The following is a 115,343-nucleotide window of genomic DNA, read 5'->3' on the forward strand; positions in this document are numbered from 1 at the left end:
ACCTTATTTAGGACGGTACACAGTCCCGATATAAGCCTCGCAATGCGAGGCTTATTACTTACTAGCTTGCATAAAAGAACAGTGCTGCTTGTTCAAGTTTGACTGACTGGGCATAATGTTACATGTAACATTACTGATAATTTAGACATTTATGGCTCAGCAGAATAAGAAAGCACGAACGACATTACAGGATGTCGCAGACAAAGTTGGCGTAACAAAGATGACCGTCTCGCGTTACATGCGCAATCCAGACTCAGTGGCAGAAAAAACGCGAGTGAAAATTGCCGCTGTAATTGAAGAGATGGGCTACATCGAAAACCGTGCTCCGGCGATGCTGTCGAAGTCTTCCAGTAAAGCGATTGGTATTTTACTGCCTTCACTGTCCAACCAAATTTTTGCGTCTTTTGTTCAGGGCATTGAAACGGTCACTAAAGCTAATGGCTACGAAACGCTACTTGCGCACTTTAGTTATGACGAGCTGGAAGAAGAACGCAAAATCGCGTCGCTGCTCTCTTATCAAGTTGACGGCTTAATCTTAACTGAAAGCCATCACACTCAACGCACTTTGCAGATGATCAAAAACGCTGGCGTTCCTGTGGTAGAGACCATGGAGCTGCCAGAGCAGCCGATTGATATGGCGGTCGGCATGGATCACGAAGACGCTTCTTACAGCGTCGTAAAGCGCATGTTGGAGTCGGGCAAGCGTACTATTGTTTACTTCGGTGCTCGCTTGGATACGCGTACTAAATTGCGTATGCAAGGCTACGATCGCGCGATGACAGAAGCAGGATTGGAGCCAAAACACGTGCTAACGGGCGATCACTCTAGCTTTTCGTTGGCGCATGATTTATTGGAGCGCGCACTGGCAACCTACCCAGAACTTGATGGTGTATTTTGTACCAACGACGACATCGCGATTGGTACTTTGTTGAGTGCTCAGCAACGCGGCATCAAAGTGCCAGATCAACTTGCGGTGGTGGGCTACAACGCATTAGACATCGGGCAAACTATTAGCCCGAAACTGACCAGTGTGGATACACCGCGTTTCGAGATTGGTGAGAAAAGTGCCGAGCTACTGATTGCGCGCCTCAAGGGTGAAGAGCAAGCAGAGACCAAAGTCGACATGGGCTACCAAATTACGGCGGGCGAAAGCGTCTAACTCACTCACGTTTATTTTTCATCATTCGTTTCTGATAAGGACACGGGCATGCCACATCAACTTGATGCGCTAGACCTAAATTTAATGCGCTTACTTAAAGCCGTGGTGGATAACCGCAGCATCAAGTTGGCGGCGATGCAGCTTGGTATTTCGCAGCCCAGCGCCAGTCGCGGGGTGATGAAACTCAAAGACGTGTTTGATGATCCGCTGTTTGTGCGTAAAGCGCATGGGGTAGAGCCATCCCCAATGGCGATTCGCTTAGCGGCGGAGTTCGATAACATGCTGTCGCCGCTAGAAAAAGTAGTGCAGGAGTTTTCGGAGTTTGACCCACTCGAATACCAAGGCCAGATTGCGATTGTGACCGACCCCTATTTGATGGATGAACAAGGCCAGCGTTTATTGCGCGGTTGCCATCAAGCTTTTCCTCAAGCCTCGTTTGTTTTCTCAAGCTGGAACATTTATTCCCAAGACGAGATGCTAGAGGGCGAACACGACTACTGCATTCTCGACCAAGAAACCGAGTTATCGAAAGACATCTACATGCGCCCGTTATTTGTTGAAAAGCGTGTGATTTTGGCGCGTAAAGACCATCCAACCTTGTCGCAAGTCAGTAATGACTGGGATACGGTGTCGGAATTGCCACTGGTCTCTTTGCCTGCACCTGCGTCTTACAACCCGCTATGCACGGTGGAATCGGAATATCGCCGCATGGGTTACGAGCCCGTTGTGTTGCTTAAGTCCTACAACTTGCGTGTCGCTTGCCAAATGCTGCTTGAGACCGATGCCATCATGTATGCCAGCCAAAGTACTGCACATTTGATGCACGAGCTTGCCTCTTATCCAATGCCGATGGTCAACCGAGAGTTCAGCCAGTTTGTTGTTTCTGGAGGTTATTTACAGACCTACCGTAACCACCCATTGCACCGCCATTTGCACCAAGTGGTGCAGCAAACCCTCAATACGCCATTAACGTGATCGGATAAGCAAACTGCCCGTTAAGATATTCAAAAATGAATATCTCAATTACCTGTCTGTTTTGCTGAAGAAGGGCTAATCTGACTAAAAATAGTCAGGAGAAGCGGCTCTTTTTATCTTATCAATTCTTTGAATGTCTGATTCTTAAAGGACATTCACCATTCTCCGTTATGCAGTTTTTTAATTTCTGGGGAGGATGAATCATGCTCATTGCACGTCTATTTTTATTGCTTGCCATCGTTGCCGAAGTTGCCGGTACCAGTACGATGTCGTTTATTGGTGAAAGTAATGCGTGGGAAGGCTATCTGGTGATGTACATTCTGATCGCCATTTCCTATTACTTCTTGTCGAAAGCGGCAAAGAAAATCTCTATCGGTGTCGCGTACGCAACATGGGAAGGTTTGGGTATCGCCTTGATTACCCTGGTTTCTATCGTTTTGTTTGACGCCAACTTAAGCACGCAGCAGTTGCTTGGTTTGGCGCTGGCAGTCGTCGGTATTGTGTGTGTGACGCTCGGCGAATCACACGGTCAGCCTCAACAAAAAGATGAGTTGCCAAGCTCATCGAATGCGAGGTGTTAATCATGAGCCAATTTTTTACTGTTTCATTTGGATTTGTTGTTATGGCGGCGTTGGTCGACATCATGGCGAACATGGCGCTGACTCGCTCTAAAGGCTTTAAGCACAGAGGGTGGGGTATCACTGCTATTGTGTTGGTGATGGCGGCGTTTACCTTACTTGCTCAAGCGGTAAAAGAGATCGACCTTGCGATCGCATACGCCTCTTGGGGTGCAATCGGTATCTTAGGTACCGCGATTGGTGGTGCTTTGCTGTTCAAACAAAAGCTTAAGCCGATTGGCTGGTTTGGTATTTTTGTGGTGATTGCAGCGGTTGTGGTGATGAAGACGGCTTGATGATTGAAAGTAATCAACGAAACAAAAAAGCGGAGTGCACAACACTCCGCTTTTTCTGTTTTTGAGGGGCTTCCCACTTTAAACAATAAAGCTTGCGCCTTCTTCTGCGCTCGAAACGCTCTGACGAATCACGCTAAAGAAACCACGACCCCAAGTCTGTTGTTTCGCTTCAGTATCCATCTCTAACAATTCACGACCCGTAACGTCGCTTAGGTTATTCAGCTCGCCAGTTTGGCAATCAACGCGGATGATGTCGCCATTGCGCACCAAGCCAATCGCGCCGCCACGAATTGCTTCTGGAGATACGTGGATTGCCGATGGAATCTTACCGGATGCACCCGATAGTCGACCATCCGTTACTAGCGCGACTTTAAAGCCCGCTTTCTGCACGTTGCCGAGGATTGGCATCAGTTTATGTAGCTCTGGCATGCCGTTCGCTGCAGGACCGTTGTGCGTTACGACCACGATGCAATCTTGGTTTAGGTCACCGCGTTTGTACGCCGCTTCCACTTCGTGTTGGCATTGGAATACGAGCGCAGGCGCTTCGATGATGCGCTGATCTTCTTTCACCGCAGACACTTTCACCACTGCTTTACCCAAGTTACCGTTCAGTACGCGAGTACCACCAGTGTTTTGGAAAGCTTGTGTTGGCGCAGCAATCACTTCGCCGTCTTGGCTGCCACCACATGGTGTCCAAGTCAGTTTGCCATCGACTAATGTAGGTAGTGTCATTTGGTCTTCGAACTCGCCGAATACCGGTTTCACGTCACGATGAAGCAAGCCCGACTCGTCCAAACGATGCAATAGCGCAGGTACGCCGCCCGCTTCTTGGAATGCGTTCATGTCAGCTGGACCATTCGGGTAAACGCGCGCTAATAGTGGCACGACTTCAGATAGGTCACTGATGTCTTGCCATGTCAGAATCAAACCTGCTGCACGCGCCACTGCCAACATATGGATAGTGTGGTTGGTGCTGCCGCCCGATGCCAACAGCGCAATAATGCCGTTGATCAGGCTCTTTTCTGTGACGACTTCAGACAATGGACGGAAGTTTGCTGAGCCTGCATTCATTGCCGCAATTTTCAGAGCTGCGTGATCGGTTAATGCCTTGCGCAACTCAGTATGTGGATGGATGAATGCCGAACCTGGCAGCATCAAACCCATGGCTTCAAACACAAGCTGGTTAGTGTTTGCCGTGCCGTAGAAGGTACATGTGCCAGCTGAGTGGTAAGCGCGACACTCCATATCAAGTAGCGCGTCTTTGCCTACTTCGCCCGCTGCGTATTTTTGGCGAACGTCGACTTTCTCTTCATTGCTGATGCCTGTTGCCATCAAACCTGCTGGCACAAACGCCGTTGGTAGGTGTGCGTAAGACAGCGCGCCCATCAATTGTCCCGGTGCGATTTTGTCGCAGATACCCAGAAGCAAGGTCGCATCGAATACGTTGTGGCTCAGTGAAAGCGCTGTTGATTGAGCAATTAAGTCACGAGAAAACAGTGACATGTCCATGCCCGCTTGACCTTGAGTCACGCCATCACACATTGCCGGAACACAACCAGCAACTTGCGCAGTGTGACCGTAACCAGACAGCACTTGTTTGATTTGATCAGGGTAGTGTTGGTACGGCTGGTGGGCACTTAACATATCGTTGTAAGCACTGATTAGCGCTACATTCGAATGCGTGAAATCCAGAATGCTTTTCTTTTCTGAAGAACATGATGCCGCAACAGCGTGAGCCAAGTTACCGCAAGACAGACCGACACGACCTTTGCCCGCTTCTGCTTGGACTTCAGTGCGAGCAAGAAACGCCGCACGCGCCTCTTGGCTGCGCTCAACTAAGCGCTGGGTAACGTCTAAAATTACTTGATGAGTCATGCCATTGCCTCGTCTTGCACAAGGATTAACTCAGCGGCATTCGACACAACGTCTTCGATGGTTGCATCAATGCTGACGAAAATGGTGCGAGGCTCATTTTCTGGACGTTCTAGAGCTTCGAACTGGCTGTTGACCATGTTCTCTTTCATGAAGTGACCTTGGCGAGCACGCATACGCTCAAGGATCAGTTCTTTGCTGCCATCTAGGAAAAGGAAGGTCACGTTTTCGTTGCCTTCGCGGATTTGGTCACGATAAATCTTTTTTAGTGCCGAGCAGACAATAATGCCGTGCTCGTTTTTGCTTTCTAAGCTATAAGCAGCGTCGCGGATACGTTCTAGCCAAGGTTTGCGGTCGTCGTCGTTCAGAGGTTGGCCTGACGCCATCTTCTGAATGTTTGCTCGTGGGTGAAGATCATCACCATCAATGAATTTACGTCCCAGCTTTTTCGCCAAGTGCTCACCAATTGTGGTTTTGCCACTCGCACAAACGCCCATAACGACGACACTACTACCAGCCATAACTTATCCTCATAACAAATTTGCGCGTGATCTCAATTTTTGAATTCACTTTAAAATATGGGTTTATCTTATTCATGTTATCGGTAACATGTTACCGGTAACTCAAATAAATGTGAACCACAACACAAACAATAATTTTTAAAGGTGAACCCATGGAACAGCTAACCCAAGCTCCAGACCCTACGTTCCTATTAACGATTGCAGTCCTCGCGATTGCGGCGTTACTTGTATTGATTATTAAGCTAAAAGTGCACGCTTTTGCTTCCCTAACTATGGTGAGTTTAGGTACTGCGATTGCGACTGGCGTTTCTTCTGACCAAGTTGTCCCAACCATGATGAGTGGTTTCGGTGGCACGCTGGCTTCAGTAGCATTGCTGGTTGGTCTTGGCGCAATGATCGGTAAGATTTTGGAAGTAACTGGCGGTGCGCAAGTGCTGGCAGATACTTTGATTGGACGCTTCGGTAAAGAGCGCGCACCATTTGCATTGGGTGTGGCTTCACTACTGTTCGGTTTCCCAATCTTCTTTGATGCTGGTCTCGTGGTCATGATGCCAATCATCCTAAGTGTGGCAGCACGCTTTGGTGGTTCGCCAATCAAATACGCACTACCAGCAGCGGGTGCGTTTGCAGTAATGCACGGCTTTGTTCCTCCGCACCCAGGTCCAGTTGCAGCAGCAGAATTTTTAGGCGCAAACATTGGTCTACTGCTTGTTGTTGGTATCCTAGTGGCTATCCCAACTTGGTACCTAGGCGCTTACCTATTTGGTCTGTATGCGGGCAAGAAATTCGATATCCCACTATCAAAAGCGTTCTTCAACGGTGAAACACAAGTTGACGAATCTAAGCTGCCAAAATTTGGCACAGTAATGACCATCCTAGTGCTGCCTGTACTGCTAATCTGTTTAGACACAGTACTGAACACGCTAGCGGTTGCGGGTGTGATTGATGGCAAAACAGCACTGGTTGAGTTCCTACGTATGTTAGGTAAAACGCCAGTAGCCCTTCTGATTACTCTGCTTGTGTCTCTTGCGGTATTCGCGAAAGACTACGGCATGGCAAAACTTGAGAAGCTGTGTGGCGACTCATTGGCTCCTATCTGTGGCGTTATCCTAGTAACAGGTGCGGGCGGCATGTTTGGTGGCGTACTGCGTGCAAGTGGTATCGGTGATGCACTAGCAGACGTTCTGACTGACACAGGTATGCCAGTGATCGTAGCAGCGTTTGTTATCTCTACCTGTCTGCGTGTTGCTCAAGGCTCTGCAACCGTAGCACTAACGACAACAGCAGCACTTATCGCACCAGTAGTGGCAGCATCAACTGGTTTGAGCGAGCTAGACCTATGCTTTATCGTTATCGCGATTGCAGGTGGTGCAACAGTGCTTTCTCACTTCAACGACTCTGGTTTCTGGCTTGTATCTCGTCTACTAGAGATGGATGAGAAAACAACGCTAAAAACTTGGACGGTAATGGAAACTTTACTTGGTGGTATCGCATTTATTATTGTAGCAACATTAAGCTTTATTCTTTAGAGGTTACCCATGACAACACTTGAACAACGATTAAGAGAAATCAAAATCGTCCCAGTTATCGCAATCAACGATGTAGCACACGCTCTGCCACTGGCAAAAGTGTTGGTAGAAAACGGTTTACCATGTGCGGAAGTGACATTCCGCACTGAAGCGGCGGCTGAGTCGATCCGCATCATGCGTGAAGCGCACCCAGAACTGTTGATCGGTGCTGGTACAGTATTGACAACAGAGCAAGTGGACATCGCGATTGAAGCGGGTGTGGACTTCATCGTGAGCCCAGGCTTCAACCCAACCACAGTGAAATACTGTCAGCAACGCAACGTGACAATCGTACCGGGTGTAAACAACCCAAGCTTGGTTGAGCAAGCGATGGAAATGGGTCTACGTACCCTGAAGTTCTTCCCTGCTGAGCCATCAGGTGGCGTAAACATGCTTAAAGCACTAACGGCAGTTTACCCAGTGGAATTCATGCCGACAGGTGGTGTAAGCCCATCTAACGTGGAAGATTACCTAGCGCTGAAATCGGTTGTAGCGTGTGGCGGTACTTGGATGGTGCCAACCGCTATGATGGACAACGGCGATTGGGAAGGTATTGCTGAATTGGTTCGCGCAGTTAAGTAAAACGCGCAAACGGCTCCGAAATACCCCCGAACGTTTTAAAACGTGAATAGAAAAAGGGTCATCAAGTAATTGATGACCCTTTTTGTTTATCTGCTTAAATCGCAAAGTGATTCACGCGTGATTAACGCATCGTTACGAACTCTTCAGAGCCTGTTGGGTGGATAGCCACAACAGAGTCGAAGTCTGCTTTGGTTGCGCCCATCTTCATTGCTACGCCGAAGCCTTGAATCATTTCATCAACGGTAAAGCCGATGCCGTGTAGACCAACAACCGTTTCTTCTTCGCCAGCACATACTAGCTTCATCTTACATGGTTGACGGTGCTTAGTAACCGCTGTGTACATCGCAGTAAAGCCAGACGTGTAGACTTTGATGTTGTCTTTGCCGTACTTCTCTTCTGCTTCTTGAGTTGTTAGACCGATAGTGCCGATTGGTGGGTGGCTGAATACCACAGTTGGTACCAAATCGTAGTCCATTTTCGCGTTTGGTTTGTTGTTGAACAGACGCTCAGAAAGTTGACGACCCGCTTTCACCGCCACTGGTGTTAGCTCGATACCACCTTCCATGATGTCACCTACACAGTAGATGCCTTTCACGTTGGTTTCTTGGTATTCGTCTACCTTGATGTAGCCACGATCGTTCGTTGCAACGCCAGTTGATGCTAGGTTAATAGCGTCAGTTGCTGGGTGACGACCGATTGCCCAGATTAGGGTATCAACGTTTTGGCTCTCTCCGTTTTCTAGGTGCAGAGTTAGGCTACCATCTGCTTCTTTTACCACTTCTTTTGGAACAGAGTGGGTGTGCAGAGTTGGACCTTCAGCGTCCATCACTTCTACTAGCGTTTCGATGATCATTGGATCGAAGCTACGTAGTGGTGATTCTTTACGAACGAATAGGTGCGTTTCTGTGCCAAGTGCATGCAGTACGCCAGCGATTTCTACCGCGATGTAACCTGCACCAATCACTGCAACGCGTTTTGGTTGCTCAGCAAGCTCGAAGAAGCCGTTTGAGTCGATGCCGTATTCTGCGCCTGGGATGTTTGGAATCGTTGGACGACCACCCACTGCGATCAGGATGTGATCCGCTGTGTAGTGTTCACCATTTACTTCAACTGTTTTCTCGTCAACAAACTTAGCAAAGCCTTTAATCACGTTTACTTTGTTGTTGCCAAGAACGCGGTCGTAAGATTGGTGGATACGACCAATGTAAGCCTGACGACTCTCAACCAGTTTGCTCCAGTCGAAACCTTTTACATCTACATCGAAGCCGTAGTCTTCTGCGTACAGGTTCATTGCTTCTGCAACTTGCGCGCCGTGCCACATTACTTTTTTAGGCACACAACCAACGTTTACACAGGTACCGCCAAGGTCTTGAGCTTCGATAAGCGCTACTTTAGCACCGTACATTGCCGCACGGTTTGCTGATGCAATGCCGCCGCTGCCGCCACCGATACAGATATAATCAAAATGAGTCGCCATTACTTTCTCCAAGAGCTTATTAATTTTTGTCTGACAACAATTACATTGGGGTAGTGGGTGATGAACTCAACATCCCTAAATAAATTGTTACCTGCCTAAGCCTGTTGAAGTGACTTAAGCATGATCCGTTGTCCCTATCATAAATCGAGTCTAGCAATTTCCTAAATGGGAAAAAGTGACATTACTTATGACAAATAGCGATGAGAGGATAGCAAAGCGGAATAAGGCGCTATTCCGCTTGGTGTTTTTCATGCTTAGGGTAAGGAAAATTCATTAACCGCAGCAGCTTGATGTGCCACAGCCTGACTGGGCTTGCACGTCTTTACCATCCGCAAGATAAGTGTTGGTTAGGTAGAAATCGCTAAACAGCTGCACGAAGTCTTCCGATACTGTCTTCTCTACTAATCCTGATTCTAGGATGTGCTTTTGCCATGCCTGCATTTTTGGCAGACCACAGAAGAAGTCGTAACCAGAATGCGCTTTGACGATGGCAGCGCGATGCAGAAGCGGCAGCCAAGCCATGTCTACATTACTTAGTTCATCGGATTTAAAGAACTTGGTTTCACCAGACAGTTGGTTTTCTGCTTTTTGGAACGCTTTGATCAGTTTCTCTGCGCGCTCTTCAAAGGTTGCTTGGTCTTTACTGCCCATGGTGCCGCACTGAGGCAAGTAGTGTTTTGAACCTAGGTAGCTCCATGCGCGATCCAGTGCACGTTGTTCGTTTGTCACACCTTGCTCTAACGGACCGTATTCGTCTTCGATGTATTCGATGATCGCATCCGATTCAAACAGCGCCGTGCCAGACTCTGTCACCATCACTGGTACTTGACCGTTTGGTGAGATGTCTAGGAACCATTGTGGTTTGTCTTTTAAACTGATGTATTCAATCTCGTAAGGGATCTGCTTTGCTTCTAGTGCCGCAGTTACGCGTTGAACAAATGGGCAAATTTTAAAACTGATAATTTTAAGCATGGTCATTTCTCTCTATGGTTTAGCTTGTTTACATCCCTAAGACACAGTCAAAAAAGAAAAGACGAAGCGCAGACGATAATTTTTGAAAAAATAAATAAAAAAAAGCGCAATGAGGTCATCGTTGCGCTTTAAGGTTCTGAAATTCAGTGTTTTTTATTCTGGAACGATCCAGTCGACTTTCCAGTGGCCGGTTGCTGGCGCGATTGCTTCTTGCAGGAATGGCAGAATTTCTTTCATCTGGCTTTCCAGTTTCCACGGTGGGTTAATCACGATCATGCCCGATGCCGTCATGCCACGCTCGTTGGTGTCTGGAGAGACGCCCAATTCGATTTGCAGGATTTTGCGAATGCCAAGCCCTTCCAAGCCTTCAATCATGTCTTCGATATCACAGCGGTTTACCACTGGGTACCAAATCGCGTAGATGCCTGTTGCCCAACGTTTATGGCTTTGGAAAATCGCTTGCACGACGTCGCGGTACTCTTTCGCTAGCTCGTATGGTGGGTCAATCAGCACCAAACCACGACGTTCTTGCGGTGGCAGACTGCCTTTCAGACGCTTGAAGCCATCTTCTTTGTAGATGCTCACTTGACGATCGCGATGGAACTCTTGTTCCAGCAGTGGGTGATCGGCTGGGTGCAGCTCAGTCAGAACCATGCGGTCTTGTGGGCGGATTTGCGCACGTGCAACGCGCGGTGAACCAGGGTAGAAACGCAGCTTTTCACCGTTGTTCAATGTTTTGATTGAATCGATGTAGCTTGCGATCTCTTCAGGGATGTTTGAGTTATCCCAAATGCGCGCGATGCCTTGTTTGTATTCGCCCGTTTTTTCAGACCATTCGTGAGTCAGATCGTAGCGTCCCACACCCGAGTGGGTATCGTGATAAACAAACGGCTTATCTTTCTGCTTTAGTGCATCAAGAATGAGGCTTTGAACGATGTGTTTTACCACGTCAGCATGGTTGCCAGCGTGGAAGCTGTGGCGGTAACTTAACAAATTAAACTCTCGAAACACTCTTTGACTGAGTGTGGTCTGTGATTTTCGCGATATGGCGGTATTATACTCAAGTAACTTGAAGAAGTAGAACTTCGATTCAAATCAGTATCACTGATAGGGATTCGCTATTGAAATTTCTTTAAGTCACCCATACTTAGTATGAGTAAACAAATTGAACCTAAGTGGGATTGCACCGCTCCAATAGAGTGCGAAACCTGACTTAGGCATAACAAGACTCAAGGACAGAGTAAGCACTCTTTGACCGATTTGGTCATTGCTGCATCGAGAAAGGGAACGGAGATCCCCCCATCCATGTTGTTGGCTTGCCTGTGCATTGAGTTCGCCTACTGTTTTGCAAACACCAATAGATTCTTTGCAAATGCGAATAGGCAAATACAGAGCCAAAACACAAAAGGAATTATTCATGTCTAATCCACTTCTTACGTTTACGGATCTTCCTCCGTTTTCGCAAATCAAACCAGAACACATTAAACCTGCAGTGGAGCAGGCGATTGCGGATTGTCGTGCCAAGATTGACGAGGTACTTAAAGACAACGCAAACCCAAGCTGGACCAGTGTGATCGCGCCAATTGAAGAAGCGGATGACCGCTTAAGCCGCATTTGGTCACCAGTGGGTCACATGAACTCAGTAGTGAACAGTGAAGCGCTGCGTGAAGCGTATGAAAGTTGCCTACCAATCCTGTCTGAGTACGGTACTTGGGTTGGTCAGCACAAAGGTCTTTACGAAGCGTACAAAGCGATCAAAGCCAGCGAAGAATACGCGACGCTGACGCGTGCACAGCAGAAGACCATTTCGGATTCACTACGCGACTTCGAGCTTTCGGGCATTGGTCTACCATCAGACGAGCAACATCGCTACGGCGAAATCAGCAAGCGCATGTCTGAGCTGAGCTCAAAATTCTCCAACAACGTGCTGGATGCAACCATGGGTTGGACTAAGCACGTTGCCGACGAAAAAGACCTAGCGGGTATGCCAGAATCTGCACTTGCAGCAGCAAAAGCGGCAGCAGAAGCAAAAGAGCTTGATGGCTACCTAATCACGCTAGATATCCCATCTTACCTGCCAGTTATGACGTACTGTGATAACCAAGACCTACGTAAAGAAGTGTACGAAGCGTACGTAACGCGCGCTTCTGACCGTGGTCCAAATGCAGGCAAATGGGACAACACAGAAATCATCACTGAGCAGCTAAAACTGCGTCATGAAATCTCTCGTATGTTGGGTTTCAACACTTACAGCGAGAAATCTCTGGCAACCAAAATGGCAGAGAACCCAGCGCAAGTTCTTGGCTTCTTGAACGATTTGGCTACCAAAGCAAAACCACAAGGTGAGCGCGAAATCGAAGAGCTACGCCAGTTTGCGAATGCGGAATTTGGTGTTAGCGAGCTAAACGTATGGGACATTGCGTACTACAGCGAGAAGCAAAAGCAGCACTTGTTCCAAATTTCGGATGAAGAACTGCGTCCTTACTTCCCTGAATCAAAAGCAGTAAGTGGTCTGTTTGAAGTACTAAACCGTGTGTTTGGTATGACAGTGACAGAGCGTGAAGGCGTGGATACTTGGCACGAATCCGTGCGTTTCTTCGATATCTTCGATGGCGAAGGCACACTGCGCGGCAGCTTCTACCTAGATCTATACGCACGCGAACACAAACGTGGCGGTGCGTGGATGGACGATTGCCGTGGTCGTCGTGTAACGCTATCAGGCGAGCTACAAACACCAGTTGCTTACCTAACATGTAACTTCAACCGTCCTGTAGGCGACAAGCCTGCACTGTTTACGCACGATGAAGTGGTGACTCTGTTCCACGAGTTTGGTCACGGTATCCACCACATGCTGACGCAAGTAGAAACAGGCGCGGTATCGGGCATCAACGGTGTGCCTTGGGATGCGGTTGAGCTACCAAGTCAGTTCCTAGAAAACTGGTGTTGGGAAGAAGACGCGCTGGCGTTTATTTCTGGTCACTATGAGACTGGCGAACCGCTACCAAAAGCGATGCTAGACAAAATGCTAGCAGCGAAGAACTTCCAGTCGGCGATGGGCATCCTACGTCAGCTAGAATTCGGTTTGTTCGACTTCACTCTGCACACAGAATACGACCCAGAAGTGGGTGCTCGTGTGCTTGAAACCTTGGCAGAAGTGAAAGAGAAAGTGGCAGTTGTACCAGCGGTTGAGTGGGCGCGTTTCTCACATAGCTTTGGTCATATCTTCGCTGGTGGTTACAGCGCAGGTTACTACAGCTACCTATGGGCAGAAGTGTTGTCTTCAGATGCGTTCTCTCGCTTTGAAGAAGAAGGCATCTTCAACAAAGAAACCGGTCTAAGTTTCTTGAACAACATCCTAGAAATGGGTGGTAGTGAAGAACCAATGGAGCTATTTAAGCGCTTCCGTGGTCGTGAGCCAGAAATCGATGCGTTACTGCGCCATTCTGGTATCGCAGCGTAATCTCGATTGAGAATGAAAATGGGCAGCCAAGTGGCTGCCCTTTTTTATTTTCAGATTCGTTTTTTGTTTATTGATTCAACTTGTTATGGGTTTACGTTGCGATTGATTGGGTTTTGCAGTGAAATCAGCGTCTCGGTAGATTGCACTTCGTCGATCGCTTGAAGCTTATCAATCAATACAAATTGCAGCTCCTCAATTGACTTGCACATCAATTTAACGAATATGTTATACGCGCCCGTGGTGTAGTAAGCTTCTACCACTTCATCGAGAGCGTTGAGCTTTTCTAGTGCTGAGTGATAGTCGCGTGCAGCATTAAGGTTGATGCCAATAAAGCAACATACATCGTATCCTAGCTTTTTAGTATTGACGATAACCTCTGTTCCCTCGATGATGTCGGCCGCTTTCATTTTCTCGATGCGAACATGGATGGTGGCAGGGCTAACATCAAATTGCTTTGCCATCTCTGCATACGGCGTGCGTGCATCGGCCATCAGCGTTTTTAAAATGGCACGATCAAGGTCATCGAGTTTAGGTAGACTCGCGTTCATATTAGTAATTCCGTTAGGATATGAGGCTTTGAGTTCATTTTATACTCACCATGAATAGGATTCACAAGGTTTAAGCAGAGATAACCGAGAGTTGGCTCTGATATCACGGAGATGATGTGCAGGTTTTACTGATTTTTATTGCGATATGCTGGAGTAGCGTTGCCATCGCGCAAGAGCAAAAAGTTCTTGTTGTGCATTCCTATCATCAAGGCTTTTTCTGGACGGACTCTATTCAGAGGGGAATTGCGCAGCAAGTGGCTGATCGGTCGTTGGATATGCGCGTTTTGTATCTAGACTCGAAGCGCAACCAAAGCCCAACTTTTTTTCAACAGCTTGACTCTCTGTATCGCACTAAGCTGTCCAAAGAGCGTTTTGATGCGATTGTCGTTAGCGACAACAATGCGTTGGCATTAATGCAGCGTTTAGCGCCCGTAATTAAGGACACGCCAGTTATCTTTAGTGGTATCAACAATTATCATGCTTCACTTCATCAAAATCTTAACGCGACTGGCGTTATTGAAGATATTGATCTCGCTGCAAACCTAGAGCTGATTGAGCGACTGCACCCTAAATTCCAACAAATTCTGATTGTTAGTGACCACTCGGTTACTGGGGCAGCACTTAGAGCTCAGGTTGCCGATTTTCTCGAACAAACGCCCAAATATCGCCACAAAGTGGCACATCTTGTGCCAGATACTATCGATGAGCTCAAACAACAGGTGTCAGAATTAACCCAAGACAACGTTGTGTTGTTTTGGACTTACTATCGCGACAAATATGGCATTGTGAGTAGTGACCGGGACTGGCGTGAGGTGAACCAAGCTTCGAATGCACCTCTCTTTATGGTGCACGATGTCGGCTTAGGACATGGTGCTGTCGGAGGCGTAATCCAGAGTGGTTACCGACAGGGGTTTGAGGCAGCTCAACTGCTTGAGCAAGTGTTAGATAACCCTAAAGCACCGTTACCATCCGTAACAAAGAGCGAATCAGAAATCAAATTAGATTATCAATCGGTGGTTCGCTGGGGCCTTGGTGTAGAGCAAGAGCCGACGGCTGTATTTCTTAATAAGCCGATGCCATTTTCACAACGTTTTGCAAAAGAAATCAAAGTCTTTGGCAGCGTATTTGTGCTGATGTCCATTGTAATCTTGCTATTGAGTTATTACTTACAGCGTATCCGTCGTAGCGAAGCGTCTGCTCGCGAGGCTCAAACGATTTTAGAATCGGTTTTCGACCAAAGCATGCAGTATATGGGCATACTCGACCAACACGGTTTATTAAAATCCGGTAACGATCGTCTACAGTCTCTCCTCTATCATCAAGATTTACGACTCGATCGTCCACTGTGGCACCACAAGCACTGGAGTGTCGATGCACGCCAGAAAATATCTGAATTCTTTCAGAATCATCACCGACAAGTGACGACTTTTGAAGCGGATATTTGGAGTAAAGAGCATGGTGCGATGGTGTTGGAAGTTTCACTCAAGCCTTTCTCTCAGAAGGTCGGAAATGAAAACCAATACTTGTTCGAGGCGCGTGATATTACCAGCCGTAAACTTATGGAAGACAAGCTTTATCAGCGTGAAGCGAGCTTGCGTAATTACTACGAACAGCAACCAGTGATGATGGTGACATTGGACAGCAATAACTGCATCCAAGAAGTAAACCGCTTTGCTCAGCAACTGTTGGGATATCAACCGCTGGATATGCTTGGTCATCGCTTGCGGGAGTTTTATTCAGACGACAAGGCACTGTTTCCGCGTCAAGTTTTGCTTCAGCCAAACCATGTTGCCCATGGTGTGTGGCGAAGAGAGATAGAGTATCTTCATGCGGACGGTCATTCCGTCTGGGTTCGCGAAAATATTCGTCCGTTACGAGATTCTGACCAGTTACTGATCGTGGGTGAAGACATCTCAGAAACGAAAAAACTGGCCAAACAGCTAGAATATCAAGCACGTTATGACTTGTTGACCGACACTTACAATCGCAACCACTTCGAACTAGAGCTGCAAACCGCACTGCGAGAAGTGGAAAGTCATCGCCGTGTACACGCAATGTTGTATCTCGATCTTGATCAGTTGAAAGTGCTCAATGATACCGCGGGTCATGATGCTGGTGATGCGGCGATTCAGTTTTGTGCCAGTATGTTGGAAGAGGTCTTGCCTTATAGTGCCATTTTGGCACGAATGGGTGGTGATGAGTTTGCGGTACTACTCAAAGATTGTGGTGAGCATGGGGCGATCATGATTGCAAAATCGATCATCTCGACACTGAGTAAACAGCCATTCATTTGGGAAGATATTCGTTTGCATATGAGTTGCTCCGTTGGTATTCGGGTTATTGACCACACAGCTGAAACACCGCAAATGGTGCATGCACAAGCGGATTCAGCTTGTCATGTGGCCAAAGAGCTAGGGCGGAATCGCTACAATTTGTTTAGCCACGATAATGAAGAAGTACAGCAACGACAGCGAGAAATGCAAAGTGTTAATTTGGTACACGATGCTCTAGCTGGTCAACGTTTGGAGCTATTCGCGCAACGCATTCTTTGTCTACAGCACGAAGATTCGAAGATGAACTTTGAGATATTAGTGCGGATCCGCAATTCTCAAGGAGAATACATCTCTCCTGGTATCTTTATGCCAGCATCAGAGCGCTACAACATCGCTCACTGGATTGATAAACAAGTGGTGAATCAAACCTTGGAGTGGTTCGAGCAAAGACCAGAAAAGGTAGAGAATCTTGGACGATGCTCGATAAATTTATCTGGTCACTCAATGGGCAATCAGGAATTTATCGATTTTCTATTAGAACGTTTGGAAACGTCTTCTATGCCTTGCGATAAAATCTGTTTAGAGATCACTGAAACAGCGGCAATGCGTAACCTTGATCAAGCGATCGCATTTTTTACCAAAGTGAAAGCGCTTGGCTGCATGATTGCTTTGGATGATTTTGGATCTGGCCTATCTTCTTTTGGTTATTTAAAGAAACTTCCAGTAGACATCGTGAAAATTGACGGCCTATTCGTGAAAGATATGGATAAGAATGAAACAGATCGAGTCATGGTTCGTTCGATTAATGATCTTGCTAAACAGATGGGTAAAGTGACGGTCGCTGAGTTTGTTGAAAACAGCCAGATTATCGATCATTTACTAGAACTTGGTGTCGATTATGGACAAGGTTATGTTATCGGACATCCCAAACCTCTGGCGCAGTTAGTCGAAGAGCTTGAACAAGAGCGATCGTGCTAGAGTGAGTGAATAGGCTAGCCTAGCAATTCACCGGCCATTAGGTATACACTCAGCGCCAGTTAAACCGATTTTTACTGGAGCCTCCTTTTGCAACTGCAATTGATTTGTGAAGACCCATCTCAACAGTCTCACCTTGATGAACTCGCTGCGCGTTGGCAGCTTTCTCACACTGATGACAGTGACTTTGCCTTAGTCCTCACGACAGAGCGTTTAGAGCTGCGTAAAGTGGATGAGCCAAAGCTGGGTGCAATCTTTGTGGATTTGATTGGTGGTGCAGTAGGTCATCGTCGCAAGTTTGGTGGCGGTAAAGGTCAGGCAATTGCGAAAGCTGCGGGCTTGAACAAAGGTGCAACCCCCACAGTACTGGATGGCACAGCGGGTTTAGGGCGTGATGCGTTTGTATTGGCGTCGTTAGGCTGTAAAGTGCAAATGGTTGAACGTCACCCAGTGGTCGCTGCATTGCTGGATGATGGCTTGGCGCGTGCGAAACACGATCCAGAAATTGGCACTTGGGTATCAGAGCGCATGTCTTTGATTCACGCTTCTAGCCATGATGCGTTGGAACAATTGGCGCAAGATAAAGACTTCGTTCAGCCAGATGTGGTTTATCTCGACCCGATGTACCCACACCCTGAAAACAAAAAGAAATCGGCATTAGTAAAGAAAGAGATGCGCGTATTCCAATCTTTGGTCGGTGCAGATCTTGATGCAGATGGTTTGCTGGCACCAGCAATGGCATTGGCGAGCAAGCGTGTGGTGGTCAAGCGCCCTGATTATGCGGACTGGCTTGATGAGCAAAAGCCAAGCATGGCAATCGAAACCAAAAAGAACCGTTTCGATGTGTATGTGAAGGCGTCAATGGCGTAATTCGACTAAACGTCTGACGACAAAAAACTTCTTCTCACAGCGCCTGATTTGGCGCTGTATTTGTATCTGGCGTTTGCTCCGCTTATTGATACTTTTCTCTTGCTAATTCGGCATACTGACTGTATATCTAACTAAGAATTATTATTATTTCACTTGTGTGATGCCGTAGAGTAAAACAGTCGAGAATTGGGAAGCTGGAGTAGTAGCATGGCGAAACGTTTATGTAAGATGAGCCGCAAACAGATTGCTGAGAGTCTGGGTGATATTCACCGCCTAGTTGTGGCACCTAAGTTTGTCTGCCGTTCTTGTGCTCGCTCTTCTGCCTCGAAAGATACCTTATGTAAGCCAGCCGCGATTCCTCCTCAAAAATGCCAAGATAAGCCGTTGTCTGAACAGCAAGCATGTGGTTTGTTGGCAGAGGCGCTACCAACTCCCTCCCTTACACAAGATACGCCAATCATTATGGCGCCTGAGCAAAGCGCAGAGAAAGCGGCGATCGTGAAGCGCGTAGTGGAACGAGTGAAAGAGAAAAAATTGGCAGCGAAAGTAGCAGCCGTAACCCCTGCCACTCAGCTAGAGACGTCAGCGATGTTTGATTTATCAGATAAGAAAGCGCTGAAAAAGGCGAAAAAAGCGGTTAAGAAACACTATAAGCAGCAGAAGAAATTGCTTAAATTAGCCAAAAAGCAGCAAAAATTGCTCAAACGCCAGCGCAAGCTTGAAGCGCGTAATGCCAAACTTGAGGTGCTGCTACCAACACCACCTAATGCGTTGATGAGCACAAGCTCGCAAGCCAAAGTGCATTAATCGAATCAACAAAAAACGCTCTCCAACTGGAGAGCGTTTTTTTTATGGTTGGAATGTTTGTTGGGATCGATGTGTTACTTGTTGGCGTAACTCATCTCTACGCGCTTTTTCACCCAAGTCTCATTGATCCACAGCGACAGCATGATGATCGCGCCGCCAATAGCAAGTCGCGTCACATCAACATCGCGGTTCCAAATCACGATATTCACAATCAATCCAGCAGGGACAAGCGCGTTGTTCATCACCGCAAGTGCGCCAGCATTGACCATAGTCGCGCCTTTGTTCCACGCAAAGTAACCAAAGCCTGATGCGATCAAGCCTAGGTACGTCAAAATACCCCATTGTGTTGCTGTCGTTGGCATCTTGTCTAAGTTACCCATTAGAGCAAAAGCAACGGTCGCCACGCACAATGCACCTAAGTAGAAATAACCAAACACCGTATGCTGCGGCAGATCCACCGGTTCGGTTTCCATAATGTACTTGTAGCCGACCTGACCGATGGCAAAACACAGGTTTGCCCCTTGTACGACCAAAAATCCCATCAAGAAGTTTTCATTGATGCCTGCAAACTTAATCCACGCCGCGCCTAGCACCGCAATTGCAGCGGTAACCAAATACCAAGGCGAGAAACGACCTTTCAAGAAGTCATAAATCAAGGTGACATAAATAGGCGTAAATACGGTGAACAGCAGTACTTCTGGTACAGAAAGGAGTAGGAAAGATTGGTAGTAGAAGCAATACATCAAACCGAGCTGGAAGCCGCCGACGATCATCAGTTTTGCGATCAGAGACTTGCTTACGCCACGGAATTTTAAGAAAGGAATGAAAACGAGGCTCGCCAACGCAACGCGCATGAAAACGGAGAACCAAGAATCGACCTGACCGGCTAGGTAAACGCCGATCAGGCTAAATGAAAATGCCCAAAGCAGGGTAACTGCAGATAGATAAGCCATGGATGAGAATCTTTATCAACAACAAATGTGCCCGCAGTCTAACCAAGTTTTAAGGTCACGCCAATGCAAATTAGTCTTTTAGCGGTACGACCAGCATGTCGACGGGTGAGCAGTTAATGAGCTGACGAGTCGATGAGAGAATCTTGCTCCAGAAGTCTTGGTGATGACCACAAACGACCAAATCGATACTGTAGTCTTGAATGGTATCGCACAGTTCGTTACTTAAATCACCGCTACCAACCAAAGTATGCGTGATTGGGTATCCCGCATATTCCTCAAAGTTGGCCAATTGTGTGCGCGACGCTTCCATTGCTTGGTGTTGCGCCTCCGCCATATTGATATCGATAAGCCCGGTGTAAAGCTCGGCGTAATTCACATCGATATGAATGAAAGAGACTTTCGCATCCAGAGGTTTAGCCAGTGATACGGCTTTCTTAATCAACACTTTACTGTCGTCTGATAGGTCAACTGCCACAAGTATGTGTTTGTAACTCATATTGCCATCTCCTTGATAAGGTCATACTGTCAGATTAGCACTAAGTCTAAGATAATTTTGCTGAAGTGATCTCATATCAATCTAGTAGGTAGAATCTCATGGCAAAGGAATCATGTTATAGTGGCGTTATACCCAAGTGACTTTGTTGTCTTTGAACCATCTCTTTTGAGGTCATTTGGGTATATTGCATGCACATAAATAGGAGTTAACATGCTGTCTCAAACTATGGTTGAACAATTGAATGAGCAAATTAACCTAGAATTTTTCTCATCCAATCTATACTTACAAATGAGTGCTTGGTGTGAAGACAAAGGTTTTGAAGGTGCGGCTGAATTTTTACGCGCTCACGCCGTAGAAGAAATGGAGCACATGCAACGTCTTTTCACTTATGTGAGTGAAACTGGCTCAATGCCAATCCTAGGTGCAATTGAAGCACCAAAGCATGATTTTGCGAGCCTAGGTGATGTTTTCCGTGAAACCTATGAACATGAGCAAATGATCACGGAAAAAATCAACAAACTAGCGCATGTTGCATTTACAAGCCAAGACTACTCAACGTTTAACTTCCTACAGTGGTACGTGGCTGAACAGCACGAAGAAGAGAAGTTATTTAAAGGGATTTTAGACAAGATCGAATTGGTTGGTGAAGATGGTAAGGCATTGTTCTTCATCGATAAAGATCTAGCACAAATGGCAAAAGAAGGTTCATCTTCAATCATGGATGCTCCAGCTGCATAACGCGTTCTCAACGCGATAAGTAGCGGGTAAAGGACGAAGCATTGGTCGTCTTTTTCTCTTGAGCATCATTGAAGATGTAGGGAGGAAAAGATGATCAGTGGAGACACAATCTTATTTGCGCTAATGGTTGTAACGGGACTGAATATGGTTCGTTACTTAACCGCTCTTCGTTCTCTAATTTACATCATGCGTGAAGCACATCCTTTGCTGTATCAGCAAGTGGATGGTAATGGATTTTTCACTACTCATGGCAACGTCACCAAACAAGTGAGGTTGTTCCATTACATTAAAAGTAAAGAATATGACCATCACCACGATGAGATCTTTACGGGTAAGTGTGAGAGGGTACGTGGACTCTTCATTTTATCGACCGCTTTACTCGGTGTAACCCTACTGGCTGCCTTCATTCTATAAGCCAGCAAGCAATGCTTGGAATTTAAGCGCTTTTCCCGCTCGACTTTTGTCGTTAGAATAGCGCCCGCAGAAAGCAAGGATGTGCATTACGCACATCCTTTTTTATTTTTGGACTTATATACCCCAAGTCATTCTCGCTGAACCAAGCATCTTGAGGTTACTTGGGTATAAACCAATTTAAATAAGTAATTGAGCGTTACCGATGAGTAAGAAATTTGATGTTGTTGTAATTGGCGCTGGCGCGGCAGGTTTGATGTGTGCTGCGGAAGCAGGTAAGCGCGGACGCAGTGTGCTCGTGCTGGATCATGCGAAAAAGCCAGGACGTAAAATCCTTATCTCAGGTGGTGGTCGTTGTAATTTCACTAACTACGATGTTTCCGCAAACAACTACTTATGCCAAAACCCGCATTTCGTGAAATCGGCGCTGTCGCAGTACACCAACTGGGACTTTATTTCGATGGTCAGTAAGCATGGCATCGAGTTTGAAGAGCGCGATCACGGACAGCTATTCTGTGTTGACGCGTTTACCGCAAAAGACATCGTTAAGATGCTACTAGCAGAATGCGACATGCCAAACATCCAACAACGCTACCAATGTGATGTACATTCGATCGAGAAAACCGATGCGGGCTTCCGTCTGCATGCGGGTACTGAAAATATCGAATGTGAATCTTTGGTGGTTGCCACCGGCGGTCTGTCGATGCCTAAGCTTGGCGCGACGCCATTTGGCTACAAGATTGCTGAGCAGTTCGAGCTTCCAGTGATTACCACTACGGCAGGTCTAGTGCCGTTTACGCTGCATAAAGAAGACAAAGAAGATTTCGCTGAGCTATCGGGCATTGCGATTCCAGCAGAAATCACCGCGCAAGACGGCACCATGTTCAAAGAAGCGCTGCTGTTTACTCACCGCGGCTTATCTGGTCCATCGGTTCTGCAGATTTCTTCGTTCTGGAAAGCGGGTCAGAAGGTGACAATTAACCTCGTGCCAAACGACGACATCGCAGAGTTGCTAGAACGCAGCCGTGAGAAGCATCCGAACCAATCCCTAAAGAATACACTGGCGAAAGTGCTGCCAAAGCGTTTAGTTGAAGTGCTGATCGAGCGTAAAGAATTAGCAGATAAACCACTTAAACAGTTCAACCCGAAAGAGATGGCAACCATCGTTGAGCGTTTAGAGAACTGGGCTGTGGCACCAAACGGTACGGAAGGTTACCGCACTGCCGAAGTTACCTTAGGCGGCGTAGATACTGATCACCTGTCTTCAAAAACCATGGAATGTAAGAACATCAAAGGCTTGTACTTCATTGGCGAAGTGATGGATGTGACTGGCTGGTTAGGTGGTTATAATTTCCAGTGGTGTTGGTCGAGCGGCTTTGTCGCGGGTCAGTGGGTGTAATTAGATCGAATAAAAAGACCGAGCTAGTGCTCGGTCTTTTTATTAATGAAACAGCCTTTCTGGCAGTACTGGAGCGCTAAATCGGTAGCCTTGCCCGTACAAACATCCTTTCTCTTTTAGATATTTTGCTTGTTCGTCTGTTTCAATACCTTCTGCGACTACTTTCAATGACAAGCTATTGCTCATTGCGATGATGGCATCAACAATGGCTTTACTATCTTCATTACTTGGCACATCAGAGACGAATGAACGGTCTACTTTGAGCTTAGTAATAGGTAAGCCTTTTAGGTATGACAATGAAGAGTAGCCAGTACCAAAGTCATCCAGTGAAATCTCAACGCCGAGCTCTCTTAGTTGGTTTAACGACTCAATGGCATGTCGCGGGTCGTTCAACAAAAAGCTCTCGGTAATTTCCAGATCCAACAAGTTTGCGGGAAATTGAGTGCGTTCGAGAATGTCTTTCAATCGCTCAATAAAGCCGTTTTTTTGCAGTTGAAGTGCTGAAACGTTGATCGCCATTTTTCCAAAGGCGATGCCTTTATCTAACCAGTATCGGCCTTGTTTGCATGCTTGCTCCATGACCCAAGGACCAATCACTTGAATCAAACCTGTTTTTTCAGCGATCGGGATGAAATCCGCTGGAGAAACTTGGCCAAGTTCTGGATGTTTCCAACGTAGTAGGGCTTCTACGCCGATTAGGCTTTTATTACTGAGTTGATATTGTGGCTGATACACGAGATACAGTTCGTCTTTCTCAATGGCTTCGTGCAAAGCAGATTGTAGGCGGACGTGAGATACCGACTTATCGGTTAGCTCTGGAGAATAGAAAGCATAACCATTTCGTCCATTCTTCTTAGCAAGGTACATAGCCGTATCGGCATTTTTAAGTAAGGTTTCACTGTCTCGACCATCTTCAGGGTAGAGCGCAATACCGATGCTGGTTGATACTCTCAGTGATTCGTGGTTTGCCAATGAAAAAGGCTTTTTGAAGACAGTGAGAATGTCTTTAATCGTCGTGATTAGGTGCTCATTGTCATCGATCTCTGGCAAAATGATCACGAATTCATCACCACCAATTCGAGCTACATGAGCCGATAGATCAAGGACATGTTGCAGTCTTTCCGCAAGTTTTGTTAGCAATTGGTCGCCACAAAAATGACCTAAGCTGTCATTGATATGCTTGAAGTGGTCAATATCAAGGAATAGCGTAGCAAAAGACTGTTGGTTTTTTTGTCCGCTTTCAATGTGTTGTTCTAGCAGAGTGATTAGGTGTGTACGATTTGGCAGATTAGTGAGCGGATCATAAAATGCCATGCGTTGAAGCTTCTCTTCATGCGCTTTGCGAACGGTAATATCTTCAAATACGCAGATATAATTAATCAGATGATTCTTATCATCTTTTACTGCACTGATGGTCGCTAACTGCGGATAGATACACCCATCCTTTTTGCGATTGATAAATTCGCCTTTCCATTGTCCTTTTGTTTCTAGTTGATGCCACAGCTCTTGATAAAATCGGTCATCATGATGTCCAGAACGAAGAATATTAGGGTTTTTTCCTATCACTTCTGCGGCTGAGTAACCCGTGATATGAGTAAATGCGCTGTTAACGTCTAAGATATTGGCACGACGATCGGTGATCACCATCCCTTCTTGAGAGTTATTGAATATCTTTGAAGCGAGAGAAAGTTGCGTTTCTATCATCTTCCTGCGGGTAACGTTGCGTGTCATACCCAAAATACCAATCAGCTCACCAGCATGGTTGCGGACGGGGGATTTGATGGTTTCTAGCCAAGTCGGGTTATTGTTGTCATCAATCAAAGAGCACTCTTCAACAGTGTTTTGGCTGCCTGTCGCGATCACCAACTGGTCGGTATCGATGAACTTTTCCGCGCGAGCTTGGCTAAATAACTCAAAGTCGTTTTTCCCGACAATGTCATTGCTGGTCATGTTCCATGCTTGTTCCACACTGCGATTGGTCAAAGAGTAGCGGCCATCAATGCTCTTTATCCATGTATGATCATCAAGACAATCAACAAACTCTTGCAAGCTTGGTAGCAGCGACGTGTCTTGGTGCAGGTGTCTTGATTGCTCGCGATGAAAGCAAGTGCCCGCATCAAAGCTAATGCGCCCTGCGAGTGAAGATAGCCAGCCCTCTAACTCAGCGCAGTTATGGTTATCATGAACAAGAGCAATCGCTGCAAATAGCGTTTCATCGGGCAACCAGATAGGGCAGTAGCTTAATACTTGATTGGCAAAGCTGATACTTTCTACAGTTAAACTTGGGGGTTGGAAATCGCTTGTTGCAGAAGCGAGCTGGACAGCAATATCGCGACTGTGCCCAGTGGTGGTTTTAACTTCACTTAACTGCCATTGGCGAGTGTAGCTAAAAGTAAATAACTGACCTTGGGCTTGATAAGCTTGGCAGCACTGCTCAAGGGCTGCTTGCCAAGTATTAAGTTGGTCTGGTGAAATTGCAAAGCGAAACATATTAAATTAATTATCCTGACATGCCCCTGTTTGGCGCGCTACCACGTGCACCAATATGAGTAGTTAATTTGGGGCTTTGGTTATATCGTATCCAAAGCCCCCATAAATCCAAGTCAAGAATGAGAGATAAGATGAGTAATTTGTTAGCTATCTCTCTTTTTAACGAAATTGCATTTGGTTTTGTAAAGTTTCGCTTTATTTATTGCTGGGGCTCTGAAAGCTGCTTTTTGCCAAATTTTACTTGTTGGATCACCAAGCCGCTGATGATCAGCACTAAGCCAATCAAAGTGGATGGGTGAATCTCTTCACCAATGATGGTCGCAAGCAGCATGAGCGAGATGAATGGTGAAGCGAAAATCAGGTTGCTGATGCGTGCGGTGTTCTCGGTGAGCTTGAGTGCCGTTAGCCACAACACGAAGGTCACGCCCATCTCAAACAGGCCAACATAAGTCACTGCCGCCCAACCTTTCGCGGTGATTTGGCTCCAGTCTGCGCCTTCATAAATGCTTAAACCAATCGCAAACGGAATCGCGACCAGAAAGCCCAATAGCACGCCCACCACTGGATCGGCTTTGTTTTTGGTGTTGAGAATCCAGTAACTTGCCCAAAGTAGTGTTGAAAGTAGCGCTAATCCCACACCAAGCGGACTTTCGAATTCCAGTCCGAGCACGTTGCCTTTGGTGGCAATTACGATGACACCCAAGTAACTAAAGCCACAAGCAATCCAGTCTTTATTGCGGATCTTCTGACCCAAGAAAACCGCCGCCATCAAGGTGAGCGTGATCGCCCAACTGTAGTTGATCGCCTGTGCTTGGGAGGCTGGCAGTAAGTCGTATGCTTTAAACAAGATAAGGTAGTACGCCAGCGGGTTAATCAATCCAAGCAGCAAGTAGTACCAAGGGTTGGAAAGGAACGTCGAGCTGAGCTGATTCAACTTCCCCTGCACACCACATACCATGATGAGTGCGATGGCCGAGACAATACTCGCCATGGTCAGCATCTGAATCGGTGTGAATTCCGCCAAAGTCAATTTAAATGCGGTCGCTACTGTTGACCAAAGTAATACCGCTGATAGCCCAAATCCTAGGGCGCGACGCTCGTTCATGATGCCTCTGTGTGATGATGTACCGCTCATCGCTGTTGGTTTGAGCTAGTGTGAGAATGTTGTATGGAGCACCTAGTGTATGCGAGGATTTTTCATCCAACAAACTGGACATTTATCCAGTGTGTAAATACCATTATTAGAGATAAAAAACACAGGCTAACTCGCTATTATGCAATGGATTCTTGAGCATCAATCTCTCATTCTGTCTTCTCTTTTTACCGCGACTATTAGCGGCATTGCAGTGGGTTGGTGGGTCAAACAACGTTTTGCCACGCAAACCCAGCTACTTGAACAACAGCTCTTTTCTGAAAAACAACTTCATCAACAACAACTTGAGCAAGTGAAGCAAAGCCTTGCTGAGGCGCAGCAAGAACTAGATGAACTCGATGATGAACGCGATAAAGCAGCATTCGAGGTGCGCCAAACTCACGGTAAATTGATGGCGGCGATGGAAAAGCTGCGTTACTTCGAAGCAGTGAAGCAAGAGCGTCAGCAGTATTTTGATGAGCTAGGGCAGATGCGTGAGCACAAATCGCGTCTTGAAACACAACTTGGTGAGCAGCAAGCGCGCCACGAGCAAATCAACCAAGCCAATGCAGAAAAACTGCAAATTCTTGAACAAGCAGAAGTGCGTTTGAAGCAGCAATTTGAACACCTAGCGAATCAGTTGTTTGAAGAGAAAACCGCCAAAGTCGATATGCAAAACCGTCAGAGCTTGGAAGGTTTGCTGTCTCCACTAAAAGAGCAGCTGGAAGGGTTCAAAAAACAAGTTAACGACAGCTTTAGCCAAGAAGCCAAAGAGCGTCACACCTTGGTGCATGAGTTGAAGAACCTGCAACGCTTGAATGAGCACATGACCCGAGAAGCGGTCAATCTGACTCAAGCTCTGAAAGGTGACAACAAGCAGCAGGGCAACTGGGGTGAAGTGGTTCTGGCTCGTGTCTTGGCGGAGTCTGGTTTGCGTGAAGGGCATGAGTATCAAACTCAGGTGAGTTTGCAAAACGAAGCGGGCAAACGCTATCAACCGGATGTGATTGTTCACTTACCGCAAAACAAGCAAGTGGTGGTCGATTCGAAAATGGCGCTGGTGGCATACGAGCGCTACTTCAACGCAGAGAACGACGTTCAACGAGAGCAGGCGCTGAGCGATCACTTAGCCGCGCTGCGCGCGCACATCAAAGGTTTGAGCCTTAAAGATTACCACCAGTTAAAAGGCATCCAGAGCTTAGACTACGTGCTGATGTTTATTCCGGTGGAACCTGCATTCCAAGTTGCAATTCAAGCTGACCCGAGCTTGGTTAAAGACGCAATGGAACAAAATATTATTTTGGTCAGTCCTACCACTTTGCTGGTGGCGCTACGTACGATAGATAACTTGTGGCGTAACGAGCGCCAAAACGAAAACGCCCAACTGATCGCTGAACGCGCTGCGAAGTTGTATGACAAACTACGCTTGTTTGTAGACGATATGGAAGGGCTGGGCGGCGCATTAGACAAAGCCAACCAAACGTACCAAGGCGCGATGAATAAGTTGGCGACAGGGCGCGGCAACGTGATCCGTCAGGCGGAAAGCTTTAAGCAACTCGGGGTTGAGGTAAAACGTCCTATTTCTCCTGATCTTGCCCAGTTAGCGCAGAGTGAGTCATTTTCGGAAAATGCTTCTTTAGTAGAAAGACATCCGGCTGAGGATAAAGTAAACTAATCGCCCGCAGTACAGTGGGCGACTATATTTGTCAGCAACCGCCCCGAAGTGAGAAAGTGCTGCCCAAGAGGAATCAGAATGACGGACACAAGCGTGCAATCAAATACAGCGTTAGAAAATGACACTACCCACTTTGGTTTTACCACCGTGGCAAAAGACGAAAAAGTGACCAAAGTTGCCGAAGTTTTCCACTCAGTGGCAGCAAAATACGACATCATGAATGACCTGATGTCAGGTGGCGTTCATCGCCTTTGGAAGCGTTTTACTATTGATTGCAGTGGCGCTCGTCCGGGACAACGTGTTCTTGACCTAGGTGGTGGTACTGGCGATTTAACGGCGAAATTCTCGCGCATTGTAGGCGATCAAGGCCACGTAATCCTAGCGGACATCAACAACTCAATGCTGAATGTAGGTCGTGACAAGCTACGCGACAACGGCATTGTAGGTAACGTGCATTACGTGCAAGCGAATGCAGAAGAACTGCCTTTTCCAGATGATTACTTTGACGTGATCACTATCAGCTTCTGTCTACGTAACGTAACTGATAAAGACAAAGCACTGCGCTCTATGTTCCGCGTATTGAAGCCAGGTGGTCGTTTGTTGGTGCTTGAGTTCTCAAAACCAATCCTAGACCCGCTATCAAAAGTGTACGACGCGTACTCATTCCACCTATTGCCAAAAATGGGTGAACTAGTAGCGAACGACGCAGACAGCTACCGTTACCTAGCTGAGTCTATCCGCATGCACCCAGACCAAGATACGCTGGAAGGCATGATGAAAGAAGCAGGCTTCGAAAACACCAAATACTACAACCTAACGGGTGGTATTGTGGCGCTGCACCGCGGCTACAAATTCTAAGGATAAGCGGTATGCCATTTGAACCTCTTATCACAGCCGTTATTGAAACGACATTAAATACGCTGATTAAAGACGATCCTGAATTGGGTCGTCGTTTGTCACGTCTTAAAGGTCAGGTGATTCAAATTCATCTGAAAGAAATCAATAAGACGCTGACGTTCATCTTCAGCCAGCAAATCGATGTTTTGGGTAATTACGAAGGTCAGCCAGATTGTTATCTGTCGTTGAATCTAAGCGTACTGCCTGAGTTGCGCGATCAAGCCAACATCACCCGCCTTATCAAGCAAGACAAACTTGAGCTTGAAGGTGACATTCAATTGGCACAGAAATTCTCTCAATTGATGGTGGATTGCAAACCTGATATCGAAGAATGGTTGTCTCGCGTGACAGGTGATGTCGTGGCACATACTTTTGTGCAAGGCACCAAAAACGTCGGTGGTTTCTTTGCTTCTCAAGCAGAAAAACACCAACGCCATCTTGCTCAAGTAGTAACAGAAGAGTGGAAACTGGCGCCAGCACCGCTAGAAATTGCTCATTTCTGTGACCAAGTGGACGACCTTCGCAGCCAAGCTTCTCGCGTTGAAGCGCGCCTAAACGCACTACTAAACAAGTTCGATTCGGATAAGCCTGCGCTGGAGAACTCATGACGCCAGCAGAAATAAAGCGCTTATACCACATCATTAAAGTTCAGCTGGAATACGGCTTGGATGAGTTGTTGCCCGATCATCAACTGACCAAAGCGCCGCTTTTGATGCGCAAAAGCCTATTCTGGATGAAGAACAAGCACCCAGAAAAACCACTGGGTGAACGCCTTCGTCTCGCTCTGCAAGAACTTGGTCCGGTTTGGATTAAGTTCGGTCAGATGATGTCGACTCGCCGTGACCTTTTCCCACCGCATATCGCTGATCCTCTTGCGCTTTTGCAAGACCAAGTTGCGCCATTTGATGGGCAGTTAGCGAAAGAACAAATGGAACTCGCTCTGGGCGGTCCATTAGAAAACTGGTTTACTGAATTTGATATCAAACCGTTAGCGTCTGCGTCGATTGCTCAGGTGCATACAGCGCGATTAAAAGACACTAACCAAGAAGTGGTATTAAAGGTCATCCGTCCAGATATTCGTCCGGTCATTGATTCAGATCTAAAACTGATGCACCGAATGGCGCGTATAGTCGCCGGAGCGATGCCTGAAGCACGTCGTTTGAAACCAGTTGAAGTGGTTCGCGAGTATGAAAAAACCTTACTTGATGAACTCGATTTGCGTCGTGAAGCGGCGAACGCGATTCAACTGCGTCGCAACTTCGAGGGCAGTGAAGAGCTTTACGTACCAGAAGTTTTTCCTGACTTTAGTAATGAAACTGTCATGGTTTCTGAGCGAATATATGGCATCCAAGTCTCTGATATTGAAGGCTTGGAAGCAAATGGCACCAATATGAAATTGCTCGCGGAACGCGGTGTGAGTGTGTTCTTCACTCAGGTGTTCCGAGACAGCTTTTTCCATGCCGACATGCACCCGGGCAACGTGTTCGTTAAACCGGAGCATCCAGAGAATCCGATGTGGATTGGGCTGGATTGCGGGATCGTTGGTACACTTAATAGTGAAGACAAACGCTATCTGGCGGAAAACTTCCTCGCTTTCTTCAATCGTGACTACCGCCGCGTAGCGGAATTGCACGTTGATTCGGGGTGGGTACCTGCCGATACCAATGTCGATGAATTTGAATTTGCGATTCGCATTGTGTGTGAGCCAATCTTTGCTAAACCACTGTGTGAAATCTCTTTCGGTCACGTACTGTTGAACCTGTTCAACACTGCGCGTCGATTCAATATGGAAGTGCAGCCGCAGCTTGTATTGCTACAAAAAACGCTGTTGTACGTCGAAGGACTGGGTCGCCAGTTGTACCCGCAACTAGATTTGTGGGAGACCGCGAAACCTTTCCTTGAAGAATGGATGATGAACCAAGTCGGTCCGCAAGCTTTAGTGAATGCCATTAAAGACCGTGCGCCGTTTTGGGCAGAGAAGTTACCGGAACTGCCGGAGCTGCTTTACGATAGCCTTAAACAAGGTAAAGCCATGAATCAACGCATGGATCAGCTTTACCAAGGTTACCGTCAGAGTAAGCGTCAGCAGGCGACAGGAAAGTTTTTATTTGGTGTTGGAGCCACTTTAGTCGTATGCTCGGCAATATTGGTGGATAACGCTTATGAGCAGCTATCGATGGCCTGCGGTATCGCAGGGGTCACATTTTGGTTGCTTAGTTGGCGAGCTTATCGTCGATAGACGTTAAACTCTTGAAATAAATTTGTTTAAAGACCCGAGGTAAAAAGAATGGGTGGTATCAGTGTTTGGCAACTTCTAATCATTGCTGTAATTGTTGTATTGCTATTCGGAACTAAGAAACTACGCGGTATCGGTGGCGATCTGGGTGGTGCCGTTAAGGGCTTCAAAAAAGCAATGAGCGAAGATGAGCCTGCGAAGAAAGACGACAAAGACGCAGACTTCGAGCCAAAAAGTCTAGAAGAGCAGCAAAAGAAAGAAGCAGCTCCTGAATCGAAAAAAGACAAAGAGCAGGCGTAAAACGTGTTTGATATCGGTTTTTGGGAACTGGTATTAATATCTGTTGTTGGTCTGGTTGTTCTTGGTCCCGAGCGTTTGCCACATGCCATCCGCAGTGTCTCTCGTTTTGTCGGAGCAGCGAAGAGTATGGCAAACAGCGTCAAAGACGAGTTGTCACACGAGCTGAAAGTTCAAGAACTGCAAGAAAACTTGCGCAAAGCTGAGCAAATGGGGATGGATGATCTATCTCCTGAGCTGAAATCTTCAGTCGAAGAGTTGAAGAAAGCGGCGCAATCTGTAAACCGCCCTTACGCGGAGCCAACCAAATCAGAAGCGGAGCCTAAACAAGAGGCACCTGCGACTGAAACCGTTGAGAAAGCGGAAGAGATTAAGGTTACAGCGGCAGATAAGAAAGCCGAATAGTCTCATTAGGAGGAGCTACTAGTGATTGGTAGCTCCTTTTTGATCAGGTTTTAAAAAAGAGGTTTGCCATGTCTACCGTCGAGCAGACACAACCTTTAATTAGTCATTTATTAGAACTTCGCAACCGACTGCTCAAAGCCATTGCTGCAGTATTGGTGGTGTTTGTTGGACTAATTTACTTCTCTAACCACATCTATGAGTTTGTCTCAGCGCCTTTGGTAGAGCGTCTACCTGAAGGTGCCACGATGATTGCTACTGATGTGGCTTCACCGTTTTTCACGCCTTTGAAGCTAACCTTGATTGCTTCGGTGTTTATTGCGGTGCCGTTTATCTTGTACCAAGTGTGGGCATTTGTTGCGCCAGGCTTGTACAAGCATGAACGTCGATTGATCATGCCACTGCTGTTCTCGAGCTCACTGTTGTTCTATTGCGGCGTGGCGTTTGCCTACTTCGTGGTATTCCCGCTGGTGTTTGGTTTCTTTACTGCTATCTCTCTTGGTGGGGTAGAGTTCGCAACCGACATCTCGAGTTACCTTGATTTTGTTCTGGCGCTGTTTATGGCGTTTGGTATTGCGTTTGAAGTGCCTGTAGCAATTATCTTGCTATGTTGGACTGGCGCAACCACACCACAAGATCTGAAAGAGAAGCGCCCATACATTATTGTGTGTGCGTTTATTGTCGGCATGCTATTGACGCCGCCGGATATGATCTCGCAAACCCTACTCGCAATTCCGATGTGTTTGCTGTTTGAGGTGGGTTTGTTCTTCGCGCGTTTCTACACACGTAAAGATGACGAACAAGAAGAAGTGGAAGAGTAAGCTTGAGGTTATATGCCTGCGCCTTTCATTAATCGAATATAGAGCCCTGCTTTTTGCAGGGTTTTTCGTATTGGAAGAAGGAGTACGGAGGTGTTAGTGCTGACAATGTTATGCAATAGAAAACCCCATAATGTAGAAGGCCGTCGAAAAACTGTTAGGTAGTTATAAACGCTCATAGCATTTACAGACTTAAGTAGTGGAGTGAATTAGTATCCGGTGAATAACAAGGAAAGTAAGTTAATGAATCTATTGATATCTTTAGGAGTTTCTCGTGGCCGGTAAGAAATTTATGACATATATCCTGACTTATTGTTTTGTCTTTTTTTCCAGTTCTAGCTTTGCAATCGATAACCCTGATGCTGTTGATTATACCCAACGGTATTTGGAAGTTGTGAGTCAATACGAGAGTCAGTTGAATGCAATAGATTCAACAGGTGTTGATGTGTTGGCAAAATACTCTAACTATATGGATTTTCTGGATTCAGAATTGAACAACGCCTATGGTTTGGCTAGAGAAAAAATACCTTCAAAAGAATTTGATAACTTAAAGCAATCACAACGTCAGTGGATTAAATATCGCGATGCAGAATTTGAGTTTATTGATGTTAATTGGGTACAAGAAAACTTTGGTACTTCCTCAAGGTTATCGCGATTCCATTACAAAGCGAGCGTAATTAAATCGAGAACGACCCAACTGTATGATTATGTGAAGAACTACTAGGTTTGGTCGGTTGATTGAAGCGGTCAACGGTTTGCCGCTTCAATATGATTATCTAAAGATGGCCTTATGATAGAGCAAACAACTTTTCTGCATTATTAGTGGTGATGCGATCCACTTCCTCAATTGGCACTTCAAGCAATTCCGCTACGCGTGCTGCCACCAACGAAGTATAAGCCGGCTCGTTACGTTTACCACGATGTGGTACAGGCGCTAGGTATGGGCAGTCTGTTTCTAGAATTACCCAGTCCATATCCAGATGCGGGATGACCTTATCCATACCACCATTTTTAAACGTAGAGACACCACCCAGACCTAAGTGGAATCCTAGCTCGTTGATCGCTTGCGCTTCTTCTACGCTACCGCCAAAACAGTGGAATACACCACGTAAGCGACCGTCTTGTTCTTGACGAAGTAAGATCAGTGTTTCTTCAATAGAGTCACGTGTATGGATAACGACAGGTAAATCCATCTCTTTAGCCCAGTTTAACTGAGTCACAAACGCCATCTCTTGCTCTGCGCGGAAAGTTTTATCCCAGTAAAGATCGATACCGATTTCGCCCACTGCAATGAAGTTGTGCTTATCAAACCAGCCACGAATGATTTCCAGTGTTTGTTCCACATTGCCGTCCACGTAACAAGGGTGTAGCCCCATCATTGAACGACAAACCTCAGGGTAAGTTGCTTCGGTTTTTAGCATCGGCTCAATAGATTCAAGATCGATGTTTGGCAGCAGAATTCTATCAATGCCTTGTTCTAAAGCGCGCTTCACCACCTCGTCGCGGTCGTTATCAAATTCGCTAGCGTAAATATGAGCGTGAGTATCGATCATCGTTGGTCTCTATGGTTTATCGGTATATGGAATTAGTGAGAAGTATACTTGAGTGTGAGTGCTGGGTCATTTTCGGTTTTTTTCATGCCGTTTTTCCATATTGCTGCTCGCAAGGTACATCAAGAGTGATATGATTTTGCCACCAGATGATTTGATCATCGTAACCTTCCAGACAAGGAGAAAGTGGTGTCTGTATCAATTCAAGGTCCATTCCCTGCACGCCGTATGCGTCGTATGCGTAAGCACGATTTTAGTCGTCGTCTGATGGCTGAAAACCAAGTTTCAGTAAACGATCTGATTTACCCAATGTTTGTTTTAATGGGTAAAGATCGCCGTGAAAGTGTTGAATCGATGCCGGGTGTAGAGCGTTTGTCGATTGATTTAATGCTAGAAGAAGCACAATACCTAGCGAACCTAGGCGTACCAGCAATCGCGCTTTTCCCTGTCGTAAACCAAGACGCTAAAAGCTTATGTGCGGCTGAAGCCTACAATCCTGAAGGTTTGGTTCAGCGCGCAGTACGTGCATTAAAAGAGCACGTACCTCAAATCGGTGTGATCACAGACGTGGCACTCGACCCATTCACTACACACGGCCAAGACGGCATCATCGATGAAGATGGCTACGTGATGAATGATGAAACAACCGAAGTTCTTGTAAAACAAGCACTGTCTCACGCAGAAGCCGGCGCAGATGTAGTTGCACCATCAGATATGATGGATGGCCGTATCGGTAAAATCCGTGAAGCACTAGAAGAAGCGGGTCACATCCATACTCAAATCATGGCTTACTCTGCGAAGTACGCATCAAACTACTACGGTCCATTCCGTGATGCGGTCGGTTCAGCATCGAACTTAAAAGGTGGCAACAAGAAAAACTACCAAATGGATCCTGCAAACAGCGATGAAGCGCTGCATGAAGTAGCACTCGACATCAATGAAGGCGCAGACATGGTGATGGTTAAGCCTGGTATGCCTTACCTTGATGTGGTTCGCCGTGTTAAGACTGAGCTTCAAGTTCCAACATTCGCTTACCAAGTTTCTGGTGAGTATGCGATGCACAAAGCGGCCATCATGAATGGTTGGTTAAAAGAGCGTGAGACCGTGATGGAATCTCTGCTTTGTTTCAAACGTGCCGGTGCTGATGGCATCCTGACTTACTTCGCGAAAGACGTAGCTGAGTGGTTAGCGGAAGAAAACGCACAAGCTGCAGAGCACCTAGTAAAGACTCAAGAAGCGACAGAAGAGTAATTATCGCTCAATGAGAAAAGCCAGGCCGACAATTGTTGTCGGTCTGAATATACCCAAGTACCCTCAAGACGGAATACACACGGCTTGAAGTTACTTGGGTATATTTATTTCTGGAGAGTAAGACAATGACAATGCTGATTCGTGAAGGCACGCTGGAAGAAGCGATCCAAGTGGTGGCTCGTGTTACTGAGTTTGCACGTGGTGAGACGGTTGAATCCATGGCAGGGCGCCTTGGAGATAAAAAAAGTTTAATCTTAGTGGCTGAGAAAGCAGGCGCGATCCTTGGCTTTAAAATTGGTTATGAGCTAGATGATCACTCATTCTACAGCTGGTTCGGTGGCGTAGCGCCAGAAGCGCGCAATGAGGGTGTTGCGCAGATGTTGTTAGAAGCTCAAGAGGACTGGGTCGCTGAGCAGGGCTATAAAACCTTAAAAGTGAAATCACGTAACCAATTTCCTGCCATGCTCCGTTTGTTGCTAAGAAATGATTACATCATTGAAAAATTTGAAGAAAAACCTAACTTGCGTGAGTCTCGAGTCCACTTTATTAAGGCGCTATAAAAATAAATGAGATTTTTTCTCATTTAGCTATTGACTGTTAAATGAGAATCATTATTATTAAACCTGTCTTAGGGAATGAGGAAAGTTCACAAGGACGTTGAATTGCTAATTAACTGCGGTTTATTAACTGAGTGTTGAGAAGGTAATGAAACATTTTCCCAGAACTTGCACGAATTCTTTTTGACACGACATTGCTCACATTGCTTCCAGTGTAATTTATAGCTTCTTGGTCAAGCTGCCATACAAATGGAAATAGCTTTACCGCTTCTGCTAGGCGACCCTATATGGGTCGCTTTTTCTTTTCTAATTTTTCTATTTGACGCCATCATTTTTAACTTTTCCACATAACATGATCATTTTAGGATCGTTGATCTTTTCGTCTTTTTATAAATATTTCATTAAAAAACAATGGTTTAAATTGCTATTTTGCAGTTTTTTTTAGTTGAGGAAAACCAGTGGATAATTTCTACTAACAGAGTTATCCACAGCTTGGTGTCTTTTGTTTGTATGAAACGGGGATATTTCCGAGAGCTGGATCGAGCGAACAAGATAGATTCGGATCAGTAGTCATGGCATTCTAAGCAGATCTATTAAGTACTGATTTGGATACAGACAATTATGGCAAGTATTCCTGAAAATCCGTTGATTCTGATCGACGGCTCTTCTTATCTATATCGCGCTTTTCACGCTTACCCTGGCACGATGAGTAACGGTGAAATCCCAACTAACGCTGTTTACGGTGTGGTGAACATGTTACGTAGCATGATGCGCCAGTTCGCTTCTGATCGTATCGCGGTGGTTTTCGATGCGAAGGGTAAAACCTTCCGTGACGATATGTACCCGGAATACAAAGCGAATCGCCCACCAATGCCGGATGATCTTCGTTGCCAGATTGAACCACTGCACAACGTCATTCGTGCCATGGGTCTGCCTCTAATCTGTATTCCTGGTGTAGAGGCCGATGATGTGATCGGCACTCTGGCTTATCAGGCATCGCAGCAAGGCATGCCTGTTTTGATCAGTACTGGCGATAAAGATATGGCGCAGTTGGTGGATGACAACGTTACCTTGATCAACACCATGACCAACGTCGTGATGGATCGCGAAGGTGTCGTTGAGAAGTTTGGTATCCCACCAGAATTGATCATCGACTACCTAGCGTTGATGGGCGATAAAGTTGATAACATTCCTGGCGTTCCGGGTGTCGGTGACAAAACCGCAACGGCTCTGCTACAAGGCATTGGCGGTCTGACAAAGCTGTACGAAAACCTTGATGATATCGCTGCACTTGGCTTCCGTGGCTCGAAAACCATGGCGAAGAAGCTAGTCGACAACAAAGACAATGCCATGCTGTCTTACGAGCTTGCCACCATCAAGCTGGATGTGGAGCTGGATGAGACGCCAGAATCATTGCTAAAAGCAGAACCAAGCACAGATGAGCTGATCAAACTGTACGGTCAGTTGACGTTTAAATCTTGGCTAAATGAGCTCTTAGAAGGCGGCACAGGCGTGGTTGAAGCGGATGAATCAACTGGCTCAGCGCGTGGTGGTTCTGCTTCATCTAAAGCCGATATGGATACCTCAGCGGTAAAAATCGACCGTAGCCAATACGAAACCATCCTAGATGAAGCTTCATTCAATGCTTGGTTAGACAAACTAAAAGCATCGGAGTTATTCGCGTTTGATACCGAAACCGACAGCCTAGATTACATGGTGGCAAACTTGGTTGGTTTGTCACTTGCAACAGATGAAGGCATTGCTGCTTATGTACCAGTGGCTCACGACTACCTAGATGCGCCGCAGCAACTGGATCGTGATTGGGTATTGGCACAGCTAAAGCCGATTCTTGAAGATGAGGCTCAAGCCAAAGTCGGTCAGAACCTAAAATACGATGCATCTGTGTTGGCTCGCTATGGCATTGAGATGAAAGGCATCAAGCACGACACTATGTTGGCGTCTTACGTATACAACAGTGTTGGCGGTAAGCACGATATGGACAGCTTGGCACTGCGATTCCTGCAGCACAGCTGCATTTCATTCGAACAAATCGCAGGCAAAGGTAAGAACCAGCTAACCTTCAACCAAATTGATCTTGATGAAGCTTCTCCATACGCGGCAGAAGATGCGGACGTGACACTTCGTCTACACAACCGTCTATCGGCGAACATCGATCAAGATGAAAAGCTAAAAACGGTTTACGAAGAGATTGAAATGCCACTCGTGCCAGTGTTGTCTCGTATTGAGCGCACTGGTGTACTGATTGATGACATGAAGTTGGGCGCGCAGTCGGTAGAAATCGCAGCTCGTCTTGAAGAGCTTGAGCAAAAAGCCTACGAGATTGCGGAACAAGAGTTCAACATGAACTCACCTAAGCAGCTGCAAGCAATCCTATTTGAGAAAATGGGTCTACCGGTTATTAAGAAGACGCCTTCAGGTACGCCTTCTACCAATGAAGAAGTGCTGCAAGAGCTGGCTTTGGACTACCCACTACCAAAACTGATTTTGGAGTACCGTGGTCTGGCGAAGCTAAAATCCACATACACTGACAAATTGCCGAAGATGATCAATCCATCAACGGGTCGTGTACACACGTCTTATCATCAAGCGGTAACCGCAACGGGTCGTCTATCATCGACCGATCCTAACTTGCAGAATATCCCAATTCGTAACGAAGAAGGTCGCCGTATTCGCCAAGCATTTATTGCTCCTACAGGGTACAAGATTCTGGCTGTCGACTACTCACAGATTGAATTGCGTATTATGGCGCACTTATCGGATGACCAAGCGCTGCTTGATGCATTCCGCCATGGCAAAGATATCCATGCAGCGACGGCTGCAGAAATCATGGGCGTTTCTATTGAAGACGTTTCCAGCGAGCAGCGTCGTCGCGCAAAAGCGGTTAACTTCGGTCTAATCTACGGCATGAGTGCATTTGGTTTGGCGAAGCAACTGGGTATTCCTCGTGGTGAAGCTCAAGCGTACATGGACAAGTACTTCGAGCGCTATCCAGGCGTGATGCAGTACATGGAAGACACGCGCAGTGCGGCTTCAGAGCAAGGCTTCGTCGAGACCATCTTTGGTCGCCGTCTACACCTTCCTGAAATTCAATCTCGTAACGGCATGCGTCGTAAGGCGGCAGAACGTGCAGCGATCAATGCACCGATGCAAGGTACCGCTGCAGACATCATCAAGAAAGCGATGTTGTTAGTTGATCAGTGGATTCAAGAAGAAGGCAACGGTCGAGTGAAACTTCTGATGCAAGTACACGATGAACTGGTATTTGAAGTTGAAGAGTCGTCTTTGTCCGAAATTGAAAGTAAAGTACAGAATTTGATGGAATCTGCAGCAGAGCTGAAAGTGCCCCTAGTGGCAGAAGCAGGTCACGGTGACAACTGGGATCAAGCACACTAGTCATTTTTAAGCCAATTTAGCCCATTTAGTATGAGCCAGCGCACAAACGCTGGCTTTTTTGTGTCATTAAAAAAGCAAATCAGATCTGAGATTTAATGTTGCTTAATAAAACTTTCATGAAAAAAAACTACAAAAGTTCTTTGCAAATCTGACCAATTGTTGTACATTATCTCTCGTAGGGTACAGAGGTAAGATGTTCTATCTTTCAGACCTTTTGTTTCACGTTATTGGATTAGGCTGATTCAGCCGCCCCAGTCAGTTTTTGACTGGGGCGTTTTTTATTGGGCGAAAGAAAAATTTTCTTTTTGATCAGTAAGTTAAGCTAAACCCTCAAAAACCTTCTTTTTTGACCTCTCTAAGCCACTGCAAAATCTCGATTTTTCCTTCAAATTTATTGCGTTATTCATGCTGTAAATTTACGCCAGTCACACTATTATTTTTTCTTGAAAGAAACTAAGTTACGTCTTTTTGATACTTCGTTTAACTTAACTGTCTGAATATTAAGACTATTGGATGGTTTGGGTGGGGATATTTGTCGGTGAGCAGGAAATAAGATTGCTTTTTAACCTATTGAAATCGAATCTCAGTTCAGTAATGCTTCGCCACATAACAATAATTACCAATTTTTCTCTCCCGTTATCCCTGCCAGGAAGGTGGGGATTTTTATTGCCTGAAATTCACGTTTTTAGATGACAGATAAACAAAAGCCCCACCAAAAGGCAGGGCTGTGTCGAAAAAATTTAACAAATTTTGTTAATTATTCTTCGCCGCTCTCTGGAGCGTTTTGCTCGTCTTCTTCAATCAAGTGTGCAAATGCTGGTGCAAACCAAGTGTCCAGTTTGGCACGTAGCTGATCGACACCTAGACCTTTCAGTGAAGAGAACACATCAACCGATACGTCACCACCAAATGTTTCCACTTGCTTGCGGATTTTCAGTAGCGTTTGTTTGCGAGCACCGCTTTTCAGTTTGTCTGCTTTAGTCAGAAGAACTTGAACAGGGATGCGGCTGTCGATTGCCCAGAAAATCATTTGTTGGTCGAGATCTTTCATTGGGTGACGGATGTCCATCAGAACCACCAAGCCTTTTAGGCACTCGCGTTTCTGTAGGTATTCACCTAATGATTTTTGCCATTTGTTCTTCATCTCAACCGGTACTTGAGCGAAGCCATATCCTGGCAAATCGACAATGTGACAACCTTCTTCCACTTTGAAAAGGTTGATCAATTGAGTACGACCTGGTGTCTTTGATGTCTTTGCTAAGCTTTTTTGGTTAGTAAGACGGTTAAGTGCACTCGATTTACCAGCGTTTGAGCGTCCTGCAAACGCAATTTCGACACCTTCGTCCTCAGGTAAGTGACGAATATCGGGTGCGCTGGTGATGAAATGCGTGTTTTGGTAATGAATTTTTACGCTCACTGTTAACTCCATCTCGACTTTGTGTAGTCGATTGATTACTTTTTTGTGAAATTGTGTAAAATAACCGTGCTCGGCATAAGGTCGCCTATTGTACCATGAGTGTACGCGGTATGTTCACATTCCGTGGTACTGGAAGCTTGATAATTATAATGGAATGTCATGAAGAAATTAGCGCTAATTTTGAGTCTTTTAGCCAGTTGCTCAGTATGGGCCCAAGGTAATATTGAAGCTGGTAAAGCAAAATCACAAACTTGTGTCGCCTGTCACGGAGCGGACGGTAACAGTGCAATCGCAATGTACCCGAAACTTGCAGGCCAACACGCTAAGTATCTTGAGAAGCAGTTAAAAGATCTAAAACTAGGTATGACTAGTGGTGGTAAGCAAGGTCGTTACGACCCTGTGATGAGTGGTATGGCAATGCCACTGAGCGATGAAGACATCGCTGATCTATCTGCATACTATGCCTCTCTACCAATCTCAGAGAGTTCAACACCAGAAGATGTTGTTGACAAAGGTAAAGTACTTTACACCGCTGGTAACGCAGAACGCGGTCTAACCGCATGTATCGCATGTCACGGCCCTCGTGGTAACGGCACTGAGCTTTCAGGTTTCCCTAAAATTTCTGGTCAGCACTCTGACTACATCAAAGCTCAGCTAGAAAAGTTCCGTGATGGTAACCGTGGTAACGATATGAACGCCATGATGCGTGACATCGCGAAAAAAATGACAGACGAAGACATCGAAGTTCTGTCGAAATACGTTGGCGGTCTGCACTAAACCCCTACATAGTTCGAGCACAGTTATACAAATATGCCCTAGCTTTTTTGCTGGGGCATTTTTGTTAGTGATCTTGATCACATATGGATTTTCATTCACAAGTGATAGTTAGCTCGGTGCTTTGTGAGACATTTGCCATACTTGTTCGATACTATTTCTCATCTTGTTCTTTAAGTGATTGATAGATTAGACTATTTATTTTTGACCAAAAAATCCTATCAATAATTCTTTTCAATGACTTGTCGGTTTTTATCCAGTCCGTAAAGTAGAGGCTGTTCACAAGGAGTGAATGACAGGAATTTAGACCATGGATATAAGGTCTCCAAGGACGCAAACGAAGGACGTTTGATAGTCGGAAAAGGGACTTAGGTAGGCAAGGAGCCTATCAGATATGGATGGTCATCTAGTCTAACGGTTAAGACAGCGAAACGGATCAAGCTCAGGAAGTAGCTCAGTAGACAGGAAGTAAACGGATAGCCAAAACTCATCAGGAAGATGAAGAACAACACTTTTTGGCAAGGAAAGCTCGAAAAACAAAAGGATTCTTGGTGCACCAAATGAGTGCAACACAGTTTCGCCACTATTGGTGGCATTCAGAAAGCGACAGTCTCACTGTCGCTTTTTTTATACCTTCAATTCCGATAAAAACTTTTTTAACAAAAACTGCTGAAAAAGTATCCAGTAACACTCCAATCTGAGTCCACTTTCTGGTATGTTTCGCATCCCTGTTTGAGGAAGTCAGCATGCACACCTGTCCTTTATGCCAGAATCAGCGCACTCACCACTTTTTTGAAGATAAGCAACGCGAGTATCTTCAATGTGAGCAGTGCAGTTTGGTATTCGTCAATCCAGACCAACGTTTGGATGCGGAAACTGAAAAAGCTCACTATGATCTGCATGAGAACAATCCTGAAGATATGGGATATCGCCGTTTTTTGGCACGAATTGCTGACCCAATCGCAGAGCGAATTTCACCACAATCGAACGGAATCGACTTTGGTTGTGGTCCGGGCCCTACGCTTTCCTTAATGCTAGAAGAAGCGGGGCACAACATGGCGTTGTACGATCTTTACTATCACCCAGATACTTGTGTGTTGGAAAAGCAGTACGATTTCATGACAGCAACAGAGGTGATCGAACACCTCTACCACCCAGATATGGTGTGGAAGCAATGGTTGAATTTAGTTAAGCCAGGTGGCTGGATAGGCCTGATGACGAAAATGGTCATCGATGTAGAAGCCTTTCGGACATGGCACTATAAGAACGATCCAACGCATGTGGTGTTCTTTAGCCGTGATACGTTCCAGTTCCTAGCAGAGCGGGATAAGCTCGAACTCGAATTTATTGGTAATGATGTAATTTTACTGAGGAAGACCCAGTAATGAGCCGTAAAAAGAAATCAAGAAAGCCAGGTGCCTCTGGCGCACCTGAGTTTGTAGTAACTCGTAACCGTACAGAATCAGATGTAGAAGGTCGTCTACGTAAGCGCGCGAAAAAGCGTAAAGGCTTGAAGACTGGTAGCCGCAACTCTGATGCGGAAGAGCAGAAGAAACAAGCCGCAGCGCAAAAACGCGATCCTCGCTTAGGCAGCAAGAAGAAGATTCCTCTGATTGTTGAGCCAGCGAAGAAGCAAACGAAACAAGAGCGTCGTCTATCTGCTGAGCAAGAGCTAGAGATGCTAGAAAACGATGCGCAATTGAACGTGTTGTTGGATCGTATCGAAGCGGGCGAGAACCTAGGTACTGGTTTACAGAAATATGTAGACGAGAAGCTAGATCGCATCGAGAAGCTAATGGATCAACTAGGTCTACTAGAGCCGGAAGAAGACGACGAAGACTTTACTGCGCCAGCAGTAAAAGGGTCTCGTAACGACGACGATCTACTTGCAGACTTCGACGATATCAACTTCGACGACTACAAAGGATAAGTAATCCATGAACGTAACCTTATTAGCGATTGCGGGTGCAGTGATTATTATCGCGCTGGCTTCTTATGCAGGTTACCTTCTGCTTCAATTGAAAAAGCAAAAGGAATTGCAGCTGAAGCATCAAAAATTGGCGATCGATAAGCGTAACGCCAACATTTTTGAGAACGTGCATACCTTGTGTCAGGCGGGCATCCAAGGGCAATGTGACTTGTCGGAAATCAGTATTCGTGTTTACAACATCATGGACTATGTTCAGGGTGAAGACCGTGTTGATTTTGATAAAACATACCCTGCGATTTCTGAGCTGTATCATGTTGTGAAAGATATGGCGCGCGGTGAAGACCGTCAGAATCTTGCTAAGAAAGAGCGTATGCAACAAAACTTAGATCGCCATAAAGCGGAGCAGCGCTTAACGGATGCGATCATAGAAGAGCTCAAAGTGTTGCAAAAAAACGTCCAGCCACTGAATAACCAAATCAATATTCAGATGATCTAATTCGTACCCCTGATGGTTTCTTTATCACCATTGGGGGTATCGTGATCACGCTAGCACTTCTTTGGTTTTATACTTAAAAAGCCGCCAACGGCTACCGTAGTTGCCATCGTCGTATGGCAAAATAACGGTTTCTGAATATCGGGCGACGGTTTTCGTCTCCCTAGCATTTAACGGAAAGTACCACCATGTCGAATCAACACACTGAATCGAAACAGCAAATCGTCTGGGATCAAGCGGTATTGGATAAGTACAACTACTCTGGCCCGCGCTACACGTCGTACCCGACAGCACTGGAGTTTCATGAAGCGTTTACCATTTCGGACTACGATATGGCATGCACTCAGTACCCAGATCGTCCGCTATCTCTGTACGTTCACATTCCGTTTTGTCATAAGCTTTGCTACTACTGTGGCTGTAATAAAGTCATTACTCGCCATTCGCATAAGGCTGACGAATACTTGGATGTACTTGAGCACGAGATTCGTCAACGCGCGTCACTATTGGGTGAACGCCAGGTGACTCAATTGCACTTTGGTGGTGGTACACCAACTTTCCTATCTGAAAAGCAAATCACGCGTGTGATGAACTTGCTACGCCAAGAGTTTACGTTTAGTGCGGATGCGGAAATCAGTATTGAAGTTGACCCACGTGAAATCGAGCTCACTATGCTGGATCACTTGCGTGGTGAAGGCTTCAACCGTCTGAGCATTGGCGTGCAGGATTTCAATAAAGAAGTTCAACAGCTCGTGAACCGTGAGCAAGATGAAGCATTTATCTTTGCGATGGTTGCTCGCGCAAAAGAACTTGGTTTCCGCTCAACCAACCTTGATTTGATTTATGGTTTACCGAAGCAAACTAAGGCATCTTTTGCGAAGACACTAGAGCAAGTGTTAGAAATGCAGCCAGGTCGTTTGTCTGTGTTTAACTATGCGCACATGCCACAACTGTTTGCTGCGCAGCGTAAGATCAAAGACGAAGATTTGCCAAAAGCGGAAGAGAAGATGGCGATTCTGCAAGACACCATCGCTACGCTAACAGGTGCTGGTTACCAGTTCATCGGTATGGACCACTTTGCCATGCCAGATGATGAGCTTGCTGTTGCTCAACGTGAAGGCATCTTGCACCGCAACTTCCAAGGTTACACGACGCAAGGTGAATGTGACTTGGTAGGCTTTGGTGTTTCTGCAATTTCAATGATTGGTGATGCCTACGCACAAAACCAAAAAGAATTGAAAAAGTACTACGCACAAGTGAATGAATCTCGCCACGCGCTGTGGAAAGGTGTATCACTGGATGCGGATGATTTGCTACGTCGTGAAGTGATCAAACAGCTTATCTGTAACTTTAAGCTGGATAAGAAGGCGATTGAGTCTGAATTTGGCGTTAAGTTTGAGCAATACTTCAAAGAAGACCTAGAGCTACTACAAACCTTCATTAATGACGAGTTAGTGGAAGTGGATGACCGTGAAATTCGCGTTACGCTTCGTGGTCGTCTGTTGATCCGTAACATCTGCATGAGCTTCGATAAATACCTAAGAGCGAAAGCGCGTCAGCAGCAATTCTCGCGCGTTATCTAATCTTTAGCCGATTCTAGATATAAAAAATGCCAGCAAATGCTGGCATTTTTTTATGTTTTTGCGGCAATTAAGCGCGATCTTTCACTTTTTCTTTCAGTTCAGCTTTTTCTGCATCTGATAGGAAAGCGATGTCTAGACCGTTGATCTGCGCTTGGCGAATCTGTTCTTGAGTTAGGCCTGCTGCTGGTGCCGCCACTTCGTATTCGTAAGGCAGTTCAATACCTTCCACTGCTGGATCGTCCGTGTTTAGACACGCAAGTACGCCGTGATCTAGGAACTGTTTCAGCGGGTGGTTTGCTAATGATTCAACAGTGCTAGTTTGGAAGTTTGACGTTAGGCACGATTCAATACCAATGCGGTTTTCTGCAAGGTAGTCCATCAATTTAGGATCTTGGATTGCTTTAACGCCATGGCCGATACGCGTTGCACCAAGCTCTTGAATTGCTTGCCACATGCTTTCCGCGCCTGCTGCTTCACCTGCGTGAATAGTGACGTTTAGACCAGCATCACGCACTTGTTTAAAGTGAGAAACAAAACGATCGCCAGGTTGACCAAGTTCATCACCAGCAAGGTCTACAGCTACGATGTGATCTTTTTGGCTTAGGATACCTTCCAGTTCCTGTTGACAAGCATCTGTACCAAAAGTACGGCTCATGATACCGATTAGGTTTGCCTTAATACCGAAGTCACGCATGCCCGCTTGCACACCATCAACGACGGCTTCAACTACGCCAGCTACTGGTAGTTTGTGTTTCATTGCCATGTAGTAAGGCGAGAAGCGAAGTTCAGCGTAATCAATTTGTGCGTTAAGTGCGTCTTCTACGTTTTCGTAGGCAACACGGCGACATGCATCTAGATCGCCCAATACCGCCACACCCCAGTCTAGCTTAGAAAGGAAAGCTACAAGAGATGGTTCTGCTTCGACAATTTGAACGTGTGGTGTAAGAGACTCAATATCGTATGCCGGAAGCGCTACACCGAACTTTTGGCCAAGTTCGAGAATCGTTTGAGTGCGGATATTACCGTCGAGGTGACGGTGCAAATCTGTAAGGGGTAGATTCTTAGTTATCATTATGTCGATCCAGATAATTGTGAACAGGAATAGAATTGCAGTTAAGTATAAATAACAGTTCGGTAGATTGTCAGTAGAGGATGACTACGAAATCAACAATTTCAGCTCTTTTCTACTTCATGTTAACCAAATGTGTTGGCCATTCTTCGATCGGTAATGGACGGCTGTAATAGAACCCTTGAACCTGTGTACAGCCTAATGAGCGTAAAAGCCGTGCTTGTTCTGCCGTCTCCACACCTTCCGCGACCACGTTTGCTTTCAAACCTTTAGTGATGGTAATGATTGCGGCGAAAACGGAGTTTTCCAGATTATTTGGGTTTAATCTATTAGTGAACGTCCTGTCTATTTTTAGACAAGTAAATGGCAAGCTATCTAGGTACGCTAGCGAGGAGTAGCCTGTGCCAAAATCATCAATGGCAATCCCAACGTTCATTTCGCGTAGCTTGAGCATATTGTCTAGGGTTGTTGGGTCTCCGCCAACAATTTTGGACTCAGTGATTTCAAGTGTGAGGTTTTGAGCGCACAATCCTGTCTGAGATAATATTTGGGCAACATCTGTGATGAACTCAGGACATGAAAGTTGGTTGACTGAAACATTCACGTGCAGTTGGAAATCTTTGTGCCAACGACCATTTTCAATTGCGGTTTGAGTTTCTTGACAGGCCTTAAGTAAGATTTGGTGACCGATTTGTTTGATCATGCCACTCTCTTCAGCAAGAGCAATAAAGTCCAAAGGCGAGACTACGCCATCGGCACTGTGCCAACGTGCTAGAGCCTCTGCACCAACAACCTCACCACTAGATAAATCAATAATTGATTGGTAATACGGTATAAACTCTTTTTGCTCAATACCTTGCTGTATTTTGGCAATCATCTGAGTTCGGAACTTAGAGGCGCTGGCCATTTCTGGACTGTAATAACACACCCCAGAATGGGTTTCTTGCTTGGCGTAACTCAATGCAATACTGGCATTGCGTAACCATTGCTGCATTTGGTATTCAGGCTGCGTTTCCACAACACCAATGGCAATATTCATGATGACAGTTTCATCTGCGCAGAGAAACGGAGAGGCGAAGACTTGTTGCAGCCGTCTAACGGTTAGGCGAACTTCCTGCTCTTTTTGCAAGTTGGGTGCGTAAACTGCAAATTCATCACCACCAATACGAGCTAATACAAACTCATCACCAAACTGCTGATCGAGTCGCTCTGCAATACGGAGCAATAGTTGATCACCATTATGGTGACCGACGCTGTCATTGATATCTCTGAAGCGGTTAATTCCGAGCAGGTATACACTGCCACCTTGTTGGCTTGGCATGGTACTGCTGATTTCAATTAAGCCTTGTCGGCTATACAGGCGTGTCAATGAGTCGTATATCAACTGCTCTCTTAATGCTTTGAACGATACTTTTAGGTTATTCGCCATCTCATTGAACGCGTGCACCAACGTCGTGGTTTCATAAACGTAGCCAGGACGAGGCATTGAGCCATCCCAGTTGCCTTTGGCTAGGTTTTGCGCTGCTGAGGCAGTAGCATTGATCGGACGAGTGACTCGGTTAAAGATAAACCAAGTGATCGAAATACCCAGTAGGGTCACAAGTAAACCCACCAACCAGCTTTTTCTTTGGCTGTTCGGAAGTGTCCCAACTAAATCTGATTCAGAGACAGAAATACCAATAAACCAGGTGAGTCCATAATCATCAGTGTAAGGTGTGATTCGGCTAAACAAGCGTTCACCCGAGTGTTCTAGCTGAAAAGTATAAGGCTGTGAAGTTGAGTTTAAAGCAAGTGCACTCACCCTAGATGCACTGATTTGGATGATTGGGTCGGTGCTTTCTTTAGCAAGCAAGCGCTGGCCCTTATGAGTGAATTTGGTTCCCCAAGAAACGACGCTACCTGCACTTGATTGCGCTACTAAGCGATGCTCTTCATCCATAATAAACACAGAAGCTTTGGTATTCTGTTGCAGCTCTCTTAAGAAGGCATTGAGCGTGTTGATGCGAATATCAGTGACGAGCACACCAGCAAAGTCGCCATGCTCGAAAACAGGAGTCATCGCGGATAGCGTGATTTCTTGACGTTCATCCGCGTTCGCATAGATTGGCGACCAAGTCGGCTGATGGGCTTCTGCCACGGGCGTATACCAAGGCCGAACTCGGGGGTCATACTGTGAGATAACCGATCGTAAACCTGTACTTGGCGTCTTCCCGTTATAGATTGCTAAATTACCATCAGTTCGCTTGTCTTGAATCATTAAGGTGTATTCACCGTTTGCTTCGCGACGAAAGCCGGCATAGTCTCCGGTGATCGAACCAAAGCCAATAACATCCAACTGAGGAATGGAGCTGTAAAGATCTTGGAAGGCGCTTAATAAATACGATTCAATATCGGCAGTATTATTGGGGTGGAATAGATTGTGAAAGCTGACGCTATGGCCCAGTGCTTGAACCGCTGCAAATGGTTTTCTTAGGTAGTCATTCAAGTGATCATGAACGCCTTCCGTTAACACCGTCAGCTGTTTGTTACTGATGTCAGTGACGACCTCTTCATAGCTCTGCTTTTGGACAAAAATGATCACCCCGATTGCAAACATAAATATCAGCAAGAAAGGAATCAAAACAGCAGTGCGTAAAGTGATTTGTGTAGTCGGTGGTGACATGGCCTAGTATTTATTATGGGTTGCTATACTGTAATTGTACTGGCGTTCTTGTCACCAAGCGAGTCAATTTTTACTCGCTTAGTGACTAAATATCAAACTAGTACAACTCTTTTAGTTTTCTGGTTAATGTATTTCTTCCCCAGCCTAATACTTTAGCGGCATCTTGTTTGTGACCTTTAGTATGTTCTAACGCAGCCTCTAGTAAGATTCGCTCAAATTCAGGTAGTGCATAAGATAATAGCTCTTTATCCCCAGCTTCGAGAGCATGTTTTGCCCAGTCAGCTAGTTGTTCTTGCCAGCTTTCCCCTGCAGACTCGGGTTTGACTTTCTTTTCTTCTAGTAATTCTTGAGGTAGGTCGTTAGGTAGCACCTCACTGCCACTGGCCATGACTGTTAACCAACGACAGATGTTTTCCAATTGGCGAACGTTGCCCGGCCAATCAAGGCGGTTAAGGATTTCAACTGAAGATGGATGCAGTGTTTTGGTTTCAACGCCTAGCTCATCGGCTGCGCGAACGAGAAAGTGTTGAGTGAGTTTCTCAATGTCTTGTTTTCGCTCTCTTAGGGCGGGGATCTGAACGCGAATTACATTGAGTCGATGGAATAAATCTTCGCGGAAATCACCTTCATGGACTAGCTTTTCAAGGTTTTGGTGTGTGGCAGCGACGATACGCACGTCAACGCGAATAGGAGAGTGGCCCCCTACGCGATAGAACTGTCCGTCTGCTAATACGCGCAATAATCGGGTTTGAATGTCTAGTGGCATATCACCAATTTCATCTAGAAACAGTGTGCCACCATTGGCTTGCTCAAAGCGGCCTTGTCGAACGCTGTTTGCACCAGTAAACGCGCCTTTTTCGTGGCCAAACAGCTCGGATTCAATCAGGTCTTTTGGAATCGCGGCCATATTGAGGGCGATAAAAGGTTTGTTGGCGCGCGGACTATGACGGTGCAGGGCATGAGCAACTAACTCTTTACCCGTGCCTGATTCACCGTTGATCAATACGGAGATGGAAGAGCGAGACAAGCGGCCAATTGCACGAAACACTTCTTGCATGGCTGGCGCTTCACCGATAATTTCTGGCGTATCGGTTGGGAGCTCTTCGTGAGACATCTGCTCACGCTTGGTTTCTTGGCTATGAGCTATCGCTCGCTCTACCAGCGTGAGTGTTTCATCGATATCAAATGGCTTAGGTAGGTATTCAAACGCGCCTTTTTGGTAAGCGTTCACTGCAGCATCTAAATCAGAATGCGCCGTCATGATAATCACGGGCAAATCGGGATAATCACGTTGAACTTGCTTTAACAGCTCCAAACCATCGATACCTGGCATGCGTATATCGGAAACCAACACATCAGGTACTTCACGTTCCAGCGCCATCAGCACACTTTCTCCATCCGCGTAGGTATCGCATTTGATGTTGGCGGAGGAAAGGGTTTTCTCCATTACCCAGCGAATCGAACTGTCGTCATCGACGACCCAAACATATCCTTTACTCATGTAATAAATCCTTGCAGCAAAAGCCTAAAAACTGACGAATCGAAAAGCCATTTAATCAAGTCAGATTGGCAAATAAATCGTAAAAGTGGTGTGACCGGGCCAGCTTTCGACATCAATCTTGCCGTTATGCTGGTCGATCAGATTTTGTGAAATAGACAGGCCAAGACCCGTACCGCCTTCTCGACCACTGACCATTGGATAGAAAAGGGTATCTTGTAGTTCTGGTGGAATCCCCGGGCCGTTGTCCGTGATCTCAACACGTGCGGCGAGTTTGCAGCGTTGACCATGAATGTTAGCTTGGTGCACCGTTCTGGTGCGTATGGTTATTTTTCCGTGTTCTTGGTGGGACAGAATCTGTGCTGCGTTACTGACGATGTTGAGCATCGCCTGCTCGATTTGGTCAGCATCCATCAAGATTTCTGGCAAGCTCGGATCGTAGTCGCGCTCGATCACAATCGAATGTTGAGATTCCAACTCCACTAACTGGCGCACTTTCTCCAGTACTTGGTGAAGGTTTTCTTGGGTCTTTTTACCCGGCTTTTGCGGCCCAAGAAGACGATCGACTAATGCTCTTAATCGGTCTGCTTGCTCGATAATGATTTGGGTATATTCCTTCAATGAAGGATCGGGAAGCATTTTTTCTAATAGTTGTGCCGCCCCGCGTAAACCGCCGAGTGGGTTTTTTATTTCATGCGCCAACCCACGCACTAACAGCTTTGCCGCTTGTTGCTGGGCGTGTTGGTTAAGCTCTTGAGTGAGACGGCGTTGTTGGTCAATTTTGCGCATCTCTACCAACAGCATTAATTGTTTCTGCCAAGTTATTGGGCTGACAGTCACTTCCAGCATCAAAGGGCGCCCATCGACGACAAAGGTAACGTCACTGTCAGTAATGCTTTGGCCGCTTTGTAGCGGTTGGGTGAGTAGTGCGAGATCCAATGACGCATGTTGAATTAGCTGAGATAGCGACTGCTCAACAATGCGCTTAGCACTTTGCGAAAACAATAACTCTGCCGCAGGGTTGGCATAGCGCACCGCTAATCCGTCATCAAGAATCAACGTTGCTGCCACCATGTTATTGAGAATGGCACTGGAGAGACTGGTATCCACATTACGTCCTTGTTTGCGTTATTGTTGTGCGTTGCACCAAATTGGTGCGATAGAACGTAAGTATGGCGAATAAATCTCAGAAGAAAAAGTAAAATAGCACTCAGAGCATCTGTTATTTGCGCTATTTTTCTGGTTTCGGCCTTGGTAATTTAGGCTTCACACTCGCTCTATGTAAATGCACTGTTATAGGGCTAGTAGATGCAATAAGCTTGCCGCTTCTTTTAGCGTGAACAGCAAGGGTGTGAGTGCCTCGATCGATATTGTTAATTTGCCAAGTGAGTCGAGTTTGTGGGGCTGCGTACGGCTTTCCATCGAGCATTAGCTGCAGTTGTTCTCCAATACCTAGTTTGCGGTTGGCTTCCAATTGGATGTTAATCAAGCCTTGATTGCTACGAATCGTCTCGTCATGCACAGGGGTCAGCATAGCTAAAGAAAGAGGCTTGGGAGCTTCTGGCTGTTTTGGTTTATCTTTCTTTACCGTGTTGGGTTGTAGTGACGTAGAAAGCGCTTCGGTACTTTCTACCTTTGGTGCTGGAGCCTGACCTTGTAAGTCAGGTAAAGCGATTGCCTTTGCTCCATTTTGTGGCGTATCGCTGAAGTGTATTACGCCATCTTTGTCGACCCATGTGTATGCAACTTGTGCAAAGGGAGATGCAGCCGTGACTAGGCCGCCGAGTATGATTAAGGTTGATAAAAGCTGAACTTTCATTGCTCACCTTCTTTTTATGATTCCACGTTATTGACCCAAGTAACATCCCCGCGATTGGCTCTGTGAGGGTGACTTGGCATATTCTCATTATCACTCCATGCTAAAGGTCTGGGTTAATCAGGCGAATACAAAAAAGGCCCGCCTGCGAGGCGAGCCTAATATTTTGTTTCTGTGTTTACATTTTACACAGTTGAGACCTTATACAGAGTAGTAAAGTTCAAACTCAAGTGGGTGAGTTGTCATGTTTACTCGCTCTACATCTTGCGCTTTAAGGTCGATGTAAGAATCGATGAAGTCGTCAGAGAATACACCGCCAGCAGTTAGGAACTCACGGTCTGCATCTAGTTCTTCTAGCGCGTCTTTCAGTGAGTATGCCACTGTTGGGATCTCTGCTGCTTCTTCAGCTGGTAGATCGTAAAGGTCTTTATCCATCGCTTCGCCTGGGTGGATCTTGTTCTTAATGCCGTCAAGACCAGCCATTAGCATTGCTGCGAAACATAGGTATGGGTTAGCCGCTGGGTCACCGAAACGAACTTCGATGCGACGTGCTTTCGGGCTTGGTACCACTGGGATACGGATTGAAGCAGAGCGGTTACGTGCAGAGTAAGCAAGCATAACTGGCGCTTCGAAGCCTGGTACAAGACGTTTGTACGAGTTAGTTGATGGGTTAGCAAACGCATTGATTGCGCGAGCGTGCTTGATGATACCACCGATGTAGTAAAGTGCCATTTCAGATAGGCCGCCGTACTTATCACCAGCAAATAGGTTTACGCCATCTTTTGCTAGAGATTGGTGTACGTGCATACCAGAGCCGTTGTCACCAACTAGTGGCTTAGGCATGAATGTCGCCGTCTTACCAAATGCGTGTGCAACGTTGTGTACAACGTACTTGTAGATCTGGATTTCGTCAGCTTTAGTTGTTAGCGTGTTGAAGCGAGTTGCGATTTCGTTTTGACCCGCAGTTGCTACTTCGTGGTGGTGTGCTTCTACAACTAGGCCCATCTCTTCCATTACTAGACACATAGCAGAACGGATGTCTTGAGATGAATCAACTGGCGCTACTGGGAAGTAACCACCTTTAACACCTGGACGGTGACCTTTGTTACCTTCTTCGTAATCAGAACCTGTGTTCCAAGCTGCTTCTACGTCATCGATCTTGAAGAAAGAACCAGACATGTCAGTTGCGAACTTAACGTCGTCAAATAGGAAGAACTCTGGCTCAGGACCAATTAGTACTGTGTCAGCAACGCCTGTAGAACGCATGAAGTCTTCAGCGCGCTTAGCGATAGAGCGAGGGTCGCGGTCGTAGCCTTGCATTGTTGCAGGCTCAAGGATGTCACAACGGATGTTTAGTGTTGCATCTTCAGTGAATGGGTCAAGCACTGCAGAAGATGCGTCTGGCATCATAACCATGTCTGATTCGTTAATGCCTTTCCAGCCAGCAACTGATGAACCATCGAACATTTTACCTTCTTCGAAGAAGTCTGCGTCGATTTGGTGAGCAGGAATAGAAATGTGCTGCTCTTTACCTTTTGTATCAGTGAAGCGTAGGTCAACAAACTTAACTTCGTTTTCTTGGATCAGTGATAAAACGTTTTCTACTGACATCTTGGATAACCTCCAGTGTTAATAAAGCGGTAAAAGCTCGATTTATGAGTTCTTGATTAAATCCAGCATTGATTAATTTGCTTGAAATTTTATTAATCGATGCTGGTTTCTCTAAAGCCAAAACCGTGCCAAAAAAATTACTCCATTAATTTCAAGGAATTATGTTTTAAGGAGCAAGTTTGGTGCAAACGTTTGCACCAAAATGATCTTTAATTGCACTGTAATGGTGCATCTTTTGATTATTGCACCACAATGTGACAACTACGTTGCTTATCTAGCCCAGTTTTTGAGCAAGAGTCAATTTCTAATAAGCAACGATTGGAATAAAATTGCTTTGAATCAATTCGCTTTGCTCGGGAAAGTGGGCATTAAGCGTAAATTTCGCAGAAAAGCTCGGGAGTAGATCACATATTTCTAGGCTTTTTGCTAAAATCTGGTACATTATGGCCGTTTTTTTAATCAGCAAATGTCACCAGAGAGCACCCGTTCTCAGCGTGGGGGCATTTCATCTATCTAAGTGAATCTAATCCATGGCTACTCCACAGATTGATAAATTAAGAAATATCGCGATCATCGCGCACGTTGACCACGGTAAAACAACACTGGTTGATAAACTACTACAACAATCAGGTACTCTAGAGTCTCGCGGCGAAGCTGAAGAGCGAGTCATGGACTCAAACGACATCGAAAAAGAACGTGGTATTACCATTCTTGCTAAGAACACAGCAATCAACTGGAATGATTACCGTATCAACATCGTAGATACTCCGGGACACGCGGACTTCGGTGGTGAAGTAGAACGTATCATGTCGATGGTAGATTCAGTACTACTTATCGTTGACGCTGTTGATGGCCCAATGCCACAAACGCGTTTCGTAACGCAAAAAGCATTTGCTCACGGCCTTAAGCCAATCGTTGTAATCAACAAGATTGACCGTCCGGGTGCTCGTCCTGATTGGGTTATGGATCAAGTATTCGACCTATTCGACAACCTAGGTGCAACTGACGAACAGCTAGACTTTAAAGTGGTTTACGCTTCAGCACTAAACGGTTGGGCTACTCTAGAAGAGGGCGAAACTGGCGAAAACATGGAACCACTATTCGAAACTATCGTTGAAGAAGTAGCGGCTCCAGAAGTTGACCTAGACGGTCCACTACAGATGCAAGTTTCTCAGCTAGACTACAGCTCTTACGTTGGTGTTATCGGTGTTGCTCGTGTAACTCGTGGTAGCGTGAAAGCAAACCAACAAGTAACTGTTATCGGTGCTGACGGTAAAACTCGCAACGGTAAAGTAGGTACAGTAATGGGCTACCTTGGCCTAGAGCGTCACGAAGTTGAGCAAGCTAACGCGGGTGATATCATTGCGATCACTGGTCTTGGCGAGCTAAAAATCTCTGACACTATCTGTGCACAAAATGCAGTAGAAGCACTACCGCCGCTGTCTGTTGATGAACCAACAGTAACAATGACGTTCCAAGTAAACACGTCTCCATTCGCTGGTAAAGAAGGTAAGTTCGTTACTTCACGTAACATCCTTGAGCGTCTAGAGAAGGAACTGGTACACAACGTTGCACTGCGCGTAGAGCAAACAGACGATCCAGACAAATTCCGCGTATCAGGCCGTGGTGAGCTTCACCTATCTATCCTGATCGAAAACATGCGTCGTGAAGGCTTCGAGCTTGCTGTATCTCGTCCAGAAGTAATCATCAAAGAAGAAGATGGTCAGCTAATGGAACCGTTCGAGACAGTAACTATCGACGTTATGGAAGAGCACCAAGGCGGCATCATGGAGAACATCGGCCTGCGTAAAGGTGAGCTGAAAGACATGTCTCCAGATGGTAAAGGCCGTGTACGTATGGACTTTGAAATGCCATCTCGTGGTCTGATCGGTTTCCAAACTGAGTTCATGACGCTGACTTCTGGTTCTGGTCTTCTTTACCATACGTTCGATCGCTACGCGCCACACAAAGGCGGTAACATCGGTCAACGTGTAAACGGTGTACTAATCGCAAACGCGATGGGTAAAGCGCTAACTAACGCACTATTCAACCTTCAAGAGCGTGGTCGTCTATTTATCGGTCACGGTGTTGAAGTTTACGAAGGCATGGTTATCGGTATTCACAGCCGCGACAACGACCTAACAGTAAACGCACTGAAAGGTAAGCAGCTAACCAACGTTCGTGCATCTGGTACAGATGACGCACAGGTTCTTACTCCGCCAATCAAGATGACTCTTGAGCAAGCACTAGAGTTCATCGATGATGACGAACTAGTAGAAGTAACACCTGAAAGCATCCGTATCCGTAAGAAATTCCTAACGGAAAGCGATCGTAAGCGTGCTTCACGTTCAGCAAAATAATCTGCTGTAACGGATTCGATTAAGAACAAGCCCCGAGTTATGCTCGGGGCTTTTTGTATCTGAAGGAATAACACTATGAAGCCAATCGTGATTACGGGTGGTCCAGGTGCAGGTAAAACCACCTTGTTGAATGCGTTAGGTCAGTTGGGCTATGCCACCTTTGCTGAAGGTTCTCGTAGCTTGATTGAGCAGCAAAGCCAGTTGGACAACGGTATTTTGCCTTGGACGAATCTGCCGGAGTTCGCCAACTTATGCCTTGAGTTAATGGAGAAGCAAAAGCGAGAAGCGCTCAATCATGATGTGGCTTTTGTTGACCGTGCTATCCCAGACATCGTGGCATACTTACAAGTAGGCGGTTGTCCCGTTGAACACACTTTCTTGATTGAGAGTGCAGGCTACCAGAGTAAGGTGCTCACATGCCGACCTGAAGCCTCTATTTATGTTCAAGATGATGTGCGTCCACACAGTTTTGAAGAGGCGCTACAAATTCATCAAATCTTAGTCGATACCTATACTGAACTGAGGTATGACGTGGTTGAAGTACCATGGGGAAGCGTAGCTGAACGAGTGGCGTTTGTTCGACAAGTAATGGGCTTAGTTGCTGAGGTAGAAGGTGAGAAACGCTGATAGAGCTCGGAAGATAAACGGGTGACTACGTGGTGAATAAGTTAGCTCTTCCGCTAAATAGCAAAACCTCCTCACGAGGAGGAGGCTTTATCGAATTACTTTTGATTCAGCTGCTGTAGGAACTTGTCTGATTCAGCAATCGCGGCATTCATTTGCTTAATTGCGTATTGAATGTCCTTCTCTAAGCTAGAGAATTCACCTTTCAGTGAGCCAATCGCACTCGCGTTCAAGTTATGCTTGAGGTAAAGCGTGTTGTCACGCAGTGTATTCAGAACTGGTGTCATCTTGTCTTCCGCACGCTTCATGGCGTTAAGCATGGTTTTGTAAGACGCTTTGGTTTCACGCAGCTTCTGTTCGCTAGAGCGACGCAGTTTCGCATTTGTGTACAGGTCTAGCTCGCCTTGCCATTCATCAAACAGGGCATCCGATACATCTTCAATCGCAGCAATACGGTCGCGCACGTCTTGCGCTGCTTTTTCGCTGTCTTCGTATTTATCGTTAATGTTGTTGTAGACGCTTTCCAATTCACCACCATCAAAGTTGGTCAGCGCAGAAAGTGCTTCTAATGCACTGGTGAACTCTTCTTGTGCATCTTGTTGTGACTCTTTGGCGTCTTCCACGCGATCTACCATGATATCGCGCTTGTGGTAACCCACTTGCTCCATTGCTGAATAATATGCGGACTGACATCCTGTCAAAGTGAAAATTGATAGTACAATTGCTAATAAATAAGGCATTCTTATGTCCTCGACGCTAATTTATGGGATGAACTATGAACCAGTTATCAGAGAGTTACAAGGTGAGATTGAGCAAGCTCGTGCCGGGGAGCGTCGCGTTTTTCAAATATTTGCTCAAGCGTATGACGCACGATCGCGTCAACGTTAATGCAGGCTATCTAGCTTACATCACTTTGTTGTCTATTGTGCCGATGTTGACGGTATTACTGTCGATTTTGTCAAAGTTTCCGGTATTTGAGAATGTCGGCGAAGTGCTGCAGGGTTACATCATCGATAACTTCGTCCCCGCTTCTGGTGATGCAGTCAGAACTGCGTTGCAAGAGTTTGTCTCGAACACAGGCAAGATGACCGCCGTGGGTGGTGCGTTTTTGTTTGTTGCAGCCCTGATGCTGATCTCCAACATCGATAAGAACTTAAACTACATCTGGCGGGTGAAAGACAAACGTCGCCCAGTGTTTTCTTTCTCCATGTATTGGATGGTGCTGACCCTTGGTCCGATTCTGGTCGGTGCGAGTATTGCTGCAACCTCTTACGTAACATCGCTTAAGCTGATTGAAAACGAAACCTTATCGGGCGCTTACAACCTGTTTTTGCGCTGGCTGCCATTGTTATTGTCATTCTTTGCGTTCATGGGTTTGTACTTTTTAGTGCCAAACAAAAAAGTTTATCTGTCTCACGGTGCCATTGGTGCAGCTATCGCCGCGGTGCTGTTTGAATTGAGTAAGAAAGGCTTTGCGTTCTACATTACCCAATTCCCGTCATACCAGCTGATTTACGGCGCACTTGCCGCGATTCCGATCCTGTTTGTGTGGGTGTATTTGTGTTGGCTGATCGTATTGATTGGCGCGGAAGTCACGGCCGCTCTGGGCGAAAGAGAGCACTGGAGTGACGACCTAGAAATGATACACTCGACCGCTGAATTGCAATTAACAGATGAAGGAAGCGAGAGTCGTGATAGCGCTAATTCAACGAGTCAGTGAAGCAGCCGTTCGTGTAGACGGTGAAGTTGTCGGTGAAATCGACCAAGGTCTACTTGTCCTACTTGGAGTAGAAAAGGACGATGATGAAGCAAAAGCAAAACGTTTGATGGAGCGTGTAACCACTTATCGTGTGTTTGAAGATGATGAAGGCAAAATGAACCTCAACGTCAAACAAGTGAACGGTAAGGTTTTGGTGGTGTCTCAATTTACGTTACCAGCCGACACCAAAAAGGGCACTCGCGCAGGCTTTTCTCGCGGCGCGCATCCTGCGGATGCAGAGCGTTTATATGACTACTTTTCAGATCTGTGTAAGGAAGTACTGCCAACGCAACGTGGCCGCTTTGCAGCAGACATGAAAGTGTCATTGATTAATGACGGCCCGGTGACTTTTTGGTTACAGGTCTAATCTGGAAACCTTAGCTGCATAGTCTAAGCTTTAAGCCCAAGTGAATTGATTTTACTTGGGTTATTTGCCTTATGGCTTGTATTTGATTTGTGCTTTCAAAGGATTGATATGTTCAAACTTATAACTCCAAAAACTGAAAATCAGCTTAACAAGTACTATCAATTTCGTTGGCAGATGCTGCGAGAACCATGGCGCATGCCTGTAGGCTCTGAGCGTGATGAGTATGATGGTATGAGCCATCACCGGATGATTACCGACGGTCGTGGCCGTCCGATGGCGATCGGTCGTTTGTACATTACCCCAGATAACGACGGTCAGATCCGTTACATGGCGGTGAAAAATAACCGTCGCAGCAAAGGCATGGGTTCACTGGTGCTGGTGGCGCTTGAGTCTCTGGCACGACAAGAAGGGGCGAAGCGTCTGGTATGTAATGCACGTGAAGATGCGATTGCCTTCTATGAGAAGAATGGTTTCGAGCGTCGCGGTGAACTGACAGACGAGCGAGGTCCAGTGCGTCACCAACAAATGGTAAAGCCGCTTGATCCGATGGCCGATGTGCTTCGTCGACCTGAATGGTGTACTGAGCTGCAACAACGTTGGGAAGCGCAGATCCCAATTGCCGATAAAATGGGGATTAAAATTAACCAATACACCGGCTATCAGTTTGAATGCAGCGCACAGCTTAACCCGAATTTGAATCCACATAATACCATGTTTGCTGGTTCAGCCTTTACTTTGGCGACGCTTACCGGGTGGGGGATGGCGTGGTTGTTAATGAAAGAGCGTGGTTTGCACGGTGATATTGTACTGGCAGACAGTTCGATTCGTTATCGCCATCCTGTCGAAGAGAACCCTGTCGCGAGTACATCACTAGATGGTATCAGTGGTGATTTGGACAGGCTCGCATCAGGGCGTAAAGCGCGCATTGTTATCCACGTGGTGATTTACAGTGGCGACGTGCCTGCGGTGGATTTTGTTGGTACGTACATGTTGCTGCCGAATTACTCTAAGCTACTCAGCTGTTAGGTCCGTTGATTTTAGTACTTCTTGTGGCGCATCCTGTTCTTGCGATGCGCCCGGTTCTATCTTGGAGTTATCTGCTTCTGAAGTAGCGCTTTCTTCAGATGACTTTTCTTCGATAAGGGAGCTTTCTTGAACAGAGATAAGCTGCTCTTCTGAGGGCGGCGCAGCAGTAGGTTCTTTTTCTTCTACCACTTCTTCACTTAATTCTTCCTCATATTGCTCTAAGTTGATTGGTTTAATGCTGGTGCTGTTCGTCGCTTTCGGTGAACTCTGTTTGGGTTCTTCTGGCTCAGTCTGTTTTGACATATTGACGCATTCATTTGCTTTGACTTCTCCACTCAGCAGGTCACCTTGAATCGAACCACATGTTTCTCTGAGCTGATAAATCACACCACTAATTGGGTTGTTCGCCATATCAAAATCTCCGGAAAGGTTACCCGAGATGGCTTTGCCTGAAATGGTCACTGGTTGAAACTTCACTTCGCCGCGTTGGGCACGTAAACGCAGCGGGCTGAAGGTGATCGCCTTGAGTGAATCATCAGCTTGTGACTTTAAGGTGGTATCGCGCAGATTGGCTTCCACTTTGCCTGACAAGCTGTAAGCAAGCATATTTTGATCGCCGGCTAAGCCTTTTAAGTCGAGGCTTAAGTCAGAGAAACCATTGACCGCGAGCACCGTTGGTAAGTAAGGGTGGAACAGTTGCAGAGGGAGTCCATCGGCGTTGAGGTTAAGCGTCCAAGGTTGGCTAGTGGTGCTAAGGTCGATTTGTCCTAAGCCTTCAATATAGCCTTGCTCCAGAGGGGCGAACAAACGCGTCAGTTGCCACAAGCCATTATCACTTCGTGTTGAAATTGCTGCGTGTGATGTGATGACTTGATCGTAGCTGGCGTTAACAACGCTAGCATCAAGCTTGCCGTTCCAAATACCCCAGTTGTCATTGCTGTGTTTTATTTCGAGTTGGTTACCTTCCAAATTCAACCCAGAAAGCTGCCAGTAAGGTTGTTTAGATAACTGGATAACTTGGCTGCGTTCAATCTCTAATTGCTTCACATTGACTTTCTGGAGCGTTTCTGTGGTGATTTGCCACCAGTCGGTTTTATCATCAGGCTGGATAGCCCATTTTAATCCACTGACGGTGGCGTTGTTAATTGTCCAATGCTTTGGCTCAAACATGCCTGATAGCTGTATTGTGCCTTGTTGCCAATCCAAGCTCAGCTCTTGCAGTTGAATCGCCCCCGGTTTGAACTGGGCATTCAAGCGAGGCTCTACCGCAGTTTGATCTTGAAAGCTGACACTGTCGGCTTGCAGAGAAATCTGTGCCGTTGTGTTCCATAGTGACAGTGGTAGGGAGGCATTTTCGAGAGACAATTCTAGATTTTGCCAGTGCCAATCGCCGTACTCGATATCTGCGTTCAATAGATCGAGGCTATTGATATGAGTGATATTAATTGGCAGTGCTTGCCATGGTTTGGTGAGTAAAGATTGCAGTTGTAGGTTATCGATTTTCAGTTTATCTACGGTCACATTTACCAGTGACCAGCCTTGCGAGTACTGCTCTCCCTGACCGGAGACCTCGCTGCCACGCCAGTTAAATGAAGCGCCATAAAGCGTGCTGTCTTGCGCTTTGTAATCGATATCAAGCAGCAGTTGATTGAACGCTTCCCCTTTCCAGTAGAGTTGGTCAGCAGACAACTGAATCTCACCATAGGGTATGGTTTGTGTTTTTGTTAGCCAGGTTGGATCTTGGATCTGAATATTTACGTTTCGAGCAGTATAACGGTCATCAGCATAGTTGATGTTCTTTAGAGCGAGTTGGTGAAGCAAAATATTGCTTGGAACTTGGACTTCTGGCAGGCCATGCTGCGCTTCAACGCCATCAATTAACAGGCTGTCTAGTATCCATTGATTATCGCGTCTGATATCTGGATTGAACCAGAGGTCGATTTGTTCAATGTAGGGTATTTGCTCTGAGGATGTTGTTACCCCCTGCAGAGAAACATGATAAGGAAACTGGTAATGGACACTTTTGGCTTGCCAATTAAGGGGGAATGGCTGTGAGATAAGCTGCCATGTTTGTGGTGCGTATGATGTCGTCAACAAAACCGCGAGTACGATTGGTACACAAATCAATATGACAAGAGCGAGTGTGAGAATCCTTATTACTGTCTTCATTCCATTGAGAACCTTTGGCCAGCTTGCTGCTTAGAGTGTATCAATATTGAAGAGGTTTCAATAAAAAGCCCCTCAAAAGAGGGGCTTGTGAAGTGTTTTTGTAACTAAATCACGTTGAGCTTAGTCAACTTGCGGGCCAGCAGCTACAAGTGATTTGCCTTCTGCATTATCCGTGTATTTATCAAAGTTATTGATAAAGCGTTCTGCTAAATCCTTGGCTTTGCTTTCCCATTGTAGTGGGTCAACATAAGTATCGCGTGGATCAAGAATACTTGGGTCTACACCTGGTAGAGCAGTCGGCACTTCTAGGTTGAAGATAGGGATATGTTTAGTTTGAGCGTTTTCAATCGAACCATCTAGGATGGCGTCAATGATACCGCGCGTATCTTGGATAGAAATACGCTTGCCGCTACCGTTCCAACCAGTGTTGACTAGGTAAGCCTCAGCACCTGCTGCTTCCATACGTTTTACTAGTACTTCAGCATATTTAGTTGGGTGTAGTGTTAGGAATGCTGCACCGAAACACGCTGAGAAGGTAGGCGTTGGCTCCGTGATACCACGCTCTGTGCCCGCTAGCTTAGCAGTAAAGCCAGATAGGAAGTGGTACTTAGTTTGCTCTGGTGTCAGCTTAGACACTGGAGGTAGTACGCCAAATGCGTCAGCCGATAGGAAGATCACTTTGTTTGCGTGGCCACCTTTCGATACTGGCTTAACGATGTTGTCGATGTGATGAAGTGGGTAAGACACACGGGTGTTCTCAGTCTTAGAACCATCATCAAAGTCGATAGAACCATCGCTGCGAACCGTAACGTTCTCTAGTAGTGCGTCGCGGCGGATCGCGTTGTAGATATCAGGCTCTGCCTCTTTCGATAGCTTGATGGTCTTAGCGTAACAGCCACCTTCGAAGTTGAATACGCCGTCGTCATCCCAACCGTGCTCGTCATCACCAATCAGTGCGCGTTTAGGATCAGTTGATAGGGTGGTTTTACCTGTGCCAGATAGACCGAAGAAGATCGCAACGTCGCCTTCTTCACCCATGTTTGCACTACAGTGCATCGATGCGATGTCTTTAAGCGGCAGGAAGTAGTTCATCATGGCGAACATACCTTTCTTCATTTCTCCGCCGTACCACGTACCACCGATCAGCTGCATGCGCTCTGTTAGGTTAAATACAGTGAAGTTTTCTGAGTTCAGACCGTGCTCTTCCCACTTCTCGTTGGTGCATTTCGCACCGTTCATTACCACGAAATCAGGCTCAAACGTTGCCAATTCTTCTTCTGTTGGGCGGATGAACATGTTTTTCACGAAGTGGGCTTGCCATGCTACTTCAGTGATCACTCGAATGCTCAAACGAGTGTCTGGGTTTGCACCGCAATAACCGTCAATCACAAATAGGCGCTTACCTGAAAGCTGGTTAGTTACTAGCTCTTTTAGGTCGTCCCATACTTCTTTGTTTATTGCTTTGTTGTCGTTTTTCACTGCGTCAGAAGTCCACCACATGTGCTCTTCTGTCGTTGCATCTTTAACAATGTACTTATCTTTTGGTGAGCGACCAGTAAAGATACCAGTGTCTACGGCAACCGCGCCGAGTTCTGTAACCACACCACGTTCATAACCAGTTAGGTCAGCACGGGTCTCTTCCTCGAACAGCACTTCGTAGCTTGGGTTGCGAACAACCTCTTTCACGTTGTGCAATCCGTGTTTGGTTAGATCAAGTGTTGCAGCCTTTGTATGTTCCATAACGGTCATAGGTGCTCCTTATAAGGATTTTTGTAGGGATTTTGTAAGAATGTTTTAATTTTTATCTGCTCACCATGCTAGCAACGGGGCGGGGAGAAAACAGGGAGATAGCTCAAAAAATATCCATGATTTCATTGTGGTTTTAGGTAACCCGTCACATATCGGTACGAATAGTTTATCGTGCGCGCAAACCTTTGCGCTAGAGCAAAATAATTATTAATTATTTAAAATTAAGCAGTTGCTTTATTACGTTGGAAGTAAGGTTATACGTGGGTTTGATCACAAAAAGGCCAGCATGATGCTGGCCTTTTGAAGGGTAAATTACAAGCTTGTTAAGCTATGAAAATTAATGCACGATTTTATTGTCTGGAGTTGACTGAGTGTACAGATCCGTTACTTCAGATTCGTCGAACGTGTATGACGTGCCGCAGTAATCACAATGTAAAGAAATTGATCCTTCTTCTGCTAAAATGTCATAAATTTCAGTTTTATCAACCGTGATGATCGCTGCACCACTGCGCTCACGAGAACAACCACAGTGGAATTCCACAGGCTGTGGTTCGTATAGACGAACTTTATCTTGGTTGTAGAGGCGGTATAGCAGTTCGTTTGCTGGTAGCGTGAACAGCTCTTCATTTTTTACCGTGTCCGTGAGTTGCTCTAGATGTTCGAAGTCTTCTGGCGTGCCAGTACCATCAGGCATGACTTGAATCATCATACCAGCTGCGTGCGCTTTGCCTTCGTGTTCACCAGTGCGGATCCACAAACGCGTTTTTAGCTGCTCTGAGTTTGCGAAGTAGCCTTCGATGACGTCAGCCAATGTTTCGCCTTCTAGGCCAACCACACCTTGGTAACGTTCGCCTTTCTTCGGCTCAATGGTGATCACTAGGTAACCTTTACCCATCATGTCGTGTAGGCTTGCATCATCAGCAATGTCGCCTTCCCAGCGAGCAACGCCGCGGATCTTCTGATCGTGGTCGCCGTTGATTACTGCGAGTGATACAGGACCATCACCTTGCAGTTGGATAGTGATTGAGCCTTCGAACTTCAAAGTTGCAGTTAAAAGAGTGGCCGAAACGAGTAGCTCACCCAACAGTTTTTGTAGTGCTGCCGGATATTCCTTGCTGGAGATAATACGTTGGTATGCTTCATCCAATTGTACCAACTCGCCACGTACTGAAAGATCTTCGAATAGGTAGCGGTTTAAAACATTGTTTGCCATGGAGTGCTTTCCTCGTCAGTAATTCCGGCTTTTATTGGTGTTTGAACTTAATGATGTCTCGGCGCTGCTTTTTATCAGGGCGGCGTTCCGGACTTGGATTGTGGGCGTTAAGCTTACGCTGCTTAGCGTGTTCTTCACGTTTAGCTATACTTTCAGTGGTTTCGCTGTAAAGCGTTTGAGCGATCGGTGCACCACGACGTTGATCTGAGACTTTCTCGATAATTACGATTTTCTCTTCATTACCTTGGCGTAAGCGCACCTCGGCTCCAAGTTCAACGATCTTGCTTGGCTTGCTTCGTTGTCCATTATAATGGACTTTGCCGCCATCGACCATATTCCGAGCGATGGAGCGTGTCTTGTAAAATCTGGCCGCCCACAGCCATTTATCTAGCCTTACGGCTTCATTTATGGAACTCATATAACTCTGTCGTATCTAATCACTGCGATAAATGTGATATCTAGTGGTGGATTATTCACCTACAAATGGAGTCAAGGCCTAATTTTTTCAAGGGAGTTGGCAAAAACGGTATAAGAAAACAGAGCAAAAACTATCTTGTGATATAGTTCACTGCTCTTTGTTGACTAGTAAAGTTGTTGCAAATTTTTCAGGGTAACGTCGGTCATTTTGAGTGTTCATCGGCGAGCGTAACAATAAAGGAATTTATTAAGTGAAGCGTTTGGAGCTAAATGCTGGATTGTTGAGTAGCCCGCTATTGGCTCGGATTAAGTCCAACAATCTCGCTATTCAATCTAAACTCAGTTTGGTAGCAACGTGCATATTGATTGCAATGATCGGGTGGGTATTAGGTCAATTGGTTTGGCTTGCAATGCCTCAATCCTCTGGCATTGCTAAATGGCAGCCATCTTCTAGTTCTTCGGTCAGTACCAATAAATCTGATGCCATCGACTTCTCAGCGATCCAAAATGCCAACCTATTTGGAAAGTACAATGAGCAAAAGCCCGTTGTGGTTGAGCAACCGATCGTAAAAGACGCCCCTAAAACGCGTTTGAACCTTACCTTGGTAGGTGCTGTGGCAAGTTCGAATGCGAATACCAGCCTCGCGGTTATTGCCAATCGTGGTAAACAAGCGACTTATGGTATTGGTGAGGAAATTGAAGGTACTCGAGCGAAGTTAAAAGCTGTCTTGGTAGATCGTGTGATTATCGATAACCAAGGACGAGATGAAACCTTGATGCTTGAAGGGGTTGAGTACAAGAAGCTCTCCCAGAGCGCACAATTAAGACCCGTGGCAAAAAGTAATGTTGAAAAGGCTTCTGTTTCTGAAGAGAAGCTGGATCAGATCCGTGCTGAGATTGCACGTGACCCTAAACGAGTTTTTAACTACATCAGCATTTCAGAAGTTAAGAAGGATGGCAATACGATCGGCTATCGCGTTTCACCAGGGCGTGAAGCTTCTTTATTTAATGATGTAGGTTTACAAGCAGGTGATATTGCTGTGGAGCTAAATGGTATCGACTTACGTGATCCTTCTTCACTAGCAAAACTCGCTCAGGAAATGAGTAACCTGCAAGAATTGAACTTAACTGTTGAGCGAGATGGCCAACAGTACGACATCTATATCCAATTTTAATACTTAGGCACTAAGCGTAAGTTCAGGGAGACATACGTGAAACATTGGTTAAGCAAAAGCGCGTGGCTACTTGCTGGCAGCCTACTCTGCACCCCAGGCGCAATCGCGAATGATTTTAGCGCGAGCTTCAAAGGCACGGACATTCAAGAGTTCATTAACATTGTTGGTCGAAACCTAGAGAAGACCATTATTGTTGATCCATCGGTGCGCGGTAAGATCGACGTACGCAGCTACGATGTACTGAATGAAGAGCAATATTACAGCTTCTTTCTTAACGTACTTGAAGTGTACGGTTACGCAGTTGTGGAAATGGACAATGGCGTATTAAAAGTTATCAAAGCGAAAGACTCTAAAACGTCGGCTATTCCTGTACTCGGCGATGCGAGTGCCAAAGGCGACAGTGTGATTACACGTGTTGTTGCGGTACGTAATGTGTCTGTACGTGAGCTGTCTCCTTTGCTTCGTCAGCTGATCGACAACGCTGGTGCTGGTAACGTGGTTCATTACGACCCTGCGAATATCATTTTGATCACAGGACGTGCTGCGGTCGTAAACCGTCTTGCTGAAATCATTAAGCGTGTTGACCAAGCGGGTGATAAAGAAATTGAGCTGGTAGAACTACGTAATGCTTCAGCCGCTGAGATGGTACGTATCGTTGAAGCGTTGAATAAAACGACTAATCAAAAGAGCACGCCAGAGTTCCTAGAGCCAAAAATCGTAGCGGATGAGCGTACTAACTCGATTCTGATTTCTGGTGACCCTAAAGTCCGCGCGCGTCTGAAACGTTTGATTCGCCAACTTGACGTGGAAATGGCAACCAAAGGCAACAACCGTGTGGTTTACCTTAAGTATGCTAAAGCGGAAGACTTGGTGGATGTACTGAAAGGTGTATCTGATAACCTGCAAGCGGAAAAACAAGCGGGTCAAAAAGGAGCCTCTTCAGCTAAGCGTGGTGAAGTGGTGATTGCTGCCCATGAAGCGACCAACTCGCTAGTGCTGACGGCGCCGCCAGATATCATGATGGCACTCCAAGACGTAATTTCTCAACTGGATATTCGTCGTGCTCAAGTTTTGATTGAAGCACTGATTGTAGAAATGTCCGAAGGTGATGGCATTAACTTAGGTGTTCAGTGGGGCTCGCTAGAAACGGGTGCGGTGATTCAGTATGGCAATACTGGTGCTCCGATTGGCCAGGTCATGGTTGGTTTGGAAGAAGCGAAAGACACCACAACCACGAAAGCGGTTTATGATACTGAAGGTGAATTCCTACGTAACGAAACGACGACAGAGCAAGGCGATTACTCAACGTTAGCAGCCGCTTTGGGTGGTGTGAATGGCGCTGCGATGAGTATTGTTATGGGTGACTGGACTGCATTAATCAGTGCCGTTGCTTCTGACTCAAACTCAAACATTCTGTCTTCTCCAAGCATTACTGTTATGGATAACGGTGAAGCGTCATTCATCGTTGGTGAAGAAGTTCCGGTTATTACTGGTTCAACTGCTGGCTCGAACAACGATAACCCATTCCAAACGGTTGATCGTAAAGAAGTGGGCATCAAGTTGAAGGTAGTACCACAGATCAACGAAGGCGATTCTGTTCAGTTGAACATTGAACAAGAAGTATCAAATGTACTGGGCGCAAATGGTGCAGTAGACGTTCGCTTTGCTAAACGTCAGCTAAACACATCGGTCATGATTCAAGATGGTCAAATGCTGGTACTTGGTGGCTTGGTTGATGAGCGCGCATTAGAAAGTGAGTCTAAAGTGCCACTACTGGGTGACATTCCAGTGATTGGCCACTTGTTTAAGTCAACCAGTACTCAAACGGAAAAGCGCAATCTGATGGTTTTCATCAAGCCAACGATCATTCGTGATGGCATGACCGCAGATGGTATTACCCAGCGTAAGTACAACTTTATCCGTGCTGAGCAGCTATATAAAGCGCAAGAAGGCCTGAAGTTGATGGAAGATTCTAAGATTCCGGTAATGCCTGAGTTTGGCCATGAACGTCAATTGGCGCCTGAAATCCAAGCCTTTATCGATCAAATGGAAGTGAAGTAATGGTTGATATGCTAGACACCGCGCCAAGCTTGCGTCGTCTGCCATTCAGTTTTGCTAACCGCTTTAAACTGGTATTGGAGACAGAACACCCTGAGCGCCCTCCAGTGCTGTATTACGTAGAGCCGCTTAGTGCAGCGGCTTTGGTTGAAGTTAGACGTGTGCTGAAACATGCATTTGTCCCTCAGCCCCTTGATAAAGAGGCGTTCGACAAAAAACTGACTGAAGCTTATCAACGTGACTCTTCAGAAGCGCGTCAACTGATGGAAGACATTGGTGCCGATGATGACTTCTTCTCATTAGCTGAAGAGCTACCGCAAAATGAAGACTTGCTTGAGTCGGAAGATGATGCGCCCATTATTAAGTTGATCAACGCCATGCTTGGCGAGGCAATCAAAGAAGGGGCTTCAGATATTCACATCGAAACGTTTGAAAAAACATTGTCTATCCGTTTTCGGGTAGATGGTGTCTTGCGTGAAGTCTTAGCTCCAAGTCGTAAACTCGCGCCATTACTTGTGTCTCGTGTAAAAGTAATGGCAAAACTGGATATTGCAGAAAAGCGCGTGCCACAGGATGGTCGTATTTCTCTGCGTATTGGTGGCCGAGCTGTCGATGTTCGTGTTTCTACCATGCCTTCATCGCATGGTGAGCGAGTGGTAATGCGTTTGTTAGATAAGAACGCGACTCGTCTAGACTTACACAGCTTGGGCATGACGCCTTCTGTTCATGATAACTTCCGTCATCTGATTGGTCGTCCGCACGGCATTATTTTGGTTACTGGTCCAACAGGTTCAGGTAAATCAACAACCTTGTATGCTGGCTTACAAGAGATCAACAGCAACGAACGCAACATCCTTACTGTAGAAGACCCGATCGAATTTGATATTGATGGTATCGGCCAGACGCAAGTGAACCCGAAAGTTGATATGACGTTTGCTCGTGGTCTACGTGCGATTCTTCGTCAAGACCCGGACGTGGTAATGGTTGGTGAGATTCGTGACTTAGAAACCGCACAGATCGCGGTACAAGCGTCTTTGACTGGTCACTTGGTTATGTCGACTCTGCACACCAATACCGCGGTTGGCGCGATAACGCGTCTGCGTGATATGGGGATCGAGCCATTCTTAATATCTTCTTCATTGCTTGGTGTCCTTGCTCAGCGTTTGGTAAGAACACTTTGCCAAGACTGTAAAGAACCTTATGAAGCCGACAATGAACAGAAGAAGTTATTTGGTTTAACAGAGCATGACTCACTGACATTGCATCGCGCGAAAGGGTGTGAAACCTGTAACCAAAAAGGCTATCGCGGCCGTACTGGTATTCATGAACTCTTGATGCTCGATGAGAACGTTCAAGAATTGATTCATCGCGAAGCGGGTGAACAAGAAATTGAAAAAATGATTCGTTCACATACGCCAAGTATTCGCAGTGATGGCTTGAGCAAAGTGCGCCGTGGTATCACCTCTCTAGAGGAAGTGATGCGGGTGACTAAGGAAGCGTAATGGCGGCTTTTGAGTACAAAGCACTCGATGCGACGGGGAAGCGAAAGAAAGGCACTATTGAAGGTGACAACGCTCGCCAAGTCCGTCAGCGTTTGAAAGAACAAGGAATGGTGCCGATTGAAGTCGTTGAAGCTAAAGCGAAAGCTGCTAAGTCTTCAGGTGCTTCCGGTGGGTTCAAACGTGGTATCAAAACCGCAGAGCTTGCGCTTATCACGCGTCAGCTTTCGACATTGGTTCAGTCTGGTATGCCACTGGAAGAGTGTTTAAAAGCGGTATCTGAACAAGCAGAAAAGCCTCGTATTCGTACCATGATCGCTGCTGTGCGCTCTAAAGTGACGGAAGGCTATCCGTTGGCGGACAGCTTGGCTGATTATCCACATATCTTTGATGAGCTATTTCGCTCAATGGTGGCCGCAGGTGAGAAGTCTGGTCATCTCGATACGGTTCTAGAACGCTTGGCTGATTATGTAGAAAATCGTCAGAAAATGCGTTCTAAGCTGATGCAAGCCATGATTTACCCTGTGGTGTTGGTGGTATTTGCTGTCGGTATTGTCTCCTTCCTACTGGCAACAGTGGTGCCAAAGATCATTGAACCAATCATTCAGATGGGACAAGAGTTACCTCAGTCTACACAAATTTTGCTGGCTGCCAGTGAGTTTGTTCAAGAGTGGGGGCTAGTGATTTTTGTCGTGCTGGTGGTGTTATTCTACGGTTTAAAATTAGCACTACAAAAACCTAACTTCCGCCTAGCATGGGATCGAAAAATCCTTAGCTTACCTTTGCTTGGAAAAATTTCGAAAGGGCTCAACACGGCTCGTTTTGCTCGTACATTATCTATCTGTACATCTAGTGCCATCCCTATCTTAGAGGGCATGAGAGTGGCTGTTGACGTAATGTCAAACCGCTTTGTAAAGCAGCAAGTCTTATTAGCCGCAGACAATGTGCGTGAAGGCGCCAGCTTACGTAAAGCCTTAGATCAAACTCGTTTATTCCCGCCAATGATGCTGCACATGATTGCCAGTGGTGAGCAAAGTGGTGAGTTGGAGAGTATGTTGACGCGTGCAGCGGACAACCAAGATCAGAACTTTGAATCGACGGTCAATATTGCATTAGGCATCTTTACGCCAGCCCTGATTGCTTTGATGGCAGGACTCGTACTGTTTATTGTTATGGCGACATTGATGCCAATGCTTGAAATGAATAACTTAATGAGTGGATAAATTCTGGGTCAAGGCTTGTCTATAGTGACAATGGCTTGAATCTAACTTTCGGAGAAAATAATGAAAATGAAACGTAGTAAACAACAGGGCTTTACGCTGTTAGAAGTGATGGTTGTTGTTGTTATTTTGGGTATTTTGGCAAGCTTTGTTGTGCCTAACTTGCTAGGTAATAAAGAGAAAGCCGATCAACAAAAAGCGATTACCGACATCGTGGCATTAGAAAACGCATTAGACATGTACAAGTTGGATAACAGCGTTTACCCAACAACGGATCAAGGTTTGGAAGCATTAGTTTCTAAGCCATCTAACCCAGAGCCTCGCAACTACCGTGATGGTGGTTACATCAAGCGTCTACCAAATGACCCATGGGGTAACGAGTACCAGTACCTAAGCCCTGGTGACAATGGCACCATTGATATCTTCACGTTAGGTGCAGATGGTCAAGAGGGTGGTGAAGGTCCAGCTGCTGATATTGGCAACTGGAACATGCAAGATTTCCAATAAGCCCTAGCTTAAACCAGCACTGATGAAGCGAATGCAAAAACAACTCGGTTTTACATTAATAGAAATTCTATTGGTGCTGGTTTTGTTATCTCTTACCGCTGTGGCGGTTATTACTACTTTACCTACCAGTCAGAAAGATTTATCCAAACAATACGCACAAAGCTTTTATCAGCGAGTGCAATTGCTAAATGAAGAAGCTGTGTTGAGTGGCAAAGACTTTGGCGTTCGCGTTGATGACGCAAAATCAACCTATGCTTTATTAAATCTAACTCAGGATGGCTGGCAACCTTTGGAGTTGAAGCAGATTCCAAGTAGTACCAAGTTGGAAGATGGAATCGCAATCCAACTTGAATTAGGCGGTGGTGCTTGGGATAAAGATGACCGCTTATTTGAGCCGGGATCATTATTTGATGAAGATATGTTTGCTGATGAAGAGGAAAAGAAGAAAGAGAAGCCACCACAAGTGTTTATCTTTTCCAGTGCCGAGCTAACCCCTTTCACGTTGTCATTTTATCCACAAGACGGTGATGCAGAGAACGACGGTTGGCGTGTTATTGGTAAAGAAACAGGGGAAATAAAACTATACGCTCCTGGTGACGAGGTGGAAGAGGATGACAATGCGATCTTCTAGAGCAAGCATTATGGGTATATCGCATCACCGAGTTAGAGGCATGACTTTACTAGAGGTATTGGTTGCATTAGCCATTTTTGCAACGGCAGCGATCAGTGTCATTCGCTCAGTCAGCCAACACATTAATACCGTCAGTTATTTAGAAGAAAAAATGTTTGCAGCAATGGTTGTTGATAACCAAATGGCCAACGTAATGTTAGACAGCAGTGCGTTGAAAGCGAAAAAGGGCACCGAAGAACTTGCCGGTCGAACGTGGTATTGGAAAGTGACGCCAGTTGCGACAACGCAGCCATTGCTGAAAGCATTTGATGTAAGTGTTGCGGTAGAAAAAAGCGCCAGTCCAATCGTAACGGTACGAAGTTATGTGGACAAGTAAATATACGGCGAGGCGAACCACTCGCCATAAAGGTTTCACCTTAATTGAGGTGTTGGTATCCATTGCTATTTTTGCCAGTTTAAGTGTTGCTGCATACCAAGTGGTTAGCCAGGTTCAGCGCAGTGACGTTTTATCGCAAGAAAAGATCCAACGTCTTAATGAGCTGCAACGAGCGATGGTCATGATGGATAATGACTTTCGCCAAATGGCCATCAGACACAGTCGTACAAATGGTGAAGAGCCAGCAAAGCAGCTGATTTTTTGGTCAGATTACTTATTAGATTCCGACGCCAAAGGCGTCATGTTTACTCGTTTAGGTTGGCATAATCCGCAACAGCAGTTTCCGCGCGGTGAAGTGACAAAAGTCGGCTATCGGATTAAAGATAACGTTCTTCAGCGAGTGTGGTGGCGCTATCCTGATACACCAGTGGCTCAACAAGGTATTGTGACGCCTTTGCTGACAGAGGTTGAAGAGTTCAACCTCCGATTTTATGACGGTAAACAGTGGAAAAAAGACTGGGATTCCGCCGATTCGCTACCCAAAGCGGTGTCTGTTGTGCTGACGCTAAAGGATTATGGTGAGATCAGCCGAACGTATCTTACTCCAGATGGTGAATTCCAATCGGGAGAGAAGAGTGAATCAGGAGGCAACAACAATGGCTAATCGTCAGCGTGGTGTTGCTTTAATTATTGTATTGATGCTTCTAGCAATCATGGCGACGGTTGCTGCCAGTATGTCTGAACGGTTGTTTTTGCAATTTCAGCGCGCAACTAACCAAATAAACTACCAGCAAGCCTATTGGTACAGTCTAGGTGTAGAAGCGTTAGCTAAAATTGGTATAGAGCAGAGTTACAAAGACAGTGACACCATCAATTTGAGCCAACCATGGGCAATAAAAGATCAAATCTATCCGTTGGATTATGGGCAAGCTGCGGGAAGAATCGTTGATAAACAGGCGTGCTTTAACCTTAATGCTCTCGCTAGTGTTCAACCAACGAATGATCCAACCGCTCGGCCATACTTAGTACAAACGTGGTTGAAACTTTTGGAAGAAGCGAATGTTGAGCCCTATCAAGCTGAGGTGATCGCAGACTCTACATGGGAGTATGTTGACAGTGACACTTCGGTACGTTCGACTGCCGGGGTTGAAGATAGCACTTATGAAAGTATGAACCCTGCTTATTTGCCACCCAATGGATTGATGGCCGACAGTAGCGAACTACGCTCAATTTACCAAGTAAGTGGCGAGATATATCAAAATGTTGCGCCGATGGTTTGTGCGATACCGACAGACGATTGGCGACTGAACGTGAATACCATTGAAGTTGAGCAAGCACCGATATTGGTTGCGATGTTTTCTCCGGGGTTGGGCAGCAGTGAAGCTGTACAACTGATAGAGAAGCGACCGTTCGATGGGTGGGACAGTATTGATGATTTTTTGGCTGAGTCTGAACTGACAGGCGTCAGCGGTGATATTAAGAAGAAAGCAAAAGGCTATCTGGGTGTAGATAGTGCTTATTTTGAATTGGATGCTCAGGTCTTAGTGGATGAATCGCGTGTGCGAATCCGCAGTCTTTTGCAAAGTACGAATCGAGAAACAGTGACGGTTGTCCGCCGTCGTTTTGGAGGGATCAGTGAGCGAGTTTCTGACCGTTCGGCTGAGTAGCGAACAACAAAGCACCATACCTTGGGTGGTATGGTCTACACAACAGCAGGAAGTGATCGCCAGCGGAGAATTAGCTGGTTGGGAACACTTAGATGAATTGGCGGCTTACGCAGAGCAACGTCAGATCATTGCATTACTTGCTGCTAGCGATGTCGTGCTGACCGAGGTGGATATTCCTCCGGGAGCTGCACGTCAGTTTGATAGTATGCTGCCTTACTTGGTTGAAGACGAAGTGGCACAGGATGTAGATAGTCTGCACTTTACTGTTTTAGAGAAGCAAGCGAATAGCGCTCATGTTTGTGCTGTGGAGCGCGCTTGGATTCATACCATTTTGCAGCGTTTTGCTAGCCAAGGTTTGACTATCAAACGTATCCTTCCTGATGTCTTAGCACTGCCAGTCAGTGAGTACAGTACGGCTGTATCACTGGGAGAGCAATGGTTGATTCGTCATAACGAATACCACGGTGCTGCCGTAGATAGCGCATGGCTTGATCTTTATCTTTCTGCCTACGGGCAAGAGCAAACAGAGTGGAAACTCGAAAGCTACAGTACCATCACAGATAACAACGTACCTGATGTATGGGTGGCAAAGCCAGTTGAAATGCCAATGGCCTTGCTAGCAAAAGGCAGTGTGCAAAGCAATGTCAACGTACTGGTTGGGGAGTTCAAGCCCAAATCATCATGGGGTAAGCACTGGAAAGTATGGCAAAAAACAGCGGTGGCCGCTGGAGTTCTGCTGGTGGTCTTGGTGGCTCAACAGCTCTTTACTGTACACAAGTATGAAGCGCAAGCCCAAGCCTATCGCGCTGAAAGTGAACGCATCTTCCGACAAGTCTTCCCCGGTAAAAAGCGCATACCAACCGTGAGCTACTTAAAGCGTCAAATGAACGATGAAGAGCGTCGCTTATCAGGTGGGGCTGGTGGTGAGGCCATGATGGCGTGGCTAGCTGCGCTGCCGTCTACATTGGGGCAAGTAAAAGATTTAGAGATCACAAGCTTTAAATATGATGGCAATCGAGGTGAAGTAAGAATTCAAGCTCGAAGCTCTGATTTCCAACCATTCGAACAAGCAAGAGTGAAGTTGTCAGAAAAATTCAATGTTGAACAAGGGCAGCTCAATCGCAGTGATAATGTTGTGATGGGTAGCTTTGTATTGAAGCGTTTGTGAGGTCAGGATGAAAAATTTAATCATGTCGATTCAGGCTTGGTGGAGTGGCATCTCGCAACGTGAGCAACGGTTAGTGCTAGGTTGTGGTGCGTTGGCGGCCATAGGGATTATCTATTGGGGGATACTGCAGCCTATCACCCAAAGAGCCGAGTTGGCTCAATCTCGAATCCAAACTGAAAAACAGTTACTTAGTTGGGTCGAAGATAAGGCCGATGATATTACCGCGTTACGTAGAAGTGGTGGTGTAAGCTATTCAACTCAACCGCTGAACCAGATTGTTTCTTCCTCTGCTCGTCGTTATAAGGTTGAGCTGATTCGAGTTCAGCCACGAAATGAAAGTGTGCAAGTGTGGATTAAACCTCTTGCGTTTAATCAATTTGTGGATTGGCTCCGTTACCTAAAAGAACAACAAGGTATTGAAGTGGAGTTTTTGGATATCGATCGTACCGAGCAAGCAGGTATGATTGATGTCAATCGTTTGCAGTTTAAGCGAGGTTAGGGTGAAGCGAGTACTTCTTTACGTTTTTATATTTGTCGCCTTTTTCTCATTTAGCTTAATTGCAGGGTTGCCTGTATCGTGGGTTATGCAACAAGTACCTCAGGTGAGAGGGCTGGATATTCAAAACGCTCAGGGCACCGTGTGGCAGGGTAAAGCCTCTTCCGTGTATTGGCAGCGCCAAAACTTAGGTGAAGTTAACTGGGACTTTCAACTATCGGGCTTATTTACTGGTAAAGCAGAGTTTGCTGTACGTTTTGGTCGTGGTAGCGATATGGATGTTCGTGGGCGTGGTTTGGTTGGCTACAGTCTCGGCAGCGGGCCGTATGCGGAAAATGTGGTTGCTTCTATCCCCGCAGCAAAAGTGGTTGAGCAGACACGCCTTCCAGTTCCAGTTAGTGTAGATGGTCAACTTGAGCTAAATATACGTCATGCGACGTATGCGGCTCCTTGGTGTAAGACAGGTGAAGGTACGTTAGTTTGGAGTGCAAGTGGCATTCAAAGCCCGCTAGGCAGCCTTGAGCTTGGTCCTGTTATTGCCGACCTGAGTTGCAAAGACAGCGTATTATCGACATCGGGCGAGCAGAAGAGTAAGCAAGTTTCAGCAGCGTTTTCTGCTGAGCTAATGCCAAATCAGCGCTATTCAACTAAAGCTTGGTTCAAACCTGGTGCGGAATTTCCATCGAGCATGGGTGAGCAGCTTAAGTGGCTAGGTAATCCAAATGCTCAAGGCCAATACGAGTTTAATTATCAAGGGCGCTTTTAGCCAAACTTGGAATTCATAGCATCATCAAAGAGCTGCTACTGTGCAGCTCTTTTTGCTTTTGGATCATAGTAGGCCAAACCCTAAATTCGCTGTACAAGAAATTCAGCAGATGATTGGCTACTTATATAAGATTATGATTTTTAACTTAATAGTATTGATGCGTACAGCTAAAAGAGCATTTGGGTTATCGTAGGCTAAATGCTCCTATCGCTGTACAAGAGGCAAAAAGAAAGGCCACGAAGTTGATTGGTGACCTTTTTAAAATCTAGTAATGAAGGTTGGATTGTGATCAATCCTTGCGCTGTAGAATCTCGTCCCAAGGCAAATCCGCGTCACCCAGTACGATGAAGTTTGGATTCTCCAACGTCTCGCGCTCATTGTAAGACAGCGGCTCAAGTTGCGTGCTGAGTATACGTCCGCCCGCTTCTTCAACAATGCACTGCGTAGCAGCAGTATCCCACTCGCCAGTTGGACCTAGACGTAAGTAACAGTCCACAGCGCCTTCAGCAACAAGGCATGCTTTGAGTGCGGCAGAACCGAGTGGGATCAAGTCATAGTTCCAAGCGCTGCTCATGCGACCAGTAATACGGTTGATATCTTGACGACGACTGATGGCGATAGCGATGTTTTGCCCCGGACTTTCGTGCTTGTGAGTCTGAATTTTCACGCTTTCAGACATGTCAGGAATTTTCCATGCTCCCTTGCCGCTATAGGCATAGTAAGTGACACCAGAAACAGGACCATAAACCACACCCATGGTTGGTTTGTTGTTGTCGATCAGTGCAATGATGGTCGCAAAGTCGCCACTGCGTGCGATGAACTCTTGTGTACCATCAAGTGGATCGACGAGCCAGTATCGATCCCATTTCGCTCGCTGTTCTAAACTGATATCTGCGGCTTCTTCTGAAAGTACCGGGATATCGGGTGTTAGTTCACTCAATTGCTTCGTAATCAGTTTATGAGCAGCAATGTCGGCACTAGTGACTGGGGTTTCGTCGCTTTTGGTATACGCTTCATATTGCTTGTTTTCGTAGATATCGAGAATCAGTTGACCCGCACTGCGAGCGATCTCGATAACTTGTGGAAGTAAATGTGATAGATCTTTTGTCATTGGCATAAGTAATAGTCCTTTCTCACAATTATTGCGCGGCTGGTTGGCCTTATTGATTTTGGTTGTGAGTGGTGTTTGGTAAGTGCTTTAGTGCCAACATCAGTGCAGTGATACTACGTGCCTCACAAAAGTCGAGGTGAGTAAGTAACTCTTCTGCTTGTGCTAGCGGCCAGCGAACGACCTCTAATGGTTCTGGCTCGTCACCTTGTTGTCTTTCAGGGTATAAACCTTGTCCCAAGAACAAAGTCATCTTGCTTGAGAAGTAAGAAGGAGCAAGGATGACTTGCTTTAATGGTGTGAGAACTTTCGAACCAAAACCGATTTCTTCTTTGAGCTCTCGATCTGCGGCTTGGTGTGGCGTTTCTCCTGGGTCAATCAATCCTTTCGGAAAGCCCAGTTCGTAGCGTTCGGTGCCAGCTGCGAATTCTCGAACAAGGAGCAAGTCTCCTTGCTCAGTCACCGGGACAACCATCACGGCATCACGGCCACTTGGCTTCATACGCTCATAAGTGCGAAGCTCACCATTGGAGAAGCGAAGGTCGAGGGCTTCCACGGCAAACAGCTTAGATTGTGCGACCGTCTGACAAGAGAGTATCTCTGGTGGGGTCCGTTTCGACATGCGCTGGCTCCTTTGTGTCGGTTGCTCACTGAGTCAGTGAGATTTCCTAATATATGAAAAGAACGCTTGAGTTTCTAGTTTGATAAAACGTCAATAATAAAAAAGGGAAGCAAACGCCTCCCTAATCTACTTTTACTTAGCTTAAATTAGCTTAGTAGTAAGAGTGATCACCGCGATCGTGCTCAGTCGCATCACGAACTGCTGTTAGTTCACCAACAAATTGGTTTAGCAGTTCTTTTTCGATGCCCTCTTTTAGAGTGACATCAACCATTGAACAGCCATTACAGCCACCACCAAATGCGACGATAGCAATACCATCTTCTGTGATTTCAACTAGGTTTACGTGGCCACCGTGACCTGCTAGCTGTGGGTTCACTTGAGTTTGAATGACATACTCAACACGCTCTACAAGCGGTGCGTCGTCAGACACTTTGCGCATTTTGGCGTTAGGCGCTTTAAGGGTCAGTTGTGAACCCATCTTGTCTGTCACGAAGTCGATTTCAGCATCTTCAAGGAACGGTAAGCTTAGCTCGTCAACAAATGCAGAGAAACCGCTATAAGGGATTTCAGTGTCAGTACCTTCAACCGCTTCAGGTGGGCAGTAAGATACGCCGCATTCAGCGTTTTGTGTTCCTGGATTAACGACGAACACTCGAATGTTAGTACCTTCAGGCTGTTGGCCCAAAAGGTTAGCGAAATGTGTTTGCGCTGTTTCTGTAATAGTAATATTTGACACGACGAATACCTGAGTAATTTTGTAGGCTATTGCTGCTATTTTACTCTTGTTAGCGTAACGGTCTAGTATTTTTGCTACTAAGGCATGGCAAAGCGTTCTAGATCGTATTTGGAACAGGAGTTCGGCAGATGCAGTAAATATCAATTCTTTCGACCCCAACTTCAAGTAGTAATTGACATAATTGTCGGACCGTACTGCCTGTGGTAACCACATCATCAACAATGGCGATGTGTTTTTGTTCTGGGATTCGATTTAGCTTAAAGGCATGAGCGAGATTCTCTTCTCTAAGCTGTTTTCGGTAGTGTCGTTGCGAGCGGGTATAACGCACTTTGCTAAAAAGTTGAGTATCGTGTGCTTGCGATAAGTTTTGTGCAAGATAGCGCGTTAAGATTGCACTTTGATTGAAGCCCCTGGTGAGGTAGCGTTTCCAATGAATGGGGACGCTTGTCAATAGTGGGGCAGGGTCCGAGATTTGCTCTGCAAGTTGATGGCAAAGCCCCGACACTTGCCATAATTCACGGCGATCTTTAAATCGCTGAATTTCCCCAGCTAATGGGAAGCTGTAATCACCTAAGGTGTAGAGTTTATACCAGGGTGGTGGATCCGCTAAACAAGAGCCGCAGACTAATACCTGCTCTGAATCTGTAGAGTGAAGTTGGAGTCCGCAGCGCAAACACCTTGGCTGAGGTTGTAGTAGTTCAGTACAGCTGGTACACCAACGCAGAATGGAAGGTTGCCCACTTTCGAGCGGGAACTGGCAAAGTGCACATTGGCTACCGAGAAGGCGAAACATGATGTTTTGCCAGTGATGAGATAACATACAGTTTCCTTTAGTGAGAAAACTAGCTTATCAGCATTGAAGTGGTTATCCGTTCAAATTAGTAGGAGAGGTTGAGAGCATGAGCACGAAATTGCACTGGCAGTCGTTTGGCCAAGGGCCGGATTTAGTATTGCTTCATGGCTGGGGCATGAATGGCGCGGTTTGGCAGCAAACGGTAGAAGCGCTTCAGTCTCAGTTTACATTGCATGTTGTGGACTTACCCGGCTATGGACATAGTGCAAGCAGTCATGCGCAAGATCTCGCTGAGATAGCAGAAATGGTACTTCAAGGCGCACCAGAAAAGGCGGTGTGGCTCGGATGGTCACTAGGTGGATTAGTGGCTACGCATGTGGCATTGAATGCGCCAGACAGAGTGAATAAGTTAATTACGGTAGCAAGCTCGCCTAAGTTCGCGGCACAACGTCCATGGCGTGGCATTCAACCTAATGTGCTGAGTGCGTTTACTGAACAGTTAATGGAAGACTTCCCACAAACGATTGAGCGTTTTATGGCGTTACAGGCGATGGGGAGCCCTTCTGCTCGTCAAGATGTTAGGCAACTTAAACAAGCCGTGCTGTCTCGACCTCAACCAAATCCAGATTCTTTGCTGGTAGGCTTAAATATTTTGGCGGATGTCGATTTGCGCGATCAGCTTGCGCAATTAGCAATGCCTGTATTGCGTTTGTACGGTCGTTTAGATGGGTTGGTTCCGATCAAAGTAGCGCACGATCTACAAGAGGTTATGCCGGACTCGAAGCAATACATTTTTGCTCAATCATCTCATGCTCCCTTTATGACGGAATCGAAGTCTTTTTGCGATCAGCTTATTGAATTTGTCACTGAACGATAATTGGATGCAACAAGTTGCTAAAGTTGTATAAAAATTGGCCGATAAAGAAGTTGCTAAAGCGCAAGGTGTCATTTTTGTGTTTTGGCTGAATTGGCGAGTTTGGGCGATTCTTTGAGGAGGATTCGCAATGATTGTGTCACCGACCACTGTGAGTGTGCCACTGATCGCCCCATCCGTGAATGTGCAGACGGAGCAGGCTGCACGAGATAATAAAGTTCGTGAACCTGTTGCACCAACGGTCGCTTTAGCGAAAACCAACGCTGAAAGAAAAGTCAAAAGTGATGATAAAAGGCGACGTCAGTCTTCTTGGGATCCTTCCGAGCATCCCGATTATGAAATGGAGACAGAGGTTGATACTCAATATCATGAGGAACCGAAAGATGCCTTAGCGCGACTTTTCGACCTTCTCGCACTGAGTACTTATAGTAACAGCCAAGGAAAGAGTTACGCGATTCGATTCCGCTTGCCTAAGCGCATTTTGGATGCTGCGGTCAAAGAAGGATTAATGGAAAAACGCAGGAAGGTGATCAAGTTTCATTATGGTCATTCGGTTGCGCCCCATACACCGTCAGAAGTGATAGCAGTATTATGACGACTCAATATCCTATTCAAACAAAAACGCTCCAAGCAGGCTGACTGATTGGAGCGTTTTCTTTTTCGCTGTGAGAGTTCGTTAGCGGTGGAGGCCTAGGCGAGATTACTTTTTCGCTTTAGCAAACGCGGCTGCAAATGCACCACCCATTGCGTTGTTTGAGGCTGCATCATCACGGCGAGGCTGGCGACGTTGTGGCTGGTCATTACGACGCGGCGCAGCGGAACGTTGGCTGCGGTTGTCTTGGCCAGGTTCATCGTTCAAACGCATGGATAGAGCGATACGCTTGCGTTGTACGTCGACTTCCATCACTTTCACTTTGACGATGTCGCCCGCTTTTACCACTTCACGTGGATCAGACACAAAGCGGTCTGTCAGTGCTGAGATGTGTACGAGACCATCTTGGTGAACGCCGATATCAACGAAGGCACCAAAGTTTGCTACGTTCGATACTACGCCTTCTAGAATCATACCCGGCTCCAAGTCAGATACCGAGTTTACGCCTTCTGCAAACGTCGCCGTTTTGAATTCTGGACGTGGGTCACGACCCGGCTTATCTAGCTCTTTAATGATGTCGGTAATGGTTGGCACACCGAAGTTATCGTCGGTGTAATCCACCGCATGCAGACCTTTTAGGAAGCTTGAATCACCAATCAGTGCTTTGATGTCTTTGTTGTTCTTCTCAGAGATTGCTTTTACCACTGGGTACGCTTCTGGGTGAACCGCAGACGCATCAAGTGGGTTCTTACCATCCATGATTCGTAGGAAGCCCGCACACTGCTCGAACGCCTTAGGACCCAAACGAGGTACTTTCTTCAAGGTTGTACGTGCTTCGAAACGACCGTTTTCATCACGGAAGTCGACAATGTTCTGCGCGATGGTGCTCGACAAGCCCGCTACGCGCGTCAGTAGTGCCGCTGAGGCGGTGTTCACATCAACACCGACCGCGTTTACACAGTCTTCCACAATCGCATCTAGGCGTTTTGCCAGCATAGATTGGCTAACGTCGTGCTGGTATTGGCCCACACCGATCGACTTAGGATCAATTTTCACTAGCTCCGCTAGCGGGTCTTGTAGACGACGGGCAATCGACACCGCACCACGCAGAGACACGTCCATATGTGGGAATTCTTTTGCTGCAAGCTCAGACGCTGAGTAAACCGATGCACCCGCTTCACTCACGATGATTTTCTGAACTTTCAAGTTGCCACGTTTGATGACGTCTGCGACAAAGCTGTCGGTTTCACGTGAAGCCGTGCCGTTACCGATCGCAATCAAATCGACGTTGTACTTGCGCACCAACTGATCAACGATTTGCGCTGACTTGTCGTATTGCTTTTGTGGTGGGTGAGGGTAGATGGTTTCGGTTGCAAGCACCTTACCAGTTGGATCGACAATAGCGATTTTAGAGCCTGTACGCAGACCTGGATCGAGACCAAGTGTTGCACGAGGGCCCGCAGGCGCAGCCATCAACAAGTCTTTTAGGTTGATAGCGAATACTTCAATCGCTTCGATTTCTGCGCGCTCTTTCATTGCGCCCATTAGTTCGGTTTCCATGTGCATCGATACTTTGATGCGCCATGCCCAGCTGATCACTTGCTTACGCCATGCATCCGCCGGTGCGCTGCTAAGTGTCACGCCGTAGTGGTCAGCAATAATGGTTTCGCAGTAAGACTGACGAACGCCTTCTTCTTGCTCTGGATCGGCATTCATTGCCAATGTCAGGAAGCCTTCATTGCGACCACGCAGCATCGCCAACGCACGGTGTGATGGTACTTTGCTTAGTGGTTCGTTGTGGTTGAAGTAGTCTTTAAACTTCTCACCTTCTTGCTCTTTGCCTTCAACGACGCGAGCACCCATTTCCGCATTGCGGTTTAGGTGACCACGGATTTTCTCCAGTAGGTTTGCGTCTTCCGCGATGCGTTCCATGATGATTGCGCGAGCGCCATCCAGTGCGGCTTTGGTGTCTGCCACGCCTTTGTCTGCATCAAGGTATTTGCTTGCTTCGCTTTCTGGCTCAGTTTGTGGGTGATTCCAAAGCTGGTCTGCAAGTGGCTCAAGACCGGCCTCAATGGCGATCTGGCCTTTGGTGCGACGCTTTGGTTTGTATGGTAGGTACAAGTCTTCAAGGCGAGTCTTGCTGTCTGCCTGAGTGATCTCTTGTTCGAGTTCTGGCGTGAGTTTGCCTTGTTCTTGGATCGATTTCAGGATGGTTTGACGGCGATCGTCCAGTTCACGAAGGTAAGACAGACGGCTGTCTAGAGTACGCAGTTGGGTATCATCAAGGCCGCCCGTCACCTCTTTACGGTAACGAGCAATAAATGGGACTGTGTTACCGTCATCGATAAGGGTTACAGCGGCATTGACTTGCTCAGGGCGAACATTCAGCTCTTGAGCAATCATGCGACAGATAGCTTGGCTCATCCGTGTATTCTCTTTAATTCTGTTTGGGTATTGGTTGTGTATAGAACATTGGGGTCATTCATGGAATTTGCAATGTTTTAAACTAGTAACTCAAAAATTTACTGAGCGTCGGTGGACATTGGTCAATTTTGTGTCAAAACTGTAATTAAATTCAGAACTTATTCAAAAATGACTGCCTATATTCTGTACCTTGGCACTTACGGAAAACAATAATGAAAAAAATGTCTTTGGCTGTGGCGCTTTCAGGTGCCTTGTTAGTCGCTCCATTTTCTTGGTCGCAATCTTTATCTGCGACTACTCAATATCCAATCTATCAACTTGACGGCAAAGTGGTTCTCGGTCGTGTTGAAAGCGTTTATTACAGCGAGATTCCAGAGCTAAGTGATGTTCCTTTTATCGGCAAGATTGATACCGGCGCCGACACGACCTCAATGCATGCAGACAACATTCACGTCAGCAGCAGCAACCCAGAATACAAAAGCCTCAAAGATAGCAAGCTGATGTGGGCAATCATTGATGATCTTGGTGGCACCAAAGCCAAGTGGGATGCTGACAGTTTTAAGCCGTACCAAGTGACCGTGAGTTTCACTATTCATCATCCGTACACAGGCAAAGAAATTAAGATCACTGATGATCTTGAACGCATCAGTGCGATCCGCAGCCGTACTAGCGAAAAACCAATTCTACGCCCGACGGTGAAAATGCCGATGACCATTGCAGGACACACTGTGGACACCGTGGTTAACCTGACCAAGCGTACTCAATTCTCAGCACCTATCTTGATCGGTAAGACTTACCTCGACAACAACGCGTGGGTGTTTGCTGGTTACGATTACCTGCAAGAGCAACAAAAGGCGCAGATGATCGGTAAGAAAGAAACGGTTGAAGTGGAAGGAGTGCCATACAAGGTGAGCATTTCAACTTCTAGCCGTTACACCAACGTGCATGCGCTGAATATCAAAGTGGATAAGAAGAAAAAACAAGTTTCTTTCACTTTAGAAGGTGAGAACGGCAAGCGTCATCCAATGACCCTGCCATTAGTACGTATGTTGAAAACCAGCAAGAGTGAGCGTCCTTTGGTTTATCTTCCGGTGAAAGTGAGTGAAACTGAGACGCAACAATGGCTGGTTTACTTGCGCGATCGCAGCAGCTTTAGCTCGCAAATTCGTCTGGGTAAAGACGTTGCAAGCCAGCACTTCGTGATTGACACTGACAAAGAGAACTTGCTCGGTGGCGTTGAGAAGTCATTTAAGAATGCTCTGAAATCTAAGCCATTGGTTATCTCACCTGAAGAGTCAGTCAATATTGATGGTCATGTACTGCCTGCGTATCCAACCTTCGCGGTTAAAACGCCATTGTTGCGTGTGGATGGCTTTGAATTGACGGAAAAAGACAAGAAAGAAGTCGTGACCTTCTATCTGCCAAGCGCGAAAGGCAAGGAAGAGAAAATCACTAAACACGTATTGAAGAAGCTCAAAGTGGGTGACTCGGTTCGCCCAGTCGTTGAAGGTGACTTCCTATTTGGTGATGAAGAGAAGAGCATCGAATTTGCCATTGATGTATTGGAGAAAGACGATCAAGAACAGCCGTTCTTTGTCTTCGGCCACAGCATGGCGAAAGGCGGTGTGCTGTTGAATACACGCGCTGATCACTTATTGGATGCGCGTCCGCTGTTCAAAGCCGGTCATATTGAAGTGGCGGAAGTGGAAGGTATGTCTTTCCCGGTGAAATTGGATACGGGCGCGGATGTGAGCTCAATTAATGCTCATAACATCAAGCAGTTCGAGAAAGATGGTAAAGACATGGTGAGCTTCACCTACGAGAACGACAGCGGCATGAAGAAAGAATTTACCAAGCCCGTTGTTGACGTGATGCGCATCAAAGCCAAGAAAGGTGAGAAAGCCAACGTACGTCCGGTGGTGGAAATGCACGTTAAGCTGGGCGAACTAGAGAAGAAGGTTCGCGTTAACTTGCAAGATCGTAGTCGTTTCCATTACAGCATGATTCTGGGTAAGAACTTCTTGAAGCACGGTGCGATCGTTGCCAGCGACACCAACTATATTGTGACCGAGAAGCCTGATTACGAAGAGTAGTCCTCAAGATAGCTATCTAAAACGCAAAAGCCGCACTAAAAAGTGCTAAATCCTACCATTTAACGTGCTTGGACACGAAAAAGGATAGTGAGTCTTAATTATACGAACGGCCCTCGATTTGGGCCGTTTTTTCACTCTGCTCTTAAACAAGCCAATACTGACAATCAAGCATATAACTTGCTCATTAGACCTTTTGAGTTGCCATATACCTGTTTTATTAATTTCTTCAAGTGTTTGAGTTATCCATTCTAAATCTCACTAGCGTGGTGGGGGGGAGTGTGGTCATATGCCTATTTCATAGGTCAGTCGCAACAGTTTTAAGCGAAGTTTGGGGAGTTCCTGAGATTGTCTCAAATTCTTTCATTCTAGAAACTATTGATGATAACTAATTCACTGCGTTTAGATATTTTAAGCAAGAGAGATACTAATTGACTAAAGTCGTAAAATCTTAATTTTCGCATAAAACAAAGAACTTATGACTGCCGTTTGCTTATTAATTTAGTGCATATGGTTTGTTCATCTGATTTGGTCGATTTTTCTCCTATCACTTTTAGACTGGAAATTCCAATCAAATTTTGAATTGCGGAATCTTGTTCTAACTTTTCAAAACTAATAAATGACTCAATCAATAGGTGTTCTCTGATCACTTTTTTGGAGAGTTTGCTCAGTATCATCCTCACCCATTCGTTGTTTATTATGCAATCAGGGTGTCAATATGACCGTATCAACAGGTCTCTATCAGAATGGTAAAAATCCAAATCGAGAAGACTTCATAGCGACTTTGTTTGACTTAGAGGAAATTCTTCTTAGTAAGGCCGCACTTAAGCTGTTTCTCATTTACGTTGAGTCTGCCTGCCATCATGGATTTAGTGATGCATACAGTCACCTACTTTCTAGGGTTTTTTATCAGTGCGTAACGAGTGGCTATAAAGTTGATCAGTACGCTCTCCGATCTTATTTGGAGAGAAAGCTGGGTTGGAGCGATTACGCTGCAGACAAAGTATTTTGGTGCTGTAGTTCTTTCAATTCGATGGAAAGATTAATGTTGGACTCCAGATATCTCGTCAGAAGATATCCCGATATGTGTTCTGTTGTTTCAAATGATTCAATCCCAGCGTCATACCATTACTTCACATCCGAGCTAGTGGAGGTATAAATATGGACTTTAAATCCACTTTACTATTATGGGAATTAGAGAAGAAGGCTGACCCATCTCTTACCATAAAGCGATTTTATGAGAGACATGAAGGTAAGGTTAAGAAAGACAAGTATCTTCTGTTGTCATCATCCTTAAACATTTCTAAGTCATGCAGCTTAGAAGAGTTGGTGGTTCGTTCAAGATCGTCAAAGGCGTCATGTCATACAACCCCGATTATACCTCTCCAGATAAAGAGTAAAGGTACTGATTCTTTCATAGCATTTGGAAAGAAGTATCACGATTTCAAGGCTTTCGTTAAGGAAAACAACCAACACTTCTTAAGCCACACCGTCATATCAAAACGACTGAGAGACGGGTGGAGCTTTGAAGAATCTGTTTCCATTCCATTTGGCCAAAAGCGCATGACAGGTGGTTCAGATGTCTTTAAACATTGATAGTTATCTGGTTGAAACATATAGGGACAACGAGACGGGAGTGCTAGTTAAAGTCTATGAGTCTTGTACTACATCAAGTGAATATGAACATAAAGTTCGCGAGCTGACAAACGGCTTTGTTCGTCGTTTAGAGCACAAATGGCCTGATAGATTTAAGTTCAGTCTTACTAGATATACGAATACCCAATGTGAAGTAACACTCACTTGCAAAAAGCACCTGCGTGACTTCAAGAGCTACGCTACTTATGTCATGAAAAGTGGCGACGGTTGCCCTGAGTGCGCGTCTGAATCTAATAAAGTCATATGTACAGAAAGTCTCGTACTAATTGGTGAAGCAGTCCATGGAAATAGATATGACTATTCCAAAACAAAGTTTAGGAACAATAAAAAGAAAGTTGTGATTACTTGTCCCTTGCATGGGGATTTTCACATTACTCCTACAATGCATATCCAACAAGAGATTGGCTGCCCCGATTGTGAAAGTAGTTAATACAGACATGAATATAGTCTGTAAGCGAGTTACTACTTATAAAAATGAAAAGTTGTCTATAAATGCTGAAGAACTAAATGAGCAAACCTTAGGTTAGGTTTGTTAGCTTTTTAGTCAAATGCTTAATTAATACGAGAGCATACTTAAGAAACGTTCGGTCCCTATATGTTTGAAAATACATTGAAGCTTATTACTGTTGGTGCTGTTGCCGGAGAGTCTTGTTGGTTGTTATATGATTTCAACTCAGCTCTTGCATCTATCGTGTATTTCACGATTAGTATTTCCATATCTCTTCACTACCAATTCTTGCACCAATTTTCATTCACAAAGAATCGAGGGAATAGAGAAAGGTATTTTCGAGATGTATATATGCTATGGCCCATTACCGTGCTTGAAACAATTATTTTTAGGTACCGTCTCGGAAAAGCTAGATCCCTTGCGGAATTACTAAGCTTGATGCCTCCCAATGAAGTGATATCTGAGTTAGGAATAGAAAAAAGGGAGGAACTTGACGCGTTATTAAGAAAGTTACGCTGGTGGACTGAGTGCGAACATTATCTTCATACGGTAAAAAAAAATGATTGAAATTCCCAACATATCTTTGCTTGCTAAGGCTACTCAAACGCATATTGGACTTTGCGCTTATGCTCGAGTTGTGAACGGATTAAGTCGAAATGGTTTTTCCGAAATTGGTCTTTACTCTGCAGTAGTTAACAAATGTAGTCAGATAGGGAAAGACCCATCTGTTCAATTCAAAGACATGGCCGAAATTCTACAGGGATGTGCCAAGGAAGCTGACTTTCCTAATTACTATACTAAGTTTGGTTATCTCGATGATGCCTGTTTGATTCGACATAGCCCTCACTCCCCAGAGCAAATGGGTATGTTTCTGTGCAGAAAATGCAGACTGGTTAAATCACCCTCAGAACGTCCCAAGAAAAGTAAGCTAAAGAATACTTGCCATTTGTGTGTAAACAGCACCGCATCAAGCCTTACCAACCGCAGTCTAACATCTGACCGACGATCAAAAATACGGGATCATTAACATGACACCACTAACTAAAATTGCCGGATTTTCCTCCTTACACGCCACATTTGCACACTATATAATCAATCAGCGGAGCCAGCTTGGTTTTGATAGCATCTTCTTTGAAGAAGTGGATGCAACATTTGGGGATTACAATGCTAAGTACTTGCTGCAGCTACATGATTTAGATAGAGAAGAAACGACAGAGATGTGGGTTGTATACTCTAATAATATTCCATTCGCTATAGCAATTAGGATTTTAAAAGATTCGGAACCATTATATCTTGAATCTGAAATGGTCAGATTTGAACGCGAGATACCATTGATAGGTTTACATCTAGACCTCATAAGTAACCTGCCAATTTACTAGAAAATGCCACCACTATGGTGGCATTTTTGTTTCTTTAAAATATCTTCAACTTTCAACTAAACTAAAAATATTATTATTTTATGAGTAAATAATAGAAGTTGGTTATCATTATCTGTTTAATCAAATGTTACAACAAAAGTTCTTATTATTAATTTGGTTAAATGTTTGTAATCTAACAAATCAAATTGAAATTTAAGTTTTTGCTTTTAAAGGTTTGGTCTTGTGGTGACTATATACCTTTTTAACAACAAAAAAAACATTAATTCAATCACATCTTTACTAATGATTTTTTTCCAGTTTCAAGAGTTGTCTAAATACCCTCAAATTTCCTCCGATTTTTTTAAACGTAAAAAACACGATGATAATTTTTAAATTCTGTTGAGTGATTATTTTAATTAAATGATTTGCGAAATATAAAAATCAAAATTTAATTCAAATAAATTCTAATTATTGATTTATTAATTGGAGGTTTTCTATTAATTACAAAGGTGTTAATAGAAAATTAACTTATCAAATAACCAGTCTCTAAAACTATTAATAGTGAAAGTGGAAAAACAAATGTCTAATAGCAATAAGATGAGTGTTACTCAGTTGACAGTGTTAACTGCGGTAAACATGATGGGGTCAGGTATAATTATGCTCCCATCCAAGCTGGCTCAGGTCGGCACAATGTCAATCCTATCCTGGATTGTTACAGCTCTTGGTTCTCTAGCGCTTGCGTATGTATTCGCTATGTGTGGCCGTTTTTCTAAGCGTTCTGGTGGGATGAGTGGTTACACATCATATGCCTTCGGAAAGTCAGGCGCTTTCATGTGTTCATTCACATACAGTATTTCCCTTGTAATAGCTAACGTAGCTATTGCGATTACTTGTGTGGGTTACCTTCAAGAGTTCTTAGAGGTGGCTTTCAGCCCACTTGAGATAACGGGTTGTGCAATTGCAATTGTGTGGATTACTACCCTAGCCAACTTTGGTGGTGCAAAAATCACAGGTGCTATCGGCGGCATTACTGTTTGGGGCGTAATTATCCCAGTCGTAACACTGTCTGTTGTTGGTTGGTTTTGGTTCGATGTTGATATGTACATTGCCGCTTGGAACCCACATAACCTGCCATTCGTGGAAGGTGTTTCAGCATCAATTGCTATGACGCTATGGGCGTTCCTTGGTCTTGAGTCAGCTTGTGCCAACTCTTCTGCTGTAGAGAATCCAGAGAAGAACGTACCTATTGCTGTTCTTGGCGGTACTCTTGGTGCTGCAGTTGTATACATACTTTCAACTAACGTTTGTGCCGGTATCGTAGATAACGCGGCTCTTGCTGAATCTACAGCTCCTTTTGCACTTGTATGGTCTCAACTACTTGGTGGATGGGCAGGTAAAGCTGTAGCGTTCCTATCTGTTGTTGCTTGTGCTGGTTCGTTGCTTGGTTGGCAGTTTACAGTGGCTCAATCTTTCAAAGATTCTGCAGACGAGAAAATGTTCCCTTCACTATTCTCTTCTGTTAGTGAGCGTGGCGCACCTATCAAAGGTATGATCGTTTTGGCTATCGTTCAAACGCTTATGTCGTTAATGACAATCAGCCCAGACCTTAATGCTCAGTTTGAAGCCATCGTTAATCTTGCAGTAGTTACAAACCTCATCCCTTACATCCTCTGTATGGCTGCGATCTTTATCATCCAAGATCTTGCAAAAGTCCCAGCAGCGAAAGCAAAACGTACAAACACACTTGCCTTTATCGGTGCCGTTTACAGCTTCTACGCGCTATATGGTTCTGGATACGAAGCAATGATGTGGGGCGGTATCGTGACCTTCTTTGGTTGGACTGCATACGGCTTCATCGCTAAATACCACGAAAACGTGGTTTACCAATAACTCCCCCTACCGATGGCCACTAGTTTGGTGGCCTACCAAAGAGAATAAAAAATGAGAATTCTTGTAGTGCTTGACTGTTGTAAGCAGTCTCTTAAGAAAACTAACGCTTTTTCGGACTTGAAATCTGCTTTAAGCGAACACGAGTTTGTAATCCAATTCGCAAGTAGCAAAGAAGATATGCTTTCTGCTATCGCAGAAAACCCTCGCATCGGTGGTGCCCTATTTGATATTGATGAACATGGCTCAGAGCTTGTTAAGCAGATTGAAGAACTAAATGAGTTTCTGCCAAGCTTCGTGTTTTCTAGCAAAGACACTATCAGTACTATTGCTTGTAAAGATCTTTCTTCTAACGTTCATTTCTTTGAATACGCATCAGGGGTTGGTTCTGACATTGCTTTGAAAATAAGCCAAGCAGTAGACACATACAAAGACGTGATCATGCCTCCATTCACAAAGGCGTTGTTTAACTATGTTGAAGAAGGTAAATACACTTTCTGTACTCCGGGTCATATGGGGGGCACTGCATTCCAAAAGAGCCCTGCTGGAAGCATGTTCTATGACTTCTACGGTGAGAACACATTCAAAGCAGACGTTTCAGTGTCTATGCCTGAATTAGGCTCTTTGCTAGATCACTCTGGTCCACATAAGGAAGCTGAAGAGTATATCGCGGATGTATTTAACGCAGACCACTCTTATATCGTAACCAACGGTACATCTACAGCGAACAAGATTGTAGGTATGTACTCTGCGCCAGCTAACTCCACGGTTCTTATCGACCGTAACTGCCATAAGTCACTTACTCACCTACTAATGATGAGTGATGTTAAACCCGTTTATCTTCGCCCTACGCGTAATGCTTACGGTATTCTTGGTGGTATTCCTAAGTCAGAATTCACAGCTCCAGTTATCGGTGAGAAACTGAAAGCTAGCAACTTTAGCCGACTTCCAAACTATGCAGTAGTGACGAACTCAACTTACGATGGCTTGTTATACAATACGGACTACATCAAACAAACACTAGATTGTGGTTTCATCCACTTTGATTCTGCTTGGGTTCCTTATACTAACTTCAGCCCTATCTACAAAGGCAAGTGTGGTATGAGCGGCGACGCTATGAAGGGTAAAGTGTTCTATGAAACACAATCTACTCACAAGCTTTTAGCAGCGTTCTCTCAAGCATCAATGATTCACGTTAAAGGCGAAATCGAAGTTGAGTCCTTTAACGAAGCGTTCATGATGCACACGTCCACGTCACCTCAATATGGTATTGTTGCATCAACTGAAACCGCAGCAGCGATGATGAAGGGCAACACTGGTAAACGCCTAATGGACGAGTCGATTAACCGCGCAGTCCGTTTCCGTAAAGCAATCAAGAAACTATACGATAATTCAGAATCTTGGTTCTTCAAGCCATGGCAGCCAGACAACATCGATACTAAAGAATGTTGGAAGCTTGACCCTAAAGACGATTGGCATGGCTTCAAGGATATCGATGATGACCACATGTACTTAGACCCGATCAAAGTAACTTTGCTTACACCTGGGCTAGATACTAATGGTAACTTGTCAGCATCCGGCATCCCTGCCTCTTTAGTGTCTAAGTTCTTGGATGAACGTGGAATCGTTGTTGAGAAAACAGGTCCTTACAACGTTCTGTTCTTATTCTCTATTGGTGTAGATGATACAAAAGCGCTTCAATTGCTTCGTGCTCTTCAAGAGTTCAAGGTTAGTTACGACAACAACATGCTAATTAAAGATATGATTCCTTCTCTATACGAAGAGTCTCCAAGTTTCTACAATGGCATGCGTATCCAAGAACTTGCTCGTGGTATCCACCAGCTAATTTGTCGTTACGACTTGCCTGAGTTGATGTTCAGTGCGTTTGACGTTCTTCCTCATTTAGAAATGACGCCTTATAACGCTTGGCAGTGTGAACTAGCTGGTGAGATTGAAGAAGTGAACATGAAAGATATGGTTGGCAAAATTAACGCTAACATGATTCTTCCTTATCCACCGGGTGTGCCTTTGGTGCTACCTGGCGAGATGATTACTGAAGAATCTCGCGCAATTCTAGATTTCCTACAAATGCTCTGTGATATTGGTGCCCACTATCCGGGCTTTGAGACTGATATTCATGGTGCTTATCGCCAAAATGACGGTTCGTACACTGTAAAAGTTATTAAACAATAACAAGAGAGCTTTAGATAAAACCCAAGCTGCCTGAGCTTGGGTTTTTTTGTATCCATGAAAAAAAGCCTTATCGATTGCTCGATAAGGCTTTCGTTTATTCACGCAACTGTGAGTACTAATCATATTGCGTTGGTCGTTAAACCAGTGGAAAAAAAATGCTATCACAGTTTTTATACGTAAATTGAAATCTTTGATTTTGTTTAATAAAAACAATTCGTTGCATAATGATAGGCTGGGCGTGTTACATGGATACATAGCTCACTTATTGTATTTGTGAACACATCCCTTAACGTGATGCTCATTGCTATTAAGTTGTGTTGTCCTTTTGTTTTATTAATCTTTCTTGATAGAAGCTTCTGCTTGATAGCGAATGCTGTTGATGAACCATTCTTTGTAACCTTCCGGCGTTCTTACTGCGAATTCATCATCGACTTCTTTTTTTAATAGCGCACGCGCCATTGGGGAGTCAATCGAGATATAGCCTTTTGCATCACCATAGATTTCATCGGGACCAACGATGCGGAAATTCTTCACATCGCCCGCTTCATTCTCAATTTCCACCCAAGCACCAAAAAACACTTTGCCTTCCTGCTGAGGTGAGTAATCCACCACTTTGACTTGCTCAAGGCGCTTACGTAAGTATCTGACACGACGGTCAATTTCACGCAGGCGTTTTTTGTTGTACTGATAATCTGCGTTTTCGCTTCGGTCGCCCAAGCTTGCTGCCCAAGTAACTTTTTTGGTGACTTCTGGACGTTCTTCTCGCCATAAAAAGTCGAGTTCGGTTTTTAGGCGATTGTAGCCTTCACGGGTAATTAAATTGGTTTTCATTGAGCGCACACTCGTTAACGGTAAGGGAAAGATATTAGCGAGAATTGATTCTCGCTGTAAATACCGAGCCTCGTTAACTGATGCTCCTCAACTGCTCTAGGGTCATGATGTTACTGTCAATATTTGACATCTCTACTTGCGCCTCTTGAGCTTGGTTTACCCCTCTAATAGCCATATCGGCTGATGAGTTGCTTGCATCTGTTAGCTCTGCAAGCTGTTGGCTTAAATGTGTAGACTCTTCAACAATGAGAGAGATGATTTGGTTGATGTCATGAACTGAACTTTCTATATCTGTGATAGAAGATGAAACATTATCTATAGTCTCACCAGTTTCATTTAAGCTTTTCTGGGTATTGAGTGATAGAGCCCTCACTTCATCGGCGACTACGGCAAACCCTCGTCCAGCCTCACCCGCTCGAGCGGCCTCAATGGCAGCATTAAGAGCAAGTAAGTTGGTTTGTTCTGCAATACCTGAAATAGCTTTTAGGATGGAGACTACTTTTTCAGAGCTCAACTGGAGTGATTGAATTCTCTCTTTTAGCGTGTCGCGATGCGCAGCTTGCTGTTCAATCTGCGAAGTGAACTTCGAAAATTGTTGATGGATTGCGTTTAAGTGAGCAGCAGACTGTTGAGATACTCCACCAATTGATTCAAGTTGCGAGCTTGAATCTTGTAGCAGCGGGCGATAAAGCTGGAGCTGCGTAATGAGATCGGATTGAATATCGTTGATACAGGCTTTGCTATTGATCTTTCTAGCAAGGAAGTGCTCTCGATAATGAGCGTATTTCACGGGGTAGTTATCCGCAATGGTGTCCGAAAATCGCTCGCCGTTAGCGACTTTGAAAAAAGCGAGCGCAGTTAAGGTTTCATTCATATGTACGCCAAGCAATTCACCAAAAGTAGAGAAGCCAGAAACCGGTATATCGTTGAAACAACGCACTTGGCTGAGTTCACTCGCGTTGTTGAGTCTTCTCAAAATGCAGTCGTTAGCAATCATAGCTTCGGGTGATGATGGCTTACCTCGTAAGAACTGTTCATAATCGCGTGCCGTTGTCGAGCTTAGACTTTCACTGGATAACAAGTGAAGCTGATCCCCAAACTCCATATCACAGAAGAATGAAATATGGCCCGTCTCTAGGTCGATGTTAGCAATTGAACGAATGAACATCTCATCATTGATACTTACCCCGAAAGAATGGCCTGTTAAGTGTTGTGACAATTCGGAGGGAGAACAGTTGAAGTACTGGCAAAGAGCTTCAACAGGGGTAGAAAGTTTGTTTGAGTTAGATGCAAGTAAGCTTTTAAGCACTCGAAGGTTTGGGTCAAACTCTGCGACGGTAAAGTACGCCTTACTGCGAGTAAAATTATGTGTTTTAAATATGCCATAACGATACTCTGGCGACAGTTTTAAGAAAGCGATAAGAGCTTTGTTGTTCTGCTCTTGGCCATTGTAAGCTACTTTTGCTGAGGTAAAATCTAATTTTCCTCCTGCACTGCCACCGATGAAATAACACGGAAATCTTTCTTCTTGATACAGCGCCTGCATGAAGAAGTTTTCACTGGCAGAAATACCATCAAAGTAAGTCAAAGCTACGCTATCAAAGTAATTTGGCGTGAACTTAGTGTTTAATGCTTTGATTTCTCGAGCTATAGCTTCGATTCTTTGTTGTGAGCTTCTCGTAGGAGTTCCTGATTTTATGTCTTCACAATGTAAGTTAACGGAGTGGATGTCGACATCAAATAGTATTTGTTCAGAAAAAGAATGTAGGACAATGTTGTCCCAGTTTCCCTCAGTTGCATGGTATAGCTCGCCTTTCCCACCTAGTTCACCCGCAGTTTGAACTGTTATGACATGTTGGATGCCATGCAGAGCTTGTTGTAGCTTTTGATTGATATTTTTAAAATCCAAGTGAGGAGAAATGTAAGCGATGATTAGCTTAGCTGTATTGTTAAGCCTTGCTGGTTGAAGGTGGCTCGACGATAAATCTCTTTCCGAGAAATGAAGAACTACATTGGATTTTGGGCATTGGGTGTTTTCAAGATTTTCGCGAGAAAATAAACGTTTTAGCATAGACAACCTTGTTCATTCTTATTATCAGAATAGCTTCTCGACAGGTGAGAAATTGATGTTCTTTTGTTTCAATTTGCTATGAGCAAATGAGCTTAGAAACTAATTGTCTATTATACGGGTGATATAATACGTAGTACTGCGGATGATTGAAGGTGTGAATTGAATAAGCCTTTTGAATGAATTAGATGCAGGAGATGTGACGCAAGAACATGTAAATATAGTGCTCTGGATAAAAAGAGTAACAATTTGCACAAGCACGTTTGAAAAAACAGTGATACATTTTTGACTATAGATGCCTCTGAAAGGATGTTTCAATGCAGGAAAATCATAAAATATTAGTGGTTGATGACGATGCTCGTTTGCGTGCTCTATTGGAGCGTTACCTTTCTGAGCAAGGTTTTCAGGTGAGAAGTGTCGCTAACGGCGAGCAGATGGACCGTCTTCTGACCCGTGAAAACTTCCACCTTATGGTGCTGGATTTAATGTTGCCGGGCGAAGATGGCTTATCGATTTGTCGTCGTCTACGTCATGCTAACAACATGCTACCTATTCTTATGCTGACGGCGAAAGGAGATGAAGTTGATCGTATCGTTGGTCTTGAAGTGGGTGCAGACGATTACTTACCAAAGCCGTTCAACCCGCGTGAACTGCTGGCTCGTATTAAAGCAGTACTTCGCCGCCAAACGGTTGAACTGCCAGGTGCGCCAAGCACGGAAGAGAAAGTGGTTGAGTTCGGAGACTTCCGTCTGAACCTAGGTACGCGTGAAATGTTCCGTGGTGACGAAGCGATGCCACTGACTTCGGGTGAATTCGCAGTGCTGAAAGCGCTAGTGACCAACGCTCGTGAGCCGATGTCGCGTGATAAGCTGATGAACATGGCTCGTGGTCGTGAATACTCAGCGATGGAACGTTCTATCGACGTTCAAATCTCACGTCTACGCCGCATGCTAGAAGACGATCCAAGCAAGCCACGCTACATCCAAACGGTATGGGGCTTAGGTTACGTGTTCGTCCCAGACGGCAAAGAAGCGTAATACCTTCTAAGGCCTGCCGATAATACTCGGCTGTTCATATTCCACCCTCAAGCCTCTTTCCTGTTTGAGGGCTGGAAACTCGCAATTAATGTTGTTCATTAGGAACAGTCCATTAGGGATCCTCCATGCGAATCCGAAGTTCATTTACACAATCCATTCTGCTGTTCATCTCTTTGCTTCTCGCTAGCCAAGTCTTTTCTTACTACGCCGTTTTTAACTACGCGTTGATGCCAAGTTTGCAGCAGTTCAACAAAATTCTCGCCCATGAATTGAATCTGGTACTTGATGAAGATGGTCTACTCAAGGCTGACGCGCCGCTGCGCCATCAACTGCTAGAAAACTTGGGTGTGACGGTACACAGCGTCGATAGCGAGATGATGAATGAGTTCAATCATGCGATGTCGATTGATTTGATGTCGGAAGAGATGACGCAAGAGCTCGGTTCTCCAACGGAAGTGCGTTTGCTGCTTGGCAGTGAAAGCTACATTCTGTGGATGCGCATCGATCAGTTGCCGAACTCCATCATTCGTATTCCACTTTCTGAATTGCAAGAAGAAGACTTTGCACCGCTGTTCCGTAATAGCTTGATTATGGCGCTTCTGATCATTGCTGGTGGCTGGTTGTTTATCCGTTTACAAAACCGACCTTTGATTGCGTTAGAAAAAGCTGCGAAAGGAGTCGGTCGAGGTGAAATTCCGCCGCCGTTACCGGAGAAAGGTGCTTCAGAAATCCGCTCTGTAACTCGCGCATTCAACCAGATGTCGAAAGGCATTCAAGAACTGGAAGAAGATCGTGCGCTACTGATGGCAGGCATCAGCCACGACTTACGCACGCCACTGACGCGTATTCGCCTTGCGACAGAAATGATGTCACCTGAAGACAGTTACTTAGCCGAAGGCATCATCAGTGATACCGAAGAGTGTAACGAGATCATCAGCCAGTTTATGGACTACCTCAAACCAGTAAATAAAGAGTCGTTTGAGCAGGTGGATATCAATACCATCACCAGTGATGTGGCAACGTCGGAAGGGGGGTATGAAGTCGAAATTGAAACTGACCTCAACTCTACGATGCCAACCGCAAAAGGCAGCCCAATCGCAATCAAACGTGCGGTGAGTAACCTTGTGGTCAATGCACTGCGTTATGGTAATGGCTGGGTGAAAATCAGTACGGGCGTCACCGCCGACAAACAGCTGGTGTGGGTGTGCGTTGAAGACAACGGCCCGGGCATTGAGCAGTCGCAAATCGCCAAGCTGTTTGAACCTTTTACTCGTGGTGACACGGCGCGAGGCAGTGAAGGGACCGGATTGGGCTTAGCCATTGTGAAGCGTATCGTTAGCCAACATTCTGGTTCGGTTGTGGTACGTAACCGCAGTGAAGGCGGGTTAAGCGCACAAATCAGTTTCCCAACCAAGTAAGCGTTCTTCGCTCAACTGATTCCAATAAAAAAGCCCAACCAAAGTCTGGTTGGGCTTTTCGATCATCCTAGGCAAGGTTAGGATTCTTTTACCTCTTGAGCAACCAGCTCGTCTTCCTCTTCCAGTTTCTCTGGAAGCAGTAGGTTCAATACGATAGCGGTGATGCCGCCTGCTGCCACACCTGTTGAGAAAATGCTCTTAATAAACTCAGGCATGAATTGCAGAATTTCTGGTTTTTGTGCAATGCCCAAACCCATTGAGAACGACAGCGCCATAATTAGGATTGCGCGACGATCGAGTTCGACACGAGAGATGATGCGTACGCCCGCTGCGGCAATGGTACCGAACATCACGATAGTTGCGCCGCCCAGCACTGGCTCAGGAATCAGCTGAACAAAGCTTGCCACGCCCGGGAACAGACCCAGAATCACCAACATGCCTGAGATGAAGTAACCTACGTAACGGCTTGCTACGCCAGTGAGCATGATGATGCCGTTGTTTTGGCTGAAGGTAGAGTTCGGGAAGCTGTTGAATACTGCTGCAATCGCTGAGTTCAGACCGTCAGCCAATACGCCGCCTTTGATGCGCTTCATGTAAACCGGACCTTTCACTGGCTCACCGGAAACCTCAGACGTTGCGGTGATGTCACCAATTGCTTCTAGTGCCGTAATGAAGAAAATCAGAACCAGTGGAATAAACAACGACCAGTCGAAGCTTAAGCCATATTGCATTGGGATTGGCAGCGCGATGAGGTCAGTTTCGCCCAGTGTTGACGTGTCGACCATGCCCATGAAGTACGCCATGACATAGCCAACTAGCATTGCAATCACGATAGAAGCTACGCGTAGGTATGGGTTCTTTGAACGGTTAAGGATTACGATCAAGCCAAGTACTGTGCCAGCGAGAGCTAACTTGTCTAGGCTACCGAAAGAGCCATCGCCCATTGCAGCATAGCCTCCGCCCATTGATACCAAACCCACTTGGATAAGTGTCAGACCGATAAGCGTCACGACAATGCCAGATACCAATGGTGTAATGATGCGGCGTGCGTGCTCTAGGACGCGAGATAGCAGGATTTCTGCAAAAGACGCGACCAAGATGGTACCGAAAATTGCTGCCATCATGGTGTTAAGATCAGCGCCGCCGGCTTTAAGAGAAAGACCAGCACCAATGATTGGACCAAGGAAGTTAAAGCTGGTGCCTTGCACTGAAAGCAAGCCAGAGCCAATAGGACCAAAGGTACGAATTTGAATAAAGGAAGACACGCCAGATGCAAACAGCGACATGCTGATGATGGTGTTGGTTTGGTCAGCAGGTACACCCAAAGACTGACAAATGATCAGAGAGGGGGTAATAACGGCTACGAACATCGCCAATAAGTGCTGAAGTGCAGCAAAAATGGTCTGAGGTAGTGGTGGACGATCGTTTAACTGATAGACCAGTTCCGAAGTTCGGTTTGAAGTTGTCATATTTGTCTCGCTAGTCGCAATAATTCTTGCCCCAGAGCTCGCTGAATGGGAGTGCTGGGTGGAGTTGACGTTATGACCTGTGATTGCTGTTAATCAGTGTCAACTCAGGTTGGTTTGATGTGACAAGGTGCACACCATAAATTTTGAGCGCGATTATAGAGGGATTTATTCAAAAAGCAAACGTTTGCTTTGGGCTAAAAAGAAAAGGCGAACTAAATTGTTCGCCTTAATCTCTTATGCTTTAGAGTAAATGTCACGCTCACCTAACCAACGATCAATAATTGCGGTCGCATTCGTTGGGTAGTTGTCATGAATGTAACGCGCGATGCGTTGAACTTCCGGAATCAAGCGCTGATCTCGCACTAAGTCGGCAATTTTAAAATCTGCCAAGCCAGTTTGTTTGGTACCAAGAAGCTCACCCGGTCCACGAATCTCTAAGTCTTTCTGTGCAATCACAAAGCCGTCGTTGCTTTCACGTAATACGCCTAAACGCTTTTGCGCAGTTTTTGATAGTGGCGAGTGATACAGCAGCACACAATGGCTCGCCACTGAACCTCGACCAACACGACCTCTCAACTGGTGCAACTGAGCTAAACCTAAACGCTCTGGGTTCTCGATGATCATCAAACTGGAATTGGGCACGTCCACGCCCACTTCAATCACCGTCGTTGCGACCAGCAAATGCAGCTTGTTGTCTTTGAAATCCTGCATCACCGCTTGCTTCTCTGCGGGCTTCATTCGTCCGTGCACGAGACCAATTTTTACGTCAGGCAGTTTACGTTGCAGCTCTTCTGCGGTATCAGCAGCGGCTTGAGCTTCCAAGACTTCAGACTCATCAATTAAGGTACATACCCAATACGCTTGTTTGCCTTCGTTTAAGCAGGCATTGCGCACTCGCTCGACGATATCATCGCGTTTGGTGTCTGGAATTGCGACCGTCTGGATTGGTGTTCGACCTGGCGGTAATTCATCAATCACCGATGTTTCTAAATCAGCATAAGCTGTCATGGCTAACGTTCGCGGAATTGGCGTTGCTGTCATGATGAGTTGATGTGGATAAGCGCCTTGTTTCGCGCCTTTCTCTCGTAGTTCTAAGCGCTGGTGGACGCCAAAGCGGTGCTGTTCATCAATAATGACTAAAGCAAGATGATGGAACTCAACATGCTCTTGGAAAAGAGCGTGAGTGCCCACGACCATTTGCGCTTCACCACTGGCAATTCGGGCTAGTTCGGCTTCTTTGGCTTTACCTTTCAATTTACCCGCAAGCCAACCGACCTGAATGCCCATCTTCTCGAACCAATTGGCGAAGTTAATCGCGTGCTGTTCGGCGAGCAGCTCGGTCGGTGCCATTAAAGCGACTTGATAGCCGTGTTCAATGGCTCTGACGGCAGCAAGCGCAGCAACTAGAGTTTTCCCCGAGCCTACGTCACCTTGAACAAGGCGCATCATTGGGTGTGTTTTCTCTAAGTCAGCTTCAATTTCTTTGACGACTCGTGCTTGGGCATTGGTCGGTGAGAAAGGTAATTGAGCCAGTAGCTGCTTTTTCAATGAGTCACACGACGCCAAAGGCAATGCAACATCTTGTTGTCCTTTGCTGCGCACTGCCAACATAGAGAGGTTCTGCGCTAGTAACTCTTCCATGATCAAACGAATTTGAGCTGGGTGTTTACCTTCATCAAACTCATCCAAATTAATGGTTGGAGGCGGTCGATGAATCGTATGCAGCGCTTGCGACATGGTGATCTGGTGATCGTACAAACCGGAAGGCAGCAACTCTTGTACTGCGGCTTTATCGAGGAGTGATAAGGCTTGTTCCGTCAGGTTACGCAAAGTGATTTGGCGTAACCCATCGGTGGTTGGATAAACGGGGGTTAAGCTCTGTTCCACATCCGGCTTTTGCTCACTTACATAAAACTTGTAGTCAGGGTGAACAATTTCTAAGCCCATACCGCCACGCTTAATTTCACCGTAAGCGTGTACTAACTTACCATTCGAGAAATTGTTCTTCATCGCGGCAGTAAAGTTAAAAAAGCGTAGGGTAATCGTGCCATTGCCGTCGCTGATTTTTACCGTCAGCATTTTGCGTTTGCCGAAAGTAGTATCGACAGCCATGACTTTGCCCTGTACCGCCGCCCAAAGTCCGGCATGCAGTTTGGCGATTGGGTAAATGCGAGTGCGATCTTCGTAACGAAGAGGAAGGTGAAACAACAGATCTTGAACGCTATGCAAGCCAACTTTGGCGAGTTTTTCTGCGACTTTGGCGCCAACTCCAGACAGAGAGGTTAAAGGAACAGCAGATAACATTTGGGCAGACATAGTGGGCTCAAGAAAATAGTTAACATAGCAGTATGTTAACCACTAAGCTGTGTTTTTGTACAGGATTAAGTTAGAGAAAGGGATGTGGGAACGCTTACGCTCCGAGATTCGAGAACGCGGAAACAAACTTAACCAGTGAGGCGAGAAAGAGCCATATCGATTGACGATATGAGGTTATCTTGAAGCAAAGCGTTCTCGCCTCATGAGTCTATTTATTTCTTCTGCATCTCTTTCCACCATGATTCGTCAGCCACAATTTGGCCTTCGTCATCAAGTTGTGGATATTCTAGCCCTTTGCGTTTCGCTACCTTTGCTAAGACTGGATGACCACGCTCAAACAGAATGCGGTTGATGGTCTCTTTTGGTAGAGCGCTCTCTTCACGTTCGTACATCCCAGCGGCTTCACGCTGACGCTGCGCTTCATAAAGAATCACAGCACTGGCGACTGAGACATTCAAAGACTGCACCATACCGATCATTGGAATAATGATGTCTTGGTCTGCGAGTTTCTTCGCTTGCTCTGAAGCACCAATTTTTTCGCTACCCAGAATGATTGCCGTTGGCTTGGTGTAGTCGATTTCACGAAAATCGACCGCGGTGTCCGAAAGGTTAGTCACCAGAACTTGCATGCCTTGCGCTTTGAGCTCGGTAATCGCAGTTTCAATCGAATCGTGAGTATCCACTTCAACCCAGTTGCGCGCCCCTGCTGAGGTGTGGGTCAGTGTGCGCATTTTGTCGGGCCAAATCGCATGAACTTTGTGTAAGCCTGTTGCGTCAGCGGTACGGATCACGGCGGAAACATTGTTCGGCTTATGAACTTCTTCAAGGCACAGGGTGAGGTCGGTTTGGCGTGCTTTTAACACCTGATGGATGCGGTTGTAACGTTCTAAATTCATAATAAATAGGGATATAAAAAAATCGCCACCCAGAGTGTGGGTGGCGATAGAGTTTAGTTCTTTCTTCGTCTGACTCGAGTCGCCTGTGGCATGGTCTTAATCTTACGCATTATGCCAGCAAGGTGAACACGATCTTTGGTGGTTAGCAGAACGGTAACGGTGTACAAGCGACCGTCGCGTTCTTCGGTTGAAAGACCGTGAATGTTCGAACCGGTTTTCGAAATCACATTGGTCAATTCCGCTAGCGCACCTTGGTTGTTGAGCATATCGACTTTCAGTTCAGCAATGAACTCTTTGTCGTACTCTTCAGACCAAGCGACAGCCATGTATTTGTCTGGTTCTTTCTGGTATCCGCGTACGTTTGGACACGTTTCACGGTGTACCACAAGACCACGACCTGGTGATACGTGGGCAATGATGTGGTCATCTGGGATAGGGTGACAACAATTTGCGAAAGTCAGTAGCAGACCTTCTGCACCACGGATTGGCAGTTTCTTGTTAGATTCGTTTGGAATCGAGCTCGTGGTGGTCAATTCATCAGTGTCACCCAATAAGCGACGTGCGATGACGATACTCATCAATTCACCCAAACCAATGGCTGCTAGCAGATCATCGACGCTTTCTAGGCGCAGATCAGTCAGCACTTCTTGGATGTTTTCTGGGTAGATTGAATCAATCGAATGACGACCCAAAGCGTGATTCAGTAGACGACGACCTAAGGTAATCGACTCTTCACGACGCATGGTCTTCAACACTTGACGAATCTTAGTGCGGGCACGAGAAGTTACAACATAGTTCAACCAAGCTGCATTTGGACGAGCACCTGGTGCACTGATGATTTCTACTGTCTGACCATTCTTCAGTGCCTTACTTAGTGGGTAAGGGTTACGGTCAACACGAGCACCAACACAAGAGTTACCGACATCAGTATGTACGGCATAGGCAAAGTCGACTGCTGTTGCGCCTAATGGCAATTCAACGATACGACCTTTTGGTGTGAAGACGTAAATCTCATCTGGGAACAGATCCGATTTTACGTTTTCAATGAATTCGAATGAGTTACCAGCACTTTGTTGTAGCTCAAGTAGGCTTTGCATCCAACGCTGAGCTTTCACTTGCGCTGTCGTGCCAGATCTGTCGCCCTTGTCTTTGTAAGACCAATGCGCAGCAACACCTTTGTCCGCCATTTGATCCATATCTTCGGTACGGATCTGAACTTCAACAGGTACGCCGTGTGGGCCGACCATAGAAGTGTGTAGCGATTGGTAGCCGTTCGCTTTTGGTACCGCGATATAATCTTTCATGCGACCAGGACGCGGCTTATACAAGCTGTGTACTTGGCCTAGAACGCGATAACAAGTATCGGCAGTATCAACAACCACTCGGAAAGCGTAGATATCCATGATGGTGTGGAAGCGCTGTTCTTTGGTTTTCATCTTGTTGTAGATGGAGAACAGGTTCTTCTCACGACCTAACACGCGCGCATTCAAGCCAACATCTTCCAGTCGACCTTCGATTTCGCTATGAATACGCTGGATCATCTCTTTACGATTACCACGCGCAGCTCGTACCACTTCTTTTAGGACGCGGTAGCGGTTTGGGTAAAGCGCTTCGAAGCCAAGTTCTTCGAGTTCCGTTTTGATATTGTGAATACCAAGACGGTGAGCGAGTGGAGAGTAGATCTCTAGTGTTTCGCGGGCAATACGACGCTTTTTATCCGGGCGTAGGGCTCCCAACGTGCGCATGTTGTGCGTGCGGTCAGCTAGCTTGATGAGAATGACGCGAATGTCTTGCACCATGGCAAGTACCATTTTGCGGAAGTTCTCAGCTTGCGCCTCTTTGCGATCGCGGAATTTGAGTTTGTCCAGTTTAGATACACCATCAACCAGCTCTGCCACGGTATTGCCAAACTTCTCTTCAAGGTCTTCTTTAGTAACATCACAGTCTTCGATGACGTCATGCAGTAAAGCTGCTTGAAGGGTTTCGATATCGAGGCGCATTTCAGCCAAAATTCTGGCTACAGCAACGGGGTGGATGATGTATGGTTCACCGCTAGAGCGGGTTTGCCCTTCATGGGCATCTCTTGCTACCACATAAGATTGACGCAGAGCCTCAATTTGAGGCTCTGTTAGGTATTCTTGGGCAACGTCTTTGAGGCTATCGAATAGATACAAATTATAGGCCCGGGAGGTTGTTGAATTCTAAAGTCAGAATTAACGGTTGTGAGCGATGCTGCTTACTGCCGCTAGCTCTGCCGCTTCTTGCTCTTGCTGTTCTTGACGTTCACGAGCGTCTAGAACTTCTTTAGTAATTAAACCTTCTTCGATTTCGCGTAGAGCGATAACCGTTGGCTTATCGTTCTCTTCTGGCACTAGTGCATCTTTACCGCCAGTTTGCATTTGACGAGCGCGGCGAGCCGCAATCAGTACTAGGTCGAAACGGTTGCCAACTTTTTCAACAGCGTCTTGAACAGTTACGCGTGCCATGAGGACTCCAAATAGTTAACTAAATTTTGAATGACGAGAAAGTATACAGTCTCAAGGCTGTATTTGCTAGCGATAAGACGTGTAACAACAATGACTTTCTATATAAGCAATATAAGCTTCCTTACCGTAATAAAGAAGCAAAAATTCATTTTTATATCTAAGCGGGTTGGAATTATAAATTCCGGCTCGAAGAAGACGCTTAGATATCAGCAGTTTTATTCTGCTAGAAGTGCATCAAGCATGCCTTTATATTTAGCAGCTTGTTTTTCTTCCTTCAATCTTTCTGCGCGCAGAATGGCTTTGAAATCCATTAATGCGGTGTCGAAATCGTCGTTTACGATCACATAGTCGTATTCGTTGTAGTGTGAGATTTCAGACTTTGCTTCTGCCATACGTTTCGCGATCACTTCTTCACTGTCTTGACCACGAGTGTTTAGGCGACGTTCTAGTTCACCGTTTGAAGGAGGCAGGATAAAGATGCTCTTCGCTTCCGACATCTGCTCGCGAATTTGGCGTGCGCCTTGCCAGTCGATGTCTAGAAAGACGTCGATGCCTTTGTTTAGCGTTTCTTCAATCCATACGCGTGATGTGCCGTAATAGTTACCAAACACTTCTGCGTATTCTAGGAAGTCGCCTTGTGCAATCAGAGCTTCAAACTCTTCTTTTGCAACGAAATGGTAGTGGATACCGTTTTCTTCGCCAGGGCGCATGCCACGAGTAGTATGAGACACAGACACTTTCATTGCATATGTTGGGTTACGTTCCAACATTGCTGAGATCAAGCTAGATTTACCTGCGCCGCTAGGTGCAGATACGATATAGAGAGTACCTTTGCCCATTGTACTGTTCCACTTTTGGTTGGATTGAGTAAGTGCCGAGAGAAAGTATCGACAATGTAATAACGATAGCACTGGCAATGATGGTTTCACCACCAAAGGGATTGAGATTGGTGATAATCCCGCCAGAAAAATGGAGGCGAAGAGTATCACGATCTTTAATGGGTTGCCAGTTGATCTTGTCGGATCTAAATCAAGTGGCGGGCCACTCAAGCCTATCAGATTCACAACGAAAAAAGGGGAAGCTCTCACTTCCCCAGGCGTGCGACTGACTCACACTTAATTTTCGGAGCAATCACAACCACTTGGGTTGCTAGCTTGCAAATAATGAGTACCTATTAACCTTGCGACTCTAGGAAATTGATCCAAGGGCTTACCGTAGGCTTGAAAGTTGGTGATTTAGCCGCTCCTTTCATTGCTTGCAGTGCTTTTTGAGGCTGTTTAAGCTCGAAAAAAGCCATACCACGGATGTATTCTAGCTCCGCCTTTTGTTCTTTTGTGGCATCTGAGGCTGCTGTATGAGCAAACCTCGTTGCTTGTGAATACTGTTTGTCTTGAATCATCAAGCGAGCGATTTGAATCTGAGTTTTCGCGGATGGTGCCATCTCGTAAGACGTCTTATATGCGATGATAGATTCATCTAGCTCTTTCGCCTGTTGCCAAAAACTTGCCAAGCGATCATAGTTCGCCTTTGTCTTCTCTATGTTTCCCGAAGTCATCTCTCTTTCAAGCGTTTTAGCTGCTTTATAAGGGATACCTTGGTAGGCCAAGAAGTTAACAAGTCTCAAGTACTCTTTTTCGCCCTCAAGCTTACCCATTTTATATACGGCTTCTAGAGCCGCTAGTGAGTTACGCTCTTGGCCTAGCTCCATGTATACGCCGGAAAGCTGCATCCAATAACGCTTTTTATCTGGGTATTTAGAAGTCAGCGTTTTCAGTACACTTGCCACACTCTTCAGCTGACCTAGCTCGTAGTGAGAAGCCACTAGGATCAAATACCAAGATTCACTTGGATTCTTAGTCATCGATATTGCTTTCTTCGTTGGAGGAATTGCATTTCTGTAGTCTTCCAACTGAATGTATGCACTAGCTAGAGTGATGTAAGCATGAGCTTGCGGTTTTTCTTTGGTTGTCTCTGCAACTTTAAACCACTCATTCATTGTCTTTACAGATAACCTAAATTTCTCTTCAGCCAAATATAATTGAGCTAGGCTGTAGCGAACTTGTTGAGCAACGGGCACAGGTAAAGCATCTAGTTTTAGTGCCTCTGCAAAGTACTTCGCTGCTTGTGCATAGTTGTCTTGTAAAGAGTAAAGAAAACCCGTTTGCTGAAGTAAGACGGCTCTGTCGTATTTCTTTGACTTTGTGCTATCCAAGGCACTAGTCAGCTTTTCTTTTGCTGCTGAGTATTTTTCGGTCGCAATTAACTCTTGAACTTTGTTCACTGTGCGGAATGTTCGATCGGATAATTGCGGTGCTTCCTTCGCCATTGAAGGAGTGGCAACTGCCACCCCAACAAGGAGAATTAAAGAAGCCACTTTGCTTTTCCATAAACTTTTCATGGTGACTCCTTAGTTGGTTGAAAACTCAATCTCTTGGGACAAGCGTGTGCTGACAGGTTTTCCATCAACCAGTTTTGGTTTGAAAGTCCATTTGGAAACGGTCTTTCTTGCTGCCTTTCCTAAGCCTAAACGGCGAGGTTTTTCTTTAAGGACTTTAATATCCTCAACTGCACCTCGTGCGTTTACTGTGAATTCAAGTAAAACAACACCTTTCTCAATGCCAGCCTTAGCTGCCTTTCTAGGCATCTGAGGTTGGAATGTCGCAAGCGGTGTTGGTCCTCCGCTACCTGCCATTTGTGCACCACCGCCTTGAGAGTAGTGACCTAATACAGACCCCCCCGTCACGTTTACAGGTAGATCAAGCTTTGGCATGTCCATTGGGACTTGATCCATTACTGGTTTAACCGTCGACGTCACCTTCATTTCAGGTGGTGGTGGTGGACGTTTCGGTGGTGGTGGTTTCGGAAGTTGGCGTTTCTTCTCCTGTATTTTTTCGTCCGGTTTAATGCGAATGAATTCCACCATACGAAGATCATCATTCGACACTAGCTCGTGGCGCTCTTTGTTTACTAGCTTGTCCATCCCCCAGAACAACCCAAGGGAGACAATGAGCGCCAGTGCAATTGAGGCCAGATACCGCATAAGCTTAATCCTTATTCGTTGCGGCAATAGAGATGCTTTCTACACCTGCCATCTTAATCTGGTCCATTACCTTCACGACTACGCCCGCATTGGCTTCGGTATCCGCTTGAATAACAACCGCACCATCTGGGCTTTCAGCGCGTAGACGTTCTATGTTGGCACGTACTGCATCGACTTCGATGCGGCGCTTATCAACCCAAACATCTCCAGCAGCACCAATTGCCACCATGATGTTACCTTTCTTCACGGTTTGCGCTGAGCTTGCCGTAGGACGATTTACTTCTAGACCTGCTTCTTTAACAAACGATGTTGTTACGATAAAGAAGATCAACATGATGAATACGATGTCTAGCATCGGTGTCATATCGATAGCGGCTTCGTCGCTGCTATCACTGCTATAGCGTCTCTTCATGACCTATACCTCTAATTCCGTTTACTCAGGCAATGTGCTTTAGCTTGTCTTCAAGCTTCTGCGTGGTGACTCTGGCTAAATGATCAAGACGAGTACTAAAGAAAAGTCCTGATAGAGAAGCCACCATTCCCGCTAATGTTGGGATTGTTGCCTTTGAGATCCCCGAGGCCATTGCTCGAGGGCTTCCTGTACCTGTAACCGCTAAGATATCGAATACTTGAATCATACCGACAACAGTGCCGAGTAGACCAAGTAGGGGACAAAGTGCAATCAGTACCTTAACGATTGGCAGCCCTTTCTTATTCTCAATATCCTGACGAGAAACGATTTCTTGTCGGATCATCTTAGCGTTCCAGCTTTTATGTTCTGAGCGCTCTTCCCAAAAGCTAACGGCTTTTTTCATTGCTTTTGGAGCGACGGCAGCGAAGTAAAACCAACGTTCTAGCAATACTGCCCACAACATGAAGCTGAGGATAAAGATGACGACAAGTACGTCGCCACCCATTCCCAAGAAGCGCCTAATTGATTCAAGTTCTCCAACTAACCACCACATAATGCCTCCTTAGCTTTCGGCTTTATGCAGTTTTTCCTGATAGCGAGCGATGAAGCCTGCACTCTGTTCTTCAAGAGTTTGAACCAAACGACGACCTTTACTGTGTACGATGGTGTACAGGAACAGTAGAGGAATTGCGACAACCAGACCAAGCATCGTAGTAACAAGTGCTTCTGAGATACCGCCAGCCATTAGCTTCGGATCACCTGTACCAAATAGTGTGATGGCTTGGAACGTACCGATCATACCCATAACCGTACCCAGTAGACCTAGAAGTGGTGCTACAGAAGCGAACAGTTTGATTGAGCTGATAAAGCGTTCAATGCTCGGTGCGTTACGTAGGATGATCTCGTCCAGTTTCGCTTCAAGATCTTCAAGGTTGTCACCTTTGTGCTCTTGGTAAGCTTGGATAACTTCACCCAGTGGGTTGCCAGGAATAACCGTGTCTGATTTCGCTTGCTTACGCATTTTGCCACCGATAACCAATAGGCGTAGGTAACAAGCGAGCGCAATCAACGCACCGACAGCACCCATAGCTAGGATGACGTAACCAACGATGCCACCTTGGTCAATACGCTCCTGAACGGTAGGACTTTGTACAAGTAGAGACAGAATCACACCACGAGATGGGTCGATAAATAGTGGTTCGTAAGTGCCGTCTGCAGCTTCAAATCCGCCAACTAGGCGAGTGATGTTTTTGCGAGGCTGACGTGATAGCTCTTCAAACTTACCAGTTTGCGGCACGTAAGTTACGTATTTGCCATCTGCGATTGCGTTGAACTCACCCACTAGCGTGACATCTCGAACCGCTTCTTTACCTTCTCCATATACAACAGTTGCAGGTGCTGTTGTTGTCTCACCTGAAACTACTACTTGTTGTAGGATTGTGTGCCAGAATGCTTCAAGTTCTTGCGTAGAAGGCAGTTCTTTACTCTCTGCTAGTTTTGAAAGTAATGCGTCACGTTCTGGGAATTGAACTGCATTTTGTGAAGCAGCGAATAGCCCTTTAAACTCACCCGCGTATTGACGAACGACACCAAACATTTCGCCTAAAGTGCCTGAACGTACACGTAGTGTTTCAGTCAGCTCGGTAAGTTGCTTGTCGTTTTCGTCGAACGTAGCTTTCAGTTCATCGCCGAGTGCTTGTTGTGCGGCTAACTCATTACGGGCTTGCTGAAGCAGTGCAGCTTGCTTGTCACGGTTGTTTCTGAACTCGGCTTCGCGAGCTTTGTTCTCTTTTGATTCAACGATGCTTTCTGACTTTACGTTTTTCAGAAGCTCAGATAAGTTCTTCGGTGCCTCAGCGTGTGCACCAGAAATCATGAATAAGCTCGCTAGTAAACCAGCGGCTAGAGTTTTGAATCCTTTCATTTCTTATTCCTCTCCAGCAAATACAGGCAGTTTGATCAGCGCTGGTGGCGCTTGCTTCTTAGCGATACGAAGGCCTTGCTGTACAGCAATACGGTAGCTTTCAGGTAGTGATTCCCATTGGCGGGTTTGTTGATTCCACATGCCTGTTTCGCCGCCATCCGGAGATTGGAACAGAAGCGCAGTACGACCAATACGTAGGAAGTCGTAAGTCACGGTTTCACCGTTGCGCTCTAGGCTAGCTTTGTAAGATTCAATGGAGCGAGAGAAGCCTTCTTCGATTTGATACGCTTCCATCACCTTACGGAATTTTTCTGAAGTCGTTACGTCTGCACGATCCATTAGGTCACGCAGTTCATTGACACGCTTGGTGCGCTCTTCTTTTTGGAAAGGAAGGTCGAGAGTCACGAACTCATCTAGTGCGTCGATCATCTTCAGTGTTAGAGGTACAACCTCTGTTGCTGTTTGGTCAATCTGAGCAATCTGGTTATTGAGTGAATCTAATTCGCCTTGTTGCGATTGAACCATTCGATTGATTTGCTCGTTGTAGACTTTCATGCTGTCTACCTGACGTAATAAGCCTTTATATTCCGCAAGCATACCCTCAGTGCTTTCGGAATAAGTGTCGATCTTTTGTTGTGAAACTTCTGAGGATTTGTTTGCTTTTGCTTGTGTTGAAACAACTGCTCCTGAGTTTGCCGCTACAGAGCTACTACTGATAGTAAGCAATGCTGCAGCTATGGCACTAAGGCCAAATTCCTTAAATTTCATGTTGCATCCTTGTCAGTGTTTAAGTCAGTCGAAAAGGGCGCGGAAAACCCGCGCCAAATTTTTTATAAGAAGTCGTATGATGCTTCGATGTATAGTTGGCGACCGATTGGATCGTCATAGCCACTTGCATAGAACGGAGACGTATCACTTAGAGGATCTTTAGGTGGTACTTTGTCGAATAGGTTGATAGCACCCAAAGTCACACGGCCATTCTCGTTGAACTGGTAAGTGGTTGTAAGGTTCCAAGTTGTCATACTTGCAATTTCTGCGTCATATCCAGCAGCTTTTGCTGCGTCACAGTCATCAAAGTAGTAACGGTTAGCATAGCTAGAACACATGCGGTCACGGTACTTACCAAATACATTTACGCTTACATCTTGGTAAGCCCAGCCCAAGTTTAGGGTTGCTGTGTACTCTGGCATAAAGTCAGTTTCGTCGATTACTGGCTCAGCATCGTTCTCTTGGTATTCCGCGATAAGGATCTTGGTTAGAGCAACGCGTGAGCTAAATGAACCATATTCGTTAGTATCGTAAGCGTATGTCACAGCGATATCGATACCTGAACGCTCTTCAAAAGATTGGTTCACCGGGCCGTAAGATACTGATTTAATTGTGCCATCTGGATTACGAACCACTTCAGTGCCAGGGTATTTACCTGGATCATTGATTACGTCTTGGTAGCTTGGCGCTGTTACTACATCTTCCATTTTGATGTGGTACCAGTCTACAGTTAGACCCAAGTCGTCAACTGGCTCCCATGCAAGACCCAAGTTAATGTTGGTACTCGTTTCTTCTTCTAGCTCAGAGTTTGGACCGTTTTCAGTATCAAAATATTGAGTATCACACTCAGGATACTTATCTTTGTCCTGAGGACCGCTACCACCTGCTGCCGCACACAATACAGGGTCGAAACCTGAACCGAAACCACGAGTAACTTCACCGAATAGACGCTTCAGGTCTGGCGCACGGAAACCAAGGCCATAGCTACCACGAAGCAATAATGTATCCGTTGGGCGGTACGCTAGTGCTACTTTTGGAGTGAACGCGCCACCAGTTGCAGAGTCATCGAAGTAGTGGTCATAACGACCTGCTACAGTCATTTCTAGATCTTCGATAATAGGGATCAGAGCTTCGACACCGAGGCCGACTTGGTCGCGCTCACCGCCACCAGCAGAACCACCTAAGCCAGAGAAACCACCAGCTGCTGTTGTCGCATCGATAGTTTCCTTGTAGTCGGTACGGTTCCATTCACCATATACTGCGAAGCCAGACATACCTGCAGGTAGGTCAATCAAATCACCAGAAAGTGAACCGTTCAGAGAGTAAAGTTTTGAGTAAGCTTCTTTAGTTGAAGTGCCACTGTATTTGTTCACAGCCTCTTGTGAAATTGGACCTAGTAGGTCAACCTCACCATTTTGTACGGCTTCATCGAGAGTTTTGTAGATAGCTGGGTTATCAGTCTCTACAGATTGCTCTGAGTAACCAGCGTAAACATCCCAATCATAAGTATCCGCTAGTAGGCCATTTAGACCGACTGTCAGGCCGAAAGAATCTGCTTCTGTGTTACTTTCACGAGGCCCAAACTCAACCATACGACGAGTATATTCACCAGCACCACGGAAGTGTGTATCGTCAACGACAACACTGTATGGGTTTGGCTCGAATTCAGATTCCGTAGATTTGTAGCCAAAGCGAGCTTCGGCCATCGCCGTCACGTCGTCGTTTACGTCCATCTCGCCGCGAACTAGTAAATCAACTTGTTTGTTTTCAGGCTTTAGTGTTCGGTAGGCTGAACGGTTGAAACCACACTTGCCATCCGCACGGTCTATGCCTGCTTCACCTACCACCTCTTTACATGATGACCCTACGTCAGCCGGAGTTAGGTGCGTTCCATCTTTGCCGTAAAAGTTTGAGCCGTAGCTTGAATAACCACTTAGTTGAGAACGGCTTGAGTTATCATCACCAGCCCAGTCTCTGTCGGTTTGTTTTAGCATTTCATTACCAGCGAACTGGCCTACGAAAAGAATTCTTTTATCATCGAAGTCTTTACCTGCAACCACATCTAGACGGCCATTTTGGTAACCACCATCAGTTGCGTCACCAGCACGA

99 protein-coding genes (1 of these 99 running past the window's edge) are annotated in these 115,343 nt (G+C 45.8%); 56 read left to right on the top strand and 43 right to left on the bottom strand.

The genetic code is table 11. The features are described 5' to 3' along the window. Positions 1–151: 151 nt before the first annotated feature. The 4 genes from KIV41_RS00005 (at position 152) to KIV41_RS00020 (ending at position 3,047) form a co-directional block, all read left to right on the top strand. Positions 152–1,159 (top strand): LacI family DNA-binding transcriptional regulator, encoded by a 1,008-nt coding sequence (locus tag KIV41_RS00005; protein ID WP_009705443.1) that lies wholly within the window; start codon positions 152–154, stop codon positions 1,157–1,159. Between the two features lie 48 nt (positions 1,160–1,207). After that, on the top strand, positions 1,208–2,134 hold the full coding sequence (locus KIV41_RS00010) for a LysR family transcriptional regulator (RefSeq protein WP_285335482.1): 927 nt from the start codon (positions 1,208–1,210) through the stop codon (positions 2,132–2,134). 203 nt (positions 2,135–2,337) lie between these two features. After that, on the top strand, positions 2,338–2,715 hold the full coding sequence (locus tag KIV41_RS00015; protein ID WP_285335483.1) for an SMR family transporter: 378 nt from the start codon (positions 2,338–2,340) through the stop codon (positions 2,713–2,715). A gap of 2 nt (positions 2,716–2,717) precedes the next feature. Beyond that, positions 2,718–3,047, top strand: a complete 330-nt coding sequence (locus tag KIV41_RS00020; protein WP_005434604.1) for an SMR family transporter — start codon at positions 2,718–2,720, stop codon at positions 3,045–3,047. A gap of 78 nt (positions 3,048–3,125) precedes the next feature. Here KIV41_RS00020 and edd read toward each other — a convergent pair whose 3' ends face one another. Together edd and KIV41_RS00030 are read right to left on the bottom strand one after the other, a co-directional pair. Continuing rightward, positions 3,126–4,922 carry a phosphogluconate dehydratase gene (gene edd, locus KIV41_RS00025; protein WP_285335484.1) on the bottom strand — a complete coding sequence of 599 codons (1,797 nt, stop codon included), beginning with the start codon at positions 4,920–4,922 and terminating at the stop codon, positions 3,126–3,128. Continuing rightward, positions 4,919–5,440, bottom strand: a complete 522-nt coding sequence (locus KIV41_RS00030) for a gluconokinase (protein ID WP_005434599.1) — start codon at positions 5,438–5,440, stop codon at positions 4,919–4,921. Before KIV41_RS00030 ends, edd begins: the two co-directional genes overlap by 4 nt. A gap of 152 nt (positions 5,441–5,592) precedes the next feature. Between KIV41_RS00030 and KIV41_RS00035 the strand changes: the two genes are divergently transcribed. Both KIV41_RS00035 and KIV41_RS00040 read left to right on the top strand, forming a co-directional pair. Next, the gene (locus tag KIV41_RS00035) at positions 5,593–6,969 is read left to right on the top strand and encodes a GntP family permease (RefSeq protein ID WP_005434597.1); all 1,377 of its coding nucleotides are present in this window, start codon (positions 5,593–5,595) and stop codon (positions 6,967–6,969) included. Positions 6,970–6,978: 9 nt separating this feature from the next. Next, positions 6,979–7,590, top strand: coding sequence for a bifunctional 4-hydroxy-2-oxoglutarate aldolase/2-dehydro-3-deoxy-phosphogluconate aldolase (locus KIV41_RS00040; protein WP_285335485.1), 612 nt, complete (start codon positions 6,979–6,981; stop codon positions 7,588–7,590). Positions 7,591–7,711: 121 nt separating this feature from the next. Here the strand turns inward: KIV41_RS00040 and gorA are convergent, their stop codons facing one another. The 3 genes from gorA to KIV41_RS00055 form a co-directional block, all read right to left on the bottom strand. After that, a complete protein-coding gene (gene gorA / locus KIV41_RS00045) occupies positions 7,712–9,067 on the bottom strand; it encodes a glutathione-disulfide reductase (protein WP_005429991.1) in 1,356 nt (451 codons plus the stop codon). A 273-nt stretch (positions 9,068–9,340) separates the two neighbouring features. Next, complete coding sequence (locus tag KIV41_RS00050; RefSeq protein ID WP_216604281.1) at positions 9,341–10,039, bottom strand: glutathione S-transferase family protein; 699 nt, start codon at positions 10,037–10,039, stop codon at positions 9,341–9,343. 153 nt (positions 10,040–10,192) lie between these two features. Beyond that, positions 10,193–11,032, bottom strand: a complete 840-nt coding sequence (locus tag KIV41_RS00055; RefSeq protein ID WP_171356867.1) for a 23S rRNA (adenine(2030)-N(6))-methyltransferase RlmJ — start codon at positions 11,030–11,032, stop codon at positions 10,193–10,195. A 424-nt stretch (positions 11,033–11,456) separates the two neighbouring features. On the opposite strand from KIV41_RS00055, the gene prlC reads away from it, so the two are divergent. Further along, complete coding sequence (gene prlC, locus KIV41_RS00060; protein WP_038893748.1) at positions 11,457–13,499, top strand: oligopeptidase A; 2,043 nt, start codon at positions 11,457–11,459, stop codon at positions 13,497–13,499. Between the two features lie 83 nt (positions 13,500–13,582). On the opposite strand, the gene asnC is transcribed toward prlC, so the two are convergent. Beyond that, the gene (gene asnC, locus KIV41_RS00065; protein ID WP_010444891.1) at positions 13,583–14,047 is read right to left on the bottom strand and encodes a transcriptional regulator AsnC; all 465 of its coding nucleotides are present in this window, start codon (positions 14,045–14,047) and stop codon (positions 13,583–13,585) included. A 116-nt stretch (positions 14,048–14,163) separates the two neighbouring features. On the opposite strand from asnC, the gene KIV41_RS00070 reads away from it, so the two are divergent. The 3 genes from KIV41_RS00070 (at position 14,164) to KIV41_RS00080 (ending at position 18,972) form a co-directional block, all read left to right on the top strand. Continuing rightward, the gene (locus KIV41_RS00070) at positions 14,164–17,298 is read left to right on the top strand and encodes an ABC transporter substrate binding protein (RefSeq protein ID WP_285335486.1); all 3,135 of its coding nucleotides are present in this window, start codon (positions 14,164–14,166) and stop codon (positions 17,296–17,298) included. 87 nt (positions 17,299–17,385) lie between these two features. Beyond that, positions 17,386–18,165 carry a class I SAM-dependent methyltransferase gene (locus KIV41_RS00075; RefSeq protein WP_010444895.1) on the top strand — a complete coding sequence of 260 codons (780 nt, stop codon included), beginning with the start codon at positions 17,386–17,388 and terminating at the stop codon, positions 18,163–18,165. Positions 18,166–18,372: 207 nt separating this feature from the next. Further along, complete coding sequence (locus KIV41_RS00080; protein ID WP_088881487.1) at positions 18,373–18,972, top strand: hypothetical protein; 600 nt, start codon at positions 18,373–18,375, stop codon at positions 18,970–18,972. Positions 18,973–19,046: 74 nt separating this feature from the next. Here the strand turns inward: KIV41_RS00080 and KIV41_RS00085 are convergent, their stop codons facing one another. Both KIV41_RS00085 and uspA read right to left on the bottom strand, forming a co-directional pair. Then, complete coding sequence (locus KIV41_RS00085; protein WP_010444899.1) at positions 19,047–19,925, bottom strand: carboxylate/amino acid/amine transporter; 879 nt, start codon at positions 19,923–19,925, stop codon at positions 19,047–19,049. A gap of 70 nt (positions 19,926–19,995) precedes the next feature. Beyond that, positions 19,996–20,421 carry a universal stress protein UspA gene (gene uspA, locus KIV41_RS00090; RefSeq protein ID WP_010444901.1) on the bottom strand — a complete coding sequence of 142 codons (426 nt, stop codon included), beginning with the start codon at positions 20,419–20,421 and terminating at the stop codon, positions 19,996–19,998. Between the two features lie 210 nt (positions 20,422–20,631). Here uspA and ftnA point away from each other — a divergent pair, with 210 nt between their 5' ends. The 3 genes from ftnA (at position 20,632) to KIV41_RS00105 (ending at position 22,969) form a co-directional block, all read left to right on the top strand. Continuing rightward, positions 20,632–21,159 (top strand): non-heme ferritin, encoded by a 528-nt coding sequence (gene ftnA / locus KIV41_RS00095; protein WP_010444903.1) that lies wholly within the window; start codon positions 20,632–20,634, stop codon positions 21,157–21,159. 90 nt (positions 21,160–21,249) lie between these two features. Next, a complete protein-coding gene (gene uspB, locus KIV41_RS00100) occupies positions 21,250–21,573 on the top strand; it encodes a universal stress protein UspB (protein ID WP_010444905.1) in 324 nt (107 codons plus the stop codon). 202 nt (positions 21,574–21,775) lie between these two features. Next, entirely contained in the window at positions 21,776–22,969 is a 1,194-nt protein-coding gene (locus KIV41_RS00105; protein WP_285335487.1) for an NAD(P)/FAD-dependent oxidoreductase, read from the top strand. Between the two features lie 42 nt (positions 22,970–23,011). Here the strand turns inward: KIV41_RS00105 and KIV41_RS00110 are convergent, their stop codons facing one another. After that, positions 23,012–25,459, bottom strand: coding sequence for a GGDEF and EAL domain-containing protein (locus KIV41_RS00110; RefSeq protein WP_045386151.1), 2,448 nt, complete (start codon positions 25,457–25,459; stop codon positions 23,012–23,014). Positions 25,460–25,658: 199 nt separating this feature from the next. Further along, positions 25,659–26,564, bottom strand: a complete 906-nt coding sequence (locus tag KIV41_RS00115; RefSeq protein ID WP_045386153.1) for a DMT family transporter — start codon at positions 26,562–26,564, stop codon at positions 25,659–25,661. A gap of 169 nt (positions 26,565–26,733) precedes the next feature. Here KIV41_RS00115 and rmuC point away from each other — a divergent pair, with 169 nt between their 5' ends. The 8 genes from rmuC to KIV41_RS24855 all read left to right on the top strand — a co-directional run bounded on the left by rmuC (position 26,734) and on the right by KIV41_RS24855 (position 33,640). After that, positions 26,734–28,266, top strand: a complete 1,533-nt coding sequence (rmuC, locus tag KIV41_RS00120; RefSeq protein WP_045386155.1) for a DNA recombination protein RmuC — start codon at positions 26,734–26,736, stop codon at positions 28,264–28,266. Between the two features lie 78 nt (positions 28,267–28,344). Beyond that, positions 28,345–29,124 carry a bifunctional demethylmenaquinone methyltransferase/2-methoxy-6-polyprenyl-1,4-benzoquinol methylase UbiE gene (gene ubiE, locus KIV41_RS00125; protein ID WP_045386158.1) on the top strand — a complete coding sequence of 260 codons (780 nt, stop codon included), beginning with the start codon at positions 28,345–28,347 and terminating at the stop codon, positions 29,122–29,124. 11 nt (positions 29,125–29,135) lie between these two features. Continuing rightward, positions 29,136–29,771, top strand: a complete 636-nt coding sequence (locus KIV41_RS00130; protein ID WP_285335488.1) for an SCP2 domain-containing protein — start codon at positions 29,136–29,138, stop codon at positions 29,769–29,771. Then, positions 29,768–31,402: a ubiquinone biosynthesis regulatory protein kinase UbiB gene (gene ubiB / locus KIV41_RS00135; RefSeq protein ID WP_285335489.1), complete on the top strand. Its 1,635-nt coding sequence runs from the start codon at positions 29,768–29,770 to the stop codon at positions 31,400–31,402. The genes KIV41_RS00130 and ubiB overlap by 4 nt, the downstream gene beginning before the upstream one ends. 48 nt (positions 31,403–31,450) lie before the next feature. After that, a complete protein-coding gene (gene tatA, locus KIV41_RS00140) occupies positions 31,451–31,699 on the top strand; it encodes a Sec-independent protein translocase subunit TatA (protein ID WP_005429959.1) in 249 nt (82 codons plus the stop codon). Positions 31,700–31,702: 3 nt separating this feature from the next. Then, on the top strand, positions 31,703–32,101 hold the full coding sequence (gene tatB, locus KIV41_RS00145) for a Sec-independent protein translocase protein TatB (RefSeq protein WP_005430029.1): 399 nt from the start codon (positions 31,703–31,705) through the stop codon (positions 32,099–32,101). 68 nt (positions 32,102–32,169) lie between these two features. Next, on the top strand, positions 32,170–32,919 hold the full coding sequence (gene tatC / locus KIV41_RS00150; RefSeq protein ID WP_005429982.1) for a twin-arginine translocase subunit TatC: 750 nt from the start codon (positions 32,170–32,172) through the stop codon (positions 32,917–32,919). A gap of 271 nt (positions 32,920–33,190) precedes the next feature. Then, positions 33,191–33,640 carry a lysozyme inhibitor LprI family protein gene (locus KIV41_RS24855; RefSeq protein WP_010444930.1) on the top strand — a complete coding sequence of 150 codons (450 nt, stop codon included), beginning with the start codon at positions 33,191–33,193 and terminating at the stop codon, positions 33,638–33,640. 64 nt (positions 33,641–33,704) lie between these two features. Here KIV41_RS24855 and KIV41_RS00160 read toward each other — a convergent pair whose 3' ends face one another. Beyond that, on the bottom strand, positions 33,705–34,469 hold the full coding sequence (locus KIV41_RS00160; RefSeq protein ID WP_285335490.1) for a TatD family hydrolase: 765 nt from the start codon (positions 34,467–34,469) through the stop codon (positions 33,705–33,707). A gap of 186 nt (positions 34,470–34,655) precedes the next feature. On the opposite strand from KIV41_RS00160, the gene hemB reads away from it, so the two are divergent. The 3 genes from hemB (at position 34,656) to polA (ending at position 39,688) form a co-directional block, all read left to right on the top strand. Further along, entirely contained in the window at positions 34,656–35,717 is a 1,062-nt protein-coding gene (gene hemB / locus KIV41_RS00165; RefSeq protein WP_010444934.1) for a porphobilinogen synthase, read from the top strand. Between the two features lie 125 nt (positions 35,718–35,842). After that, positions 35,843–36,277: a GNAT family N-acetyltransferase gene (locus KIV41_RS00170; protein WP_171305021.1), complete on the top strand. Its 435-nt coding sequence runs from the start codon at positions 35,843–35,845 to the stop codon at positions 36,275–36,277. A gap of 618 nt (positions 36,278–36,895) precedes the next feature. Continuing rightward, positions 36,896–39,688: a DNA polymerase I gene (gene polA / locus KIV41_RS00175; RefSeq protein WP_285335491.1), complete on the top strand. Its 2,793-nt coding sequence runs from the start codon at positions 36,896–36,898 to the stop codon at positions 39,686–39,688. 757 nt (positions 39,689–40,445) lie between these two features. Here polA and yihA read toward each other — a convergent pair. Continuing rightward, positions 40,446–41,105 (bottom strand): ribosome biogenesis GTP-binding protein YihA/YsxC, encoded by a 660-nt coding sequence (gene yihA, locus KIV41_RS00180; protein ID WP_005448545.1) that lies wholly within the window; start codon positions 41,103–41,105, stop codon positions 40,446–40,448. Positions 41,106–41,264: 159 nt separating this feature from the next. Between yihA and KIV41_RS00185 the strand changes: the two genes are divergently transcribed. The 5 genes from KIV41_RS00185 (at position 41,265) to hemN (ending at position 45,882) form a co-directional block, all read left to right on the top strand. Continuing rightward, positions 41,265–41,882: a cytochrome c gene (locus KIV41_RS00185; protein WP_005448544.1), complete on the top strand. Its 618-nt coding sequence runs from the start codon at positions 41,265–41,267 to the stop codon at positions 41,880–41,882. A gap of 743 nt (positions 41,883–42,625) precedes the next feature. Continuing rightward, positions 42,626–43,264: a class I SAM-dependent methyltransferase gene (locus KIV41_RS00190; protein ID WP_005448542.1), complete on the top strand. Its 639-nt coding sequence runs from the start codon at positions 42,626–42,628 to the stop codon at positions 43,262–43,264. Then, positions 43,264–43,809, top strand: a complete 546-nt coding sequence (gene yihI, locus KIV41_RS00195) for a Der GTPase-activating protein YihI (RefSeq protein WP_005448540.1) — start codon at positions 43,264–43,266, stop codon at positions 43,807–43,809. The genes KIV41_RS00190 and yihI overlap by 1 nt, the downstream gene beginning before the upstream one ends. A 7-nt stretch (positions 43,810–43,816) precedes the next feature. Next, positions 43,817–44,305 carry a DUF2489 domain-containing protein gene (locus tag KIV41_RS00200; protein WP_285335492.1) on the top strand — a complete coding sequence of 163 codons (489 nt, stop codon included), beginning with the start codon at positions 43,817–43,819 and terminating at the stop codon, positions 44,303–44,305. A 185-nt stretch (positions 44,306–44,490) separates the two neighbouring features. Next, positions 44,491–45,882, top strand: coding sequence for an oxygen-independent coproporphyrinogen III oxidase (gene hemN / locus KIV41_RS00205; RefSeq protein WP_005448537.1), 1,392 nt, complete (start codon positions 44,491–44,493; stop codon positions 45,880–45,882). Positions 45,883–45,949: 67 nt separating this feature from the next. On the opposite strand, the gene add is transcribed toward hemN, so the two are convergent. From add to glnA, 6 genes are all read right to left on the bottom strand, one after another. Continuing rightward, the gene (gene add / locus KIV41_RS00210) at positions 45,950–46,954 is read right to left on the bottom strand and encodes an adenosine deaminase (protein ID WP_285335493.1); all 1,005 of its coding nucleotides are present in this window, start codon (positions 46,952–46,954) and stop codon (positions 45,950–45,952) included. Between the two features lie 112 nt (positions 46,955–47,066). Continuing rightward, positions 47,067–49,613 carry an EAL domain-containing protein gene (locus KIV41_RS00215; RefSeq protein ID WP_285335494.1) on the bottom strand — a complete coding sequence of 849 codons (2,547 nt, stop codon included), beginning with the start codon at positions 49,611–49,613 and terminating at the stop codon, positions 47,067–47,069. A gap of 97 nt (positions 49,614–49,710) precedes the next feature. Continuing rightward, positions 49,711–51,114, bottom strand: a complete 1,404-nt coding sequence (gene glnG / locus KIV41_RS00220) for a nitrogen regulation protein NR(I) (protein WP_010444958.1) — start codon at positions 51,112–51,114, stop codon at positions 49,711–49,713. Positions 51,115–51,174: 60 nt separating this feature from the next. Beyond that, positions 51,175–52,185 (bottom strand): nitrogen regulation protein NR(II), encoded by a 1,011-nt coding sequence (gene glnL, locus KIV41_RS00225; RefSeq protein WP_216604290.1) that lies wholly within the window; start codon positions 52,183–52,185, stop codon positions 51,175–51,177. A 157-nt stretch (positions 52,186–52,342) separates the two neighbouring features. Beyond that, complete coding sequence (locus KIV41_RS00230; RefSeq protein WP_045386176.1) at positions 52,343–52,930, bottom strand: DUF4124 domain-containing protein; 588 nt, start codon at positions 52,928–52,930, stop codon at positions 52,343–52,345. 198 nt (positions 52,931–53,128) lie between these two features. Next, a complete protein-coding gene (gene glnA / locus KIV41_RS00235) occupies positions 53,129–54,538 on the bottom strand; it encodes a glutamate--ammonia ligase (RefSeq protein ID WP_010444964.1) in 1,410 nt (469 codons plus the stop codon). Between the two features lie 530 nt (positions 54,539–55,068). Here glnA and typA point away from each other — a divergent pair. Together typA and KIV41_RS00245 are read left to right on the top strand one after the other, a co-directional pair. Next, entirely contained in the window at positions 55,069–56,898 is a 1,830-nt protein-coding gene (gene typA / locus KIV41_RS00240; RefSeq protein ID WP_010444969.1) for a translational GTPase TypA, read from the top strand. Positions 56,899–56,973: 75 nt separating this feature from the next. Further along, the gene (locus KIV41_RS00245) at positions 56,974–57,525 is read left to right on the top strand and encodes an AAA family ATPase (protein ID WP_285335495.1); all 552 of its coding nucleotides are present in this window, start codon (positions 56,974–56,976) and stop codon (positions 57,523–57,525) included. A 95-nt stretch (positions 57,526–57,620) separates the two neighbouring features. Here KIV41_RS00245 and KIV41_RS00250 read toward each other — a convergent pair whose 3' ends face one another. After that, complete coding sequence (locus KIV41_RS00250) at positions 57,621–58,262, bottom strand: DUF2959 domain-containing protein (RefSeq protein WP_285335496.1); 642 nt, start codon at positions 58,260–58,262, stop codon at positions 57,621–57,623. 35 nt (positions 58,263–58,297) lie between these two features. Between KIV41_RS00250 and KIV41_RS00255 the strand changes: the two genes are divergently transcribed. The 3 genes from KIV41_RS00255 to KIV41_RS00265 all read left to right on the top strand — a co-directional run bounded on the left by KIV41_RS00255 (position 58,298) and on the right by KIV41_RS00265 (position 60,674). After that, positions 58,298–59,242: a virulence factor BrkB family protein gene (locus KIV41_RS00255; protein ID WP_010444975.1), complete on the top strand. Its 945-nt coding sequence runs from the start codon at positions 58,298–58,300 to the stop codon at positions 59,240–59,242. Next, positions 59,214–59,648: a D-aminoacyl-tRNA deacylase gene (dtd, locus tag KIV41_RS00260; protein ID WP_285335497.1), complete on the top strand. Its 435-nt coding sequence runs from the start codon at positions 59,214–59,216 to the stop codon at positions 59,646–59,648. Before KIV41_RS00255 ends, dtd begins: the two co-directional genes overlap by 29 nt. 108 nt (positions 59,649–59,756) lie before the next feature. Then, positions 59,757–60,674: a bifunctional GNAT family N-acetyltransferase/hotdog fold thioesterase gene (locus tag KIV41_RS00265; protein ID WP_038884236.1), complete on the top strand. Its 918-nt coding sequence runs from the start codon at positions 59,757–59,759 to the stop codon at positions 60,672–60,674. On the opposite strand, the gene KIV41_RS00270 is transcribed toward KIV41_RS00265, so the two are convergent. From KIV41_RS00270 to hslR, 4 genes are all read right to left on the bottom strand, one after another. Further along, positions 60,660–62,843, bottom strand: coding sequence for an AsmA family protein (locus KIV41_RS00270; protein ID WP_285335498.1), 2,184 nt, complete (start codon positions 62,841–62,843; stop codon positions 60,660–60,662). The two genes, KIV41_RS00265 and KIV41_RS00270, sit on opposite strands and share 15 nt — an antisense overlap. A 120-nt stretch (positions 62,844–62,963) precedes the next feature. Beyond that, positions 62,964–64,592: a phosphoenolpyruvate carboxykinase (ATP) gene (pckA, locus tag KIV41_RS00275; protein WP_038884239.1), complete on the bottom strand. Its 1,629-nt coding sequence runs from the start codon at positions 64,590–64,592 to the stop codon at positions 62,964–62,966. 337 nt (positions 64,593–64,929) lie between these two features. Continuing rightward, a complete protein-coding gene (gene hslO, locus KIV41_RS00280) occupies positions 64,930–65,805 on the bottom strand; it encodes an Hsp33 family molecular chaperone HslO (RefSeq protein WP_010444980.1) in 876 nt (291 codons plus the stop codon). A 31-nt stretch (positions 65,806–65,836) separates the two neighbouring features. After that, positions 65,837–66,223, bottom strand: a complete 387-nt coding sequence (gene hslR / locus KIV41_RS00285; protein WP_285335499.1) for a ribosome-associated heat shock protein Hsp15 — start codon at positions 66,221–66,223, stop codon at positions 65,837–65,839. A 250-nt stretch (positions 66,224–66,473) separates the two neighbouring features. Here hslR and gspC point away from each other — a divergent pair, with 250 nt between their 5' ends. From gspC to KIV41_RS00345, 12 genes are read left to right on the top strand one after another with little or no spacing between them, the layout of a single operon-like run. Beyond that, positions 66,474–67,397 (top strand): type II secretion system protein GspC, encoded by a 924-nt coding sequence (gene gspC / locus KIV41_RS00290; RefSeq protein WP_285335500.1) that lies wholly within the window; start codon positions 66,474–66,476, stop codon positions 67,395–67,397. 36 nt (positions 67,398–67,433) lie between these two features. Next, entirely contained in the window at positions 67,434–69,458 is a 2,025-nt protein-coding gene (gene gspD, locus KIV41_RS00295) for a type II secretion system secretin GspD (RefSeq protein WP_282064607.1), read from the top strand. Continuing rightward, a complete protein-coding gene (gspE, locus tag KIV41_RS00300; RefSeq protein ID WP_010444984.1) occupies positions 69,458–70,957 on the top strand; it encodes a type II secretion system ATPase GspE in 1,500 nt (499 codons plus the stop codon). Before gspD ends, gspE begins: the two co-directional genes overlap by 1 nt. Further along, a complete protein-coding gene (gspF, locus tag KIV41_RS00305) occupies positions 70,957–72,177 on the top strand; it encodes a type II secretion system inner membrane protein GspF (protein WP_010444985.1) in 1,221 nt (406 codons plus the stop codon). The genes gspE and gspF overlap by 1 nt, the downstream gene beginning before the upstream one ends. A 60-nt stretch (positions 72,178–72,237) precedes the next feature. After that, a complete protein-coding gene (gene gspG, locus KIV41_RS00310; protein WP_010444986.1) occupies positions 72,238–72,681 on the top strand; it encodes a type II secretion system major pseudopilin GspG in 444 nt (147 codons plus the stop codon). 31 nt (positions 72,682–72,712) lie between these two features. Continuing rightward, positions 72,713–73,312 carry a type II secretion system minor pseudopilin GspH gene (gene gspH, locus KIV41_RS00315; RefSeq protein ID WP_285335501.1) on the top strand — a complete coding sequence of 200 codons (600 nt, stop codon included), beginning with the start codon at positions 72,713–72,715 and terminating at the stop codon, positions 73,310–73,312. Further along, entirely contained in the window at positions 73,293–73,688 is a 396-nt protein-coding gene (gene gspI, locus KIV41_RS00320) for a type II secretion system minor pseudopilin GspI (protein WP_029560897.1), read from the top strand. Before gspH ends, gspI begins: the two co-directional genes overlap by 20 nt. Then, positions 73,675–74,352, top strand: a complete 678-nt coding sequence (gene gspJ, locus KIV41_RS00325) for a type II secretion system minor pseudopilin GspJ (RefSeq protein ID WP_010444992.1) — start codon at positions 73,675–73,677, stop codon at positions 74,350–74,352. The genes gspI and gspJ overlap by 14 nt, the downstream gene beginning before the upstream one ends. Continuing rightward, positions 74,345–75,355: a type II secretion system minor pseudopilin GspK gene (gene gspK / locus KIV41_RS00330; protein WP_285335502.1), complete on the top strand. Its 1,011-nt coding sequence runs from the start codon at positions 74,345–74,347 to the stop codon at positions 75,353–75,355. Before gspJ ends, gspK begins: the two co-directional genes overlap by 8 nt. Continuing rightward, positions 75,324–76,523 (top strand): type II secretion system protein GspL, encoded by a 1,200-nt coding sequence (gene gspL, locus KIV41_RS00335; protein WP_285335503.1) that lies wholly within the window; start codon positions 75,324–75,326, stop codon positions 76,521–76,523. The genes gspK and gspL overlap by 32 nt, the downstream gene beginning before the upstream one ends. A 7-nt stretch (positions 76,524–76,530) precedes the next feature. Then, complete coding sequence (locus KIV41_RS00340; protein WP_252041442.1) at positions 76,531–77,022, top strand: type II secretion system protein M; 492 nt, start codon at positions 76,531–76,533, stop codon at positions 77,020–77,022. Between the two features lies 1 nt (position 77,023). Next, positions 77,024–77,785 (top strand): type II secretion system protein N, encoded by a 762-nt coding sequence (locus KIV41_RS00345; protein ID WP_285335504.1) that lies wholly within the window; start codon positions 77,024–77,026, stop codon positions 77,783–77,785. Between the two features lie 289 nt (positions 77,786–78,074). Here the strand turns inward: KIV41_RS00345 and cysQ are convergent, their stop codons facing one another. The 4 genes from cysQ to KIV41_RS00365 form a co-directional block, all read right to left on the bottom strand. Continuing rightward, positions 78,075–78,902 (bottom strand): 3'(2'),5'-bisphosphate nucleotidase CysQ, encoded by an 828-nt coding sequence (gene cysQ, locus KIV41_RS00350; RefSeq protein WP_045386207.1) that lies wholly within the window; start codon positions 78,900–78,902, stop codon positions 78,075–78,077. 43 nt (positions 78,903–78,945) lie between these two features. Continuing rightward, positions 78,946–79,515 carry an ADP compounds hydrolase NudE gene (gene nudE / locus KIV41_RS00355; protein ID WP_088881469.1) on the bottom strand — a complete coding sequence of 190 codons (570 nt, stop codon included), beginning with the start codon at positions 79,513–79,515 and terminating at the stop codon, positions 78,946–78,948. Positions 79,516–79,666: 151 nt separating this feature from the next. Then, positions 79,667–80,251: a Fe-S biogenesis protein NfuA gene (nfuA, locus tag KIV41_RS00360; protein ID WP_010445007.1), complete on the bottom strand. Its 585-nt coding sequence runs from the start codon at positions 80,249–80,251 to the stop codon at positions 79,667–79,669. Between the two features lie 97 nt (positions 80,252–80,348). Further along, on the bottom strand, positions 80,349–81,071 hold the full coding sequence (locus KIV41_RS00365) for a ComF family protein (protein WP_285335505.1): 723 nt from the start codon (positions 81,069–81,071) through the stop codon (positions 80,349–80,351). A 79-nt stretch (positions 81,072–81,150) separates the two neighbouring features. On the opposite strand from KIV41_RS00365, the gene bioH reads away from it, so the two are divergent. Together bioH and KIV41_RS00375 are read left to right on the top strand one after the other, a co-directional pair. Beyond that, entirely contained in the window at positions 81,151–81,921 is a 771-nt protein-coding gene (gene bioH, locus KIV41_RS00370) for a pimeloyl-ACP methyl ester esterase BioH (protein ID WP_285335506.1), read from the top strand. Positions 81,922–82,048: 127 nt separating this feature from the next. After that, positions 82,049–82,513, top strand: a complete 465-nt coding sequence (locus KIV41_RS00375) for a hypothetical protein (protein WP_038883402.1) — start codon at positions 82,049–82,051, stop codon at positions 82,511–82,513. 105 nt (positions 82,514–82,618) lie between these two features. On the opposite strand, the gene KIV41_RS00380 is transcribed toward KIV41_RS00375, so the two are convergent. Then, the gene (locus tag KIV41_RS00380; RefSeq protein ID WP_285335507.1) at positions 82,619–84,937 is read right to left on the bottom strand and encodes a Tex family protein; all 2,319 of its coding nucleotides are present in this window, start codon (positions 84,935–84,937) and stop codon (positions 82,619–82,621) included. A gap of 212 nt (positions 84,938–85,149) precedes the next feature. Between KIV41_RS00380 and KIV41_RS00385 the strand changes: the two genes are divergently transcribed. The 6 genes from KIV41_RS00385 (at position 85,150) to cadA (ending at position 94,569) form a co-directional block, all read left to right on the top strand. Next, a complete protein-coding gene (locus KIV41_RS00385) occupies positions 85,150–87,030 on the top strand; it encodes a RimK/LysX family protein (RefSeq protein WP_285335508.1) in 1,881 nt (626 codons plus the stop codon). Positions 87,031–88,188: 1,158 nt separating this feature from the next. After that, positions 88,189–88,623, top strand: coding sequence for a hypothetical protein (locus KIV41_RS00390; RefSeq protein ID WP_285335509.1), 435 nt, complete (start codon positions 88,189–88,191; stop codon positions 88,621–88,623). Further along, the gene (locus KIV41_RS00395; protein WP_285335510.1) at positions 88,607–89,113 is read left to right on the top strand and encodes a DUF723 domain-containing protein; all 507 of its coding nucleotides are present in this window, start codon (positions 88,607–88,609) and stop codon (positions 89,111–89,113) included. The genes KIV41_RS00390 and KIV41_RS00395 overlap by 17 nt, the downstream gene beginning before the upstream one ends. Before the next feature lie 1,046 nt (positions 89,114–90,159). After that, positions 90,160–90,510: a hypothetical protein gene (locus tag KIV41_RS00400; RefSeq protein ID WP_138954968.1), complete on the top strand. Its 351-nt coding sequence runs from the start codon at positions 90,160–90,162 to the stop codon at positions 90,508–90,510. A 558-nt stretch (positions 90,511–91,068) separates the two neighbouring features. Beyond that, on the top strand, positions 91,069–92,379 hold the full coding sequence (gene potE / locus KIV41_RS00405; RefSeq protein WP_138954969.1) for a putrescine-ornithine antiporter: 1,311 nt from the start codon (positions 91,069–91,071) through the stop codon (positions 92,377–92,379). A 51-nt stretch (positions 92,380–92,430) separates the two neighbouring features. Next, entirely contained in the window at positions 92,431–94,569 is a 2,139-nt protein-coding gene (cadA, locus tag KIV41_RS00410; RefSeq protein ID WP_285335511.1) for a lysine decarboxylase, read from the top strand. A 333-nt stretch (positions 94,570–94,902) separates the two neighbouring features. Here the strand turns inward: cadA and greB are convergent, their stop codons facing one another. Together greB and KIV41_RS00420 are read right to left on the bottom strand one after the other, a co-directional pair. Next, positions 94,903–95,400, bottom strand: a complete 498-nt coding sequence (gene greB, locus KIV41_RS00415; RefSeq protein WP_171356832.1) for a transcription elongation factor GreB — start codon at positions 95,398–95,400, stop codon at positions 94,903–94,905. 73 nt (positions 95,401–95,473) lie between these two features. Then, positions 95,474–97,471, bottom strand: a complete 1,998-nt coding sequence (locus tag KIV41_RS00420; RefSeq protein ID WP_285335512.1) for a methyl-accepting chemotaxis protein — start codon at positions 97,469–97,471, stop codon at positions 95,474–95,476. Between the two features lie 314 nt (positions 97,472–97,785). On the opposite strand from KIV41_RS00420, the gene ompR reads away from it, so the two are divergent. Together ompR and envZ are read left to right on the top strand one after the other, a co-directional pair. Next, complete coding sequence (gene ompR, locus KIV41_RS00425) at positions 97,786–98,505, top strand: two-component system response regulator OmpR (RefSeq protein WP_005430151.1); 720 nt, start codon at positions 97,786–97,788, stop codon at positions 98,503–98,505. Between the two features lie 125 nt (positions 98,506–98,630). Then, the gene (gene envZ, locus KIV41_RS00430; RefSeq protein WP_038893787.1) at positions 98,631–99,923 is read left to right on the top strand and encodes a two-component system sensor histidine kinase EnvZ; all 1,293 of its coding nucleotides are present in this window, start codon (positions 98,631–98,633) and stop codon (positions 99,921–99,923) included. Between the two features lie 77 nt (positions 99,924–100,000). On the opposite strand, the gene KIV41_RS00435 is transcribed toward envZ, so the two are convergent. From KIV41_RS00435 to KIV41_RS00495, 13 genes are all read right to left on the bottom strand, one after another. Next, the gene (locus KIV41_RS00435; RefSeq protein WP_285335513.1) at positions 100,001–101,392 is read right to left on the bottom strand and encodes a uracil-xanthine permease family protein; all 1,392 of its coding nucleotides are present in this window, start codon (positions 101,390–101,392) and stop codon (positions 100,001–100,003) included. 234 nt (positions 101,393–101,626) lie between these two features. Next, positions 101,627–103,708, bottom strand: coding sequence for an ATP-dependent DNA helicase RecG (recG, locus tag KIV41_RS00440; protein WP_285335514.1), 2,082 nt, complete (start codon positions 103,706–103,708; stop codon positions 101,627–101,629). 212 nt (positions 103,709–103,920) lie between these two features. Then, positions 103,921–104,604 (bottom strand): tRNA (guanosine(18)-2'-O)-methyltransferase TrmH, encoded by a 684-nt coding sequence (gene trmH, locus KIV41_RS00445; protein ID WP_005430068.1) that lies wholly within the window; start codon positions 104,602–104,604, stop codon positions 103,921–103,923. A gap of 53 nt (positions 104,605–104,657) precedes the next feature. Beyond that, positions 104,658–106,778, bottom strand: a complete 2,121-nt coding sequence (spoT, locus tag KIV41_RS00450) for a bifunctional GTP diphosphokinase/guanosine-3',5'-bis pyrophosphate 3'-pyrophosphohydrolase (protein ID WP_038883414.1) — start codon at positions 106,776–106,778, stop codon at positions 104,658–104,660. A 39-nt stretch (positions 106,779–106,817) separates the two neighbouring features. Further along, positions 106,818–107,090, bottom strand: coding sequence for a DNA-directed RNA polymerase subunit omega (gene rpoZ / locus KIV41_RS00455; RefSeq protein WP_005379346.1), 273 nt, complete (start codon positions 107,088–107,090; stop codon positions 106,818–106,820). Between the two features lie 215 nt (positions 107,091–107,305). After that, a complete protein-coding gene (gene gmk / locus KIV41_RS00460; RefSeq protein WP_005430186.1) occupies positions 107,306–107,929 on the bottom strand; it encodes a guanylate kinase in 624 nt (207 codons plus the stop codon). Between the two features lie 335 nt (positions 107,930–108,264). After that, on the bottom strand, positions 108,265–109,488 hold the full coding sequence (locus tag KIV41_RS00465; protein ID WP_285335515.1) for a lipopolysaccharide assembly protein LapB: 1,224 nt from the start codon (positions 109,486–109,488) through the stop codon (positions 108,265–108,267). A 9-nt stretch (positions 109,489–109,497) separates the two neighbouring features. Then, the gene (locus KIV41_RS00470) at positions 109,498–110,130 is read right to left on the bottom strand and encodes an energy transducer TonB (RefSeq protein WP_010445054.1); all 633 of its coding nucleotides are present in this window, start codon (positions 110,128–110,130) and stop codon (positions 109,498–109,500) included. 4 nt (positions 110,131–110,134) lie between these two features. Next, on the bottom strand, positions 110,135–110,542 hold the full coding sequence (locus KIV41_RS00475; protein ID WP_171356827.1) for a biopolymer transporter ExbD: 408 nt from the start codon (positions 110,540–110,542) through the stop codon (positions 110,135–110,137). Between the two features lie 25 nt (positions 110,543–110,567). After that, positions 110,568–111,095, bottom strand: a complete 528-nt coding sequence (locus KIV41_RS00480) for a MotA/TolQ/ExbB proton channel family protein (protein WP_010445056.1) — start codon at positions 111,093–111,095, stop codon at positions 110,568–110,570. Between the two features lie 9 nt (positions 111,096–111,104). Further along, positions 111,105–112,466, bottom strand: coding sequence for a MotA/TolQ/ExbB proton channel family protein (locus tag KIV41_RS00485; protein WP_010445057.1), 1,362 nt, complete (start codon positions 112,464–112,466; stop codon positions 111,105–111,107). 3 nt (positions 112,467–112,469) lie between these two features. Further along, a complete protein-coding gene (locus KIV41_RS00490) occupies positions 112,470–113,234 on the bottom strand; it encodes a DUF3450 domain-containing protein (protein WP_252041454.1) in 765 nt (254 codons plus the stop codon). Between the two features lie 62 nt (positions 113,235–113,296). Continuing rightward, positions 113,297–115,343, bottom strand: the 3' portion of a protein-coding gene (locus tag KIV41_RS00495; protein WP_045386243.1) for a TonB-dependent siderophore receptor. It continues 551 nt past the right edge of the window; only the last 2,047 of its 2,598 coding nucleotides appear in the window; its start codon lies beyond the right edge, outside the window — the gene reads right to left on this strand; its stop codon occupies positions 113,297–113,299.

Source organism: Vibrio sp. D401a, from assembly GCF_030248515.1.
GTDB classification, from domain to species: Bacteria; Pseudomonadota; Gammaproteobacteria; order Enterobacterales; family Vibrionaceae; genus Vibrio; species Vibrio rotiferianus.

Excerpts from the sequence above, each read along its gene's own strand:
- nudE (WP_088881469.1), bottom strand. The coding sequence starts at position 79,515 with ATGTCGAAACGGACCCCACCAGAGATACTCTCTTGTCAGACGGTCGCA.
- asnC (WP_010444891.1), bottom strand. The coding sequence starts at position 14,047 with ATGAACGCGAGTCTACCTAAACTCGATGACCTTGATCGTGCCATTTTA.
- KIV41_RS00480 (WP_010445056.1), bottom strand. The coding sequence starts at position 111,095 with ATGTGGTGGTTAGTTGGAGAACTTGAATCAATTAGGCGCTTCTTGGGA.
- gspG (WP_010444986.1), top strand. The coding sequence starts at position 72,238 with ATGAAAATGAAACGTAGTAAACAACAGGGCTTTACGCTGTTAGAAGTG.
- rmuC (WP_045386155.1), top strand. The coding sequence starts at position 26,734 with ATGCAATGGATTCTTGAGCATCAATCTCTCATTCTGTCTTCTCTTTTT.
- KIV41_RS00365 (WP_285335505.1), bottom strand. The coding sequence starts at position 81,071 with ATGTTATCTCATCACTGGCAAAACATCATGTTTCGCCTTCTCGGTAGC.
- edd (WP_285335484.1), bottom strand. The coding sequence starts at position 4,922 with ATGACTCATCAAGTAATTTTAGACGTTACCCAGCGCTTAGTTGAGCGC.
- KIV41_RS00160 (WP_285335490.1), bottom strand. The coding sequence starts at position 34,469 with ATGATCGATACTCACGCTCATATTTACGCTAGCGAATTTGATAACGAC.
- KIV41_RS00255 (WP_010444975.1), top strand. The coding sequence starts at position 58,298 with ATGAACCAGTTATCAGAGAGTTACAAGGTGAGATTGAGCAAGCTCGTG.
- add (WP_285335493.1), bottom strand. The coding sequence starts at position 46,954 with ATGATAACTAAGAATCTACCCCTTACAGATTTGCACCGTCACCTCGAC.
- rpoZ (WP_005379346.1), bottom strand. The coding sequence starts at position 107,090 with ATGGCACGCGTAACTGTTCAAGACGCTGTTGAAAAAGTTGGCAACCGT.
- KIV41_RS00465 (WP_285335515.1), bottom strand. The coding sequence starts at position 109,488 with ATGAAAAGTTTATGGAAAAGCAAAGTGGCTTCTTTAATTCTCCTTGTT.
- KIV41_RS00250 (WP_285335496.1), bottom strand. The coding sequence starts at position 58,262 with ATGCCTTATTTATTAGCAATTGTACTATCAATTTTCACTTTGACAGGA.
- cysQ (WP_045386207.1), bottom strand. The coding sequence starts at position 78,902 with ATGCCAATGACAAAAGATCTATCACATTTACTTCCACAAGTTATCGAG.
- gspF (WP_010444985.1), top strand. The coding sequence starts at position 70,957 with ATGGCGGCTTTTGAGTACAAAGCACTCGATGCGACGGGGAAGCGAAAG.
- hslO (WP_010444980.1), bottom strand. The coding sequence starts at position 65,805 with ATGGCAAACAATGTTTTAAACCGCTACCTATTCGAAGATCTTTCAGTA.
- prlC (WP_038893748.1), top strand. The coding sequence starts at position 11,457 with ATGTCTAATCCACTTCTTACGTTTACGGATCTTCCTCCGTTTTCGCAA.
- gspK (WP_285335502.1), top strand. The coding sequence starts at position 74,345 with ATGGCTAATCGTCAGCGTGGTGTTGCTTTAATTATTGTATTGATGCTT.
- KIV41_RS00245 (WP_285335495.1), top strand. The coding sequence starts at position 56,974 with ATGAAGCCAATCGTGATTACGGGTGGTCCAGGTGCAGGTAAAACCACC.
- hslR (WP_285335499.1), bottom strand. The coding sequence starts at position 66,223 with ATGAGTTCCATAAATGAAGCCGTAAGGCTAGATAAATGGCTGTGGGCG.
- ubiB (WP_285335489.1), top strand. The coding sequence starts at position 29,768 with ATGACGCCAGCAGAAATAAAGCGCTTATACCACATCATTAAAGTTCAG.
- KIV41_RS00375 (WP_038883402.1), top strand. The coding sequence starts at position 82,049 with ATGATTGTGTCACCGACCACTGTGAGTGTGCCACTGATCGCCCCATCC.
- gspE (WP_010444984.1), top strand. The coding sequence starts at position 69,458 with ATGGTTGATATGCTAGACACCGCGCCAAGCTTGCGTCGTCTGCCATTC.
- glnL (WP_216604290.1), bottom strand. The coding sequence starts at position 52,185 with ATGGTGGCAGCAACGTTGATTCTTGATGACGGATTAGCGGTGCGCTAT.
- KIV41_RS00115 (WP_045386153.1), bottom strand. The coding sequence starts at position 26,564 with ATGAACGAGCGTCGCGCCCTAGGATTTGGGCTATCAGCGGTATTACTT.
- gmk (WP_005430186.1), bottom strand. The coding sequence starts at position 107,929 with ATGGGCAAAGGTACTCTCTATATCGTATCTGCACCTAGCGGCGCAGGT.
- KIV41_RS00010 (WP_285335482.1), top strand. The coding sequence starts at position 1,208 with ATGCCACATCAACTTGATGCGCTAGACCTAAATTTAATGCGCTTACTT.
- ompR (WP_005430151.1), top strand. The coding sequence starts at position 97,786 with ATGCAGGAAAATCATAAAATATTAGTGGTTGATGACGATGCTCGTTTG.
- KIV41_RS00380 (WP_285335507.1), bottom strand. The coding sequence starts at position 84,937 with ATGAGCCAAGCTATCTGTCGCATGATTGCTCAAGAGCTGAATGTTCGC.
- KIV41_RS00105 (WP_285335487.1), top strand. The coding sequence starts at position 21,776 with ATGAGTAAGAAATTTGATGTTGTTGTAATTGGCGCTGGCGCGGCAGGT.
- KIV41_RS00230 (WP_045386176.1), bottom strand. The coding sequence starts at position 52,930 with ATGAAAGTTCAGCTTTTATCAACCTTAATCATACTCGGCGGCCTAGTC.
- trmH (WP_005430068.1), bottom strand. The coding sequence starts at position 104,604 with ATGAATTTAGAACGTTACAACCGCATCCATCAGGTGTTAAAAGCACGC.
- pckA (WP_038884239.1), bottom strand. The coding sequence starts at position 64,592 with ATGACCGTTATGGAACATACAAAGGCTGCAACACTTGATCTAACCAAA.
- KIV41_RS00435 (WP_285335513.1), bottom strand. The coding sequence starts at position 101,392 with ATGACAACTTCAAACCGAACTTCGGAACTGGTCTATCAGTTAAACGAT.
- cadA (WP_285335511.1), top strand. The coding sequence starts at position 92,431 with ATGAGAATTCTTGTAGTGCTTGACTGTTGTAAGCAGTCTCTTAAGAAA.
- uspA (WP_010444901.1), bottom strand. The coding sequence starts at position 20,421 with ATGAGTTACAAACACATACTTGTGGCAGTTGACCTATCAGACGACAGT.
- glnG (WP_010444958.1), bottom strand. The coding sequence starts at position 51,114 with ATGAGTAAAGGATATGTTTGGGTCGTCGATGACGACAGTTCGATTCGC.
- KIV41_RS00475 (WP_171356827.1), bottom strand. The coding sequence starts at position 110,542 with ATGAAGAGACGCTATAGCAGTGATAGCAGCGACGAAGCCGCTATCGAT.
- tatA (WP_005429959.1), top strand. The coding sequence starts at position 31,451 with ATGGGTGGTATCAGTGTTTGGCAACTTCTAATCATTGCTGTAATTGTT.
- gspH (WP_285335501.1), top strand. The coding sequence starts at position 72,713 with ATGCAAAAACAACTCGGTTTTACATTAATAGAAATTCTATTGGTGCTG.
- KIV41_RS00030 (WP_005434599.1), bottom strand. The coding sequence starts at position 5,440 with ATGGCTGGTAGTAGTGTCGTCGTTATGGGCGTTTGTGCGAGTGGCAAA.
- KIV41_RS00190 (WP_005448542.1), top strand. The coding sequence starts at position 42,626 with ATGCACACCTGTCCTTTATGCCAGAATCAGCGCACTCACCACTTTTTT.
- KIV41_RS00395 (WP_285335510.1), top strand. The coding sequence starts at position 88,607 with ATGTCTTTAAACATTGATAGTTATCTGGTTGAAACATATAGGGACAAC.
- KIV41_RS00390 (WP_285335509.1), top strand. The coding sequence starts at position 88,189 with ATGGACTTTAAATCCACTTTACTATTATGGGAATTAGAGAAGAAGGCT.
- hemN (WP_005448537.1), top strand. The coding sequence starts at position 44,491 with ATGTCGAATCAACACACTGAATCGAAACAGCAAATCGTCTGGGATCAA.
- glnA (WP_010444964.1), bottom strand. The coding sequence starts at position 54,538 with ATGTCAGTAGAAAACGTTTTATCACTGATCCAAGAAAACGAAGTTAAG.
- bioH (WP_285335506.1), top strand. The coding sequence starts at position 81,151 with ATGAGCACGAAATTGCACTGGCAGTCGTTTGGCCAAGGGCCGGATTTA.
- KIV41_RS00485 (WP_010445057.1), bottom strand. The coding sequence starts at position 112,466 with ATGAAAGGATTCAAAACTCTAGCCGCTGGTTTACTAGCGAGCTTATTC.
- KIV41_RS00270 (WP_285335498.1), bottom strand. The coding sequence starts at position 62,843 with ATGAAGACAGTAATAAGGATTCTCACACTCGCTCTTGTCATATTGATT.
- recG (WP_285335514.1), bottom strand. The coding sequence starts at position 103,708 with ATGTCTGCCCAAATGTTATCTGCTGTTCCTTTAACCTCTCTGTCTGGA.
- envZ (WP_038893787.1), top strand. The coding sequence starts at position 98,631 with ATGCGAATCCGAAGTTCATTTACACAATCCATTCTGCTGTTCATCTCT.
- KIV41_RS00110 (WP_045386151.1), bottom strand. The coding sequence starts at position 25,459 with ATGTTTCGCTTTGCAATTTCACCAGACCAACTTAATACTTGGCAAGCA.
- KIV41_RS00035 (WP_005434597.1), top strand. The coding sequence starts at position 5,593 with ATGGAACAGCTAACCCAAGCTCCAGACCCTACGTTCCTATTAACGATT.
- KIV41_RS00200 (WP_285335492.1), top strand. The coding sequence starts at position 43,817 with ATGAACGTAACCTTATTAGCGATTGCGGGTGCAGTGATTATTATCGCG.
- KIV41_RS00170 (WP_171305021.1), top strand. The coding sequence starts at position 35,843 with ATGACAATGCTGATTCGTGAAGGCACGCTGGAAGAAGCGATCCAAGTG.
- KIV41_RS00215 (WP_285335494.1), bottom strand. The coding sequence starts at position 49,613 with ATGTCACCACCGACTACACAAATCACTTTACGCACTGCTGTTTTGATT.
- KIV41_RS00020 (WP_005434604.1), top strand. The coding sequence starts at position 2,718 with ATGAGCCAATTTTTTACTGTTTCATTTGGATTTGTTGTTATGGCGGCG.
- KIV41_RS00005 (WP_009705443.1), top strand. The coding sequence starts at position 152 with ATGGCTCAGCAGAATAAGAAAGCACGAACGACATTACAGGATGTCGCA.
- ftnA (WP_010444903.1), top strand. The coding sequence starts at position 20,632 with ATGCTGTCTCAAACTATGGTTGAACAATTGAATGAGCAAATTAACCTA.
- KIV41_RS00490 (WP_252041454.1), bottom strand. The coding sequence starts at position 113,234 with ATGAAATTTAAGGAATTTGGCCTTAGTGCCATAGCTGCAGCATTGCTT.
- KIV41_RS00340 (WP_252041442.1), top strand. The coding sequence starts at position 76,531 with ATGAAAAATTTAATCATGTCGATTCAGGCTTGGTGGAGTGGCATCTCG.
- KIV41_RS00040 (WP_285335485.1), top strand. The coding sequence starts at position 6,979 with ATGACAACACTTGAACAACGATTAAGAGAAATCAAAATCGTCCCAGTT.
- polA (WP_285335491.1), top strand. The coding sequence starts at position 36,896 with ATGGCAAGTATTCCTGAAAATCCGTTGATTCTGATCGACGGCTCTTCT.
- ubiE (WP_045386158.1), top strand. The coding sequence starts at position 28,345 with ATGACGGACACAAGCGTGCAATCAAATACAGCGTTAGAAAATGACACT.
- gspI (WP_029560897.1), top strand. The coding sequence starts at position 73,293 with ATGACAATGCGATCTTCTAGAGCAAGCATTATGGGTATATCGCATCAC.
- KIV41_RS00130 (WP_285335488.1), top strand. The coding sequence starts at position 29,136 with ATGCCATTTGAACCTCTTATCACAGCCGTTATTGAAACGACATTAAAT.
- KIV41_RS00050 (WP_216604281.1), bottom strand. The coding sequence starts at position 10,039 with ATGCTTAAAATTATCAGTTTTAAAATTTGCCCATTTGTTCAACGCGTA.
- potE (WP_138954969.1), top strand. The coding sequence starts at position 91,069 with ATGTCTAATAGCAATAAGATGAGTGTTACTCAGTTGACAGTGTTAACT.
- KIV41_RS00015 (WP_285335483.1), top strand. The coding sequence starts at position 2,338 with ATGCTCATTGCACGTCTATTTTTATTGCTTGCCATCGTTGCCGAAGTT.
- KIV41_RS00265 (WP_038884236.1), top strand. The coding sequence starts at position 59,757 with ATGTTCAAACTTATAACTCCAAAAACTGAAAATCAGCTTAACAAGTAC.
- greB (WP_171356832.1), bottom strand. The coding sequence starts at position 95,400 with ATGAAAACCAATTTAATTACCCGTGAAGGCTACAATCGCCTAAAAACC.
- KIV41_RS00420 (WP_285335512.1), bottom strand. The coding sequence starts at position 97,471 with ATGCTAAAACGTTTATTTTCTCGCGAAAATCTTGAAAACACCCAATGC.
- KIV41_RS00385 (WP_285335508.1), top strand. The coding sequence starts at position 85,150 with ATGAAAAAAATGTCTTTGGCTGTGGCGCTTTCAGGTGCCTTGTTAGTC.
- uspB (WP_010444905.1), top strand. The coding sequence starts at position 21,250 with ATGATCAGTGGAGACACAATCTTATTTGCGCTAATGGTTGTAACGGGA.
- KIV41_RS00470 (WP_010445054.1), bottom strand. The coding sequence starts at position 110,130 with ATGCGGTATCTGGCCTCAATTGCACTGGCGCTCATTGTCTCCCTTGGG.
- gspJ (WP_010444992.1), top strand. The coding sequence starts at position 73,675 with ATGTGGACAAGTAAATATACGGCGAGGCGAACCACTCGCCATAAAGGT.
- yihI (WP_005448540.1), top strand. The coding sequence starts at position 43,264 with ATGAGCCGTAAAAAGAAATCAAGAAAGCCAGGTGCCTCTGGCGCACCT.
- gorA (WP_005429991.1), bottom strand. The coding sequence starts at position 9,067 with ATGGCGACTCATTTTGATTATATCTGTATCGGTGGCGGCAGCGGCGGC.
- typA (WP_010444969.1), top strand. The coding sequence starts at position 55,069 with ATGGCTACTCCACAGATTGATAAATTAAGAAATATCGCGATCATCGCG.
- KIV41_RS00400 (WP_138954968.1), top strand. The coding sequence starts at position 90,160 with ATGACACCACTAACTAAAATTGCCGGATTTTCCTCCTTACACGCCACA.
- KIV41_RS00080 (WP_088881487.1), top strand. The coding sequence starts at position 18,373 with ATGGCGAAACGTTTATGTAAGATGAGCCGCAAACAGATTGCTGAGAGT.
- tatC (WP_005429982.1), top strand. The coding sequence starts at position 32,170 with ATGTCTACCGTCGAGCAGACACAACCTTTAATTAGTCATTTATTAGAA.
- KIV41_RS00185 (WP_005448544.1), top strand. The coding sequence starts at position 41,265 with ATGAAGAAATTAGCGCTAATTTTGAGTCTTTTAGCCAGTTGCTCAGTA.
- KIV41_RS00085 (WP_010444899.1), bottom strand. The coding sequence starts at position 19,925 with ATGGCTTATCTATCTGCAGTTACCCTGCTTTGGGCATTTTCATTTAGC.